122 protein-coding genes, 1 pseudogene and 1 other annotated feature (2 of these 124 cut by a window edge) are annotated in these 115,343 nt (G+C 31.6%); of the genes and pseudogenes, 110 read left to right on the top strand and 13 right to left on the bottom strand.

Annotated elements, in window-relative coordinates; translation table 11 throughout:
- From aroA to GQF29_RS03165, 10 genes are all read left to right on the top strand, one after another.
- Window positions 1–1,131, top strand: partial view of a 3-phosphoshikimate 1-carboxyvinyltransferase gene (gene aroA, locus GQF29_RS03210; protein ID WP_008788222.1) — the 3' portion only. Its footprint begins 147 nt before the window's first position; only the last 1,131 of its 1,278 coding nucleotides appear in the window; its start codon lies off the left edge, out of view; it ends in the stop codon at window positions 1,129–1,131.
- Window positions 1,109–2,185 (top strand): chorismate synthase, encoded by a 1,077-nt coding sequence (gene aroC, locus GQF29_RS03205; protein ID WP_008788223.1) that lies wholly within the window; start codon window positions 1,109–1,111, stop codon window positions 2,183–2,185. Before aroA ends, aroC begins: the two co-directional genes overlap by 23 nt.
- Window positions 2,182–3,303, top strand: a complete 1,122-nt coding sequence (pheA, locus tag GQF29_RS03200) for a prephenate dehydratase (RefSeq protein ID WP_008788224.1) — start codon at window positions 2,182–2,184, stop codon at window positions 3,301–3,303. Before aroC ends, pheA begins: the two co-directional genes overlap by 4 nt.
- Window positions 3,304–3,311: 8 nt before the next feature.
- The gene (locus GQF29_RS03195; RefSeq protein WP_008788225.1) at window positions 3,312–3,809 is read left to right on the top strand and encodes a shikimate kinase; all 498 of its coding nucleotides are present in this window, start codon (window positions 3,312–3,314) and stop codon (window positions 3,807–3,809) included.
- 580 nt (window positions 3,810–4,389) lie between these two features.
- Window positions 4,390–5,277 (top strand): ROK family protein, encoded by an 888-nt coding sequence (locus GQF29_RS03190; protein WP_008788226.1) that lies wholly within the window; start codon window positions 4,390–4,392, stop codon window positions 5,275–5,277.
- Window positions 5,278–5,317: 40 nt separating this feature from the next.
- Window positions 5,318–5,998: a beta/alpha barrel domain-containing protein gene (locus GQF29_RS03185; protein ID WP_008788227.1), complete on the top strand. Its 681-nt coding sequence runs from the start codon at window positions 5,318–5,320 to the stop codon at window positions 5,996–5,998.
- Between the two features lie 75 nt (window positions 5,999–6,073).
- On the top strand, window positions 6,074–6,961 hold the full coding sequence (thyA, locus tag GQF29_RS03180; RefSeq protein ID WP_008788228.1) for a thymidylate synthase: 888 nt from the start codon (window positions 6,074–6,076) through the stop codon (window positions 6,959–6,961).
- Window positions 6,961–7,437 (top strand): dihydrofolate reductase, encoded by a 477-nt coding sequence (locus GQF29_RS03175; RefSeq protein WP_008788229.1) that lies wholly within the window; start codon window positions 6,961–6,963, stop codon window positions 7,435–7,437. The genes thyA and GQF29_RS03175 overlap by 1 nt, the downstream gene beginning before the upstream one ends.
- On the top strand, window positions 7,434–8,153 hold the full coding sequence (locus tag GQF29_RS03170; RefSeq protein ID WP_008788230.1) for a lysophospholipid acyltransferase family protein: 720 nt from the start codon (window positions 7,434–7,436) through the stop codon (window positions 8,151–8,153). The genes GQF29_RS03175 and GQF29_RS03170 overlap by 4 nt, the downstream gene beginning before the upstream one ends.
- A gap of 169 nt (window positions 8,154–8,322) precedes the next feature.
- Window positions 8,323–9,519 (top strand): MFS transporter, encoded by a 1,197-nt coding sequence (locus GQF29_RS03165; protein WP_008788231.1) that lies wholly within the window; start codon window positions 8,323–8,325, stop codon window positions 9,517–9,519.
- Between the two features lie 9 nt (window positions 9,520–9,528).
- On the opposite strand, the gene GQF29_RS03160 is transcribed toward GQF29_RS03165, so the two are convergent.
- Window positions 9,529–11,292: a glycoside hydrolase family 2 protein gene (locus tag GQF29_RS03160; RefSeq protein WP_008788232.1), complete on the bottom strand. Its 1,764-nt coding sequence runs from the start codon at window positions 11,290–11,292 to the stop codon at window positions 9,529–9,531.
- Window positions 11,293–11,613: 321 nt separating this feature from the next.
- Between GQF29_RS03160 and GQF29_RS03155 the strand changes: the two genes are divergently transcribed.
- From GQF29_RS03155 to thrS, 16 genes are all read left to right on the top strand, one after another.
- Window positions 11,614–12,579, top strand: coding sequence for a hypothetical protein (locus tag GQF29_RS03155; protein ID WP_008788233.1), 966 nt, complete (start codon window positions 11,614–11,616; stop codon window positions 12,577–12,579).
- A 65-nt stretch (window positions 12,580–12,644) separates the two neighbouring features.
- On the top strand, window positions 12,645–13,769 hold the full coding sequence (locus GQF29_RS03150; RefSeq protein ID WP_008788234.1) for an FAD:protein FMN transferase: 1,125 nt from the start codon (window positions 12,645–12,647) through the stop codon (window positions 13,767–13,769).
- Window positions 13,770–13,781: 12 nt separating this feature from the next.
- A complete protein-coding gene (locus GQF29_RS03145; protein ID WP_008788235.1) occupies window positions 13,782–14,021 on the top strand; it encodes a TIGR03905 family TSCPD domain-containing protein in 240 nt (79 codons plus the stop codon).
- 77 nt (window positions 14,022–14,098) lie between these two features.
- Complete coding sequence (locus GQF29_RS03140) at window positions 14,099–14,407, top strand: hypothetical protein (RefSeq protein ID WP_008788236.1); 309 nt, start codon at window positions 14,099–14,101, stop codon at window positions 14,405–14,407.
- 43 nt (window positions 14,408–14,450) lie between these two features.
- Window positions 14,451–17,507, top strand: a complete 3,057-nt coding sequence (dnaE, locus tag GQF29_RS03135; RefSeq protein ID WP_008788237.1) for a DNA polymerase III subunit alpha — start codon at window positions 14,451–14,453, stop codon at window positions 17,505–17,507.
- 1 nt (window position 17,508) lies between these two features.
- Window positions 17,509–20,118, top strand: coding sequence for a DNA polymerase I (polA, locus tag GQF29_RS03130; RefSeq protein ID WP_008788238.1), 2,610 nt, complete (start codon window positions 17,509–17,511; stop codon window positions 20,116–20,118).
- Window positions 20,119–20,126: 8 nt separating this feature from the next.
- Entirely contained in the window at window positions 20,127–20,939 is an 813-nt protein-coding gene (mutM, locus tag GQF29_RS03125) for a DNA-formamidopyrimidine glycosylase (protein ID WP_008788239.1), read from the top strand.
- A 1-nt stretch (window position 20,940) separates the two neighbouring features.
- Window positions 20,941–21,891, top strand: coding sequence for a Gfo/Idh/MocA family protein (locus GQF29_RS03120; protein WP_008788240.1), 951 nt, complete (start codon window positions 20,941–20,943; stop codon window positions 21,889–21,891).
- Window positions 21,884–22,480 (top strand): dephospho-CoA kinase, encoded by a 597-nt coding sequence (gene coaE / locus GQF29_RS03115; protein ID WP_008788241.1) that lies wholly within the window; start codon window positions 21,884–21,886, stop codon window positions 22,478–22,480. The genes GQF29_RS03120 and coaE overlap by 8 nt, the downstream gene beginning before the upstream one ends.
- The gene (locus tag GQF29_RS03110; RefSeq protein ID WP_017144148.1) at window positions 22,461–23,708 is read left to right on the top strand and encodes a DnaD domain protein; all 1,248 of its coding nucleotides are present in this window, start codon (window positions 22,461–22,463) and stop codon (window positions 23,706–23,708) included. Before coaE ends, GQF29_RS03110 begins: the two co-directional genes overlap by 20 nt.
- Window positions 23,705–24,616, top strand: coding sequence for an ATP-binding protein (locus GQF29_RS03105; RefSeq protein WP_008788243.1), 912 nt, complete (start codon window positions 23,705–23,707; stop codon window positions 24,614–24,616). The genes GQF29_RS03110 and GQF29_RS03105 overlap by 4 nt, the downstream gene beginning before the upstream one ends.
- A 76-nt stretch (window positions 24,617–24,692) precedes the next feature.
- A complete protein-coding gene (pfkA, locus tag GQF29_RS03100) occupies window positions 24,693–25,652 on the top strand; it encodes a 6-phosphofructokinase (RefSeq protein WP_008788244.1) in 960 nt (319 codons plus the stop codon).
- A gap of 34 nt (window positions 25,653–25,686) precedes the next feature.
- Window positions 25,687–27,111, top strand: coding sequence for a pyruvate kinase (pyk, locus tag GQF29_RS03095; protein WP_008788245.1), 1,425 nt, complete (start codon window positions 25,687–25,689; stop codon window positions 27,109–27,111).
- A gap of 151 nt (window positions 27,112–27,262) precedes the next feature.
- Entirely contained in the window at window positions 27,263–27,505 is a 243-nt protein-coding gene (locus GQF29_RS03090; protein ID WP_008788246.1) for a hypothetical protein, read from the top strand.
- A gap of 68 nt (window positions 27,506–27,573) precedes the next feature.
- Window positions 27,574–27,834 (top strand): hypothetical protein, encoded by a 261-nt coding sequence (locus tag GQF29_RS03085; protein ID WP_008788247.1) that lies wholly within the window; start codon window positions 27,574–27,576, stop codon window positions 27,832–27,834.
- 20 nt (window positions 27,835–27,854) lie between these two features.
- Window positions 27,855–28,052: a binding site (T-box leader), on the top strand.
- A 41-nt stretch (window positions 28,053–28,093) separates the two neighbouring features.
- The gene (gene thrS / locus GQF29_RS03080; protein ID WP_017144149.1) at window positions 28,094–29,833 is read left to right on the top strand and encodes a threonine--tRNA ligase; all 1,740 of its coding nucleotides are present in this window, start codon (window positions 28,094–28,096) and stop codon (window positions 29,831–29,833) included.
- 7 nt (window positions 29,834–29,840) lie between these two features.
- Here thrS and GQF29_RS03075 read toward each other — a convergent pair whose 3' ends face one another.
- On the bottom strand, window positions 29,841–30,671 hold the full coding sequence (locus GQF29_RS03075) for a MerR family transcriptional regulator (protein WP_008788249.1): 831 nt from the start codon (window positions 30,669–30,671) through the stop codon (window positions 29,841–29,843).
- 81 nt (window positions 30,672–30,752) lie between these two features.
- Between GQF29_RS03075 and GQF29_RS03070 the strand changes: the two genes are divergently transcribed.
- From GQF29_RS03070 to GQF29_RS03005, 14 genes are all read left to right on the top strand, one after another.
- A complete protein-coding gene (locus tag GQF29_RS03070; protein WP_008788250.1) occupies window positions 30,753–32,489 on the top strand; it encodes an ABC transporter ATP-binding protein in 1,737 nt (578 codons plus the stop codon).
- On the top strand, window positions 32,482–34,263 hold the full coding sequence (locus tag GQF29_RS03065) for an ABC transporter ATP-binding protein (protein WP_008788251.1): 1,782 nt from the start codon (window positions 32,482–32,484) through the stop codon (window positions 34,261–34,263). The genes GQF29_RS03070 and GQF29_RS03065 overlap by 8 nt, the downstream gene beginning before the upstream one ends.
- Window positions 34,264–34,481: 218 nt before the next feature.
- Window positions 34,482–35,423 carry an Rpn family recombination-promoting nuclease/putative transposase gene (locus tag GQF29_RS03060; RefSeq protein WP_160340733.1) on the top strand — a complete coding sequence of 314 codons (942 nt, stop codon included), beginning with the start codon at window positions 34,482–34,484 and terminating at the stop codon, window positions 35,421–35,423.
- 153 nt (window positions 35,424–35,576) lie between these two features.
- Window positions 35,577–36,023, top strand: a complete 447-nt coding sequence (locus GQF29_RS03055; RefSeq protein ID WP_008788254.1) for a PTS sugar transporter subunit IIA — start codon at window positions 35,577–35,579, stop codon at window positions 36,021–36,023.
- Window positions 36,024–36,030: 7 nt separating this feature from the next.
- Entirely contained in the window at window positions 36,031–36,861 is an 831-nt protein-coding gene (gene licT / locus GQF29_RS03050; protein ID WP_008788255.1) for a BglG family transcription antiterminator LicT, read from the top strand.
- A gap of 107 nt (window positions 36,862–36,968) precedes the next feature.
- On the top strand, window positions 36,969–38,357 hold the full coding sequence (locus tag GQF29_RS03045; RefSeq protein ID WP_008788256.1) for a PTS transporter subunit EIIC: 1,389 nt from the start codon (window positions 36,969–36,971) through the stop codon (window positions 38,355–38,357).
- A gap of 8 nt (window positions 38,358–38,365) precedes the next feature.
- Window positions 38,366–39,181: an MBL fold metallo-hydrolase gene (locus tag GQF29_RS03040; RefSeq protein WP_008788257.1), complete on the top strand. Its 816-nt coding sequence runs from the start codon at window positions 38,366–38,368 to the stop codon at window positions 39,179–39,181.
- Window positions 39,182–39,272: 91 nt separating this feature from the next.
- Window positions 39,273–40,112 (top strand): hypothetical protein, encoded by an 840-nt coding sequence (locus tag GQF29_RS03035; RefSeq protein WP_008788258.1) that lies wholly within the window; start codon window positions 39,273–39,275, stop codon window positions 40,110–40,112.
- A complete protein-coding gene (gene proB / locus GQF29_RS03030; RefSeq protein WP_236916375.1) occupies window positions 40,087–41,226 on the top strand; it encodes a glutamate 5-kinase in 1,140 nt (379 codons plus the stop codon). The genes GQF29_RS03035 and proB overlap by 26 nt, the downstream gene beginning before the upstream one ends.
- The gene (locus GQF29_RS03025) at window positions 41,219–42,460 is read left to right on the top strand and encodes a glutamate-5-semialdehyde dehydrogenase (protein ID WP_008788260.1); all 1,242 of its coding nucleotides are present in this window, start codon (window positions 41,219–41,221) and stop codon (window positions 42,458–42,460) included. The genes proB and GQF29_RS03025 overlap by 8 nt, the downstream gene beginning before the upstream one ends.
- Window positions 42,461–42,462: 2 nt before the next feature.
- On the top strand, window positions 42,463–42,894 hold the full coding sequence (locus GQF29_RS03020; protein WP_008788261.1) for a C-GCAxxG-C-C family protein: 432 nt from the start codon (window positions 42,463–42,465) through the stop codon (window positions 42,892–42,894).
- An 89-nt stretch (window positions 42,895–42,983) separates the two neighbouring features.
- The gene (locus tag GQF29_RS03015; RefSeq protein ID WP_008788262.1) at window positions 42,984–43,412 is read left to right on the top strand and encodes a MarR family winged helix-turn-helix transcriptional regulator; all 429 of its coding nucleotides are present in this window, start codon (window positions 42,984–42,986) and stop codon (window positions 43,410–43,412) included.
- Window positions 43,409–45,631, top strand: coding sequence for an ABC transporter ATP-binding protein (locus GQF29_RS03010; RefSeq protein ID WP_008788263.1), 2,223 nt, complete (start codon window positions 43,409–43,411; stop codon window positions 45,629–45,631). The genes GQF29_RS03015 and GQF29_RS03010 overlap by 4 nt, the downstream gene beginning before the upstream one ends.
- Complete coding sequence (locus GQF29_RS03005) at window positions 45,624–47,450, top strand: ABC transporter ATP-binding protein (protein ID WP_008788264.1); 1,827 nt, start codon at window positions 45,624–45,626, stop codon at window positions 47,448–47,450. The genes GQF29_RS03010 and GQF29_RS03005 overlap by 8 nt, the downstream gene beginning before the upstream one ends.
- A 108-nt stretch (window positions 47,451–47,558) precedes the next feature.
- Here the strand turns inward: GQF29_RS03005 and GQF29_RS03000 are convergent, their stop codons facing one another.
- The gene (locus GQF29_RS03000; protein ID WP_008788265.1) at window positions 47,559–48,404 is read right to left on the bottom strand and encodes a LysR family transcriptional regulator; all 846 of its coding nucleotides are present in this window, start codon (window positions 48,402–48,404) and stop codon (window positions 47,559–47,561) included.
- Window positions 48,405–48,511: 107 nt separating this feature from the next.
- On the opposite strand from GQF29_RS03000, the gene GQF29_RS02995 reads away from it, so the two are divergent.
- The 20 genes from GQF29_RS02995 (at window position 48,512) to GQF29_RS02900 (ending at window position 67,159) form a co-directional block, all read left to right on the top strand.
- Window positions 48,512–49,093 carry a histidine phosphatase family protein gene (locus GQF29_RS02995; RefSeq protein WP_008788266.1) on the top strand — a complete coding sequence of 194 codons (582 nt, stop codon included), beginning with the start codon at window positions 48,512–48,514 and terminating at the stop codon, window positions 49,091–49,093.
- Between the two features lie 7 nt (window positions 49,094–49,100).
- On the top strand, window positions 49,101–50,135 hold the full coding sequence (locus GQF29_RS02990; protein ID WP_017144151.1) for an MATE family efflux transporter: 1,035 nt from the start codon (window positions 49,101–49,103) through the stop codon (window positions 50,133–50,135).
- Between the two features lie 327 nt (window positions 50,136–50,462).
- Window positions 50,463–51,734 (top strand): IS110 family RNA-guided transposase, encoded by a 1,272-nt coding sequence (locus GQF29_RS02985; protein WP_008790900.1) that lies wholly within the window; start codon window positions 50,463–50,465, stop codon window positions 51,732–51,734.
- Between the two features lie 199 nt (window positions 51,735–51,933).
- Window positions 51,934–52,191, top strand: a complete 258-nt coding sequence (locus GQF29_RS02980) for a damage-inducible protein (RefSeq protein WP_237713665.1) — start codon at window positions 51,934–51,936, stop codon at window positions 52,189–52,191.
- 77 nt (window positions 52,192–52,268) lie between these two features.
- On the top strand, window positions 52,269–53,144 hold the full coding sequence (locus GQF29_RS02975; protein WP_008788270.1) for a LysR family transcriptional regulator: 876 nt from the start codon (window positions 52,269–52,271) through the stop codon (window positions 53,142–53,144).
- A 93-nt stretch (window positions 53,145–53,237) separates the two neighbouring features.
- Window positions 53,238–54,476, top strand: coding sequence for an MFS transporter (locus GQF29_RS02970; RefSeq protein ID WP_008788271.1), 1,239 nt, complete (start codon window positions 53,238–53,240; stop codon window positions 54,474–54,476).
- Window positions 54,433–54,666, top strand: a complete 234-nt coding sequence (locus GQF29_RS02965; protein ID WP_008788272.1) for a hypothetical protein — start codon at window positions 54,433–54,435, stop codon at window positions 54,664–54,666. The genes GQF29_RS02970 and GQF29_RS02965 overlap by 44 nt, the downstream gene beginning before the upstream one ends.
- A 105-nt stretch (window positions 54,667–54,771) precedes the next feature.
- Window positions 54,772–55,620 carry an aldo/keto reductase gene (locus tag GQF29_RS02960; RefSeq protein ID WP_008788273.1) on the top strand — a complete coding sequence of 283 codons (849 nt, stop codon included), beginning with the start codon at window positions 54,772–54,774 and terminating at the stop codon, window positions 55,618–55,620.
- Window positions 55,621–55,635: 15 nt separating this feature from the next.
- Window positions 55,636–56,481: an aldo/keto reductase gene (locus GQF29_RS02955; RefSeq protein ID WP_054325557.1), complete on the top strand. Its 846-nt coding sequence runs from the start codon at window positions 55,636–55,638 to the stop codon at window positions 56,479–56,481.
- 21 nt (window positions 56,482–56,502) lie between these two features.
- Entirely contained in the window at window positions 56,503–57,372 is an 870-nt protein-coding gene (locus GQF29_RS02950) for an aldo/keto reductase (protein WP_008788275.1), read from the top strand.
- A gap of 10 nt (window positions 57,373–57,382) precedes the next feature.
- Entirely contained in the window at window positions 57,383–57,799 is a 417-nt protein-coding gene (locus GQF29_RS02945; RefSeq protein WP_017144153.1) for a flavodoxin family protein, read from the top strand.
- A gap of 38 nt (window positions 57,800–57,837) precedes the next feature.
- Entirely contained in the window at window positions 57,838–58,788 is a 951-nt protein-coding gene (locus GQF29_RS02940) for an aldo/keto reductase (protein WP_008788277.1), read from the top strand.
- A gap of 25 nt (window positions 58,789–58,813) precedes the next feature.
- Entirely contained in the window at window positions 58,814–59,572 is a 759-nt protein-coding gene (locus GQF29_RS02935) for an EFR1 family ferrodoxin (protein ID WP_008788278.1), read from the top strand.
- Window positions 59,573–59,582: 10 nt separating this feature from the next.
- On the top strand, window positions 59,583–60,200 hold the full coding sequence (locus tag GQF29_RS02930) for a flavodoxin family protein (protein WP_008788279.1): 618 nt from the start codon (window positions 59,583–59,585) through the stop codon (window positions 60,198–60,200).
- Between the two features lie 86 nt (window positions 60,201–60,286).
- Window positions 60,287–61,687 carry an ROK family protein gene (locus tag GQF29_RS02925; RefSeq protein ID WP_008788280.1) on the top strand — a complete coding sequence of 467 codons (1,401 nt, stop codon included), beginning with the start codon at window positions 60,287–60,289 and terminating at the stop codon, window positions 61,685–61,687.
- 250 nt (window positions 61,688–61,937) lie between these two features.
- Window positions 61,938–63,761: a beta-glucoside-specific PTS transporter subunit IIABC gene (locus GQF29_RS02920; RefSeq protein WP_008788281.1), complete on the top strand. Its 1,824-nt coding sequence runs from the start codon at window positions 61,938–61,940 to the stop codon at window positions 63,759–63,761.
- A 1-nt stretch (window position 63,762) separates the two neighbouring features.
- Window positions 63,763–65,181: a 6-phospho-beta-glucosidase gene (gene ascB / locus GQF29_RS02915; protein WP_008788282.1), complete on the top strand. Its 1,419-nt coding sequence runs from the start codon at window positions 63,763–63,765 to the stop codon at window positions 65,179–65,181.
- A 76-nt stretch (window positions 65,182–65,257) separates the two neighbouring features.
- On the top strand, window positions 65,258–65,818 hold the full coding sequence (locus GQF29_RS02910; RefSeq protein WP_008788283.1) for a DJ-1 family glyoxalase III: 561 nt from the start codon (window positions 65,258–65,260) through the stop codon (window positions 65,816–65,818).
- Between the two features lies 1 nt (window position 65,819).
- On the top strand, window positions 65,820–66,371 hold the full coding sequence (locus GQF29_RS02905) for a DJ-1 family glyoxalase III (protein WP_017144154.1): 552 nt from the start codon (window positions 65,820–65,822) through the stop codon (window positions 66,369–66,371).
- Between the two features lie 17 nt (window positions 66,372–66,388).
- Window positions 66,389–67,159: a MurR/RpiR family transcriptional regulator gene (locus GQF29_RS02900; protein WP_008788285.1), complete on the top strand. Its 771-nt coding sequence runs from the start codon at window positions 66,389–66,391 to the stop codon at window positions 67,157–67,159.
- 169 nt (window positions 67,160–67,328) lie between these two features.
- Here GQF29_RS02900 and GQF29_RS18550 read toward each other — a convergent pair whose 3' ends face one another.
- Entirely contained in the window at window positions 67,329–67,484 is a 156-nt protein-coding gene (locus GQF29_RS18550; protein ID WP_008788286.1) for an AraC family transcriptional regulator, read from the bottom strand.
- Window positions 67,441–67,740 carry a hypothetical protein gene (locus GQF29_RS02895; RefSeq protein ID WP_236916508.1) on the bottom strand — a complete coding sequence of 100 codons (300 nt, stop codon included), beginning with the start codon at window positions 67,738–67,740 and terminating at the stop codon, window positions 67,441–67,443. Before GQF29_RS02895 ends, GQF29_RS18550 begins: the two co-directional genes overlap by 44 nt.
- A 147-nt stretch (window positions 67,741–67,887) precedes the next feature.
- Here GQF29_RS02895 and GQF29_RS02890 point away from each other — a divergent pair, with 147 nt between their 5' ends.
- The 14 genes from GQF29_RS02890 to fabZ all read left to right on the top strand — a co-directional run bounded on the left by GQF29_RS02890 (window position 67,888) and on the right by fabZ (window position 80,018).
- Entirely contained in the window at window positions 67,888–68,430 is a 543-nt protein-coding gene (locus GQF29_RS02890; RefSeq protein ID WP_008788288.1) for a biotin transporter BioY, read from the top strand.
- A 168-nt stretch (window positions 68,431–68,598) separates the two neighbouring features.
- On the top strand, window positions 68,599–69,579 hold the full coding sequence (rhuM, locus tag GQF29_RS02885; RefSeq protein WP_008788289.1) for a type II toxin-antitoxin system death-on-curing family toxin: 981 nt from the start codon (window positions 68,599–68,601) through the stop codon (window positions 69,577–69,579).
- A gap of 300 nt (window positions 69,580–69,879) precedes the next feature.
- The gene (locus tag GQF29_RS02880; RefSeq protein WP_008788290.1) at window positions 69,880–70,104 is read left to right on the top strand and encodes an acyl carrier protein; all 225 of its coding nucleotides are present in this window, start codon (window positions 69,880–69,882) and stop codon (window positions 70,102–70,104) included.
- Window positions 70,105–70,147: 43 nt separating this feature from the next.
- Window positions 70,148–70,567, top strand: coding sequence for an acetyl-CoA carboxylase biotin carboxyl carrier protein (gene accB / locus GQF29_RS02875; RefSeq protein ID WP_008788291.1), 420 nt, complete (start codon window positions 70,148–70,150; stop codon window positions 70,565–70,567).
- A gap of 9 nt (window positions 70,568–70,576) precedes the next feature.
- Window positions 70,577–71,944 carry an acetyl-CoA carboxylase biotin carboxylase subunit gene (gene accC, locus GQF29_RS02870; protein ID WP_008788292.1) on the top strand — a complete coding sequence of 456 codons (1,368 nt, stop codon included), beginning with the start codon at window positions 70,577–70,579 and terminating at the stop codon, window positions 71,942–71,944.
- Complete coding sequence (gene accD / locus GQF29_RS02865; RefSeq protein WP_008788293.1) at window positions 71,928–72,797, top strand: acetyl-CoA carboxylase, carboxyltransferase subunit beta; 870 nt, start codon at window positions 71,928–71,930, stop codon at window positions 72,795–72,797. Before accC ends, accD begins: the two co-directional genes overlap by 17 nt.
- Window positions 72,794–73,714, top strand: a complete 921-nt coding sequence (locus GQF29_RS02860) for an acetyl-CoA carboxylase carboxyltransferase subunit alpha (RefSeq protein WP_008788294.1) — start codon at window positions 72,794–72,796, stop codon at window positions 73,712–73,714. The genes accD and GQF29_RS02860 overlap by 4 nt, the downstream gene beginning before the upstream one ends.
- Window positions 73,711–74,697 carry a beta-ketoacyl-ACP synthase III gene (locus GQF29_RS02855; RefSeq protein ID WP_008788295.1) on the top strand — a complete coding sequence of 329 codons (987 nt, stop codon included), beginning with the start codon at window positions 73,711–73,713 and terminating at the stop codon, window positions 74,695–74,697. Before GQF29_RS02860 ends, GQF29_RS02855 begins: the two co-directional genes overlap by 4 nt.
- Window positions 74,684–75,625 carry an enoyl-[acyl-carrier-protein] reductase FabK gene (gene fabK / locus GQF29_RS02850; protein WP_029158251.1) on the top strand — a complete coding sequence of 314 codons (942 nt, stop codon included), beginning with the start codon at window positions 74,684–74,686 and terminating at the stop codon, window positions 75,623–75,625. Before GQF29_RS02855 ends, fabK begins: the two co-directional genes overlap by 14 nt.
- Window positions 75,626–76,690 carry an NAD(P)H-dependent flavin oxidoreductase gene (locus GQF29_RS02845; protein WP_008788297.1) on the top strand — a complete coding sequence of 355 codons (1,065 nt, stop codon included), beginning with the start codon at window positions 75,626–75,628 and terminating at the stop codon, window positions 76,688–76,690.
- A complete protein-coding gene (gene fabD / locus GQF29_RS02840; protein WP_008788298.1) occupies window positions 76,687–77,601 on the top strand; it encodes an ACP S-malonyltransferase in 915 nt (304 codons plus the stop codon). The genes GQF29_RS02845 and fabD overlap by 4 nt, the downstream gene beginning before the upstream one ends.
- Complete coding sequence (fabG, locus tag GQF29_RS02835) at window positions 77,594–78,328, top strand: 3-oxoacyl-[acyl-carrier-protein] reductase (RefSeq protein ID WP_008788299.1); 735 nt, start codon at window positions 77,594–77,596, stop codon at window positions 78,326–78,328. Before fabD ends, fabG begins: the two co-directional genes overlap by 8 nt.
- Before the next feature lie 13 nt (window positions 78,329–78,341).
- Window positions 78,342–79,583 carry a beta-ketoacyl-ACP synthase II gene (gene fabF, locus GQF29_RS02830; protein ID WP_017144157.1) on the top strand — a complete coding sequence of 414 codons (1,242 nt, stop codon included), beginning with the start codon at window positions 78,342–78,344 and terminating at the stop codon, window positions 79,581–79,583.
- A gap of 3 nt (window positions 79,584–79,586) precedes the next feature.
- Window positions 79,587–80,018 carry a 3-hydroxyacyl-ACP dehydratase FabZ gene (gene fabZ, locus GQF29_RS02825; protein ID WP_008788301.1) on the top strand — a complete coding sequence of 144 codons (432 nt, stop codon included), beginning with the start codon at window positions 79,587–79,589 and terminating at the stop codon, window positions 80,016–80,018.
- On the opposite strand, the gene GQF29_RS02820 is transcribed toward fabZ, so the two are convergent.
- Complete coding sequence (locus GQF29_RS02820; protein WP_008788302.1) at window positions 79,996–80,961, bottom strand: biotin--[acetyl-CoA-carboxylase] ligase; 966 nt, start codon at window positions 80,959–80,961, stop codon at window positions 79,996–79,998. The genes fabZ and GQF29_RS02820 overlap by 23 nt on opposite strands.
- A 205-nt stretch (window positions 80,962–81,166) precedes the next feature.
- Here GQF29_RS02820 and GQF29_RS02815 point away from each other — a divergent pair, with 205 nt between their 5' ends.
- The 14 genes from GQF29_RS02815 to GQF29_RS02755 all read left to right on the top strand — a co-directional run bounded on the left by GQF29_RS02815 (window position 81,167) and on the right by GQF29_RS02755 (window position 92,198).
- The gene (locus tag GQF29_RS02815; protein WP_008788303.1) at window positions 81,167–81,358 is read left to right on the top strand and encodes a GNAT family N-acetyltransferase; all 192 of its coding nucleotides are present in this window, start codon (window positions 81,167–81,169) and stop codon (window positions 81,356–81,358) included.
- Between the two features lie 568 nt (window positions 81,359–81,926).
- On the top strand, window positions 81,927–82,427 hold the full coding sequence (locus GQF29_RS02810; protein ID WP_008788304.1) for a DMP19 family protein: 501 nt from the start codon (window positions 81,927–81,929) through the stop codon (window positions 82,425–82,427).
- Between the two features lie 53 nt (window positions 82,428–82,480).
- On the top strand, window positions 82,481–82,702 hold the full coding sequence (locus GQF29_RS02805; protein ID WP_008788305.1) for an acyl carrier protein: 222 nt from the start codon (window positions 82,481–82,483) through the stop codon (window positions 82,700–82,702).
- A 39-nt stretch (window positions 82,703–82,741) separates the two neighbouring features.
- Window positions 82,742–83,674 (top strand): magnesium transporter CorA family protein, encoded by a 933-nt coding sequence (locus GQF29_RS02800; RefSeq protein ID WP_008788306.1) that lies wholly within the window; start codon window positions 82,742–82,744, stop codon window positions 83,672–83,674.
- Between the two features lie 250 nt (window positions 83,675–83,924).
- A complete protein-coding gene (locus tag GQF29_RS02795; protein WP_008788307.1) occupies window positions 83,925–84,746 on the top strand; it encodes a Cof-type HAD-IIB family hydrolase in 822 nt (273 codons plus the stop codon).
- 13 nt (window positions 84,747–84,759) lie between these two features.
- On the top strand, window positions 84,760–85,368 hold the full coding sequence (locus GQF29_RS02790; RefSeq protein WP_008788308.1) for a PTS sugar transporter subunit IIB: 609 nt from the start codon (window positions 84,760–84,762) through the stop codon (window positions 85,366–85,368).
- Window positions 85,369–85,379: 11 nt separating this feature from the next.
- Complete coding sequence (locus tag GQF29_RS02785; protein WP_008788309.1) at window positions 85,380–86,132, top strand: MurR/RpiR family transcriptional regulator; 753 nt, start codon at window positions 85,380–85,382, stop codon at window positions 86,130–86,132.
- A 9-nt stretch (window positions 86,133–86,141) separates the two neighbouring features.
- Entirely contained in the window at window positions 86,142–86,951 is an 810-nt protein-coding gene (locus tag GQF29_RS02780; RefSeq protein WP_008788310.1) for a Cof-type HAD-IIB family hydrolase, read from the top strand.
- Window positions 86,952–87,009: 58 nt separating this feature from the next.
- On the top strand, window positions 87,010–87,375 hold the full coding sequence (locus GQF29_RS02775) for a methylglyoxal synthase (protein ID WP_008788311.1): 366 nt from the start codon (window positions 87,010–87,012) through the stop codon (window positions 87,373–87,375).
- A 65-nt stretch (window positions 87,376–87,440) separates the two neighbouring features.
- Window positions 87,441–88,118: a TIGR00266 family protein gene (locus GQF29_RS02770; RefSeq protein ID WP_008788312.1), complete on the top strand. Its 678-nt coding sequence runs from the start codon at window positions 87,441–87,443 to the stop codon at window positions 88,116–88,118.
- A gap of 30 nt (window positions 88,119–88,148) precedes the next feature.
- Window positions 88,149–89,078 carry a DUF1848 domain-containing protein gene (locus tag GQF29_RS02765; protein ID WP_008788313.1) on the top strand — a complete coding sequence of 310 codons (930 nt, stop codon included), beginning with the start codon at window positions 88,149–88,151 and terminating at the stop codon, window positions 89,076–89,078.
- Between the two features lie 574 nt (window positions 89,079–89,652).
- Window positions 89,653–90,357 carry a trans-sulfuration enzyme family protein gene (locus tag GQF29_RS18785; protein WP_270601761.1) on the top strand — a complete coding sequence of 235 codons (705 nt, stop codon included), beginning with the start codon at window positions 89,653–89,655 and terminating at the stop codon, window positions 90,355–90,357.
- A gap of 8 nt (window positions 90,358–90,365) precedes the next feature.
- Window positions 90,366–90,827: a PLP-dependent transferase gene (locus tag GQF29_RS18780; RefSeq protein ID WP_008788315.1), complete on the top strand. Its 462-nt coding sequence runs from the start codon at window positions 90,366–90,368 to the stop codon at window positions 90,825–90,827.
- A 225-nt stretch (window positions 90,828–91,052) separates the two neighbouring features.
- Window positions 91,053–92,198 (top strand): D-alanyl-D-alanine carboxypeptidase family protein, encoded by a 1,146-nt coding sequence (locus tag GQF29_RS02755; protein WP_008788316.1) that lies wholly within the window; start codon window positions 91,053–91,055, stop codon window positions 92,196–92,198.
- 220 nt (window positions 92,199–92,418) lie between these two features.
- Here GQF29_RS02755 and GQF29_RS02750 read toward each other — a convergent pair whose 3' ends face one another.
- From GQF29_RS02750 to GQF29_RS02735, 4 genes are read right to left on the bottom strand one after another with little or no spacing between them, the layout of a single operon-like run.
- A complete protein-coding gene (locus GQF29_RS02750) occupies window positions 92,419–93,174 on the bottom strand; it encodes an ABC transporter permease (RefSeq protein WP_008788317.1) in 756 nt (251 codons plus the stop codon).
- Complete coding sequence (locus GQF29_RS02745; RefSeq protein ID WP_008788318.1) at window positions 93,140–94,129, bottom strand: ABC transporter ATP-binding protein; 990 nt, start codon at window positions 94,127–94,129, stop codon at window positions 93,140–93,142. Before GQF29_RS02745 ends, GQF29_RS02750 begins: the two co-directional genes overlap by 35 nt.
- 2 nt (window positions 94,130–94,131) lie before the next feature.
- Complete coding sequence (locus tag GQF29_RS02740) at window positions 94,132–94,587, bottom strand: GyrI-like domain-containing protein (protein WP_008788319.1); 456 nt, start codon at window positions 94,585–94,587, stop codon at window positions 94,132–94,134.
- Window positions 94,588–94,590: 3 nt separating this feature from the next.
- Entirely contained in the window at window positions 94,591–95,454 is an 864-nt protein-coding gene (locus tag GQF29_RS02735; RefSeq protein WP_008788320.1) for an AraC family transcriptional regulator, read from the bottom strand.
- A 261-nt stretch (window positions 95,455–95,715) separates the two neighbouring features.
- On the opposite strand from GQF29_RS02735, the gene GQF29_RS02730 reads away from it, so the two are divergent.
- The 6 genes from GQF29_RS02730 (at window position 95,716) to GQF29_RS02705 (ending at window position 100,102) form a co-directional block, all read left to right on the top strand.
- Window positions 95,716–96,057, top strand: coding sequence for an STAS domain-containing protein (locus tag GQF29_RS02730; protein ID WP_008788321.1), 342 nt, complete (start codon window positions 95,716–95,718; stop codon window positions 96,055–96,057).
- Complete coding sequence (gene spoIIAB, locus GQF29_RS02725; RefSeq protein WP_008788322.1) at window positions 96,054–96,479, top strand: anti-sigma F factor; 426 nt, start codon at window positions 96,054–96,056, stop codon at window positions 96,477–96,479. The genes GQF29_RS02730 and spoIIAB overlap by 4 nt, the downstream gene beginning before the upstream one ends.
- Window positions 96,472–97,197, top strand: a complete 726-nt coding sequence (locus tag GQF29_RS02720; RefSeq protein WP_008788323.1) for a SigB/SigF/SigG family RNA polymerase sigma factor — start codon at window positions 96,472–96,474, stop codon at window positions 97,195–97,197. The genes spoIIAB and GQF29_RS02720 overlap by 8 nt, the downstream gene beginning before the upstream one ends.
- Before the next feature lie 28 nt (window positions 97,198–97,225).
- Window positions 97,226–97,726: a signal peptidase I gene (gene lepB / locus GQF29_RS02715; protein WP_008788324.1), complete on the top strand. Its 501-nt coding sequence runs from the start codon at window positions 97,226–97,228 to the stop codon at window positions 97,724–97,726.
- A gap of 29 nt (window positions 97,727–97,755) precedes the next feature.
- Window positions 97,756–98,250 carry a hypothetical protein gene (locus GQF29_RS02710; protein ID WP_008788325.1) on the top strand — a complete coding sequence of 165 codons (495 nt, stop codon included), beginning with the start codon at window positions 97,756–97,758 and terminating at the stop codon, window positions 98,248–98,250.
- Between the two features lie 97 nt (window positions 98,251–98,347).
- Complete coding sequence (locus tag GQF29_RS02705) at window positions 98,348–100,102, top strand: hypothetical protein (protein WP_008788326.1); 1,755 nt, start codon at window positions 98,348–98,350, stop codon at window positions 100,100–100,102.
- Between the two features lie 681 nt (window positions 100,103–100,783).
- Here GQF29_RS02705 and gdhA read toward each other — a convergent pair.
- Window positions 100,784–102,127 (bottom strand): NADP-specific glutamate dehydrogenase, encoded by a 1,344-nt coding sequence (gene gdhA / locus GQF29_RS02700; protein WP_008788327.1) that lies wholly within the window; start codon window positions 102,125–102,127, stop codon window positions 100,784–100,786.
- Between the two features lie 152 nt (window positions 102,128–102,279).
- On the opposite strand from gdhA, the gene GQF29_RS02695 reads away from it, so the two are divergent.
- The 13 genes and pseudogenes from GQF29_RS02695 (at window position 102,280) to rbr (ending at window position 111,329) form a co-directional block, all read left to right on the top strand.
- Complete coding sequence (locus GQF29_RS02695) at window positions 102,280–102,660, top strand: hypothetical protein (RefSeq protein ID WP_017144158.1); 381 nt, start codon at window positions 102,280–102,282, stop codon at window positions 102,658–102,660.
- 28 nt (window positions 102,661–102,688) lie between these two features.
- Entirely contained in the window at window positions 102,689–103,570 is an 882-nt protein-coding gene (locus tag GQF29_RS02690; protein WP_008788329.1) for a damage-control phosphatase ARMT1 family protein, read from the top strand.
- A gap of 281 nt (window positions 103,571–103,851) precedes the next feature.
- Window positions 103,852–104,820, top strand: a complete 969-nt coding sequence (locus tag GQF29_RS02685) for an ATP phosphoribosyltransferase regulatory subunit (RefSeq protein WP_008788330.1) — start codon at window positions 103,852–103,854, stop codon at window positions 104,818–104,820.
- Entirely contained in the window at window positions 104,813–105,457 is a 645-nt protein-coding gene (hisG, locus tag GQF29_RS02680) for an ATP phosphoribosyltransferase (RefSeq protein ID WP_008788331.1), read from the top strand. Before GQF29_RS02685 ends, hisG begins: the two co-directional genes overlap by 8 nt.
- Window positions 105,435–106,733, top strand: coding sequence for a histidinol dehydrogenase (gene hisD, locus GQF29_RS02675; protein ID WP_008788332.1), 1,299 nt, complete (start codon window positions 105,435–105,437; stop codon window positions 106,731–106,733). Before hisG ends, hisD begins: the two co-directional genes overlap by 23 nt.
- 1 nt (window position 106,734) lies before the next feature.
- Window positions 106,735–107,322 carry an imidazoleglycerol-phosphate dehydratase HisB gene (gene hisB / locus GQF29_RS02670; RefSeq protein ID WP_008788333.1) on the top strand — a complete coding sequence of 196 codons (588 nt, stop codon included), beginning with the start codon at window positions 106,735–106,737 and terminating at the stop codon, window positions 107,320–107,322.
- 21 nt (window positions 107,323–107,343) lie between these two features.
- A complete protein-coding gene (gene hisH / locus GQF29_RS02665) occupies window positions 107,344–107,949 on the top strand; it encodes an imidazole glycerol phosphate synthase subunit HisH (RefSeq protein WP_008788334.1) in 606 nt (201 codons plus the stop codon).
- On the top strand, window positions 107,946–108,683 hold the full coding sequence (hisA, locus tag GQF29_RS02660) for a 1-(5-phosphoribosyl)-5-[(5-phosphoribosylamino)methylideneamino]imidazole-4-carboxamide isomerase (RefSeq protein WP_008788335.1): 738 nt from the start codon (window positions 107,946–107,948) through the stop codon (window positions 108,681–108,683). Before hisH ends, hisA begins: the two co-directional genes overlap by 4 nt.
- Window positions 108,653–109,420, top strand: a complete 768-nt coding sequence (gene hisF / locus GQF29_RS02655) for an imidazole glycerol phosphate synthase subunit HisF (protein ID WP_008788336.1) — start codon at window positions 108,653–108,655, stop codon at window positions 109,418–109,420. The genes hisA and hisF overlap by 31 nt, the downstream gene beginning before the upstream one ends.
- Complete coding sequence (hisIE, locus tag GQF29_RS02650) at window positions 109,417–110,058, top strand: bifunctional phosphoribosyl-AMP cyclohydrolase/phosphoribosyl-ATP diphosphatase HisIE (protein WP_008788337.1); 642 nt, start codon at window positions 109,417–109,419, stop codon at window positions 110,056–110,058. The genes hisF and hisIE overlap by 4 nt, the downstream gene beginning before the upstream one ends.
- Window positions 110,058–110,297, top strand: a complete 240-nt coding sequence (locus GQF29_RS02645; protein ID WP_008788338.1) for a hypothetical protein — start codon at window positions 110,058–110,060, stop codon at window positions 110,295–110,297. The genes hisIE and GQF29_RS02645 overlap by 1 nt, the downstream gene beginning before the upstream one ends.
- Window positions 110,298–110,526: 229 nt before the next feature.
- Window positions 110,527–110,685 (top strand): annotated as a pseudogene (locus tag GQF29_RS02640) (GNAT family N-acetyltransferase); the annotation flags it as partial.
- A gap of 47 nt (window positions 110,686–110,732) precedes the next feature.
- A complete protein-coding gene (gene rbr, locus GQF29_RS02635; protein WP_008788339.1) occupies window positions 110,733–111,329 on the top strand; it encodes a rubrerythrin in 597 nt (198 codons plus the stop codon).
- A 279-nt stretch (window positions 111,330–111,608) separates the two neighbouring features.
- Here the strand turns inward: rbr and GQF29_RS02630 are convergent, their stop codons facing one another.
- Window positions 111,609–112,415, bottom strand: coding sequence for a PD-(D/E)XK nuclease family transposase (locus GQF29_RS02630; protein WP_017144160.1), 807 nt, complete (start codon window positions 112,413–112,415; stop codon window positions 111,609–111,611).
- 274 nt (window positions 112,416–112,689) lie between these two features.
- Window positions 112,690–113,646: a cysteine synthase A gene (gene cysK, locus GQF29_RS02625; RefSeq protein ID WP_008788342.1), complete on the bottom strand. Its 957-nt coding sequence runs from the start codon at window positions 113,644–113,646 to the stop codon at window positions 112,690–112,692.
- Between the two features lie 118 nt (window positions 113,647–113,764).
- On the opposite strand from cysK, the gene GQF29_RS02620 reads away from it, so the two are divergent.
- The 3 genes in view from GQF29_RS02620 to GQF29_RS02610 are tightly spaced (at most 47 nt apart) and all read left to right on the top strand, a layout consistent with a single transcriptional unit that may run on beyond the window.
- A complete protein-coding gene (locus GQF29_RS02620; protein ID WP_008788343.1) occupies window positions 113,765–114,553 on the top strand; it encodes a histidinol-phosphatase HisJ family protein in 789 nt (262 codons plus the stop codon).
- Between the two features lie 47 nt (window positions 114,554–114,600).
- Window positions 114,601–114,951 carry a hypothetical protein gene (locus tag GQF29_RS02615; RefSeq protein WP_008788344.1) on the top strand — a complete coding sequence of 117 codons (351 nt, stop codon included), beginning with the start codon at window positions 114,601–114,603 and terminating at the stop codon, window positions 114,949–114,951.
- A gap of 17 nt (window positions 114,952–114,968) precedes the next feature.
- Window positions 114,969–115,343 carry the 5' portion of a C40 family peptidase gene (locus GQF29_RS02610; protein ID WP_008788345.1) on the top strand. The gene runs 609 nt beyond the window's last position, so the window shows 375 of its 984 coding nt (coding positions 1–375); it begins with the start codon at window positions 114,969–114,971; its stop codon lies beyond the right edge, outside the window.

The following is a 115,343-nucleotide window of genomic DNA, read 5'->3' as shown; positions in this document are numbered from 1 at the left end:
GCAACAATTTCAGCTATGAAGGCATTAGGAACAATGATTTTTCAATATGATGATTATTTAGAAATTGATGGAACAACGACTTTTATGAGAAATATGTGTGATATTGATTGTCATGAATCAGGATCGACATTAAGGTTTATGGTTCCTATTTCCATTGTTTGTGAAGCCAATGTTCATTTTACAGGGCAAGGACGTTTAGGCAAACGACCATTAGATGTATACTATAAAATATTTGATCAACAAAATATTGGTTATTTATATCAAGAGGATGTCTTGGATTTATATATTAAAGGACGATTAAAAGCAGGTGAATTTGAAATTCCAGGTGATGTGTCTTCTCAATTTATTAGTGGTTTGTTATTTGCCTTACCATTGTTGGATGGTAATTCAAAAATAATGATAACATCACCTTTAGAATCTAAAGGTTATATTGATTTAACATTGCAGATGTTAGAACAATATGGAGTGCATATTGAAAATAAAAATTATCAAGAATTTATCATTCATGGAGGACAAATATATCAACCATGTGATTATTATGTAGAAGCTGATTTTTCTCAGGCAGCATTTTATCTTGTGGCGGGAGCTTTAGGTAATGATGTTGTATTAGAAGGGTTGAATTTATCAACACATCAGGGAGATAAAGAGGCTATTGATATCTTAGAAAGAATGGGATGCCAATTAATAGCTAAAAATGATGGATATCAAATATATCCTGGTATTTTGACTGCAACAACAATTGATGGTTCACAATGTCCTGACATTATTCCTGTTATTGCCTTAGCATGTGCACTGAGTGAAGGTGTGACACATATTGAAAATATTGGACGTTTACGCATTAAAGAATGTGACCGTTTATCAGCAACTGTAGAAGTTATTAATCAGTTAGGTGGTATAGCAAAGGAAGAAGAAAATGCGATGATTATTGAAGGTGTGAAAACACTTCAAGGTGGGAAAGTTTCTTCATATAATGACCATCGTATGGCAATGATGGAAGCGATAGCTTCAACAGTTTGTCATCATCAAGTTGTTATTGATAATAAAGATTGTGTTGAAAAATCTTATCCTAGTTTTTGGGAACATTTTGAAATGTTAGGAGGTGTGTATGATGAGTTCTTCATGGGGGACTAATATAGAATTATCTATTTTTGGTGAAAGCCATGGGCAGGCTATAGGAATTGTGATAGGAAATTTACCTGCGGGTATTCAATTAGATATGGTTGATATTCGACGTCAGATGAAACGTCGTGCACCAGGTCTAAATATCATGTCTACACCAAGAAAAGAAAAAGATGAAGTCCAAATTATGAGTGGACTCATGGGGGACGTCACAACAGGAGCACCTCTATGTGCAATGATTTATAATAGTGACCAGCATTCAAAAGATTATTCCTTACTGCAAGAATGTATGCGTCCAGGACATAGTGATTATCCAGCTTATATTAAGTATAAAGGATTTAATGATGTCAGAGGTGGTGGACATTTTTCAGGAAGAATAACAGCACCGATTGTTTTTGCAGGTAGTGTTGCAAAACAAATATTAAAACAAAAAGGAATTGTGATTGGGGCACATATTCAAAGTATTAAAGATGTTTATGATGATTCTTTTGGTGTTGATATTTCTTCACAGGATATTGAGAATATGTTACAACAACAATATCCAACCTTAAATTCTCATGTTTTTGAAAAAATGCAGGCAACGATAGAAGAGGCTAGAATAAATTGTGATTCAGTTGGGGGAATGATAGAATGTGCTATTTTAAATGTCCCTGCAGGAATTGGTAATCCGTTCTTTGATTCAATTGAGTCACATTTATCACCTTTGCTATTTAGTATACCAGCAGTAAAAAGTGTAAGTTTTGGATTAGGTGAAAAAATCACAGAGTTGTATGGACATGAAGCGAATGATTGTTATTATTATGATGATGAGAAAGTGAAAACAAAAACCAATCATAATGGAGGTATTACAGGCGGAATCAGTAATGGGATGCCAATTATCTTTAGAGTTGGGATAAAGCCAACACCATCAATTTCTCAAGTTCAACAAACAGTGAATATTAAAACAAAAGAAAATACAGAATTAGAAATTATAGGAAGGCATGATCCATGTATTGTTCCTAGAGCGGTTGTTGTCGTTGAATCAATGGCAGCATTAGGGATTTTGGATATGATGAAAGATATATGAAAGATTTAGAAACATGTCGCAAGGAAATTGATGAAATTGATCAGCAGATGATTGCTTTATTTGAAAAAAGAATGAATGTTGCTAAAGATGTGATTACGTATAAATTAGCACATAATATGGAAATCTTTCAATCACATCGAGAATTACAAGTGATTGAAAAAAATACGAAGCGTATTCATAATGATGACTTAAAGGATTATGCAAAAACATTTATTCAGGATATGATGAATATTTCAAAATCTTATCAAGCTTCATTTATTCCACCTCAAAATATCTATCAACTGATTCCTGCACGTTATGAAAATATTGTTGTTGGGTATCCAGGAGTGACAGGCTCTTTTTCTGAAAGTGCACTTGATGCTTATTTTGGTAGTGAAACAAAAAGAAAAAACTATGAGCATTTTGATGAAGTATTTGAAGCGCTTAAAAATGATGAAATTGATTATGGGGTTGTCCCATTAGAAAATTCATCAACCGGTGCAATTAATGATAATTATGATGCAATTAGAGATTATGGTTTCTTTATTGTTGGAGAACAGAGTCTTTCTATATCCCAACATTTATTAGGTTTACCAGGAAGTTCTCTTGAAGATTTAAGAGAAGTCTATTCACATCCTCAAGGATTACTACAAAGTCGCCAGTTTTTATCTGAGCACGCTTGGATGAAACAAAGAGAGTATGCAAATACATCTTTAGCTGCTCAATATGTTGCTAATGAAAAAGATCCAACCAAAGCTGCAATTGCTTCTGACAAAGCTGCCCAACTCTATGGTTTAGAAATATTACAAGAGAATATTCAGAATCTCAAAACGAATTCAACACGTTTTATTATCTTTGGAAAGCATTTAGAAACATCAAAAGATGTATCGCATGTGAGTATTGTTTTTACTTTAAAACATGAAGTGGGATCGCTTTATCAAGTTATGAAAGTGATTAATGACCATCATATTAATATGTTAAGAATTGAATCAAGACCTTTAAAGGCAACACCTTGGGAATATTATTTCTATGTGGATTTTGAAGGAAATTTAGAAAATCAAAATATTATTTTAGCATTGGAAGATATGAAAACTCATACAATTACTTTAAGAGTGCTTGGCAACTATGCTAAAAAGTAGGAGAATATATGGAAAATATTGTTTTAATTGGAATGATGGGTTGTGGAAAAACGACAATCTCAAATCTTCTTTCAAAAGAACTTTCAAGACCTCTTATTGATATTGATGAATATTTGGTTGATAAATATGATATGACAATTCCTGAAATGTTTGATATTTCTGAAGATTATTTTAGAGAAAGAGAAACAATCTGTTGTCAAGAAGTAGGATTATTAGAAAATTATATTATATCTACTGGTGGTGGCGTTATTAAGAATCCAAAGAATATAGAAGCTTTACAAAGAAATGGGATTATTATTTATATTGATCGTCCAGTAGAGTTGATTTTAAGTGATGTTGAAATAGCAGCACGACCTTTACTAAAAGATGGACCTGATAAACTTTATCAGTTATATAAAGAAAGACATCAAAGATATCTTGATGTCTGTAACTGTCATATTCAAAATACATCTTCGTTGGAAGATGTTGTTGAAAAGATCATAAAAATAATCAAAGAAAACAAATAGGTGCAAGATGAGGTTCTTGCACCTATGTTCCTTTGATATAGAGGAAAAGGATTGAATTGTAGATGATAAATATGAGGTCTTTACCATCTGCTTATATCATACCATAAAGTTATGGACTTTTTGTGTCGGATTTTGTAATCTTATTGAAAAGGAAAAAAATTTTATGAGACTCAAATGAGTAACAATAAAAAAAGTTATCAACAATAATTTCTTGCATATAAACAGGAGTTTATGGAGGCGGGAGATAGTATGGATGGAACTGCTAGCCTACAGTTTACTGATTTTTTTGATAAATAGTTAAAAAATAATCGGAATAACGGCAAAAAAGAAACAATTCATTAGAGGATTGTAGAAAATGTGTTGAATTGTGAATCTACATGATGTATTGGTTAATGTGATTAAGACAACAATGGTTCTACTAAAACGATTATAAATAATGATGGAATTCTAGAAAATCAAGTCACATGAAATGGGCAAATAAAACAAAGATATTGGATTCATAGAGAAGAGAAATAAAAAATGTTCATATTCTCTTTTTTTCTGCGAAGTTTTTCTTTATAATGAATGTGAGGTGAAAAACATGGAGAATTATTTGGCAATAGATGTAGGTGGTACAGCATTAAAGATTGGTTTATTAACTGAAGAAGGAGAAATTTTGGAATCAGATTCAAAGAAGACGCCAAAAACATTAGACGCTTTTTATCAAATCATAGAAGATACATTTCATGAATATGAGGGTGTAAAAGGATTGGCTCTCAGTTTGCCTGGTGCAGTTGATAGTGAAACAGGTATTATTGGAGGATCAAGTGCATTAGATTATATTCATGGTCCAAATATAAAAGAAGAGTTAGAAAAACGTTTACAAGTACGTGTGGAAATGGAAAATGATGCCAATTGTGCTGCTTTGGCTGAGGTCTGGAAAGGTGCTGCCAGTGATGTTAATGATTGCTGCTTTATTGTTAGTGGAACAGGTATTGGTGGAGCAGTTGTTAAAAATAAACGTATTCATAAAGGACAGCATTTACATGGTGGAGAATTTGGATATATGATTGCAGATTTCAATTTTGAAACAAAAGAAATGAAAACGTGGTCTGATGTAGGGTCAACGGTTGCAGTTGTTCGAGCAGTTGCAAAAGCCAAAGGAGTAGATGTGGCTTCACTTGATGGTAGAGACATTTTTGATCATTATCATGAAGATAGTGATTATGAGAAAGCTGTAGATAAGTATTATTATGTCTTGGCAAATGGCATTTATAACTTACAGTATGCATATGATCCTCAAAAGATTATTATTGGTGGAGGAATCAGTGTTAGAGATGATTTGTTAGATGAAGTGAATCAAAGATTAGATGTTATTTTCCATCGTTTTAAACATGCAAAAATTAGACCCGTTGTATTGACTTGTCAATACCACAATGATGCAAATTTATTAGGTGCTCTTTATCATTTCTTAACAATTCATTCATAAAAATGAATTATAATATCAAACAAAGAAAGAGGTGGTGTGTGTGGCAAAACAAATGCCAGTTATTCAATCAAAACTAAGACATATTGTCAAAGTGCCAGAATGCATTTATGATGTTTCTGGAATTAATGTTAATGGCAAAAGAATTAAATCATTAGTCTTTTCAACTGATGTTGCAGTTATTGCCAATTGTAATGCAGATGCTGTTATTGCGGTTTATCCTTTCACTCCAACATTACAAATTACTAAATCAATTATTGAAGTTGCTCAAAAGCCAGTGTTCGCTGGAGTTGGTGGTGGGACAACTGCTGGTCCACGGGTGAATAATATTGCGTTGGATGCTGAATTAAATGGTGCTTCAGCAGTTGTTTTGAATGCTCCAACAAAGACGAGGTTTGTACAAGAGTTGGCTCAGATTATCGATATTCCTATTGTTTTAACGATTGTTTCTTTAGACGAAGCGTTGGAAGAAAGGATGCTGAATTCTGGAGCAAGTATTATCAATGTATCAGGTGGTAAAAATACGGTTGCAATTATTAAGGCCTTAAGAGCTATTGATAAAGACTTTCCAATCATAGCAACTGGAGGTCCAAGCGTCGAGACAATTAAAGAAGTCATTCAAGCTGGGGCTAATGCAATTACTTATACACCACCAACAAATGGCGAGATTTTTAAGGAAATGATGGAAAGATACAGAATTCAATGTAGTCATCATGAAGAGTAGAAATACTCTTTTTTCTTTTCAATATAATGACTTTTGTAAGATTATCCTATATAATAGCCTTTAGAGGTGAAAATGATGAAACAATATTTAGAATTGTGTAAACATATACTTGAAAATGGTGAAGATAGAGATGATCGTACAGGAACAGGAACTCGAAGTGTTTTTGGATATCAGACAAGATATGATTTAAGAGAAGGATTTCCTCTTTTAACAACAAAGAAAATGTTTTTAAGACCTATCGCTGAAGAATTATTATGGTTTATTAAAGGGGATACCAATATTAAGTATTTGGTAGATAGAAATGTACGTATTTGGAATGAATGGCCATATGAAATATTTAAAAAATCAGAAGATTTTCATGGTGAGACATTAGAAGAATTTGTAGAAAAGATAAAAGAATTATCAGCAGATGATCCGTTTGTTATCAAATATGGTGAATTAGGTCCAGTTTATGGAAGACAATGGCGTAATTTTAATAATGAAGGAATTGATCAAGTTTCAAAATTAGTTGATTCATTAAAGAATAATCCTTATTCAAGAAGACATATTATTTGTGCATGGAATCCTGCAGAGGTTGATGAGATGGCTTTACCGCCTTGTCATTCTTTCTTACAGTTCTATGTATCAAATGATCAAAAATATCTTTCATGTCAATTGTATCAAAGAAGTGCTGATACATTTTTGGGTGTTCCATTTAATATTGCTTCTTATGCATTGTTTACTGCAATGTTAGCACAAGTCTGTGGTTATGAAGCTAAGGAATTTATACATACGATTGGTGATGCTCATATTTATAAAGATCACTTTGATGTTGTTAAAGAACAGATGTCAAGAGAGCCACTTTCATTATGTCAGTTGGTATTAAATAAAGATGTCAAATCAATTTTTGATTTTACAATTGATGATATTAAGATTGAAAATTATCAGAGTTATGGAAAACTTGTAGGGAAGGTGAGTGTATAATGATTAGTATTATTGTAGCAATGGATGATAATCAATTAATTGGGAAAAAAGAATCATCTAATGGTATGCCTTGGAATAACAGTGAGGATTTAAAGCATTTTAAAGCAACAACAATCAATAAAACCATTTTAATGGGATATACAACATATATGGCTATTGGAAGACCACTTCCAAATAGAAAAACAATTGTTGTTTCTTTTGAACCATTTGATGATGAACGAGTAGAAGTGAGAACATCTTTAACAGATGTTATTCAAGAGTATAAAGATAAGAATGAAGATTTATTTATCTCTGGAGGAGCATCTATTTATAAGCAATCTTTACCCCTTGCAGATCAATTGTTGATTTCAAGAATTCCTGGAGCACATGTTGGAGAAACCTATTTCCCTGATTTTGATGAATACGGTTTTGAATTACAGGAAACGATTCCTTATGAAACATTTAATCTTCAAGTTTATCGAAGAGGTCACAAATGAAAAGAATACTATTTTTAATTATAAGATTATTATATCGTATTCCAGGATGGTTATTAAAGATTCGTTCTTATAATAAACATATTGATGAGACAACTTTTGAAGAGCGTTTTGATTTTGGACAAAAAATGATTCGTAAAATCAACTCTAAATCAAGAGTAAGAATTCATAGTTTTGGTCAAGAAAATTTACCAGCTGAACAAGGATACTTAATTGCTCCTAATCATCAAGGGTTGTTTGATGCATTAATTCTTTTTGAAACACATGATAAGCCATTTAAAGCCATTGTGAAAAAGGAATTAATGAGCGTGTTTGTTTTAGGGAATGTTTTAAAGATGTTACAGTTTGAAGCTATGGATAGAGAAAACTTAAGAGCTTCTATGAAAGTTATAAAAAAGGCAACGCAAGAAATGAGCGAAGGACGAAATTATGTTATTTTTCCTGAAGGGACAAGATGTCGTCAACAAAATCAGATGCTAGAGTTTAAAGGTGGAACGTTTAAAACAGTTATTGATGCTAAAAAACCAATTGTTCCAGTTGCTTTAATTGATTGTTATAAGGTTTTTGACAATAATACAATTGCGCCAGTAGATGCACAAATACATTATTTGAAACCTATCTTCTATGATGAATATAAAGATATGAATAGCACTGAGATTGCTCATTATGTACAAGAATGTATTGAAAAGTGTATTGCTGAAAATGAAAATAGATTTTAAGAGGTCATTATATGATCTCTTTCTTTTTCAATTTATGAAATTTTATATGTTTAAAATCATAAACAGTGATATACTGTTTATGTAAACATTCGTCAAATGTTGATGAAAGAGCATTTAAAAATATATCTTCATTTATATAAATGATTGATACTTTGTGGGAGGGAAAAGAATGGAAAGTAAATCTTTAGATATTCGTTATGCATGTATTCATGGCTTCTATTGGATGATTTGTTGCGCCATGATTGGTTATGCATCTGTATTTTTATTGGATAAAGGATTTGATAATACTACAATTGGTATTGTTTTGTCTATTTCCAATATATTAGCGGTATTTGGACAGCCAGCAGTTGCATCATATATGGACAAAACAAGCCGTTTATCATTAAGGATGCTTATTTCTTGTATTTTGGTTGTTATTATTGGGTTATCACTTATTTTAAGTTTTTTATCAGGAGCATCAATTGTCATGGTTGTTTTAACAATTACGGTTTTTACATTAATGTTAACAATGCAGCCATTTATTAATTCATTGACATTTGCTTTTGAGAAAAATGGAATCCATATTAATTTTGGATTAGCAAGAGGAATTGGTTCTGTTGCGTATGCAGTCATGTCATTGATTTTAGGAAATATAGTAGCTATTTTTAGTCCTGAATTATTACCATTCTTTTATGTTGGATTATCTCTTTGTGCATTACTGTTTGTATATACATTTTATCTACCAGGACATAAAGATGAAGTTATTCATGAAGAAAAAGAAGAAGTTCATGATCAATTGTCTATGGGACAATTTATGAAGAAATATAAAACATTTATGTTATTATTGGTTGCTACAGTCTTATTATTTTTTGATCATTCAGTGATTAATAACTTCTTTATTCAAGTGGTTAATCATATTGGTGGAAATAGTGCTGATATGGGAAATGCTATTTTTTTGGCAGCAGTTTTAGAACTTCCTACAATGGCTTTATTTACAAAGTTTCAAAAGAAATTAGGTTGTCGTCAAATGATGTTGATTTCTGCTATTTTCTTCAGTGTTAAACATATTGTTACGTATTTTGCTATGAACATGTTCATGATTTATGTTGCTCAAGTTATGCAAATGTTAGCATATGCTGTTTTCATTCCAGCCTCTGTGTATTATGTCAGTCAACTTGTTGAAAAGCATGATATGAATAAAGGACAAGCACTTGTTACAGGAGCAATGACACTCGCTGGAGTCTTTGCAAGTTTGGCAGGTGGCGTTCTATTGGATGCTTTAGGTGTTTCTAAAGTTCTCATGATTGGAGCTATTATCTCAGTATTGGGAACTATTTGTATGTTTGTAAGTGTTGAAGATGTTGATAAACATGAAAGAGAATCGTGAGATTCTCTTTTACTTTTGTTTTATAAGTTTACAGACTTCACGATCATAGGTGAGTAAGCCATTGACTTCTTCCTCAATATCACTGACTTGTGTATAAATTGCTCCACAGAGTCCTTTTTGAATAAGTGGTTCAACAGTTTCTTTAAATAGTTTTTGATACCCAAGAGTCAATTCTTCTTGATTGAGAAAAGTTTTATAACCATAACTCTTTTTAATACTTATGTGATGAGGGACTTGATAAACATATCCTCCGTATTCAGATAATATAAATGCTCGGGAATCTGGAATTATTTTTGGTTCATCAAAATAATGATGTTCACTTCTAAAATCACCACATTTTTGATCAAACCAACCACTTGCTGAATCAATGAATCTTGATGGATCTAATTTATGTATGTATTTGGTTAATTTGACAGTTTCAAATTGTCCCCATCCTTCATTAAAAATCACCCATGTACTGATGCAAGGAAAATGAGAAAGATGCTGAATGGTTCGTTCACATTCTTGAATCCATTCTTCTTTTCCAATGGCATTCTTTCTACCAAGAAGATAATTGTGTTTGTCTGAGATATGTTTTTTTGTCCAGCTGATTAAAGATGGCATCCAAGTGATAAACCAAGTATGATATTTCTCTCCACCATTAACCATATCTTGCCAAACAATCATTCCAAGACGATCACAATGATAATACCAACGGGAAGGTTCTATTTTGATATGTTTGCGAATCGTATTAAAACCAAGATCTTTCATTGTTTGAATATCATAAATAAGAGCTTCATCACTAGGGGCAGTATAGAGACCATCAGGCCAATAACCTTGGTCAAGAACACCATTCATAAATATTGGCTGGTGATTGAGACAAATTCTAGGTATATTTTCTTTGTCTTTTTCGATGGTATATAAACGCATTGCAAAATAACATTTCACATGGTCATTGACTATGGAAACGTGAAGATTATAGAGGTAAGGAGAATCAGGTGTCCAGGATATTTTGTGATCAATTTTTAAATATTGAGTAATAATGTTTTGGTCAGATGATATAGATACTATATTTTCATCATTAATCTGAAAATGAATAAGTTCTTGAGTTGGTTGATTGAGGAATACTTTCACTTCAATTTGATTATGGTCATAATCTGGTGTTATTTTGACATCTTGAATATATGTCTCGCTTACCCACTCTAACCATACAGTTTGCCAGATACCACTTTGTGCTGTATAATACATTCCACCTCTTTTGAGTCTTTGTTTACCAATAGATTGATATGATGTCTCGGAAACATCTTGAACACGCACTGTTAAGATGTTTGAATTCTCATTTAAAAATCGTGTAATATCAATAGTGAAAGGAAGATATCCACCAACATGATGGAAAACCTTTTTTTGATTAATATAGATAGAGGCTGTTTGATCTACAGCACCAAAATGTAATAAGCAGCATTTATGACGATGTTTGCAAATAGGCAGTGTTCTTTGGTACCAAAGATATTCGTTTGGCTGAAGTTGTTTATTAACTTTGGATAAACTTGCTTCTGGTGAAAATGGAACCAATATCTTGCCTTGATATTGAGGGGGAATACTCTTATCAGGCGTTATAGCATAATCCCAATATCCATTAAGATTGATGTAATTGTTTCTTATCATTTGTGGTCTTGGATATTCTTCAAGAACGTGTTGATCATCTAAATTCTTCCCCCATCTTGTCTCTAATGGAATGAGAGCTTCTTCTTTAGGGAAAAGTCTTACTGTTTTTATAGCATCTATGAGATTCATAAAATCCCTCCTTTGTTTAACTGATTGTATAATAACATTATACAGTTTCAAAACAATAAAGTTAAACTTATTAGAGTGTTTCTATAAAGAATTCTTAAGTGAGGGAATATCAGATATTTATTTTCTAATTATGAAAAAAATTTTACTTTATTATCATAATAAGAAAAGTATTGATAAAATGGTGAAAAATTTCACAACATCTTTTAAATATGTAACATTTATGGGGAAAAGACAGCATTTTATCAACGAAATCTCTTGCCATATAAACGCTTTCAATATATAATATATGTAGTTCAAAAGATATATGGGAAGGAGAATTTTATGAACAAATTAGTAAAAGTATTAGCTGCATCAGCATTAGTTGCAACTGCACTTGTTGGATGTGGAAAAAAAGATGAACCTACTGGAGGTAATACTGCTGCAAAATATGCGAAAGTTGGTTTAGGAATTGTAAGTAATATAAATGATGAAGGACAAGTTAATTCAACTATGGCTGCTATTGGTTTAGATGCTGATGGTAAAATTCAATATATTGATATTGATGTTGCACAATCTACACCAGGTGGAGATGAAAAATCAGCACTTACAAAAACAAAAAAAGAACGTGGTACAGATTATGGTATGAAAGAAACTTCTGCTAAAGCTGGAAAAATTAAAGATGGTGGAGAATGGGATGAACAAGCAAAAGCATTCGAAGAATTCTGTAAAGGTAAAACTTTGGATGAAGTTGCTAAAGTTGAAACTGAAGATTACCATGGTGGTAAAGCTCCAAAAACTGGAACTGATTTAGCTTCTAAATGTACTATTACTATTGATGATTTCTTAGCTGCTGTTGCTAAGGCTGGAACTAACGCTCAAGAAGCTAATGCTGCAAAAATTGGTATTGGTGAAGTTATGTCAAATGATGCTGAAAAGAAACAATTAAATACAACTGTTGCATTAGTTGCTACTGATGCTGATGGAAAAATTGTTTATTCAAAAATTGATGTTGCACAAATTTATAAAGGTGTTACTGATACTAAATCTGAATTAAAAGGTAAGTACAATATGAAAGAAACTTCAGCAAAAGCTGGAAAAATCAAAGATGGTGGAGAATGGTTTGAACAAGCTGAAGCATTTGAAGCTGCAATTAAAGGTAAAACTTTAGATGAAGTTGCTAAAATTGAAACTGAAGATTATCATGGTGGTAAAGCTCCAAAAACTGGAACTGATTTAGCTTCTAAATGTACTATTACAATTGATGCTTTCTTAGAAGCAATTGCTGAAGCTGGAACTGCTTTACAATAAAAAATATAAAAACTGCGAAAATATATCGCAGTTTTTTTTATTTATTGGTATAATAAGAAACGGTGATGAAATTGAAGAAAAAAATATGTGTAATTCTTGCGTTCTCTTTATTTATATTAACAGGATGTAAGAATCAAAAAGACAATTATGAGTATTATACAAAAAACTTTATTGGTGCTTTTGATACAATAACAACCTATATTACATATGCGACAAATCAGGATGACTTTGATAAACAGTGTGAATTAATTGATAAAGATTTAAATTATTATAATCAATTATTTGATAAATATAATTCTTATGATGGTGTAAATAATGTAAAAACAATTAATGATAATGCTGGAAAAAAAGCAATAAAAGTTGATAAACCGCTAATAGATTTATTAGAGTTAAGTATTGAGAGATATGAAAAAATATCTAAGAAAGTGAATATCGCTTTTGGAAGCGTTATTAATATTTGGCATGATTATCGTGAAAAAGCAGAAAGCAATAATGGCGTTGGTACTGTTCCAAGTGAGGCAGAATTAAAGAAGGCTAATCAGCATACTGGTCTTGACAGTATAAAGATTGATAAACAGGCACAAACAGTGTATATTGATGATGCAAATGTTTCTATTGATGTTGGTGCAACTGCGAAAGGTTATGCGGTTGAATTGGTTAAACAAGCTCTTATTAAAATGGGAGTTGATAATTTCCTTTTAAGTGGTGGTGGAAATGTTGCTAGTCATGGAGAAAGAAAAATAAAGAAAGAGGGAGACTTCTATCTTAATGATTGCCAAGAAAAATTTTGTGTAGGCATTGAATCACCTCAAGATGGGAATTACAGCAATAGTGAGTCTGATAATGAAGCTGTATTGGTTGTTCAAGGTGAGTCAATAGTTACGAGTGGTGATTATCAAAGATTTTATAAAGATGTTAATGGTGTCCGATATCATCATTTGATTGATCCAGATACACTATATCCAGCAGTTCATTTCAGAAGTGTAAGTATTATTACTGCTGATAGTGGTTTGGCTGATTTCTTGAGTTCAGCAGTTTTCTTAATGAGTTATGATGAAGGGCTAAAACTTATTGATTCATTGGATGGTGTTGAAGCTATCTGGTTATTAGATGATGGAAAAATAAAAATGTCTAGTGGATTGAAGGATAATGACCATCTATATGTTATTGAAAAAGATCGATTGAAGTAGGAGGAAATTTTAATGCATACTTATAAAACAAAGGGAACATGTTCAACACGTATTGATTTTGATGTTGTGAATGGAAAAGTCACAGGAGTTAAATTTGTTGGTGGGTGTTCAGGAAATTTACAGGGGATTGCAAAACTTATTGAGGGAATGGATAAGGAGGAAGCGATTCAACGTATTGAAGGAATTCGTTGTGGTGCAAAACCAACATCTTGTCCAGATCAATTGGCAAAAGCTTTAAAAGAATGTGAGTAATTGTTACTCACTTTTTCTTTTGATAAAAAATCGTATTTTTCCTTATCTTTTTTCATATCATAGTATAGGTGATTTTTATGATGATACAAAGAATTAAGAAAATGCAATTGTTGTGTGCTGCGTGTATGATATTACAATTGATATGTTATAAGTGGTATATACCTTTTCATTTGTTTGCGGTTTTACTTAGTATTGTAATTATTGTTAATCAAAAATGGTTTCGAGTTATTCAATTACAATATCATTTCTATTTGATTGGTTTATATTTTTACAGATTATGGATTTTGAGTATTGAAGCTGTTTATTTATTGCAGTTAATCTATGTGATATTTTGTTTATATATTGCAATTATGTTAATACTTTTTGCGTTTCACTGTATCTTATGAGGGCGAATTTTGTTATAATATTGAAATAAAGGAGGCGACATATATGTTTGGACATTTACAGGTTTTAAGTGCTTATAGTTTTCAAAATAGTACGATTTTAATTAAAGATTTAATCCAAGATGCAAATGCTAAGCATATAGAAGCCTTGGCTTTAACAGATAAAAATAATATGTTTGGAGCGTTAGAATTTAGTCAGGAATGTTTAAAATATGGGATTAAACCTATTTTTGGAATGGAAGCAAGTGTGATGATTGAAGGAGAGATTTATCCATTTATTTTACTGGCTAAAGATGATATTGGTTATTTTGATTTAGTGAAGGTTTGTTGTGATATTAACTTGCATGAAGATAAATGTATTGATTTAAAATCTTTGGCTCTTTATAAGGGACATATGTATATTATTTCTGGTTCAGCACAAGGAATCGTTGAAAGATTGGTTGCAAAGGAAATGGAAGAGGAGGCTGTGAAATATTTAAAATCATTTAAAGACATTTTTCAAGATAACTACTATGTTATGATTCAAAATCATCATATTAAATTACAACAAGCATTAAACGAAAGAATAATTTCACTTGCAAAATATTGTCGTGTGAAGATTCTTTGTTCCAATGAGGTTATATATTTAAAAAAAGCTGATGCTTTAGCAGTTGACTTAATGCAGGCTGCGAATCAAGGATTAACTTTAGAAAGTAAATATGTTCCTATAACAGAGGAGAAATATTTAAAAACTGAAGATGAAATGAAAATGCTTTTTGATGCTGAAATATTAGCAGAAACGAGAGAGGTTGTTCAAAACTGTAAGGCAACAATCCCTTTACAAGATAAACATCTACCATCTTTTCCAGTTCCACATCATGGAGAAGCATCAGAATATTTAAAAGGGCTTTGTCAAATGGGATTGAAGAAAAGATTCCAAAATCAAAAGATTCCATCTCAATATGTCAAAAGATTGCAGTATGAATTAAAAATAATCCATCAAATGGGATTTGATGATTACTTTTTAATTGTATGGGATTATGTGCGTTTTGCAAAAGTGAATAAGATACAGGTTGGTGCTGGGAGAGGAAGTGCTGCTGGGAGTTTAGTTGCCTATGTATTAGGAATTACTAATGTTGATCCAATTAAGTATGACTTACTTTTTGAACGATTTCTTAATCCTGAACGTGTATCCATGCCAGATATAGATATTGATTTTCAAGATGATCGTCGTGACGAAGTTGTACATTATGTTGTTGAAAAATATGGTCAAGATCATGTTGCTCAAATTGTTACGTTTAATACATATGGGCCACGTGTTGCTATAAAAGATATGGGAAAGGTCATGGGCATTCCTCTAGCTCGACTAGAAATTATTGCGAAAATGATTCCTACGGGTCCCAAAAATAAGAAGACAATTACAACTATGTATAAGACTTCAGCACAATTTCAATCTATGATTAATCAAGACCCTTTGTTGAAAAAAATTATAGGAGCAACAAGTGTTATTGAGCATTTGCCTCGTAATATTTCAACGCATGCGGCTGGTGTCATTTTATCCAAACAACCCCTAAGAGAGGTTATTCCCTTAGTATTAGGGCCAACAGCGACTTTAATGTCACAATATTCAAAAGATTATATTGAAGAAGTTGGATTATTGAAAATGGATTTTTTAGGTCTTAAGAACTTAACAATGATAGATTATATTTGTAAAGATATTAAACGAGATATAAATGAAACAGTTTTCTTAAATCAGCTGCCTTTGAATGATCAGAAAACATATGAACTCATTGCACGTGCTGATACTTTTGGTGTTTTTCAATTAGAGTCTCAAGGAATGAGAAATCTCCTAAGAAAAATGAAACCTTATTGTTTTGATGATATTGTTGCAGCCATTGCATTATTTCGTCCTGGTCCTATGGAAAACATACCTCTCTATCTGAAACGAAGAGGATTACAGGAAAAAGTTGTTTATCCATTACCGGAATTAGAACCAATATTGAAATCTACATATGGAGTTATGATTTATCAGGAGCAAATTATGCAAGTTGCCCAAAAAATGGCAGGTTTTTCACTAGGAAAAGCTGATATACTAAGAAAGGCAGTTTCAAAAAAAGAAACTGGTCTCATGCAATCAATGAAAGAGGAATTTATTGCTGGGTGCATAGATAAAGGTTATAGAGAAGAAAAAGCAATAGAAATATTTGAATTAATTGAAAAATTTGCCAATTATGGATTTGGAAAAGCACATAGTGTTGCTTATGGTTATGTTGCTTATCAATTGGCTTATTTAAAAGCAAATTATCCATTATACTTTTTTGCTTCTATTCTTTCTAATGAATTATCAAGTGAGACAACAAAGTTACATTGTATTCAAGAGTGTAAAACATATCATGTGGATATCTTGCCACCTTCAGTGAATTATTCACATGCACGTTTTATGGTTGAGAATGGTCATATACGTTATTCATTACTTGCGATTAAAAATGTTGGATATGCTGGATATAAAGCTATTGTTGAAGAAAGAAAAAATGGTCTGTTTGAAGATGTTTATGATTTTATGATGCGTATGGATGAATCGAAATTGTCTAAGAAAATGATTGAATCTTTAATTGATGCAGGAGCATTAGACGAATTTCAGTTGAGTCGAAATACAATGAAAAAGAATTTAGATACAATCAGAGATTATGGGAATTTAAAGAATATGTTAGGTATTGATGAAAAACCTGTACTCACAATTTATAAAGATTTTCAAGATGAAAAACTGAGAAAAGAAAAAGAAGTATTGGGTATTTATTTAACTATGCATCCAATTGAATTGATGAAGGAAAAGTTAAACACACCATATATTAATGTTTCTTCATTATATGAATATGTGAATCAAACAGTGAATATTGTTGTTCAATTACAAAGAGTTAAAAATATTACCGATCGTAAAGGTGATGAAATGTGTTTTATTGAAGGATTTGATGAAACAGGTAGTGTCGATGGTGTTGTGTTTGCATCGAGATATAAGAGTATAGGTATGATGTTAAAGAAAGGAAACATTTGTCTTATGAATGGAAAAGTTGATATGAAAGATAAGTTATCTTTTATTGTTGATAAGGCAAGAGTGATAGAATAAAATGGAAGAATTAGTATTGATTGATGGAAATTATTGGTTGTTTAGTTCGTATTATGCGACAGCAGCTATGGGAAATTTGATGGTTAACAAAGATGGTATTCCAACCAATGCAGTTTTTGGGTTTGCTAATCGTTTAGAAAATGTTATTAAAAAAAATCCAAAAGGGATTATGGTTGCGTTTGATGCAAAAGGGAAAACTTTTAGAAGTGATCTTTTAGAAGAATACAAAGGAACAAGGAAAGAAACACCAGAAGAATTAAAATGTCAATTTGAAATTGTTAGAGAATTTTTAGATGCTCATCAGATTCCTTATTGTGAACTTGAGGGATATGAAGGTGATGATATTATTGGTACACTTGCGACTCAGGGATCAAAGCAAGGCTATCAGGTGAATATCATGACTGGTGATAAGGATATGATGCAATTGGTAGATGAACATATTCATGTTTATAAAAGAAATACAAAAACAAAGACTGATGACGTTATTACACCTAAAACATTTTATGAAAAATATGAATTGCAGCCTGATCAAATGAGAGATTTATTAGGTTTAATGGGAGATAGTGCTGATAATATTCCAGGAATACCAGGTGTTGGTGAAAAGACAGCTCTTAAATTATTACATGAATATCAAACTATTGAAAACTTAAAAGATCATTGTTCAGAAATCAAAGGAAAAATGGGTGAAAAGATTAGAGAGAATATTGAACTTGGTATTCAGTCTAAGCAGATTGCAACGATCTTAAAAGATATACCTCTTGATGTCACACTTGATGATTGTCACTATGTTGGTTATGATTTTGATAAGTTAAAAGATTTTTATCAGAAATATGATATGAATTCATTATTAAAAAAGATTTCTATGGAATCAAAAGCACCAAAGCAAACTGAACTTCATTATGAAGTTGTAACGAAGATGCCTTCTATTACTCAAGCTAGTTGTATCTTAGGTGCAATCTATGATCAAAATTATCATAAATCTATTGTATTAGGTTATGCTTTGTATAATAAAGAGCAAGCATTTTATATCTCTTTTGAAGATGCATTAAATGATCAAGATTTCCTGAACTATTTAAAAGATGAAAAATATAGCAAATATAGTTATAACATCAAAGCTCAAATTCTTTCTGCGAGATGGAATGGAATTGATATAAAAGGCATGAATTTTGATTTGCAATTAGCTTCTTATATATTAAATCCAAGTCTAAAAGATGAAATGAAGTCTATTTGTGATTATTATGATTATGATTCTGTTCAATATGAAGAAGAAGTATTTGGGAAATTAGCAAAAAAACATATTCCTGAAATTGATTTATTAGCAAGGCATACAGTTTCAAAGGCCAAAGCTATATATGATTTAAAAGATGAAGCTATTCAAAGATTGAAAGATGAAGAACAATTTGATCTTTATCAAAATCTAGAATTGCCAGTGACTTACATTCTTGCAGATATGGAGTATGTTGGTGCAAAAATCGATATTCATGTCTTAAAAGAAATGGAAATGGATTTTGAGCAGCAGATTAAACAAATTGAAGAAGATATATATATGTTAGCAGACAAAGAATTTAATATTTCATCACCTAAGCAGTTAGGAGAAGTTTTATTTGAACGATTAGGCTTACCTAATGGTAAAAAGACCAAAACGGGTTATTCAACTTCTCAAGATATTTTAGAGAAGATTGAAGGATTACATCCTATTATTCCATTAATTCAAAAATATCGTATGTTAACAAAATTATCTTCAACATATGTAAAAGGTTTGCAAGAACAAGTTTTTGCAGATGGGAAAATACATACAATTTATAATCAAGCTCTAACTCAAACAGGAAGATTATCTTCTATAGAACCAAATCTTCAAAATATTCCAGTTCGTCAAGAAGAAGGAAAATTGATTCGTAAAGCTTTTATACCAAGCCATGATTATCTAGTCACATTTGATTATTCACAAATTGAATTGCGTATTTTGGCTCATTTGGCAGGAGTTCAATCACTCATAGAAGCTTTTAATCAAGATAAGGATATTCATACACATACAGCAGCTTTGGTCTTTAAAGTCAAGGATGAAGAAGTAACAGCCAATATGCGTAGACAAGCTAAGGCAGTAAATTTTGGAATTATTTATGGGATGGGAGAATTTAAGTTATCTCAGCAAATTGGTGTCTCTTTAAAAGAAGCCAAAGAATTTATTCGTAGATATTTTGAAGAATATCCAGAAATCAAAGTCTATATGGATCAAATTGTTGAAGATTGTAAAAACACAGGTTATGTGTCAACAGTTTTAAATCGTAAAAGATATATTCCAACAATCAATGATAAGAATTTTATGGTTCGTGAACAAGCTAGACGTTTTGCGATGAATTCACCAATTCAAGGAAGTGGTGCTGATATCTTAAAACTTGCTATGATGAAAGTGAATCAATTAATGAAAGATAAACATTTAAAATCAGAAATGATTTTACAAGTCCATGATGAATTGATTTTTGATGTTTATAAAGATGAATTAGATGAAATGATGAAATTAATTAAATCAGCAATGGTTGAAGCATTCCAAATGGATGTTCCATTGAAAGTTGATGGGGCTTATGCTTCTAATTGGTATGATTTGAAGTAGGTGAGAAAATGCCAGAATTACCAGAAGTAGAAACAGTAAGACAAACATTAAGACAATTTATTTTAGATGAAAATATAGAAGGCATTGATGTTTATTATGATAAGATTATTAATGGAGATACTCAGGAGTTTATAGAGCGTTTAACACATCAAACAATTAGAGACATTGATCGTGTGGGAAAATATTTGATTTTCTTATTAGATGAAGATGCTTTTGTTTCTCATTTGCGAATGGAAGGAAAGTATCATATTGTCAAAAGAGAAACGCCTGTCGATAAACATACACACGTTGTTTTTCATCTTCATGATGGGCAGGATTTGCGTTATATAGATACCCGTAAATTTGGAAGACTAGAACTTGTTGATCGTCATTTGTATCGTGAACAATTACCATTAATGAAATTAGGAAAAGAACCATTTGATATCAGTGGTGAAGAACTTTATGCTTTGTTGCATAAGACATCATTACCAATTAAAACAGCTCTTTTAGACCAATCGATTATGTGTGGAATTGGCAATATTTATGCAAACGAAATATGCTTTTTAATGAAAATTGATCCACGCACAAGAGCTTCTCGTTTATCCAAGAAAAGAGTTCATGAATTAAAACAGATTTCTGTGGATGTTTTAAACCGTGCTATTGCTCAGGGAGGAACAACAATTCATTCTTTTGATGCTAATGGTATTCATGGATTGTTTCAGGTTCAACTCAAGGCACATGGACAAAAAATATGTCCATGTTGCCAAGGTGAAATCAAGAAAATAATGTTAAATCAAAGAGGAACATATTATTGTCCACATTGTCAAAAAAGGAGGTACTAACATGATTCGCTGGGGAATATTAGGAATGGGAAAAATTGCTACAAGATTTATGCAAAGTTTAAATAAAAGCCAAGAAGGATATCTTTATGCTGGGGCATCTTTAACAGCAGTAAAAAGAGAACAGTTTTCTTTGAATCATCCTCATATTCTAATATATCCAACATATGAAGATTTGTTAGAAGACCCAAATATTGATGCTGTTTATATAGCAACTCGTCATAATGATCATTATCAATGGGCAAAGGCAGCTTTATTAAAGAAAAAAGCTGTTCTTTGTGAAAAGCCTGCAACATTAACGTATACTCAAACTGAAGACTTGTGTCAATTGGCTAAGTCCAACCAAACATTTTTTATGGAAGCTATGAAAACAAGATTTATTCCACTTGTGGCTGACATGAAGAAAGTTGTTGCATCTGGTGAGATAGGTGAAGTTCAACGTATTGAAACATCATTTTGTTCTGATGTAGACTATCAAGAAGGACATTATCTTTTTGATAAAGAACAAGGAGGTGTTTTGTACGATGTTGGAACTTACAATATTGCAACGACTCTTGATTACATAACATCGCCATTACAAAAAGTCTCAACTCAGGTTATTTACAAAAATGGTGTAGATGCTTACGATGTCGTTGAATTGGTTTTTGAAAGTGGACAGACAGCAAAACTAGAAATGGCAATAGATAGAAGCAAGGAAAAAAACATGATTATTTATGGTTCACAAGGAACAATGACAGCTGTGCCTTTTTATCGCCCTGAACAAGCTATTATAACTATTAATAATCAGCAAAGAGTTATTGAAAAGTCATATATTTATGATGATTTCTTTACTGAGATTGAAGAGGTGCATCGTTGTCTCAAAGAAAAAATCATTGAGAGTCCAAGGATGTCATTGCAGGATTCTTTAGATTGTATGTATGTTATGGAAAAGATAAGGGAGTCTTTCTATGACTAAGGTTATTGGGTTGACTGGTTCTATTGCAGTTGGAAAGAGTACTGTTTCAAATTATTTATTGACACATGGTTATTGTGTCTTAGATGCTGATGAAATTTCTCGACATGCATTAGATCAAGGTACAGAGTGTTTTAAGCAGGTTATAAATTTATTTGATTGTTTAGATGAAAAGGGCTCTATAGATAGAAAGAAGTTAGGCAATATTGTTTTTCATAATGCTTATAAGAAACGACAATTAGAAAATATTATTCATCCTTATGTCATTGAACAATTGAAGATAGGCATACGTACTTGTCAGGATGAACTTATTTTCTTAGATATTCCTTTGTTATATGAAGTTCATTTAGAGGCATTATGTGATAAAATTATTGTTGTATACGTTGATGAAACAACACAGATGAAACGTTTAATGCAGCGAAATCATATAACGCAAGAAGAAGCAATGCACTTAATAGGACAACAAATATCTATAGAGAAAAAGAAAGATATGGCAGATTTTGTGATTGATAATAGAAGTTATTATGAGGAACTGTATCAGGAAATAGAAAGGGTTTTAAAGGTATTAAAAGATGAAACTATATATGAGTGATTTGTACAGAGTTGAACTTCACTATCCATTAGATGAAGTTCAAACAGATATATTGTATTATTTGTATCAGCCACTTATTGGCTCTGATGCTTTACAATTATATATGATGTTAGTTATAGAGGGTAAACGCATGAATCGTTTTTTAAAGCCATCTTCTTTATCTCGTTTAACATCTTTTCTTTCAATGAGTTTTACAGATTTAGAAAAGCATTTTCAATCATTAGAAGCCATTGGATTATTAAAAACATTTGTTAAGCATGAAAATCAAATAACACAATATATCTATCAACTCCAATCACCACTCACATTAAAAGCATTTTTTAAGAATCAAATTCTATCATCTTTATTACAAGAATCGCTTTCTCCTGAAGATTTTCAAAAGACAGTTCAGTATTTTAGAATATCTGTAGAAGATTTATCAGATTATGAAGAAGTAACAGTTCGTTTTCAAGATGTTTTTCAAATCTATCATCATAGAAAACATGGCAGAATCTTAAAAATAAAAGATGAATTCAAAGAGCCAGTTCATCAAAATATAGAAGTCGCTTATGATAAGGAACTTTTATTGAAGAGTTTAGCTGATTATCAAATCAATAAATCAAAACTTACTGATGAGGATTTTCAATATATGATTCAACTTGCTACAGTTTATTCTATTGATGCTTTAACTTTAGCTGGTTTGGTTAAAGATTCAATGCATTCTCAAGGGCTTGATTATGACCGTTTAAAATTAAATATTAAGAAATATTTTGAAATGGATAGTGTCTCTAAATTGCAGGAAGTCTACCATAAGCAGCCATTGCAATATCAAACACAAGAGGGACAACAATCACCATTAGTTTTACATATGAAGTATTTGGATAATTTAACACCATATGAATTATTAAAAGAAAAACAAGGGGGAAAAGAACCTGTTTTTCATGATTTAAAGATTGTCGAAACCTTAATGGTTCAGTTAGGGTTGAAACCAGCTGTTGTCAATGTGCTTATTGAATATGTTCTTGGCAAAAATAATAATCGTTTATCAAAAAGTTATTGTGAAACAATTGGGGGATCACTAGCAAGAAATCATATTGAAACTGCAATGCAGGCATATCAGGAACTGATGAATGATAAGCGTCAAAGTGAAGAAGAATTAAAAATTGAACATGTGATTGAAGAGAACACAGAAGTCAATTCACAGAAATTATTTGAATTGTTAGATAAATTAGAGGAGGGACAATTATGATAAAGATTGGAGACATGCTTGAACAACCTGAAATTCAAAAAATGAAAAGAGAGAGTATTTATGCTTTATCAAAAGAAAAAAATATTCAAGAATTTTTAAAGACTTATCATTTAAATACATCTATAATGGATGATTATTGGGTTGAATTCTTAGATTATAATGATGATTATCAATTATGCCAAGGGTGTCAATCTTTACAAAATTGTCGTAAAGATAATCAAGGAATGAAAAAAAATCTTGTCTATAGAGACGGTGAAGTTATTTTAGAATTAGAAAGTTGTTTATATGGGAAAGCATTAGAAAGAAGAAGATTATTGTTAGAAAAGTTTGTTATAACAAATGTGAATGATGATATTCTTTTAACAGATCTTACATCATTAGAGATTGTTAAAAAAGCCAATAGCTTATCACCTAATGGTCAAAATACATTAGGTCATATTTTAAAATATTTACAAGAACCCAATGATAAAGGTTTATTTTTACATGGTGAAATGGGAACAGGTAAAACAACTTTATTAGCTGGCTTGATGAATTCTTTAGCCAAGAAAGGAAAAGAGATTGGTTTTATTCATTTCCCTACTTATCTTATTGATCTTAAAGCTAGTTTTTCGACTGGGGATACTGAATACGCAATGGAGCGTTTAATGAAAGTTGATTATTTATTATTGGATGGAATTGGTGAAGAGAATGTGACAGTTTGGTCTAGGGACGAAATTTTACTGACAATTTTATCATATCGTTTATTAAATCACTTACCAACATTCTTTACGAGTATGTATGGTTATAAAGATCTAAAAAAGGTCTATACTATTAAAAAAGGTGATGAAATTCGAGCAAATACGATAATTTCAAAATTGAAAGCGCTAAGCATTGAAATAATGCTTGACGAGGGCAAAATGAAGATATAGAATGGAAACAAAAGTGTAGAATATATCAATATTTTATGATAGAATCAAAATGCTATAAAGTGAGAGGAGAAGAATTATGGTAAAATGTATTGGGGTGTTAACTTCAGGTGGAGATGCTCCTGGAATGAACGCAGCCATTCGTGCTGTGACAAGAACTTGCTTAAATAGAGGAATCAAGATTTATGGAGTCCGTTTAGGATATAAAGGGTTACATGATGGGGACTTTATTGAATTTGATAGACATAGTACACGTAATATTATTAATGTTGGTGGGACGTTCTTAAAGTCAGCACGTTTTCCAGAGTTTAAAGATCCAGCAGTGAGAGAAGAAGCGATTAAGCAAATGAAAAAAGTTGGAATGGAAGCTTTGGTTGTTATTGGTGGAGATGGTAGTTATAATGGCGCTTTGAAATTAACAGAAATGGGAATTAATTGTATTGGAATTCCTGGAACAATTGATAATGATATTCCTGATACTGATTTTACAATTGGATTTGATACAGCTTTAAATACAATTGTAGATGCATTAGATAAATTAAGAGATACATCAAGTTCTCATCAAAGATGTACAATTCTAGAAGTTATGGGAAGAAGATGTGGAGATTTGGCTGTTCATGCTGGTCTTGCTTGTGGTGCAGAAATGATTGTGACAAGTGAAAGTGGTTTTGATGAAAAAGAAATTATTGAAACTTTAAAAAGATCAAAAGCTTCTGATAAAAAACATGCATTAATTGTGATTACTGAACACATTACTGATGTTCATGAATTAGCAAAACGTGTTGAAGAAGAAACTGGTTTTGAGACACGTGCAAATGTTTTAGGGCATATGCAAAGAGGTGGAAGCCCGACTGCAAGAGATCGTGTTTTAGCAAGTCGTATGGGTATTAAGGCTGTTGAACTTCTTGAAGAAGGAAAAGGTGGTCTTTGTGTGAGTGATGTGAGAGGCGAAATCGTTGGATTGCCAATTGAAGAAGTCTTGGGACATAAGAGAACTGTAAATCAAGGTATTTACGAAGATGTATTGAAACTTCGTTAATATAAATAAGAGGGTATAGGAGATAAAGTAAAGTATGAAAGAAAAAATGAAAAAGACGAAAATTGTTTGTACAATTGGGCCTGCATCTGAAAGTCCAAAGATGTTAAAGAAATTAGTTTTAGCTGGTATGAATGTTATGCGTTGTAATTTCTCACATGGTGATTTTGCTGAGCATGGAGCAAAAATGCAAACTATGCGTGATGTGAACGCAGAACTTGGAACTAACTGTGCTATTTTGTTAGATACAAAAGGACCTGAAATTCGTACTGGTGATTTTGAAGGTGGTGCTGCAAATTTCAAAAAAGGACAAGTTTCTACTATCTGTGTAGAAGATATTGAAGGGACTGCAGATCGTTTTACTATTACTTATAAAGATTTATATAAAGATGTTAAACCAGGTGGATTTATCTTGGTTAATGATGGTCAAGTTGAATTATTAGTTGACCATGTTGAAGGTACTGACATTGTTTGTGTATGTGCAAATGATGGAAAAGTGAAAAACAAACGTGGAATTAATGTTCCTGGAATTAAATTAGGTTTTGAATACTTATCTGAAAAAGATAGAGCAGATATTGCATTTGGTTGTGAACAAGATGTAAACTTCATTGCTGCATCATTTGTACGTCGTGCTCAAGACGTTTTAGATGTGAAAAAAGTATTAGTTGAAAATGGTAAACCTGAAATTCAAATCATCGCTAAAATTGAAAATAGCGAAGGTGTTGAAAATATGGATGAAATTTTGAAGGTTGCTGATGGAATCATGGTTGCACGTGGAGATTTAGGGGTAGAAGTTCCTGCTGAAGACGTACCATTAATCCAAAAAGAATTGATTACAAAATGTAAAGCAGCTGGTAAAGTTGTTATTACTGCAACTCAAATGTTAGAATCTATGCAAGAAAATCCTAGACCAACTCGTGCTGAAGTTAGCGATGTTGCTAATGCTATTTATGATGGTACTGATGCAATTATGTTATCTGGAGAATCTGCTCAAGGAAAATATCCAGAAGAAGCTGTTATGGTTATGAACAAAATCGCTTTAAAAACTGAATCTACTTTAGATTATGCTTCTTTACATAGAAAAGCTGTAAGAACTGCAACTGATGATGCATCTGAAGCTATCTGTATGTCAGTAGCTGAAATTGCGACTAAATTTGAAGTTGCTGCTATTATTGCATTTACTGAATCAGGATTTACTGCTAAGAAAATGTCAAGATATAGACCAGAATGTCCAATTATTGCTGCAACTCCATATGGAGAAACAACAAGAAAATTAGCATTAAACTGGGGTGTAAAACCAGTAACATGTAAACAAATGGATACAACTGAAGGTTTATTAAATTTAGCAGAAGTTATTGCTAAAGAAAATGGAATTGATGCTGGTCAAACAATTTTAGTGACTGGTGGAACTCCAGGTATCGAAGGAACAACAAGTTATTTACAATTAATTACAGTAAAATAATGAATGTAAGGACCAATTGGTCCTTTTTTTGTTTATCGACTACATTCGACAAAATATGCATTTTATTGTGAAAATAATAACGTTATTTTGTGAGATTTCTTCATAACTTTTTCATATCTTTGTGGTATTGTAAGCATAGAGGTGAGAGAATATGTTTAATAATACATCTCAAAAAATAAAGTTATTTGCTTATATCTATTTTTTTGGAAACCTAATTAATCAAGGGTATAGAGATATTTATCAATTCATACAATTAGAATGTAGTTCACAATTTATTGTGAGTACTCTTTTAGGATTATTGAATGGACTTATTTTGTATTTTGTTCTTTCACTTATTATCTATGGATTTGGTAAAATTGTGGAATATTTTGAAATGTTAAATGATCGTTATTGATTTTCACTATGAGAAAATAAGCAATAATATCATATTTTTTATGATATTGTGAAAGTAGGAGGAGATATATGTTTCATAAAGTATCGAAAATTATAAAAGTCTGTGCTTATCTTTTCCTATTTGGGAATATTATAAGTCAGGGATATAGTATTGCGATTAATACGTCCTACTTGAATACTGGGCAATTGATGGGTGTTGAATCTATGATATTGATGCTTTGGTCTTGTTTTATTTCTTTTTTGATTTCTTCATTAATATATGGGGCAGGAGAAATTATAGAATATTATGAAAAAGCAAACTCAAAAATATCAGATGACTTGACAAAATAATAGTTTGATGTAAAATAATGCTACAAGCTATGATTTAGGATATGTTTTTATATAAGTATTGTTTAGAGAGGAAACGGTTGCTGAAAGTTTCTCAATCTTTATAAAGATACTCCCTAATGAGCTACACTCGAAAGAGAATGTCGTTGGGTCGCGTTAAGACAATAGAGGTTATCGAAAGATAATAAATTAAGGTGGTACCACGAGATTTCGTCCTTTGCGATGAGATCTCTTTTTTAATAATAAAAAGGAGGAAATGAAAATGGCAAACTTTGATTTTAAAAATGATGAACAATTAAATATGTTAAACCATTCGTGTGCTCATGTTTTGGCACAAGCAATTCAGCATTTATATCCAAATGCTAAATTTTGGGTTGGTCCAGTAGTGAGTGAAGGATTCTATTATGATATTGATTTAGGAGACAAAGTCATTAAGGATGAAGATATTCCAGCTATTGAAAAAGAAATGAAGAAGATCTGTAAAGATGGTAAACGTATTATTCGTGAGGAGCATTCTAAAGCAGAAGCAATGGAGATGTTTAAAGATGACCCATACAAATTAGATTTAATTTCTGGTTTAGAAGACGGACATATTACATGTTATCGTCAAGGTGATTTTGTAGACTTATGTAGAGGGCCACATGTTGAAACTGTTAAAATGTGTAAAAATTTTAAATTGCTTAAACATTCAGGTGCTTATTGGAAAGGTGATAAAGACAATAAAGTTCTGCAAAGAATTTATGGTGTTTGTTTTCCAACTCCAGAAGAATTACAAGCTTATTTAGATTTTTTAGAAGAAGCTAAGAAAAGAGATCATAAGAAATTAGGTAGAGAATTAGATTTATTTATGATGAGTGAGTATGCACCAGGAATGCCTTTTTTCTTACCACATGGTATGCTGCTTAGAAATGAATTAGAAAAATTCTGGTATGATGAACATACAAAAGAAGGATATGAATTCATTAAAACACCTATTATGATGTCTAAGGAATTATGGGAAGTTTCAGGACATTGGTATAATTATAAGGAAAATATGTATACTTCACTAGTTGATGAGCGTGAATTTGCTATTAAACCTATGAACTGTCCTGGCAGCTTACTTGTCTATAAAAATGGTTTACATTCATATAAAGATTTACCAATACGTATGGGTGAACTTGGACAAGTGCATAGACATGAAGCAAGTGGGGCTTTAAATGGTTTATTCAGAGTTCGTACTTTTACTCAAGATGATGCACATATCTTTATGACTCCTGATCAGATTGAAAGTGAAGTTGTTCGTTTGATTGCTTTCATTGATCGTGTTTATTCAATGCTTGGATTATCATATGATATTGAATTATCTACGAGACCAGAAGAAAAATATATTGGAGAATTAGAAATTTGGGAGAAAAGTGAAGCAGCTTTAGCAGCAGCCTGTCAGGCGGCTGGAAAAGATTATAAGATCAATCCAGGAGATGGAGCTTTCTATGGTCCTAAATTGGATTTCCATGTTAAGGATTCTTTAGGAAGAGTTTGGCAATGTGGAACTATTCAATTAGATATGAATTTACCTGAAAGATTTGATTTGACTTATGTGGATCAAAATGGTGAAAAGGTAAGACCAGTTATGGTTCATAGAGTTATCTTTGGATCTATTGAAAGATTTATTGGTATTTTAATAGAACATTTTGCAGGAGCGTTCCCATTATGGTTAGCACCTGCTCAAGTCAAAGTCATTCCAGTGAAAAATGAATATCATTTAGACTATTCTCAAGAAATTTTTAAATTGTTAGAAGCTAAAGGTATTCGTGTTGAAATAGATGACAGAGAAGAAAAACTAGGTTATCGTATTAGAGAGGCACAAATGAAAAAAATTCCATATCAATTGGTATTAGGTGATAAGGAAAGAGATGAAAGAACAGTCACTTATCGTCAATATGGTGAGCAAAAACAAACAACTGTCTCATTAGATGAATTTATTTGCATGATTTTAAAACAAATTGAAGACAAAGCATTATAAAAGCATATCACTCGATATGCTTTTCATTTGTTTCTAGATAGATTGTGGTAATAAATTTATTTTCATCTTGAACAGCAATATCTGATAAAACATATTCTTCATAAGCATTTTCTCCTAAAATAATATGATGCTTTCTTGCATAAGAAAGTGCTCTTTGATAGGCTTCACTAATTGTTTGATAATCACCTTGATGATATGCAACTATGTAATAACCAGCTTTCATAATGCGAATATTTCTATGATTATTTTTTCTCACACGGGTATATAAACACTGAAATGTATTATAATTCTGTTTACACAATTCATCAATTGATAGAATTGTTCCTACTTTGTCCATTGTATCCAGATGATTATTATAAAAACGGACATATTCATCATTATAAGCTTCAAAACTTTTGTTGTTTTTGTGGTGAATATCATCACTACAAAGAATATATTCTTCATCAAAGTATTGAAGATAAATATCATTGACTTGAATCTGGAGAGCATGTGAAGTTGTTGAACGAATTGTTTTAATAAAATCTTTAGCTCGTTTTAATTCTTTCATTTTTTGATCTAAAACTTTTTCTTGATCGTTTAATAAGTCAATCAATAATTGAGGTGTTCTTGTTTCAAGATAAATCTTAATATCATTTAAAGACATACCAATACTTTTAAGAATAGTAATAATAGTAAAAGTATCATACTGATGATGAGAATAATAACGATATTGATTCTCTTTTACAATAGATGGTTTAAATAATCCAATTTCATCATAATGAAATAAGACATGTTTAGGAACATTGCATATACGTGCAAACTCTCCTGTAGTAAAGTATTTCTCACGATTTTCTGACATTTTTTCATTCTCCTATTGACTATAAGGTAACCTTATAGTTTATTATAGAGTAATCAAGTCAAAACGGCAAGGAGGGAAAATATGAAATTAATATTAAAATACTTATTGAAGTATAAAAAGTTACTTGTTCTCAATGTCATTTCTGTCTTTGGGTTTGCACTTGTTGAATTAGGACTTCCAACAATCATAGCTAATATGATTGATATTGGAGTTGCCACTGAAGATAAAGGATATCTTTATATGATGTGGGGTGTTGCCATTGCAATATCAATTGCTGGAGTTCTAGGAACAATCTTACTCGGGTATTGTTGTGCGAAAATTTCAACATCAATTACACGTGATATTCGAAATGATATTTTTACAAAAGTCCAAGATTTTTCACCAAGTGAATTTAATAAATTTGGAATTTCTTCATTAATCACACGTACAAATAATGATGCATTCCAAATTCAGTTATTTGTTAATGTGATTTTGAGAACTGCTTTATTGACACCAGTTATGATTGCGGTGTCATTCTTCATGACATTAAAAACATCTTTAGACTTGTCTTTGGTTATTGTTGCAACTTTACCATTAATTATTATTGGCGTCATTATTGTTGCAAAAGTGTCTGAACCAATGTCGCAAAAACAGCAATCTTCACTTGACCATTTAAATCGTATTTCTAGAGAAAATTTAACTGGAATTAAGGTAATACGTGCTTTTAATAATGATCATTATGAACAAGCAAGATTTAATGATACAAACAGTGAGTTTACTGGTCATACAAAAAGAATCTTTAAATTAATGAATTCTGCTGATCCGATATTTTTCTTAGTTATGAATATAGCAATCTTATTTATCTTTTATATTGCAGCAACTATGATTGGGGCAGGAACTTTACAAGTTGGAAAGTTAGTTGCATTTCAGGACTATTTATTCCATGCTATGTTTTCAATGTTATTGTTCTGTAGTGTTTTTGTTATGTATCCACGTGCAGCTGTTTCAGCCAAACGTATTCAAGAAGTTTTAAATTCTGATATTATCATTCAAGATCATCAAAAGGTGACTAAACAGCCAATTTCTAAGGAACATACGCTGTCATTTGATAATGTTACTTTTGTATATCCAGATGGTGAAGAAGCTGTTTTAAAAGACGTTTCTTTTTCAGCAAAGCAGGGTGAGACAATTGCTTTCATTGGTAGTACAGGTTCAGGTAAATCAACATTAATTAATTTAATTCCACGTTTTTATGATGTGAGTTGTGGAAAGATTACAGTTGATGGAATCAATATACAAGATTATTCGATGAAAGAACTGCGTGATAAAATAGGCTTTATTCCTCAAAAAGCAATGCTTTTTACTGGAACAATTGCTGATAACATTCGTTATGGAAAAGAAGATGCAACTGATGAAGAGGTTGCTCATGCAGCACGCATTGCACAAGGGTATGATTTTATTATGGAAAAGCCATTAGGCTTTCATGAAGTGATTACAGAAAGTGCAACGAACGTGTCTGGTGGTCAGCGTCAACGTTTAAGTATAGCCAGAGCGATTATTAAAAAGCCACAAATTTATATTTTTGATGATTCTTTTAGTGCATTGGATTTTAAAACAGATGCAAGTTTAAGAAAGGCATTAAAAGATGAAACTAAAGAATCTATTGTATTGGTTGTTGCGCAACGAATTTCTACGATTATGGATGCTGATCAAATTATTGTCTTACACGAAGGACAAGTTGTTGGTAAAGGGAAACATCATGATTTATTAAAAACATGTCCTATCTATCATGAAATTGCAGCTTCTCAGCTGAGTGAGGAGGAGTTAGCCTATGAATAAGAAATGGCAAAGTTTTAAAAAATCAGTTGCTCAGATTGGTCCATTTATCTCACCATACAAATGGAGTTTCTTTATTGCCATAGGAATGATTATTATTACAAATATTGTTTTGGCCATTACACCAACAATAGAAGGACAAATCACCTCTTTATTAATGGAAAATGCTTTAGCAATTGCTGATAAAGTACCAGGAGCTCATATTCAATTTGATATTGTTATTAAAATTATTGTAACATTGTTTATTTTCTATATGATTAAAACAATTTCACAATTGATATTTACTTTTACAATTACAAATTCTATTCAAAATGCTATGCATGATTTACGTAATGCATTACAAGAAAAGATTAGACATTTACCAATTAGTTATTTTGATACTCATCAGTATGGTGATGTATTAAGTCGTATTACTAATGATGTTGATACTGTTTCAAATGCGTTACAACAGACATTAAGACAGATTATTGGTGGTGTTTTATCACTAGGACTAGCAATTTTCATGATGTCACGTATTAATGTGGCAATGACATTTGTTGTTCTTATGATTATTCCATTAGCATTATTGATTACGAGATTTATTGTCAAGAGATCACAAAAACGTTTTACTGCTCAACAAAAAGCATTAGGAAATTTGAATGGTGCTATTACTGAAATGTATACAGGATATAATGAAATTTTGTTGTTTAATAAACAACAAAAATCAATTGAACAATTTAAAGATATTAATGAAGAGTTATGTCAAAATGCATTTAAGGCTCAGTTTATGTCATCACTTATTTCACCTTCTATTTCTCTTGTCACATATATTATTATTGGGACAGTTGGATTAATGGGATGCTTATATGCTATTGGCGGAGGGATGCAAATTGGACAGATTCAAGCATTTGTTCGTTATATTTGGCAGGTCAATGATCCTATTTCTCAGGTAAGTAACTTATCTTCACAAATTCAGTCTGCGTTTGCTGCAATTGAAAGAATCTTTGAAGTTTTAAATGAAAAAGAGGAAATAGAAACACAAGTACCACAAGTGATTGAACAGACAAAAGGTCAAGTCAGTTTTGACCATGTTCATTTTGGATATGGTGATAAAGAAGTTATTCATGATTTTAATGTTGAAATTGAAAGTGGACAGATGGTTGCTATTGTGGGACCAACTGGCTCTGGAAAAACAACTTTGATTAGTTTATTGATGCGTTTTTATGATGTAACATCTGGCAGTATCCGCATTGATGGCATTGATATCAAAGATATGCGTCGTGAAGATTTGCATGCCTTATTTGGAATGGTTTTACAAGATACCTGGTTATTTCATGGAACAGTTTATGATAACTTGCGTTATGGTCGTCAAAATGCACGAAAGGATGAAATTATAGAAGCTGCAAAACAAGCAAATGTTCATCATTTCATTCGTACACAACCTGAAGGCTATAACATGATTATTAATGAGGAAGCAAACAATATTTCTCAGGGTGAAAAACAGCTATTAACAATTGCACGTGCTATTTTAAAAAATCCTCAGATTTTAATATTAGATGAAGCTACATCTTCAGTAGATACTCGTTTAGAAAAAATGTTACAAGAGGCTATGCATAATGTTATGAAAGGGCGTACAAGTTTTGTCATTGCACATCGTCTTTCAACAATTAAGAGTGCTGACTTGATACTCGTAGTGAAAGATGGGCGTATTGTTGAACAAGGTAAACATGAAGAACTTATTATGAAAAAAGGCTTCTATGAACAATTATATAATGCTCAATTCCAAGAAGATGCATAAGATAGAGAAGGAGATTTAACTACAAAGATAGGGAAATCTCTTTTGTTTTTCTCAAAATCAAAAGTTATTCACATATTTCATTTCTTTGAAGAAAATTCAATCCTTTCTAGTGAATATATAAGTATAGGAATGTTTTTTTATTGTTCATATGTTTTCATTAAGCAAATAATGTGCTATAATGTTTCTATGAACTCCTATAGAAATGGAGGTCTTATATTATGCGTCTTGCTACACCTCTCTTAAAGCCTGATGCAACCTTAAAGAATTTCTTTCACTACAAGAGTCGCTTTGCTGATATCATCAATCTTGTCTGCTTTGATGGTCAGCCTATCCTTTCAAGAAACTCACTGTCTAATGAGGATACAGATATGTCTACTGTTTTTGATTTTGATGAGCATCCAATCAGCTTCAATGCTTATCGGGATACTCTTGTGAAAGTGAGTGTTGGTGGTATCTATGCCCTCATTGCGATTGAAAATCAGAAGGCTATTGACTATCATATTCCAGTCAGAACATTTGTCTATGATGCGAGCAGCTATAAGAAACAATATCAAGATTATCTAGATGAAAAGAAGTGGAATAAAGAAGCTAAGTTGAAACTTATTCCCATTATTACAGTTGTTCTCTATTATGGAGAAAGAAAATGGAGTGGGCCAAGGACATTGCTGGATATGATGGAATTACCAGAAGAAATGAAAGGAATAATGAATGACTGGAATACTCATATTATAGACGTCAAGGAATTGGATGCAAGTTTGTTAACAGATAAGGATAATCGAGATCTCATAGAGGGGTTACAGATGTTTTATAAGTGGCAAGGAGATCTAGAGTTTTTTAAGGAAAGAAAGATGTCAAGAGATACAGCGATTGTATTGGCATCACTGGTAGATAAGGGAGAAGAGTTATTGAAGATAGTCAGGAAAGAAGAGAAGGAGGAAATTGATATGTGCGAATCGATTGATAACTTTAGAAAGAAGGCAGTACAGGAAGGAATGTGTTTAACAATACTGAAACAATTAAACAAAAAGGTAGGATATTTATCATCAGAAGTCGTTACTATGATAGAGAACAGTTCAAGGGAACAATTAGAAAAACTAGCAGTTGAAATTGTATCAATTAAAGATGAACATGATATATTTGTTTTATTACAATCATACTAATAAAACAAAATATAAAGAAAGCCTTTACAATTTTGTTGAATTATGTTATTTTAATAAATGTAGTTCAGTATTGTCATTATTAAGTTAAGCAAGACCTGTTTACATAATTTTTTAATTATGCATTCAGGTCTTTTTGTATAAGGAGGAAAAGTTATGAAATTAATGAGTGTTGTAGATGGAAAAAAGAAGTATTTAGAAGAAGTAAACGATGAAGCATTTTCTCAAAAGATGATGGGAGATGGCATTGCTGTTGTACCAAGTGTGGGAAAAGTATATGCCCCCGCAAGTGGTAGAGTGAGTATGTTATTTCCAACTTATCATGCTATTGGATTAATATTAACAGACGGTGTAGAAGTCTTAATCCATATTGGTATTGATACAGTTGAAATGGATGGTGAAGGTTTTAAAAGTTATGTGCATGTTGGAGATGTGGTAGAAGAGGGAACCTTGTTAATAGAGTTTGATGTTGAAAAGATTAAAAATGCAGGATATGAAACCGATGTTATGGTTATCATCACTCAATTATCTCAATATTCATTAATTCATAAAACCGAGGCAGATGAATTAACAATTCAAGATGTTATTTTAGATATTCAATAGGTGTTTTATGATAATTAAGAGGATTTTAAATAATAACGCTGTTATGAGTGTTGATGAGTCTGGTGAAGATATTATTGTGAAGGGAAAAGGGATTGCATTTCAAAAGAAGAGTGGTGATGAAATCAATCAAAATAAAATTGATAAAATATTTGTTATTAAAAATCAGGAAATAAATCGAAGATATCAAGAAATTCTTGTTCATATTCCATATGATTGTATTAATGCTTGTGAAGATATGATAGATGTCATTAAGGCAAATATTCATAAAGAGTTAAGTGATAAAATTTATGTAACATTGACAGATCATATTTTTAATTTGTTAGAAAGAGTAAAGATGGGAATAGTTTTTGATAATGCTCTATTGTGGGATGTGAAAAGATTATATCGAGAGGAATATCAAGCGGGATTATTGGTTGTAGAAATGATTAGAGAATTGTTTGATATTAAGATAGAAGATGATGAAGCTTGCTTTATTGCTTTACATATAGTCAATGCCCAGATGAATACAGAATTTAAAGAAGTTATTGAAATTACAACTATGATTGATGATGTGTATGATATAGTAGAATCTTGTTTTGATTTGAACATTGATAAAGATGGATTAGAGTATACAAGATTTATAATGCATTTAAGAGTATTTTTTGAAAGAATTATTAATCAACAAAATATTCACTCTGAAAAAAGTCAAACTCTTTTAAAGACATTACAAAATGAATATTTAAAACAATATCAATGCGTTTTAAAAATATTAGATTATGTTTCAATGAAATATGATGAAGCCTTAGAGGGAGAAATCTTATATTTATTAGTTCACGTTATTAAATTAACTGAACATTAAATATAACTTTAACTAAGGGAGGTGAAGATTTTCTCAAACTGGATAGTGACAGTCAGGCTGGCTAAACCTTTATTTTAATATATCTAATTAAAGTGGAGGATAAAAAAATGACGAATCAAGTTTTAGCATCAACAATTTTAGAAAAAGTTGGTGGCAAGGAAAATGTCAAATCAGTGACTCACTGTATGACAAGATTAAGATTTAGCTTAAATGATATTGAAAAAGCAAATCAAGATGAATTAAAGGCAATGAATGAAATTATGGGTGTTGTTTATAAAGGTGGACAATTTCAATTGATTATTGGACCACAAGTGACAAATTTATACGATGAAGTCATGCAATTATTACCAAATCAAGATAAGCTACAAGAAGAACACTGTAAAATTAAAGAACCTATTAAAAAAGATATCAAGTCTTATATAAATAACATTATGGGTGCTTTAGCTGGATGTATGACACCATTAATTCCCATTTTATTATGTATGGGAATTTGTAAAGCAATCGTAGCTGTATTGGGTCCTCAATTGTTAGGCGTTTTCACTGAAAAAGATAGTTTGTATGTTCTTTTTCAGTTTGTAGGTGATGCAGGATTGTATTTTATACCTATTTATGTAGGTTATACAGCATCTAAAAAATTTGGATTTAATGAGTTAATGGGGATGTTTTTAGGAGCTATTCTTATTCATCCAACTTTAATTCAATTAGCAGCTGATGGAACGAAATTCGATGTTTACGGCATACCTGCTGTAGCACAAAATTATACATCATCAATCATTCCAATCATACTTACAATTTGGGTTGCTTCTTATGTAGAACGTTTCTTTAAGAAGTATACACCAGATGTACTAAAAGTTTTTGGAATTCCCTTAGGAACATTGTTGATTATGTTACCATTAGAATTATGTTTGTTTGGTCCTTTGGGATCATTTGCAGGACAATATATTTGTCAAGGTATTATTTGTTTGTATGATGTTGCTGGGCCATTGGCAGTAGGAGTCGTTGGTGCTACTTTTGGACTATTGGTTTTAACAGGAATGCATACTGTTTTGATGGCTTTCTTATTTATGACATTCCCAATGGTTGGATATGATGCTTTTATTATACCTGCTATTTTTGCTTGTAGTTATGCTGGAGCAGGAGTGACGTTGGCTTGTGTTATTAAGTTTAAAGATAAAAAGAAAAAACAATTGACTTTAGGTTACTTTATTACATGGTTGTTTGGTGGGGTTGGTGAACCTATGTTATATGGCTTGAATATTCCTTATAAAACACCGTTATATGCAGGAATTATATCAGGTTTTATAGCAGGTGTTGTGACAGGATTATTAGGTTTAAAAGCATATGTTTTAAGCCCATCAAATGGATTATATATTTTACCAGCATTTTTAGGTGGACCAAATTCAAATTATATTTTATTAGGAATATCAATGGTTGTTTCTGTTGTTATTGGGTTTGTAGTGATGTGGTTTATGAAATTAGATGAAAGTTTAGTGTAGGGTGATATATGGTATATTTTAAACACGAAAAATTAAGTGAACGTATTTATCGAATTATAGATATAACAGGTGTTTGTTGTTATTTGGTGATTGGAGATGACAGGGCATGTTTATTAGACACTTGTAATGGGATAGGAAATATTAAAACGTATGTGGAGCAGATGACAGACCTCCCAATTATTGTTATTTTAACTCATGGGCATCTTGATCACATGGGTGGAGCTGGTTTGTTTGATGAAGTGTATATGAATCATGATGATATGCCAGTATTTCATAAACATGGTGATATGCAGTTCCGAATTGAAGATACAAATGCTCATTCTCCTATGCAGATAGATGCAGAGATATTTATACCTACATATCAAGGAGATATACAAGATATTCAAGATAATGATTGTTTTGATTTAGGTGGTATAACTATTCAGATGATATTAGTGAAGGGACATACACCAGGAATGATGTGTCCACTTATTAAAGAAGAACGCACTATTATTTTTGGAGATGCATGTGGGGTTGGTGTTCTCTTATTTGATGAATTTTCATCATCTGTTTTAGATTATCAAAAAAGTTTAATTTGTTTGAAGGAATATGAAAATGATTATGATATTATATATCGAAATCACGGAACATTTACATCTCATAAAGAATTGTTAGATAATGTTATTGAATGTTGTGATTTGATTTTAACCAGACAAGATGCTCATTTTCCAATATTATTTCATGGTATACAATTGTATGCTTGTCATGAAACTAAAACTAATGGTCAAGGTAGAAGAGATGGTAAAGAAGGAAATATCTTATATTCTTTAGATAAAGTAAAATAATGGATGAAAGTCACGAATTTTAGAGTTTGTGGCTTTTCTTTTACTTTTATGATGAAGTTGTGTATAATAGTAAAACAAGAGAGGACATAGTATGAATATAAGGGGAATAAAGCAACAGGCAAATCATATATATTTAAAATATCGTCAACAGATTATACCAGAGTTTTTCTATGTTGGTTATGTTGGATTACTCGCACAATACTTGCAAAGCGGGTTATTCTCCTTTTTTGTTTCACTCTTTTTATCACCAATTGCTCATGGTTATGTAAAGTGTGTCATGAAACTAACAGATGAAGATCATGCACGTATTGATTATCATCAATCAATGGTTGGAATTATGGAATTCCCACGTGTTGCTCCTGCTTACTTGATGAGAAAAGCTATTATTTTATTTCTGACAGTAGTTGTGGCTTTACCAACAATATTTTCATTTCATCACTTCATTCCAGAACTATCAATAGAATGGTTTTCTTCTTTAGGAAATGCTTTTATTCAAACAGAGTTTTTTGTTCCTGATTTTCAAGAAATTGCTTTGATTGCAGAGAATGCATTTATAGTTCTTAATTTTATTGTGTGTCTTCTTGTTTATTTAGGTTTGACAGGCTTATTTATGCCTGTACCATATGTTATGGAACTAGAAGAATTTTCTTGGAGTGAATGTATTCAATATTCAATTCAATTGATGAAAGGAAATATGTTTAAATTTATTCAGCTTTATATTGGTTATATATTGAGGCATGCATTGTATTGGAGTGTGACAGGTCTTGTTTTATTGTTTGTGGGGACAATAAATGAAATATTAATGTTATTTTGTATGGTTACATCTTTGTTTTTCTATATTGGGGTATTTAAAGGAAGATTTGAGATTGCTAAATATTTATTTTATAAAGAGATAAGAGGGGATTATGATGAGAGATTTACAGGGAATTAAGAAGATTGTTATTAAAGTTGGTTCTTCTTCACTTTGTAATCAGAAAGGACAAATTGAAAAAGAAAAGATTTTATATTTAATTTTACAAATATCAAAATTGATAGAATTAGATTATTCTATTGTTTTAGTTTCTTCAGGAGCAATTGCTGCTGGTATGGGGGCTTTAGGATTGAAGGAAAAACCACAAACGATACCAGAGAAGCAAGCTTTAGCAGCTATTGGACAAGCAAAATTAATGCAAATCTATGAAGAAATATTTCAATTGTTTGATATTGAATGTGCACAGGTTCTATTAAATCATGGTGATTTTGATGATCGAAAAAGATTGATTAATCTTACCAATACAATGCATTCTTTGATGCACTATGGTGTGATTCCGATTGTGAATGAAAATGATGCATTGGCAGTTGATGAAATTAAAGTTGGTGATAATGATACACTAGCCGCTTTAATTGTTCCTGTTGTAGAAGCCGATATGTTAATCCTTGTTAGTGATATTGATGGTCTTTATACAGCGAATCCACATGTTGATAAAGATGCACAACTGATTAAATTTGTAGATTATGTTGATGATGATATACGTCATATGGCAGGTGATACATCTTCGGGATTAGGAACTGGTGGCATGGCAACAAAGATCAGAGCAGCTAAGATTGTGAATGATTATGGGAGTCATCTGGTGATTGTTAATGGTCAACAGGAAAATAGTATTTTGCATATTTTTGATGAACATGAAAGTGGAACTTGGTTTAATGGGAAAAGTGGTGTGAATATGAATGCCAAAGTTCATTGGCTTACTTATCGAACAAGTTCAAAAGGATGCATAGTTGTTGATGAAGGTGCTGCTGAAGCTTTGCAGGTTCATCGTAAAAGTTTGTTGCCGAAGGGAATTGTCAATGTGCAAGAGCATTTTATGAGGGGGCAGGTTGTAGATATTATGAATGTTCGTGGTGAAAAGATTGCTAAGGGTATAAGCAATTATTCAAGTGAAGAAATTAAATTGATTATGGGTCATCAAAGTTGTGAAATTGAATCTATATTACATTATAAAGATTATGATGTTGTTGTTCATGCAAATAATATGGTTATTATAGGAGGGGATTGCTATGGATAGTGTTTTACAGATCCAGTTGGAACTTGCTAAAAAGGCAAGCCGTACAATGTTAAAGATAAGTACTGAACAAAAAAATCAAGCTTTAACATCAATTTCATATGCATTAAAAAAGCATGTTGATGAAATTATTGCAGCAAATCAGATTGATATTGATAATGCTAAAGCAAATGGGATGTCATCTGCTATGGTTGATCGTCTTTTGTTAACACAGCAGAGAATTGAAAACATTGCTGAAGATGTTTTAAAATTAACAACATTAAGTGACCCAGTTGGTCAAGTTATTCGAGAGATTCATCGACCTAATGGCTTGCTTATTAAACAGGTGAGAGTGCCAATAGGTGTTTTTGGTATTATTTATGAATCAAGACCAAATGTCACAGTGGATATTGCATGTTTATGCATTAAATCTGGTAATGTCTGTGTTTTAAAAGGCGGCAAGGAAGCATTATGTTCTAATCAAATATTAACACGTATTATGCAAGAAGCAACACGTCATATTCTTCCAGTAGGAACGATTACTCTTATTGAAAATACTGATCGTTCAATGGTTTCACAATTAATTACTGCCAATGAGTATGTAGATGTTGTGGTGCCAAGAGGAGGTAAAGGACTGATAGAGCATGTCATCCATAACGCAACAGTTCCTGTCATAGAAACAGGTGCAGGGAATTGTCATTTGTATATTGATAAAGATGCTAATATGCACAAAGCTATTGCTATTTCAGTGAATGCTAAAATACAAAGACCATCAGTCTGTAATGCCATTGAAACAATTCTAGTTCATAAAGATATTGCTAAAGAGTATCTTGTAGCAATGGTAAAGGCTTTTGATGGAAAGGTAGAGATTCGTGGTGATGAGCGTGTATGTGGTATGATTTCATGTCAAAAAGCAACACAGGAAGATTATGCTACTGAATATGATGATTATATTGTAGCAGTGAAAATTGTTGATTCCATTGATGAGGTCATTGATCATATTTATAAATATTCAACAAAGCATTCTGAATGTATTGTGACTGAGAATCAAGAAGCAGCGACACTTTTCTTAAACTCTTTGGACTCAGCCTGTGTTTATCATAATGCATCAACTCGTTTTAGTGACGGTGGAGAATTTGGTTTTGGTGCAGAACTCGGTATCAGTACACAAAAATTGCATGCAAGAGGTCCACTTGCACTTTTAGAAATGACATCATTTCAATATCGAATTTATGGACAAGGACAAATAAGGGAGTAAGAATGAATATAGAAGAAAGAGTCAGAGTTGCTTATGAAACACATCATGAAGGATATAATTGTGCTCAAGCTGTTTTTGCAGCCTATTTAGATTTATTAGATATTTCAAAAGAAGATGCCATGAAAACTGCTTATGGTTTTGGTGGTGGGTTAGGAATGACCCGTGAAATCTGTGGCACATTGACAGGTGGAGCCATGGTCTTAGGTCAAAAGTTTGGAAAAGAAGCTGCGGATGTGAAACAAAAACAATTTGTTAATAAGAAAGTTGCTTCACTATGCAAAGAATTTGAAGAAAGTCATGGTTCAGTCATTTGTGGTGAACTTTTAGGGTTAAGAGAAACTGATAAAAAAGTTAATCGACAAACTTGTGATGAGCTCATTGAGGAAGTTGTTAGATTATTAGAAAAATATATGGTTAAAGAAGAAATTTCATAAAAAGAAGTTTCTTTTTTATATTTGTATTGACATTACTTAGTCGACTAACTATAATAGTTAGTGCGCTAAGTAATAAGGGGTGAAGAAGCATGAAATATGAAAAACTGAGTATAATTATGGAAGAATTACGAATGGTCCATAAATTGCATAACAAAATGATGTCTGGACATTGTCAGGATATTACTCCAGAACAAGGGAAGTTATTATATCTTATTAGAAATGAAAAGATGAATCAAAAAGAAATTGCAAAACATCTTCATATTACAGAGGCGACTCTTTCAGTAAGAATAAAACGTTTGGTTGATTCGGGGTTGGTTGAAAGAGAAGTTGATAGAAATGATAAGAGAGTTTATTCTATTGTTTTATCAAAAAAAGGGGAAAAACTTATGAATGATATGGAGAATGCAATTCATCATTATCAAGAGGTTATTTGTAAAGGTATTACAAATGAGGAATATGAATCTGTATTAAAAGTTATTCATAAAATTCAAAAAAATATAAAGGAGGAAATTGAATGATCAAGTTGCGAAAATTTGCTTATAAATTTTGGTTACCAATTATTCTTTGTATTGGGTTTGTCTTTATTCAATCTCAATCAGAGTTAGCGTTGCCTGATTATATGAGCAAGATAGTTACAAATGGAATTCAAGCAGGTGGATTTGATAGCCCAGTTGCTGATGTTTTAAGTGATGAAACATTACAACATCTTTTGATTTTTGCTGATGATGCTCAACAAGAAGTCATTAAATCTAGTTATACATTCACAAGTTATAATGATTTAGATGATGATATCAAAGAAACATTTCCAAAATTGAAAGATGCCTATTTATTAAAAGATCTTTCTAAAGAACAAAATGAACAATTAGAAAGTGCTTTAGTGAAACCAATGTTAATGGTATCTTCTATTGATTCAATGGATCCAAATTCTGATGAATACAAAGAAAGATTTGGTAATTTACCAGCAGGTACTGATCTTTATAAAGTCTTTTCAATGATGGATGAAGAAGCAAAAAAAGAAATGACAAAAAGTATTGATGAACAAATGGATGCCATGGGTGAAACAACAATGTTAATTGCTGCTGGTAATGGTGTGAAAACAGAGTATATTGGATTGGGCGCTGATGTCGATAAAATTCAATCAGATTATATACTTAAATCTGGTTTAATTATGTTAGGTATTGCCTTAATTGGTTCTATTGCAGCGATGAGTTCAGCATTCCTATCATCTCGTGTTGGGGCCGGTGTTGCTAGAGATTTAAGGAAGGCTGTTTTCAAGAAAGTAGAGAGTTTTTCAAATACAGAATTTAATAAGTTTTCAACAGCTTCATTAATTACGCGTACAACAAATGATATAACGCAAGTTCAAATGCTCGTGATTATGTTACTTAGAATTGTATTATTTGCACCTATGATGGGAATTGGAGCTTTATACAAAGCTTTAACACATTCAACATCAATGACATGGATTATCTTTATGATTTTGATTGTGATTAGTGTTGTCTTATTCATCTTAATCAAAGTGGTTATGCCTAAATTCAAAGTTATTCAATCCTTAATTGATAGATTGAACTTAACAATGAGAGAGAATTTAACAGGAGTTCTTGTTATTCGAGCATTTGGTAATGAAAAACATAGTGAGGAACGTTTTGATGGTGCAAATGATGATTTAACAAAAGTTAATTTATTTGTGAATCGTGCTATGGCAACCTTAATGCCAATTATGATGTTTATTATGAATATTGCAGCTGTTCTTGTTGTTTGGGTTGGAGCAAAGCAAATGGATTTAGGAAATATTGCAATTGGTGAAATGATGGCTTTTATTCAATATACAATGAATATCATTATGTCATTCTTATTTATTGCAATGATTTTCATCATGATTCCACGTGCCAGTGTTGCAGCAGGTAGAGTTTATGATGTTTTATCAACAGAATTAAAAATTAAAGATCCTGATGTTGCAGAAGATTTCTATGCAAGCAAAAAAGGTTTAGTGGAATTCAAAAATGTAACTTTCCAATACCCTGGTGCCCATGAAGCTGTTTTAAGTGATATTAACTTTACAGCTAAACCTGGTCAAACAACTGCTTTTATTGGTTCAACAGGATCAGGAAAATCAACATTAATTAATTTGATTCCTCGTTTCTATGATGTTACAGAAGGTGAAATTCTCGTTGATGGAGTTGATGTTAGAAAAGTGAAACAACATGATTTACGAGAATTAATTGGTGTTGTTCCACAAAAAGGTGTTCTTTTCTCAGGTACAATTCGCTCTAATCTTCAATATGGTGCACGTGATGCAAGTGATGAAGATTTAAATGAAGTTATTCGTATTGCCCAGGCGAGCGAGTTTGTTGATGATAAACCAAAAGGTTTAAGTGAAGAGATTTCACAAGGTGGAACAAATGTTTCAGGAGGACAAAAACAACGTTTAGCTATTGCAAGAGCTTTGGCAAAAAATCCTGAGATATTAATTTTTGATGATAGTTTCTCGGCATTAGATTTTAAAACTGATGCTATTTTAAGAAAAGAATTAAGTAAGCTAACAGAAAAAACACAAAACACAATTTTAATTGTTGGTCAAAGAATTGCATCTATTATGGATGCTGATCAGATCATTGTTTTGGATAAAGGAAAAATAGTTGGAAAAGGAACTCATGAAGAACTTATGAAAGATTGTCAAGTTTATCAAGAGATTGCTTATTCTCAACTTTCAAAGGAGGAATTAGCAGATGCCTAGAGGACCAATGGGACATGGTGGACATGCCACAGAAAAAGCTAAGGACTTTAAAGGAACACTAAAAAAATTATTTGCTTACTTAAAACCTTATTATGTTAAATTTATATTTATTATTATTTTTGCGACTGGATCAACTGTCTTTGCTATCTTTGGACCAAAGATTTTAGCTAAGGCAACTGATAAATTAAGTGAAGGTATTATTTCGAAAATCTCAAATACTGGTGGTATTGATTTTGGTGCTATTGCAGAGATATTGATTTTCTTAGGTTGTATTTATTTGTTAAGTGCATTACTGAATTATATTCAAGGGTTCTTAACTTCTGGTATTTCACAAAGAGTTGCTTATGATTTTAGAAAAGCCATTTCTGAAAAAATGGATCGCTTGCCATTAAGTTATTTTGATAAGCATTCAAGTGGTGATACATTATCTCGTGTTACAAATGATGTTGATTTGATTGCCCAGTCATTAAATCAAAGTATGACACAGATTGTCACTTCAGTTGTTACTGTAATAGGTATATTAATTATGATGTTAACGATTAGTATTCCAATGACTTTAATGGCATTATGTGTATTACCAGTATCAATGGCTTTAATGGGAATCATTATGAAGAGAACACAGAAATATTTCTTTAAACAACAAGAGAGTTTAGGAAATGTGAATGGTCATATTGAAGAAATGTATGGTGCTCATCAGGTTGTGAAGGCATTTAATGGTGAAGAAGAATCAGTAGAGAAATTTGTTGTTTACAATGATGATTTGTATGAGTCTGCATGGAAATCTCAATTCTTTTCTGGTTTATTACAGCCATTAACAACTTTTGTTGGAAACATTGGTTATGTTGGTGTGTGTTTATTAGGGGGCTTCTTGGCAACAGGAGGATCTATTTCAATTGGAGATATTCAGGCATTTATTCAATATGTAAGACAATTTAATCAACCAATTACACAACTTGCTCAAATTATGAATCAGCTTCAATCAACTGCAGCAGCTGCTGAACGTGTATTTGAATTTTTAGATGAAGAAGAGTTGTCTAAAGAAACACCAGTTGTAGAACACGAAGATATTCAAAAAATAGATGGAAGTGTCACATTCAATAATGTCAACTTTGGTTATAATCCTGATAAGACAATTATTAATGATTTCTCAATGCATGTCCATGCTGGTCAAAGTGTTGCAATTGTTGGACCAACTGGTGCAGGAAAAACAACGATTGTTAAATTATTAATGCGTTTCTATGAATTAAATAGTGGATCTATTTTGATTGATGGTCATGATATTAAAGATTTCTCAAGAAGTGATTTAAGAAGTTTGTTTGGAATGGTTTTACAAGATACTTGGTTATTTGGTGGAACAATTAAAGAAAACTTAAAATATGGAAAACTGGATGCAACTGATGAAGAAATGATAAAAGCTTGTGAACTGGCTTATGCTGATCATTTTATTAATACACTAGAAGATGGTTATGAAACAATTATTAATGAGGAATCAAGCAACATTTCTCAAGGGCAAAAACAATTATTAACAATTGCCAGAGCATTCTTAGCTGATCCTAAAATATTAATTCTTGATGAAGCGACTTCTTCAGTTGACACAAGAACAGAAGTTTTAATTCAAAAAGGTATGGATAAGTTAATGGAAGGAAGAACAAGTTTTATTATTGCTCACCGTTTATCTACCATTAAAGATGCAAGTACAATTATTGTCATGAAAGATGGCGATATTGTGGAACTTGGGAATCATGAATCATTGCTTGCTAAGGGTGGATTCTATGCTGATTTATATCAGTCACAATTTGAATCAAGTAAAGAAGAATAAAAAGAATATATATGACTTTGTTATAAGTCATTCTATTAAAAAAGATCATAGTCTATTGATATGGACTGTGATCTTTTCTGTACATCATGAACTTTTCATTAAATAGATCTACTTATTTAATGTATAAAGAAATGCTTTCAATTGAGATTCATTTTCTTTTAAATAACAACAGTAAAATGTTGCATGAGCTTCTTTATCAGTAATGGGAATAATAACTCTATTTGGTGGGATACCATCATATTTCATGCTAAAATCTGATGTAAAAGAAGGTAAAGATGATAATTCGATGAGATCATAAAAAACACTTCGATCTTGTTGAATGAGAAATTTGGTATTTGGCATTGTTTCATTATGCATTTGATTCCAAAAACCAATATTAGACATCAATAACATTTTTTCTCCATCCATTTCTTTTAAGGAAATGGCTTTTTGATGTGCCAAATGATGATCATGAGGGAGTGAGAAGTAAAGCTGTTCTTCCATGAACATAATGCTTTCAATATCATCATCTTCAATTTCATAAGGCATAATAATAAAGGTGTATGTATGATCTTTGAGACCATCTATGAGTATATTGATATCTTTAATTTCATTAGAAACCGTTTTATCAGGATAAAATCTTGATACTTTTTGATTGAGATAGATTTGTGGAGCTGGAGCACATGTTCCTATCGAGATAGTATGCTGCTTTCTATTAAATTCTCTTAACTGTGTTTTCATGCTTTTTGTATCACTGATAATTCTTTTGGCAAGTTCTACCGCAAGTAATCCAGTTGCGTTTAAATACATTCTATTTTTTGTACGTTCAAATAGTGTTAAATCTAGTGTTTCTTCTAGCTTTTGCATAGAACGTGTCAAAACAGGTTGAGAGATATGTAATTCTTTAGCAGCCCGAGATAATGTTTTGTATTCATCAAAAGCAATAAGATGGATAAGTTGTTCAAATTCAATCATATATTTCTCCTTTCACTATTCTATTTCATTATAGCAGATTTCAATATTAATATTGTACTTTTTTAATATAATTGAGTAAAATGGATGTGTAAAGGAGAATAATAATTATGAAAAAAACATTATATTTAATGAGACATGGACAGACATTATTTAATTTACAGCATAAAATTCAAGGATGGTGTGATGCCCCATTAACACAACTTGGTATCAAACAAGCAAAGATTGCAAGTGAATACTTTAAAGATAATCAGATTACTTTTGATCACGCTTATTCATCAACTTCAGAAAGAGCCTGCGATACTTTAGAAATTGTCACAGATGGGAAAATGCCTTATACAAGAGTCAAAGGTTTAAAGGAATGGAACTTTGGAGCATTTGAAGGAAAAGATGAATGTTTAAATCCAAAACTACCTTATGGTGATTTCTTTAAACAATTTGGTGGTGATAGTGAGATGGAATTAAGAGAAAGAATGGTGAAAACATTAACTGATATTATGAATCAAGATGATCATAAAGTTGTTTTAGCTGTTTCTCATGGAGCTGCATGTGCGCAGTTTTATCGTGCATTTGAACAGTATGCTAAGGTTCTTAAAAAAGAAAGATTTTATAATTGCTGTATTTTAAAGTTTGAATATGAAAATGGGATCTTCACATTAGTAGAACTCTATAACAAGAATGTAACGGAATAGATGGATGATGGATATTCAAAAAAAGAAATTTGTGAATTTTGATGTTGATTTAATTCATGGCCCCATATTTAAATCATTGGTTATCTTTGCTATCCCATTATTGATATCTAATATTTTTCAACAATTATATAACACTGTTGATACAATGATCGTTGGGCAATACTTAGGCGATGTGTCTTTGGCAGCAATTGGTTCATGTGCAGCAATTTATGATTTACTGGTTGGTTTTGCATTAGGAATTGGCAATGGGTTATCAATTGTGACTGCACGAAGTTATGGATCGAAAGATGAAACATTATTAAAGAAATCAGTTGCTAGTTCGATTGTGATAGGTATTATTGTTTCTGTTGTTTTAACGCTTATTGGTCTTGTTTTTTTAAGACCATTATTGAATATATTGAATACACCAATTGAAATTATTGATGAAGCGTACAGTTATATTTTCTTTATTGTTTTGTTTATTATTGTAATGTTTGCTTATAACTTATGTGCTGGGTTATTAAGAGCTATTGGGAATAGTATGATGCCACTTATATTTTTGATTATTTCATCAGTATTAAATGTAGGTTTAGATATTCTTTTTATTACTCAATTTCAAATGGGGATTAGAGGAGCAGCAGTTGCTACGGTTATTTCACAAGGAATATCAGTTATTTTATGCATCATTTATATCATCAAAAAAACACGTGTTTTATTACCTGAAAAGAAACATTTTCAAATGGATAAAGATCTCTATAGAGAACTATTAGGACAAGGTTTTTCAATGGGATTGATGAGCTGTATTGTTTCAGCGGGTTCAGTGATATTACAATATGGAATCAATAACTTAGGTTATTTAATTATTGCTGGACACACAGCTGCGAGAAAGTTATACATGTTCTTTAATATGCCTTTTATTGCAATGGCATTAGGGATTTCTACTTTTGTTTCTCAAAATAAAGGTGCAAATCAAAAAGAACGTATTAAAAAAGCTTTGAAATATGCTTATATTTATGATGTGATTGCTGCTATTGTGGTTACTGTGATTATTCTCCTCGTATAATATATTTTGTAAAGATGACTAGTCATCTTTACAAGTTTATTTCAATATTGGATTTTCCTAAGTTATAATAGAGTTACTAGTCACTCTATTATTGGAATTTATTCTAATTCTCCTTGAAGTATCTTCATGATATCTTCTATAGAAAGTCTGTTTCTCAACTTTAGAATGTCTCTGCTTACCGAATGTTGTTTGTTCAATACTTTTGTGATACGTAGCCTTTGATCTGTATTGTTCTATTCTTATGGCGAGGTCGCATCATGTCTAAAGAACGGAGGTCTTTCCAATATTTTGTTTCTAGTTTTATCTTTTTTGAAAGGTGGTGATCCCATGAACACTCTCTTTGTAGGTATTGATGTTTCAACCAAAAATAATCAAGTCTGTGCTGTTAACTTTAATCAGGATGTTTTCTTTAATCTCTCTTTTCCAAATAACCCTGATGGATGTGATCTTCTCATTACATCTGTCTTGGCTTTTGTTGATAAAGAAAAGTTCGATTCCATCATCATCGTTACTGAATCAACTTCTATATATGACTATCATATTTGTGCTTATCTTTCATCTCAGCTTTCGATTGTCGGCACTTCTGTCATCATATATTCTGTTAATGCCAAATCCATTGCCAATTATAAGAAGTCTTATATTGAAATGGAAAAAACTGATCTGGGTGATGCTTTTTTGATTGCAGATTTTGCTCGTGTTGGTCGCTGTAAAAAGCTTCGTCCCTTTAAAGCTGCTCAACATATCGCTCTTAAACGTCTCACTCGTGAACGTTATCATTTAGCTGAGCAGCTTATTAGAGAAAAGAATTACGTTCTCAACAATATCTATTTAAAGGTTTCTGGTCTTATGACCCTTCCTCATAAGGATTTGCCTTTCAGTGATAATTTTTCTGCTTCCAACACGAAATTTTTAACTGATTATGCTTCCCCTTTTGATTTGGCTGAAAAACCTTTGGATGAAATCATTGAATATTTCAAATCTGCTTCTCAAAACAGATGTGATGATTATGGTAAAATTGCTTCTCTTTTTGATAAAGCGATTCGTTCTTCCTATAGACTTGATAAAACTGCATATGACCCTATAACTATCTCAATTACTGCTTCTATCAACCTGATTCAATGCATTGAATCTCAAATCAAGATGGTTGATAAGGCCATTGAGAAGGAAATGAAAGGTCTTTATCCTAACGGATATCAATCTCTGATGTCTATAACAGGTATCGGACCTGTCTTTGCAGCAGGTATACTTTCTGAAATTGGTGATATTTCCTATTTCAAAAGTGATGCTTCATTGGCTAAATATGCCGGTTTCCATTGGAAGAAGAATGACTCGGGCAATTTTATTGCTGATGAAAAACATTCAGCGAATTCATGTAATAAATATTTAAAATATTACATAACTCAATCCACACAGATGTCAGTGATGCATGGCTTTGATTATACGACTTCTTTTTATCGTAAGAAGTATAACGAAGCCTCTACACACAAGCATCGTAGAGCACTCGTCCTTACATCAAGAAAACTAGTTCGTTTAATTTATGTCTTGCTACGTGACAGTAAATTATACGTTTCTGTGTCTCATGACACAGTCATTGAGTAATTTGTCAATTTCATAAATTTTTTCATACTTCTTTTTAGTGTACTCTTTTTTAGATGATGGTTTTTGATTTATCTAAAAAAGATTTTATTTATTTTCTTGACATTTTACCGAATGACTTTTTGGTAGTTCGTTAGTACAACTCATTTCTGGATCAAGTGAAGCTATTGTTTTAGATAATGGAACATTATATTTGCAAATTGTGGGACCATTTTATGCTGTGTTAGGAATTTTGATGCAAACACGTTATGCCCTTCAAGGAATTGGACAAAAATTATTACCACTTATATCAAGTGTAATTGAGTTCATTGGAAAGATTATCTTTGTTTTTGTATTCATTCCTCAATTTCAGTATATGGCAGTTATATTCTGTGAACCAGCTATCTGGTGTATTATGTGCATACAGCTTGTGTATTCATATTATCATAATCCATATATCAAGGGAGTCAAAACTGAGTAATTTCATTATATTTTTGAGTTCTCCATATGATGAATATTCATATGGAGTTGTTTTTATTTAGGAAGGAGCATGTCAGTATGTATAATCCACAACTAGATACATTTATTGCAGTTGCAGATGCTGGTAGTTTTAATAAAGCATCAGAGAAACTTTATGTATCACCCAATGCAGTGATGAAACAAATGAATTTACTAGAATCAAACTTAGGTTTGCATTTGTTTGAACGGACACATAGAGGACTTCAATTAACACCAGCTGGTCAGTCACTCTATCACGATGCCTTGTATATCATTCAATATTCTAAAGATGCAATTGCAAGAGCAAAGCACTTTAATCCCCAAAAAACTTTAAGAATTGGTGTTTCTTTTACAACACCTGTTGAATATCTCATCTCATTATGGGATAAAGTTCAAAAAATATATCCACAGTTAAAATTTGAATTAATTTCTTTTGAAAATACACCAGATAATGCAAGAGAAATCATGAAAAACTTTGGAGTGAATATTGATATGGTGGCAGGTATTTACAGTTCAAATTTATTAGAAGAAAGAAGATGTGCTGCTATGCTTCTCTATCATACTCCAGTATGTTGTGCTGTCCCTAGAAATCACCCTTTAGCTTATAAAGAAAAATTAACAATGAAAGATTTATATCATGAAACAATATTTTTACTACAGCATCATTATTTTGATGATTTTGATATCATCAGAGCAGATTTGCTTAAAAACCATTCTGCCATTCAAATAGAAGATATATCCTTTTTTAATATGGACGTCTTTAATCGTTGTGTGAATGAAAGTAAGCTCATGTTGGCAATGCCAGAATGGAAAAATATCCATCCTATGTTAAAAATCATTCCTATTGAGTGGGATTATGTGATTCCTTTTGGTATTATGTATTCACCTCATCCGAGTCATGAAGTTCAATTGTTTATAGATGCTATTGAACAATGAGAGTTATAACCTAAAGGTTCATACCTATGAAAAAACAGAGAATTCTCAAAATTCTCTGTTTTTTATATACTGTAGATGTAAGGAGGAATACAAATGAAAAATAAATTATTAAAAATGGCATTGTTATCAGTGTCAATGCTGGTTACAATTGCACCGGCAATCAATGCTAATATTCCAATGATGAAAGAGGCGTTTTCTGATATATCACTTTCATTGGTCGAAATGATTACAACAGTTCCATCATTGTTTTTAATGATATCTGTTTTGACAAGTGGGATAATTGCGAAAAAGTTCGGATATAAGCAGACAATTATGTTGGGGATTGGTATTGTTGCTGTATCAGGAATTGTTCCTGTGTTTGTGAATCATTTTTATATCGTGCTTCTATCGAGGGCATGTTTAGGATTCGGTATTGGATTATTTAATTCGTTGCTTATTACATTAATCAGCTATTTCTATGATGGTGATGAAAGAACAACTCTTATTGGGTATCATGAAGCGTTAGGTGGTTTAGGAGGTATGATGATTACATACATTGCGGGTCGATTCATGAATGTGAATTGGCAAGCACCTTTTCTTGCTTATGCTATAGCTATTCCTGTCTTTTTCTTCTTTTTAAAGGTCATACCACAGGTAGAAACAAAAGATATCTTGCAGAAATTTGAAAGCAATGTTCAAAAAGATACCACTCATCAATATGGTCGTTTTTCAAAAGTTTTTGTTTTTATGATTTTAATAGTAATAGGTGCAACTCTTAATATGACAATGGGAATTAAAGTTTCTAGTTTAATGGTAGAAGAAGGGTATGGATATGCAAGTGATGCAAGTATGGTCATTATGTTGCTGAGTTTAGGATCAATGATCTCAGGATTCTTGTTTGGAAAACTCTATAAGATTTTAAAAAATTATATTTTATCAGTAGGATTTATCATCACAGCGATAGCGATGATAATAATTGGTTTATCTCATACAGTTTGGATGAGTGTATTAGGAGGATTTTTGGTCGGATTTGGATTTAGGGTTATGATGCCAACTCTAACGCATATTGTGAATAGCTCACATTTAAAAAATCCTACACTAGCAACTTCACTACTCTTGGTAGCTTATAATTTGGGAAGTGCTTTTGCACCTTATGGCAGTATGCTGATTCAAAAATTATCATGGACAGAAGGTTTAAGAGGTATCTTTTATGTAGATGGAATTGGATTTATGATCTTGGCTTTGATTGTGGGAGTGGTTGTTACTATTCAAATATTCAAAAAGCAAAGAATGAGAGGAGGTGTGAATGATGCAAAAAGTATTAATCAATTGTCAAACGTTACAAAAGGATGATATCTTTCATATTCTCAAAGTCAATAACTATCATCCAATAGAATTTGATAATGAAAATCAAGTCATTCTTTTATTGGAATTATACGACTATCAGATCAATTTATTGACAAAGCTTATGCATAATTATAGTCAAAATCAACAGCATGAAGTATTCGTTTGTGTATGCCATAAGATATCATTTTATGGATAGAAAATCTGACTATCTGTTTTTGTTATAGCAGATTGCAGTATTGTTATTGTACTTTTCATAAGGACAAAGATAAAATAAAAGTGTAGAAAAAAAGGAGAACAGATTATGAAAACATTTCAACTGAATAATGGAGAATTGATACCAGCAGTAGGATTTGGTGTTTTTCAAATTCCTAATAATGGACCAACTTATGAAGCAACATTAGCAGCATTAAAAGCTGGTTATCGTCATATTGATACAGCGGCTGGTTATATGAATGAAAGTGATGTGGGAAAAGCCATTAAAGAGAGTGGTATTGATAGAAAAGACATTTATATTACATCTAAATTATGGTTACAGGATTATGGTTATGAAAATGCGAAGAAAGGAATAGAAAACTCTTTAAAAGCATTAAATGTTGATTATATTGATTTGTATTTATTACATCAGCCTTATGGAGACTATTTAGGAGCTTGGAAAGCGTTAGAAGAAGCATTAATAGCTGGAAAGATTAAATCTATTGGTATTTCAAACATCACTGTGAATTTATGGAATAAGTTTAAAGATGGAATGAAGATGATGCCAGTTGTGAATCAAGTAGAATTTAATCCCTTTACTCAACAAAAAGAATTAAGAAAAGTCATGGCTGAAAACAATATTTTATTAGAAGCTTGGTATCCATTAGGACATGGGAATAAAGATTTACTAGAAAATGATACAATCATATTTTTAACAAAGAAATATCATAAAAATGCTGGACAGATTATATTAAGATGGATTTATCAGGAAGGTGTTATTTCATTACCTAAATCAACCAATCCAGAAAGAATGAAAGGTAATATTGAAATCTTTGATTTTGAATTAACAGATGATGAAATGAAAGCTATGGAAGCATTGGATACTGGAAAAGCAACACACAATCCTGAAGATCCAGTCAATGAAACAAGATTAATGGGATTAAAAATACATGATTAATAGGAGGATAAGAGAATGGAGTATGTAACATTGAATAATGGTATCAAGATGCCAGCTGTTGGATTTGGAGTTTTCCAGATTAAAGAGAAAGATGAATGTGTAAGAGTTGTTTTAGATGCAATTGAGTCAGGCTATCGTTTAATTGATACAGCTCAATCCTATGGTAATGAAGAAGCAGTCGGAGAAGCAATTCAAAAAACAAATGTGCCTAGAGAAGAATTATTTATTACAACAAAAGTATGGATTACAAATTATGGTTATGAAAATGCGAAGGCATCAGTAGAAGATTCTTTAAAGAAAATGCAGTTAGATTATCTTGACTTGGTTTTATTACATCAGCCTTTTAAAAATTATCATGGTGCCTATAAAGCATTGATTGATTTATACAAAGAAGGGAAAATCAAAGCTATTGGTGTTTCTAATTTCTACCCTGATCGACTTGTTGATTTATGTTTAGATACAGAAGTGATTCCAGCAGTGAATCAAGTAGAAGTGAATCCATTTCACCAGCAAGAAAAAGCACTTCAATATAATCAAAAATATGGTGTACAATTAGAAGCATGGGCACCTTTTGCTGAAGGAAAGAATGGTGTTTTTAATAATGAAACATTAAGTGGAATTGGTCAAAAATACAATAAATCAGTTGGACAGGTGATTTTAAGATGGTTAGTTCAAAGAGGAATAATTCCACTTGCAAAAACAGTGAGAAAAGAAAGAATGTTAGAAAATATTGATATCTTTGATTTTGAATTAACTGATGAAGATATGCAGCTTATTTCTGATATGAATAAAGATACAAGTTCATTCTTTTCACATTATGATCCAGCAACAGTTGAAATGATTTGTGGTTTAAAAAGATAAAAGAACAAGGAGAAAATATTTATGGAATATGTGACTTTAAGTCATCAATTAAAAATGCCGATTTTAGGATTAGGGGTATTTCAAGTACCAGATAAAAAAGAATGTCAGGAAAGTGTTTATCAGGCAATCAAAGCTGGTTATCGCTTAATTGATACAGCAGCTTCTTATATGAATGAAGATGCTGTTGGATTAGCAGTCAAACAGGCAATAAAGGATGGTATTTGTACAAGAGAAGAATTATTTATTACATCTAAACTTTGGGTACAGGATATGCGTACTTACGAAGATGCGAAGCAGGGAATAGACAATTCATTACAAAAGAGTGGATTGGAATATTTTGATTTATACTTGCTTCATCAAGCTATAGGTGATTATTTTGCAGCGTGGCGTGCGATGGAAGATGCTTTTCGTGAAGGTAAGTTAAAGGCAATTGGTGTTTCTAATTTTTATCCTAATATCTTAACAAATTTCTGTGAAATTGTAGACATCAAACCAATGGTCAATCAAGTTGAATTGCATCCTTATTTCACACAGGAGCAGGCACTTGAAACAATGAATTATTATGGAGTGATTGCTGAAGCTTGGGCACCACTTGGTGGTGGCAGATATAATCCTTTTGAGGATGAGATGTTAATATCAATTGCTAATAAATATCAGAAAACAGTTGGACAGGTACTCTTAAGATGGAATATTCAAAGAGGTGTTGTTGTGATTCCTAAAACAACCCATATTGAAAGAATGATTGAAAATATTGATGTTTTTGATTTTGTGTTAAATGAAGAAGAAATGAATAAGATATCTGCATTAGATATGGGTTATTCAGGAACAAGAGCGAAACATTTTGAACCTGATTTTGTGAGAATGGTTCTTAACAAGAAAATACATGATTAAGGAGAGAAAAATGAGTGTCTTATTTATTAATGGTAGTCCTCATAAAAATGGGAATACAGTGAAATTAGCAGAAAGTTTTTTAAAAGATAAAGATTATGAGACATTAGATCTTGTTGATTATAAGATTTATAGTTATGGACAGAATTTTGAGGATGATCAGTTTGATGAAGTTGTTTTAAAAATGAGTCAGGCTGATACAATAATCATTGGTTCACCATTATACTGGCATAGTATGTCTGGTGCTATTCGTAATTTATTAGATAGATTTTATAATCATGTGAGTGAGAGTTTATTAAAAGGAAAGGACATGTATTTTATCTTTCAGGGATATGCACCGACTCTACAACAATTAGAAGCTGGTGAGTATACAATGAAACGTTTTGCATCATTGTATGGTATGAACTACAAAGGTATGATTACAAAATAGGATATAGTTATGGAAAAAAGACGATTAGGAAAACAGATATGTATGTTCGCCCTGTGGGGCTTGGATGTATGGGCTTTTCACATGCTTATGGATTGGCACAAGATAAGGAAACGGCAATTCAAACGATAAGGCAAGCTTATGAAATGGGATATAACTTTTTTGATACAGCAGAGTGCTATACTGGTGAAAATGCTGATGGAAGTATTTCTTATAACGAAGAACTTGTTGGTACTGCATTAAAAGACGTCAGAAATCAAGTCATAATTGTAACAAAGTTTGGCGTTGAACATAAAGGTGATCATTTAGAATTAGATAGTTCTCCTAAGAAAATACGTGAATCAATAGAAGGTAGTCTTAAGAAACTACAAACCAATTATATTGATTTATATTATCAGCATAGAATTGATCCAAATGTTGAACCAGAAGCCGTTGCACAAGTTATGAAGGAACTTATAGAAGAAGGAAAAATCAAAGCATGGGGTATTTCGGAAACCGATGAAAATTATTTACGAAGGGCTCATGCGGTTTGTCCAGTAACAGCGATCCAAAATAGATATTCCATGATGGCAAGATGGCATGAAAATCTATTCCCAGTATGTGCTGAATTAGGTATCACATATGTTGCTTTTTCACCTATGGCTAATGGTATCTTATCAGGACAATTTACACCACAATCTGCTTTTGAAAAAGGGGATTTTAGAAATAATATGCCTCAATATCAGAAAGAAGGATATCAAAAGGCAGAAAAACTATTAAGTTTATTAAAAGATTTGGCAAAAAAGAAAAACTGTACGATGGCACAATTATCATTAGCTTGGATGCTATGTAAAGAAGATTTTATTGTTCCTATTCCAGGAAGTCGAAAAGTAAACAGACTCACTGAGAATTTTGAAGCACAAGATGTCAAATTAATCAATTATGAGATTGAAAAGATAGATGCATTATTAGATAGTATTGACTTTGATATCTTTGGAGGACATTCTTCTTAGATGAAAAGTAGAGAGGAGAGAAAATATGCTATTTTATTTCACAGCTACAGGCAATTGCCTTTATGTAGCTAGAAAACTTGAAAACCAGATTTTGAGTATTCCTCAAGAATTAAAGAAAGAGAATCTTCATTATAAGGATGAAAAGATTGGAATTGTGACTCCTGTCTATGCAGGTGAATTACCTCAAATAGTCAGAAAGTTTATAGAACAGGCACATTTTGATACGGATTATTTTTATATGATATTAACATATGGAAAATCTGACAGTGTTGCTACTATTTGGAGTGAAGCATTTTGTCAAAAAAATCATATACACTTAGATTATGCACAATCTATTCTAATGGTTGATAACTATCTCCCTTCATTTGATATGGAAGAAGAGATATTAATTGATAAAAAAACAGATGCACAAATTCAAATTGCAAAAGAGAATATTGAAAAAAGAATGAAATTTATTCCTGAACCAGATCAGGCTGCTAAAGATTTATATGCTATGGCTTCAAAAAGATTTGCAAAGCACCCTGAATTAAATAATGGAGAGGCTATTATCATGACCAATCAATGTGCAGGATGTAAGATTTGTGAGCAAGTTTGCCCAATAGGTAATATAAAAGTTATTGATGGGAAAGCCAAAAGACTCAATAAGACTTGTGAATTCTGTTTAGCATGTGTTCATCATTGTCCATTTAAAGCAATTCATTTGATTACAGATAAAAATCCAGATGCACGATATCGTCATCCACAAGTGAGTTTAAAAGAAATTGTCAAGTCAAATAAACAATAAGGAGAATAAGATGAAAGTACTAATGATTAATGGCAGCCCTCATCCAAAAGGGAATACACAAACTGCCTTGAATGAAATGATAAAAATATTTGATCAACAAAATATTGATACTGAGATCATTCATATTGGAAACAAAGATATTAGAGGATGTATCGCATGTATGTCATGCAAGAAAAATGGAAAATGTATTTTTGATGATATAGTTAATGAAGTTGCCAGAAAGTTTGAAGAATGTGATGGCTTGGTTGTTGGAACACCCGTTTACTTTGGATCAGCCAATTCAACATTAATATCGTTTTTAACGCGTTTGTTTTATAGTGTACCTTTTGATAAAACAATGAAAGTAGGGGCAAGTGTTGTTGTTGCAAGACGTGGGGGCATTTCAGCAACTTATGATGAAATCAATAAATTCTTTGCGATTTCAGGAATGCCTATAGCATCAACGCAATATTGGAATGCTATTCATGGTAGAGAACAGGGAGAAGCTATGCAAGATGAAGAAGGTTTACAAACAATGAGAGTCCTTGCTAGAAATATGACTTTTTTGTTAAAGAGTATTCATGATGGTAAAGAGAAATATGGAATACCAGAAAAGGAAGAGTTTACAAGAACAAACTTTATTCGATAAGAGTTGAGTTTTGTTTGATAATAGGTTTTCTGAATGATAAAATAAGAAAAAGGATTTGTAAATATGAAAATCTAAGGAGAAAACCTATGGCAAATGAAACATTTGATTTTAAAGCATGGATTTTAAAACATTCAAATGATGAATATCGGATGACTTTAGAAAATGATCAGTTGATTATGTTAAGAACTGATTATGGTGAAGCATCTATTCAATTTACAGAGATAGAGGAAAATACAATTGTTGAATTTAAAATAACATTTGATAAAGATCATTCTGTTAAATTTTATCTTCATTTTGAATTAAATGATGAAAATCATGCAAAACAATTATATGATGAAATGGTTGAAACACTGATTGGATTAAAAGATCAAAAAACATTAAAAGTTTTATTATCATGTTCTGCTGGTTTGACGACGTCTATGTTTGCTGAAAATTTGAATTCTGTTGCTGAAATGCTAGGGCTTGACTATCATTTCGATGCTGTTTCTTATTTGAGTCTTTATGAAGAAGTTCAAAATTATGATATTGTTTTTATTGCTCCACAAATTGGCTATATGTATAATCGTTTGAAAGAAAGTTTACCTGATAAGCTGGTCTTACAAATTCCTACATCTCTATTTGCTTCATATGATGCTTTAGGAGCTATTCAGTTTATTCAACAGGAATTTAAAAATATTGAAAAACAACAAGAAGAAAAAGCAGCAGAATGTTGTGTTTGTTGTACACAATATGAAAAGAGAATATTATCTATTGCCATTATGATTAATGGAGAACAAACACGTATTTCTTATCGTTTATATGATAAATGTGAAATTATTGATAGTCATGTGATTATGAAACCATCAATGAATATTTATGATTTATATGATATTATTGATACTGTTTTATTAAAGCATTCCTATATTGATGTGATTGGTATTGCGACACCAGGTATTGTTGAAGATGATAAGGTCTTTAAAGAACCTAATGATGGTAAAATTATTGATATGAAAAATGATTTTGAAGAGAAATATAATATTCAGATATTTGTTTATAATAATGCTGATGCAGCAGCTGTTGGATTTGTATTAGAACATCCTGAATATCAAAATGTTATTTATCATTCTCAACCATTTGGATTTGGTGTGGGTGGTCAAGGAATCGTTGCTAATGGGAAAGTCATTAGAGGAAAAAATGGTGTTGCTGGTGAAGTGAAGTATTTTTTAAGACGTATGCAGCTTTCTGATGATGTTCATAAACTGGCATGGACACAACAGGGGACATTAGAGTTAATCACGAAATCGCTGTTGCCATCTTTGACAGTTATTGGACCTGAAGCAGTGGCTTTATATGCACCTATGACGCCTGATATGAATGAAGTGAAGAATAAGCTGAAATCATTTATTTCAGAAGAATTTCTACCAGAATTCTATTATATTAAGGAACCTATTTCTTATATGTTGAGTGGGATTACAGAGTTATGCGTTGATTATCTTGAAAAAGAGTAAAAAATAAAAATCATTATAATAAGGAGTAAAGAATTGAGAACTTTACTTCTTTTTATTATTTATATTTTTAAGTGATTAGAATTTTATTGACAACATATTTTGAATTGAGATACAAATCATTTCTTTTCCTGAAATGGGTATTATTTCTTAAAACTGGAAATCAATAGTGACTATAGGTGATATTCTTTATAATCGTTGATGTAGATTGTTAATCCGGAAGAACAAATCGAAAAACAATATGGAGGATATTATGAAAAACAAAGATATAGCAAAGAAGATTCTTGATCTTGTCAAAGAAGATAACATCACTTATTTAACGCATTGTGCAACAAGACTCAGATTGAATGTTAAAGATGAAAACAGTATTGATTTAAACAAATTGAGTCAAATTGAAGGCGTTATAACAGCACAATTTAAAAATGGTCAATTACAAGTTGTCATTGGTGCAAAAGTAGAAGGTGTGTTTGATGAATTAATGAATATGGTTAATTTATCAGATGATACTATAGTAGAAAAAAGTACAAAAAAGAAAAACATAGTTTCTAATGTTGTTGAAACGATTGCAGGATGCTTCAGTCCGGTTATTCCAGTTTTAATTGGATGTGGTATGGTAAAATCAGTATTGTCTATATTAACAACATTTAACATGATAACAACAACGAGTGGTGAATATCAAATATTAAGTATGATTGGTGATTTACTGTTTTATTTCTTTCCTTTCTTTTTAGCTGTTAGTGCTGCAAAAAAATTTAAAACAAATGAATTTTTAGCTTTAGCACTTGCTGGAGCATTGATGTATCCAACCATTCAAAATGGGGCAATTCATGCCGCTGAAACGGGTATAACTTCACTTCGTTTTTTAGGATTACCAGCGTTGTTTGTGAATTATAAATCAACGATTATTCCAATCATTATAACGGTATGGATGATGTCTTATGTATATAGATATGTGAATAAATTGATTCCAGATACATTTAAAGTTTTGTTTGTACCAATGATTGTTTTATTTATTATGGTTCCTTTAGAATTGATTGTCATTGGTCCATTCGGTACTTATATCGGTAAAGGTGTTGCAGCATTTGTGACATGGTTATATGGAATAAATGGAGTATTAGGAGCTTTCTTATTTGGTACATTTAGACCTTTGCTCATTATACTGGGAATGCATTATGCGATTACACCTATCAATACTCAATTAATTGCAGAATATGGCTATTCTGTTATTTCTCCAGCCAATTTAACGGGAAACTTAGCACAGGCTGGAGCATGTTTAGCAGTCTTTGTATTATTGAAAAACAAAGAGCGAAAGAGTGGTGCATTCACAAGTGGATTAACAGCAGTCTTTGGGATTACAGAACCTGCCATGTTTGGTTTTAATTTAAAATATAAGAAGCCTATGATTTGTGCGATGTTAGCAGGTGGAATTGGGGCAGCCTATATGAATTACTTTGGTGGCGGAGCAACAGCAGTTATTTTACCTGGAATTTTAGCTTTACCAACATATATTGCTGATCATTATATTCATGTGATTATTGCAGTTATTATCAGTATAACTGGGGCATTTATTGCAACTTTGATATTAGGAATTTATGAAGAAAGTGATTTGGTGGATAGTGTGCAAAATCAAAACGGTCAAGAAGAAATTTGTTCACCGGTTCAAGGAACGATTATTGAATTATCACAAGTCAATGATGATACTTTTTCAAAAGGATTATTGGGGCAAGGTTTTGCTGTTATTCCTGAAGATGGGCATTATTATGCACCATTCAATGGAAGAGTTAAAATGATTTTTCCCACAAAACATGCGATTGGATTGGTAAGTGATACAGGTGCTGAAGTTCTGATCCATATTGGATTAGACACAGTTGGATTAAATGGTCAATATTTTGAAAGTCATGTCAGTGTAGATCAAGAAATCAAAGTAGGTGATTTATTAATAACCGTAGATATAGAAAGTGTTAAAAAATTGGGATATGATATGACAACTCCAGTTATTGTTACCAATTCAAATCAGTATCAGAATATTGAATTCAACCAGAACAATAATCGTTTCATGTTGGTTGTGGAGTCATGATATGAAAATCAAAGATGATTTTTTATGGGGTGGTGCTATTGCAGCCAATCAGGCAGAGGGGGCTTATGCTGAAGATGGGAAAGGATTGTCAACAATGGATGTCGTTCCAATGAATCAAAAGAGACAATTTATCAAACAAGGAAAAATGTCTTATCTGCAATGTCAAAAAGATGACTATTTCCCTACCCATCAAGCTATTGATTTTTATCATACATATAAAGAGGATATCCGAATGCTAGCAGAAATGGGATTCAAGTGTTTTCGTACCAGTATTGCCTGGACAAGAATTTATCCTACTGGAATTGAAGAAAAACCTCATTCGTTAGGGCTACAATATTATCGAGATTTATTTCAGGAATGTCATAAATATGGAATAGAACCCCTTGTAACGATTAGTCATTTTGATGTACCAATGTATCTGGTAGAAACATATGGTTCATGGAGAAATAGAAAGATGATAGATTTCTATATCAAATATGCGAAGACATTATTTGAGGAATTCAATGGTTTGGTTAAATATTGGATCACTTTTAATGAAATTAATGTTATTTTACATAATTCATTTTCTGGTGCTGGTCTTATTTTGACAGACGATGAGAATCTCGAACAAATAAAATATCAGGCAGCTCACCATGAATTGGTCGCAAGTGCACTTGCAGTCAAAATAGCGCATCAAATCAATCCTTATAATCAAGTTGGATGCATGTTGGCAGCAGGAGATTATTACCCATACACTTGTCACCCCGAAGATGTTTTGTTGGCAATGAACAGGAATAGAGAGAGTTATTTCTTTATTGATATTCAATCAAAAGGAATCTATCCAAGTTATATAGATAGACTATTTAAAGAAAAAAATATTCAATTGTCTATGTATGATAATGATTTAGAAATTATGAAAGATCATACAGTCGATTTTATTGCATTGAGTTATTATACTTCTCGTTGTGCTTCAATGCAAAAACAAAAGGATGAAAGTGAAGCAAATGTTATGAAATCAATTAAGAATCCCTATATTCCATCTAGTGAATGGGGATGGCAAATTGATCCTTTAGGATTAAGAATAACATTAAATACTTTATATGATCGTTATCAAAAACCCTTATTTATTGTTGAAAATGGATTAGGTGCCAAAGATGAACTTATTAATGGAACAGTGGAAGATGATTATCGTATTGATTATTTAAGAGAACATATTAAGGCTATGAAGGAGGCCATGAAAGATGGTGTAGAAGTCATAGGATATTTAACATGGGGTTGTATTGATTTGGTGGCTGCCTCGACTGGTCAAATGTCAAAAAGATATGGTTTTGTCTATGTGGATAGAGATGATTATGGACAAGGAACCAATAGACGATTCAAGAAAAAATCATTTGATTGGTATAAGAAAGTAATTGCTACAAATGGTGAAGATTTATATTGATTTCCTAAATCAGGAAATCAATTGATAAATTATTAAATCTTATTAAAATGATATATGAAAAGAGGAGGTCAATAAGATGAAAAAAGTAGCAGTCATTGTTGCACCTGGATTTGAAGAGGGTGAAACATTAACGATTGTAGATATTATTCGCAGAGCTCATTTCCAATGTGATATGTTTGGATTTGATAAAGTTGTTGAGGGTGGGCATGGAATATGTGTGCAATGTGATAAAATTTTAAATGATGAAGTGATTCATTATGATATGGTTGTTTTACCTGGTGGATATGAGGGGGCAGCGAATATGAGAGATAGCGAAGAAGTGATTTCCATTCTTCATTCTATGAATGAAAAAGGAAAATATATTTGTGCCATGTGTGCAGCTCCTATTGTTTTAGAAAAAGCAAATTTATTAGTGAATAGGCATTATACAGCATACAAGGGATATGATCAAAAAATAAAGCAAGGACATTATTTAGAAGATAAAGTGGTTATTGATGGAAACCTTATGACAAGTCGTGGACCAGCAACAGCTTATGCCTTTGCATATAAGTTAGTTGATTTATTAGGCGGTGATTCATTGGCAGTTAAGAAAAGAATGGTTTATTTCAATGCATTTGATGTCAAGGAGGATGAATAGAATGGCTCGTGTTGCAGTATTAATGGCTGAAGGATATGAAGAAGGGGAAACACTAACAATTGTAGATTTATTAAGAAGGGCAGGAATTGAGTGTCACACATTCAGTTTTGATAATGAATTTGTAAAAGGAATGCATAATATGTATGTTCAAGCTGATAAAATGTTTGGTAAAGAGGTTCAAGAGTATGATATGATTGTTTTACCAGGGGGGCGTCCAGGTGGAGCAAATCTTAGGAACAATCCTGACGTTATTGCTTTGCTTCAGTATTTTAATGAGCATCATAAATATATTGCAGCAATGTGCTCAGGAACGATTGCTTTAGCAGAAGCCCAAGTCATTACAGGTAAAAAGGTGACTGGATATACAGGATATGCTGAAAAACTAGTGGATGGAGAATTTGTAGATGATGTCGTTGTCTTTGATCAAAATATTGTGACGAGTCAAGGACCAGCAACCCCTTATCCCTTTGCGTTTAAGATTATGGAAGTCTTCCAACAAGATGTGACTGAAATGAAAGAAAGACTGATGTATAATTTTGCTGGTGGAAAATAGAGAGTGAGTGATTAAGGATGATTTATGGAAAATTGCCTGTTGTGTTTTTAAGTACCATTGCGAGTGAAAAAAATGGATCAACAAATTGTGTTATCGCAACTTATATTTTGGAACATTTAGATGAAATGCAAGATATAGGGATTAAAGAAATTGCTAAAAAATGTAATGTTGCAGTGAGTTCTATTTCACGTTTTTGTAAAGAAATAGGATTAAGAGATTTTGTTGAGTTAAAGGAATTATTGTCATCAATAGATTTCTATTTTGAAGAACAATCTCATTCTCAATCTTTCAATCAAAGAATTGAGGATTATAGTTATAAAATTCATGAAAGTATTCAAATGGTTAAAAATACAATTGATGGTCATCAATTGATAAAACTATGTGATGATATCAAAAAATATCAAAGAGTGGGTATATTTGGATTATTAAAGGCAGGATCAGTAGCGATTAATCTTCAAGGAGATTTATTAATGCTTGGTAAGCAAGTTTATACGCATATATCTTATACACAACAAATGCAATATATTATCACAGCTGATGAAAATGATTTAATTATTATTTTCTCTTATACGGGATCATATTTTGATTATCAAAATTTGAGAGCATTGAAGAAAAAATTAAATGCTCCTAAAATATGGATGATATCTGGTGATAAGAAAAATTATCCTTCCTTTGTTGATGAAGTGATCTCATTTGAGTCATTACAAGATCAGGCAGGTCATCCTTATCAATTGCAGTTTGTAGCCAGTTTAATTGCACAAGAATATTCAAAAATATGCAAACTATAAAGAATATTGTGCGATAAGTATTATATAAATAAGAGATTTTCAAAACTATTGAATAGTTCATAAATCTCTTTTTTGTATTTTTTAATTATCGAGATAAATCGTCTCTTTTTAATGATATGAACATTTTATATTATGTTTAAAAGAAGTTCATCAATCTTTGATGAGATAATCATTGATTTTTGAGATGTGAATCTTGATATTGCTTAGGAGTCATATGTTTATATTTTTTAAAGACTTGAATAAAATTACTTTGTGAACTAAAGTTTAATAAACAACTGATATCAATATGACTTTTTTCTTTGTATATAAGATGTGACTGTTTCATTCATTTCCTGTTTAAAAGCAAGGGATAGATAACTGGCCGATAAACCCGTAAATTTAGCTAAATGATGAAGAGAAACTTTATCATAAAGATGAGCATCAATATAGTGTATACATTTATAGATATGTAATGAATAATTCATTTTCTTTACTTCATTTAATTGATGATAGAAATCTTGTAGTGTTTGATAAAAAAGGGTAGATGTATCATGGTATTGATTTGCTTGCGTTTTTTTTGAATCTGTTTGATATTTAAACATATAAAGCAACGTCATATACCTCATGCAAAATCAAAATCTATTTCATTATGATTGTTTTCACATCAAAATGAATGTAAAGTAAAAACGAAATAATACTTTACAATTCATAATGAGTCTTGTATGATAAACACTCAAGGAGTGAGTGTAATGAAAATAAAAGATATGTGTTTATGTGCATTGTTTGCAGTACTCATAGGAATAGGAGCTTTTATCAAGGTTCCAGTCTCTATTGTGCCAATAACCCTGCAAACATTGTTCGTTATATTGGCTTCACTTATTTTAAGACAAAAAGCTATATATAGTGTTTTGTTATATGTTTGTATGGGATTGATTGGATTACCGGTATTTACAAGTGGAGGAGGAATATCATATGTTCTCATTCCATCATTTGGTTATTTAATTGGATTTATTATAAGTAGTTGGTTTGTAGGAAGATATCAAAATACAAATCATATATCCTTATTCTTAAGGAGCTGTATTGGACTTGCTATGATTTATATAATTGGAATGTTATATTTTATATTTATACAATATGTTTATTATGGACAAGTTTTTTCAATAAGTTGGATTTTCACAAGTTTATGTTTGGTCTATTTACCAGGAGATTTATTATCTATTCTATTAAGTATTGTTATTTATAAACGTATTGAATATTCACTACCACAATATATTATGCAATCAAATACATAATCATGAGTATGGTTATGTGTTTTTTTTGTGAATTACATTTACTACAAGCAACCTTTATGGTATAATTTGCTTATAGAAAATATGATAACGTATTTCTATGAATAGCTTCATTGAATATAGATTTTGGGGCTAATCTCTATTCATATGAGTAGGTAGGAGGAATATAATATGGATGTTTTAGAAAAAAATGAAGTTTTGCAATTTAAAGATAATGAGTTTGTTTTGGATGTGAATGTGTCGCCACAGGAAGAAACAGTTTGGTTAAATCGACAACAAATAGCTGAATTGTTTGGGCGAGATGTGAAAACTATTGGGAAACATATTGTGAATGTTTTTAATGAAGGAGAATTAGATAGAAATGACTCAGTCGCAAATTTTGCGTCTCAGTCATCTATAGTTGATTATAGAACTGGGAAAGAACAAGTCTTGAAAGATAGAACTATGGAATATTATAATTTAGATGTTATTATTTCAGTTGGTTATCGTGTTAAGTCAAAAAGAGGTATTTTATTTAGAAGATGGGCAAATAAAGTCTTAAATAATTATTTGTTAAAAGGTTATGTATTAAATAATAAACATTTCCAGGATATTGATTATGTGACAAAAATTTTAGATGACTATCATAAAGTGGGCGGAAGATTGCCATCTAGCCATTCTCTATTAGAGTTCTTAAAGGCATATCAACGGGGTTTTCAAATATTGGATGATTATGATCATCACACATTGATTTCTCCAAAGGGTGAAAAAGATTTATATATCATTGATTATGATGAGTGTATAAATCTTATTCATGAAACTATGTTTACTGATAAAGGAGATCAATTTGCGATTGAGAAAGATGAATCATTTCGTTCTAGCATTGCAACTATCTATCAAAGTTTTGGTGGTGAAGATTTATATCCAACTCTAGAAGATAAGGCAAGTGCATTACTCTATTTTATTGTTAAGAATCACAGTTTTATTGATGGAAACAAAAGAATTGGAGCTACGATATTCTTATATTTCTTATCTAAAAACAGAGCGTTATATAAAATGGGACAAGAAAGGATAAATAATGATGCTCTTGCAACATTAACAATTCTGGTGGCTTCTTCAAGGCCAGAAGATAAAGATATTGTGATAGAATTGATAAAAACTATACTTAATTAAATAATTATAGGAAGATGGAGTATATCCATCTTTTATTTTGTATTGACAAAATATGTAATAAGTTTATAATGCATATATAATTTAGTAATGAATACTACATAAAGGAGAGACGATAAAATATGTCTGTATGCTTAAACAATTGTGATTAATACTTAAAAAAATATATATAAAATTTTTTAAATAAATTTCGCAAAAAGTATTTACAAACATAGAAAAGAGGTATATACTGGCATTACTTCAAAAAGTTGAAGTAATAAATTAAAAAGTTTTAAGTAAATAAAAATATAGGAGGAAATATAAATGTTTGAACAAGTGAAGGATGCATTAGTAGAATCATTAAATATTGATGGAGGAGACATTAAATTAGAGTCTAATCTAAAAGATGATTTAGGAATTGATTCATTAGCTGCTGTTGAATTATCTTTAGATTTAGAAACAGAATTTGATGTAGAAATTTCTGATGAGGAATTAGCTGCTTTAGTCAGTGTTGAAGATATTGTGAAATTAATTGAATCTAAACAATAAGCTAAGTTATCTTAGCTTATTTTTCTAAGGAGGAAAGTTATATATGGATACTGAAAAAATAAAATCAATCATAAAGATGTTTGAAGAAAGTCAAATATCTAAAATGGATCTTACTGATGGAGACATGCATATTACATTAGAAAAAGAAATGGAACCTGTAGAAGTTGTGAGAAAAGTCAAAACAGCACCTATCTATCATGAAACTGAAACCAAAGAACCGCAAATGCAAGGAACACCAATGAAAAGTCCTTTAGTAGGAACATACTATCAAGCAAGCGGTAGCAATCAAAGTCCATTTGTTAAAGTTGGTGATCATGTGAATGTAGGTGATACAATTTGTATTATTGAAGCCATGAAAGTTATGAATGAAATTAAAGCAACAACTGGTGGAACTGTTTTATCTATTAATGTCAATGATGGGGAAACTGTTGAATATGATCAAGTTTTAATGATGATAGGGTAAGGTGAGTTCATGATTGAAAAATTATTAATTGCGAATCGTGGTGAAATTGCTGTTCGTATTATCAGAACATGTAAGGAAATGGGAATTCAAACTGTAGCAGTCTATTCAACAGCAGATAAATCATCATTACATGTTCAATTAGCAGATGAAGCTGTTTGTATTGGTGGACCATTAGCCAATGATTCCTATTTAAATATGAATGCGATTATTCAGGCAGCATGTAATACAGGGTGTGATGCAATTCATCCTGGGTTTGGATTCTTGAGTGAAAATAGTCAGTTTGCAAGATTGATTATCCAATGTGGACTCATTTGGGTTGGACCATCGCCAGAGATTATTGATATGCTTGGGAATAAAGCAGAAGCGAGAAAACTCATGAAAGAAGCAGGTGTTCCAGTTATTCCAGGGTCTAAGGAAATTATTGATTCTGTCGAACATGGTCAAAATATTGCTGTGGATTTAGGTTATCCTGTTATGATTAAAGCTAGTAATGGCGGTGGTGGTCGTGGTATGCGTATTATTCAAAATAAGGAAGAGTTTGAAAAACAATATCAGAATGCCAAATCAGAAGCAAAAGCATGTTTTGGAGATGATGAAGTTTATCTAGAAAAATATATTGAAAATCCGAAACATATTGAAGTTCAAGTGGTTGGAGATCAATATGGACATGTGATTCATTTATTTGAACGTGATTGCTCATTTCAAAGACGTCATCAAAAAATGATTGAAGAAGCCCCATGTCATATACTTAAGAAAAATGTAAGAGAAAAATTATTTGAAGATGCATTGAAGGCTTGTCATCATGTTGGTTATAACAGTGTTGGAACGATTGAATTTCTTTTAGATAAACATGGAAATTATTATTTCATGGAAATGAATACAAGAATTCAAGTTGAACATCCCATTACTGAAATGATTTGTGGTATAGATTTAATCAAATTACAGTTAAAGATGGCAGAAGGGTTAAAGATGCCTTACCAACAAGAGGATATTCAACAAAATGGCTATGCATTGGAATGTCGTATTAATGCTGAAGATATGAAAAGAGATTTTGCACCTACACCTGGTAAGATATCTTTTATGCATTTACCTGGAGGGAGAGGAGTACGTGTGGATAGTGCCATGTATAATGGATGTGAAATTTCACCATATTATGATTCAATGATTCTCAAATTGATTACTTTTGCACCTACTCGTCTTGAATGTATTAAGAAAATGCGAGCAGCATTAAGTGAAGTGATTATAGATGGTATTTCAACAAATACAGAGTTTCATTATTATGTTTTACATTCTAAGGATTTTATTGATGGAAGTTATGATACGGGATTCTGTGAAAAGTTTATAAAGGAGTTGAAAGATAATGGATCAATTGTTTAAAAAGAGAAACCAAGAATTAAAAGAATTTTCAGCTTGGTTAAAGAGACACAAACCCAAAGAGAAAAAAGAGGTCCCAGATAATATCTTTAAACAATGTGATGCCTGTCATGAATCACTTCCTTATTTCTCACTAGTAGAGAATGATTATGTTTGTCCAAAATGTGGTCATCATATGAAAATTAGTGCAAGACAAAGAATTAGAGACCTAGTAGATGATGGAAGTTGGCGAGAATATTTTGAAAAAGACACATCATCCAATATAGAAAATTTTCCTGGCTATGATCAAAAACTGCATAAAGCAAAGATGACAACGGGTATGAATGAAGCTGTTATTGTAGGGATTGGTCAAATAGACAGTCAAAAAGTTGTCCTATGTATCATGGATTCTCATTTTATGATGGGGAGCATGGGCAAAGTTGTTGGTGAAAAGATTTGTAAAGGTGTTGAATTGGCAGCTAGAAAAAAATTACCACTGATTATTAGTTGTACAAGCGGTGGAGCACGTATGCAAGAAGGTATAGATTCATTGATGCAAATGGCAAAAGTCAGCAGTGCATTAAAACGATTTTCAAATCTCGGAGGTTTTTATATCACTTTGTTAACCCATCCGACAACAGGTGGCGTGAGTGCGAGTTTTGCAATGCTTGGAGATATTATTATTTCAGAGCCAAATGCTTTAATTGGTTTTGCAGGAAAACGTGTGATTCAAGATACTTTAAAACAAGAATTGCCTGAAGGATTCCAAACTGCAGAGTTTCTGTTAGAAAAAGGTTTTTTAGATATGATTGTTGAAAGAAAAGATTTAAAGAAAGTATTCTCTGACTTGTTGAGAATGCATGGAGGGAAGTTATGAGCCTCATAGATAACGAAAGAAAAATAAAAGAACTCCAAGCTCATTTAATCACATTAGAGGCTGGAGAAGAATATGATTTACTTACAAATGAAATTGATGAATTGATAAAAGCAACTTATGATAATCTCACAGCTTGGGATCGTGTTTGTCTTGCAAGACATCCCTCACGACCAAAAGCGAGTGATTTTATTGAAGGACTGTTCCATGATTTTTATGAGTTGCATGGTGATCGTTATTATGGAGATGATCAGGCTATTATTGGTGGTATCGGTTATTTCCATGATATGCCTGTAACTGTTATTGCTCAAGCTAAAGGTAAAACTTTACAAGAAAATTTAGATAGAAATTTTGGGATGTGTAATCCAGAAGGATATCGTAAAGCTTTACGTTTAGCAAAACAGGCAGAAAAATTTCATCGACCTATTATTACTTTTGTTGATACAGCAGGAGCCTATCCAGGAATTGAAGCGGAAGAGCGTGGACAGGCGCAAGCCATTGCAGAATGTTTATATACTTTTTCTGATATAAAAACACCAGTTATTTGTGTTGTGCTTTCAGAAGGTGGCAGTGGAGGAGCATTGGCACTCAGTGTTGCTGATCGCATTTGTATGTTAGAAAATGCAGTTTATTCTGTTCTCTCACCAGAAGGTTTTGCCAGTATCTTATGGAAAGATGAAACGCGTTCTCAAGAAGCTGCTGAAGTCATGAAATTAACATCTTATGACTTATATCATAAAGGTATTGTTGATTATTTAGTGAAAGAGCCAACTGGTGGAATGCAAAATGATCTCAAACTTGTTCTCCATGATTTAGATCGCTATTTATGGGATGAATTCAAAAGATTAAAAACGATGAAAGAAAAAGATATGTTAGAAAAACGTTATGAGAAATTTCGTCAGATGGGAAGAATGTCATGAATCGTATCAAAATATTAGGAAGTGGTTTGGCTAGAGGGAGTCAGAAAGTAACAAACTTTGATTTAGAAAAAAGAGTCGAAACAAACGATGAATGGATTGTTCAAAGAACAGGAATAACAAGTCGTTATATAAGTGAAACTGAAAATACCAGTGATTTAGCTGTCCGTGCATCATTGCATGCTATTGAGAATGCTGGTCTTCAAAAAGAAGATATCCAAGTCATTATTGTTGCAACAATGACACCTGATAGTATGACACCATCAACAGCTTGTTTGGTTCAAGCAAAACTAGGTTTAAATGATTATCCAATATTGGCATTTGACTTGAATGCAGCATGCAGTGGTTTCTTATATGCTTTTCAATTAGCTTGCGATTTGTTAAATCGTTATGAGCATATTTTGGTGATTGGAAGTGAAACTTTAAGTAAGATTATCAATTGGGATGATCGTAGTACTTGTGTTTTATTTGGAGATGGAGCTGGTGCAATGATTGTGACGAAAGGACAGTCACAATTATATCATTATGCCAATAGTGAAGGAGATTTAGATGGTGTTTTAAAAACTGAGGGTCTTCCTCTGGTTCATCATTTACAAAATCAGTTACCAACGGTTGGTTTTTTAACAATGCAAGGAAATGATGTTTTTAGATTTGCTGTGAGAGTTTTAAAAGAGTCCATTGAAAATGTCCTTGAGCAAGCACATTTAACAATTGAAGATATAGACTTGATTATTCCTCATCAAGCCAATTATCGTATTATTAATCATGTTGCAAAAAGAATGAAGATTGATATTTCTAAATTCTATATGAATTTACAAGATTATGGAAATACATCAGCAGCAAGTATTCCTATTGCTTATGCAGAAGCCTGTGAAAAAGGATTGATGAAAGATTGTAAGCGAGTTATCTTGGTAGGATTTGGATCTGGTTTAACTTATGGAGCAACATTGATTGATCAAGTAGGAGGAGAAGATTGTGTTAAATAAATTATTAAATATTAAATATCCCATTATTCAAGGGGCTATGGCAAATATTGCAACAGCTGAGTTTGCAGCTTGTGTTTCTCAGTGTGGTGGTTTAGGTATTATTGCGACTGGATCTTTGTCAGCAGAACAAACACGTATTGAAATTCAAAAGTGTAAGCAATTAACAAATCAACCATTTGGAGTTAATATTATGTTGATGAATCCATATGCAAGTGAAATTGTTGATGTCATTATTGAAGAAGGGGTTCCAGTTGTCACAACAGGTGCAGGAAATCCAGGAGCATATATGGCGAAATTTAAAGAAGCAGGAATTAAAGTCTTTCCAGTTGTGCCAAGTGTTGGACTTGCGAAGAGAATGGAACGTGCTGGAGCCGATGCTTTGATTGTTGAAGGTGGCGAATCAGGCGGTCATGTTGGTGAAATGACAACAATGGCTTTGGTTCCTCAAGTTGTTGATGCTGTGAATATTCCAGTCATTGCAGCAGGTGGTATTGCAGATGGTCGTGGGATGATTGCAGCATTTGCATTAGGCGCTTGTGGTGTTCAGGTAGGAACATGTTTATTGGTTGCTGATGAATGTCCAATTCACGAGAATTATAAAGAAGCAGTCATAAAAGCAAAAGATACAGATACAGTTGTGACTGGAAAAAGTGTCAATACACCTGTCCGTAGTCTTAAAAATCAAATGACAAGAGAATATCTGAAATTAGAAAGTCATATTGAAAGTCGTGAAGAATTAGAAAAATTGACATTAGGTGGTTTGAGAAAAGCTGTTCATGATGGTGATGTGAAAACAGGCTCAGTCATGATGGGACAGATTGCTGGAATGATTCAAGAGAAGAAACCTATGCAGCAAATTTTAAATGAAATGATGGAATCAACAGAAGCAGTTTATCAATCATTATCAAAAGTGATGGAGGAAATCTAAATGATTCAAATACAAGATAAATTTTTAAATATTCCTCTTATCCAAGGTGGTATGGGGGTTGGTGTATCGCTTTCTTCATTGGCAGGAAATGTTGCCAAATGTGGTGGTATGGGTGTCATCAGTGCTGCTCATCCAGGTTATAATTTTGAAGGTTTTAGAAAAGACCCAACAGCAACGAGTTGTCGTGCTATCAAGTATCATATTCAACGTGCTAAGGAGATTGCTGAAGGTAAGGGACTGATTGGGGTCAATATTATGGTTGCAGGAAATGGCTATGAAGAATTGGTCAAAGCATCTGTTGAAGGTGGCTGTGATGCGATTATCTCCGGTGCAGGACTGCCATTAGATTTACCAAAGTACGCAAAAGGAAAAGCCTTGCTTGCTCCCATTGTTTCAAGTGGAAAGGCGGCCAGATTGATTGCGAAAGTATGGGAAAAACGTTATCAGTATACACCGGATTTTGTGGTTATTGAAGGAAGTAAAGCAGGTGGACATCTTGGCTTTAAAAAAGAAGATTTATTAGCTGGAACTTGTCAAAAACTTGAAGATATTTTAGAAGATGTCAAAAAAGAACTCGCTCCTTTTCAAGAAAAATTTAAAAAATCAATACCTATCTTTGTTGCTGGTGGAATTGATTGTGGAAAGAAAATAGCTGAGTTTATCAAAAGAGGAGCAAGCGGTGTTCAAATTGCAACACCATTTATTGCCACTTATGAATGTGATGCATCTCAAGAATTTAAAGATATGGTTATCAATGCAACGAAAGAAGATATTGAACTTGTGAAAAGTCCAACTGGCTTTCCTGGTCGTGCCATTGTCAATGAATTTGTTAAGAAAACAAGAAATCGTGGAAATGTTTGTATGAAAAGCTGTTTGGATTGTATGATTCCTTGCAATCCAAGTGATACACCTTATTGTATTAGTGAAGCTTTAATTCAAAGTGTTTCAGGAAATGTCAATAATGGTTTGGTCTTTGTTGGAACACAGGCGGCTGATATTCATTGCATGAAACATGTTCATGAATTGATTCAAGAGTTGATGCAGGAAATGGAGGACAATTTATGAAAATAGGATTTATATTTGCTGGTCAAGGGGCTCAGTATGTTGGAATGGGAAAAGAACTTTATGATCATTTCCCAGAAGCCAAAGCTGTTTATGATCAGGCATATATTGATATTGATGTCAAGAAGGTATGCTTTGAAGGACCAGAAGATATTTTAAATGAAACATCTTATGCGCAGCCATGTATACTGACAACATCACTTGCAATTGCTAAAGTTGTAGAAGCACATGGGATCAAACCAGATTATGTTGCTGGATTATCTTTGGGGGAATATTCAGCCTTAGCTTATGCAAATGCAATGAGTATAAGTGATGCCGTTAAAATTGTTAGAGCTAGAGGTCAAATTATGAGTGAAGCTTTACCAGCTAAAACAACATCTATGGCTGCTGTTTTAGCTATGGAAGCCAAAAAGATTCAAGAAGTGATTGAAGATATTGATGGGGTGACAATTGCCAATTATAATTGTCCAGGCCAAATTGCGATTACAGGTTATAAAGAAGCTATTGAAGTCGCTTCTGAAAAATTAAAAGAGGCTGGAGCAAAGCGAGTGATTCCATTAAAGGTATCAGGGGCATTTCATTCACCGCTATTGGAAGCAGCTTCACAAAAATTAAAAATAGAATTAGGGAAATATGATTTAAATGTACCTGAAATACCAGTTGTTTATAATATTTCTGGACAAGAAGAAAATGGGAATCTTATTGATATATTAACAAAACAAATCAAATCAAGTGTTTATTTCTATCAATCATTACAATATATGATTGGACAAGGTGTAGAAGCTTTTATTGAAATAGGTCCTGGAAAAGCATTAAGTGCATTTGTGAAAAAGACAGATAGAAATATTCCAGTTTATAGTGTTGATAGTATAGAAAGCTTAAACAAAATGTTAGGAGCGTTAAAAGATGAATAAAGTTGCAGTAATTACGGGTGCAAGTCGTGGTATTGGGAAAGCTATTGCTTTGAAGTTTGCTAAAGAAGGGTATCGTGTTGTGATTAATTATCGTGGAAATGAAGAAAAAGCGAATAAAGTGAGACAGGAATGTATGGCACTAGGAGTTGATGCTATGCTTTATCAGGCTGATGTCTCTCATTTTGAAGAAATGGATGCTATGATGAAAGCTGTCAATGAGAATTATGGACGGATTGATGTTCTTGTGAATAATTCAGGGATTACAAAAGATAACCTTTTATTAAAGATGAATACTGAAACGTTCATGGATGTTATTGATGTGAATTTAAAAGGGACTTTTCATTCAATAAAAGCTGTATCGCGTATTATGATGAAACAAAGATCAGGTGTTATCATTAATATGGCAAGTGTTATAGGGTTAATTGGAAATCCTGGTCAAGCCAATTATGCAGCAAGTAAAGCAGGTGTGATAGCTCTCACAAAAACAGTTGCAAAAGAGTTGGCACCAAGACATATACGTGTCAATGCGATTGCACCAGGTTTTATTGAGACTGATATGACAGATGTTTTAAATGAAACAATGAAAGAAAATATCTTAAAAAATATTCCATTACAAGCAATGGGAGAAGCAGAAGATGTTGCAAATCTGGCTTACTTTTTAGCCAGTTCAGATGCGAAATATATTACTGGCCAAGTCATCAATGTTGATGGCGGTATGGTGATGTAAGGAGGAGTTCATGATGGAAAAAAGAAGAGTTGTTATCACTGGAATGGGTGCTGTTTCACCAATTGGAAATACAGTAGAACAAACATGGAAAAGTATTCAAGATCAAGTTTGTGGAATTGATACGATTACTCATTTTGATACAACAGATTATAAGGTCAAACTTGCTGGTGAAGTGAAAGAATTAGATATGGAACTGTATTTTACCAAAAGAGAGTTGAAGTTTAATGATCGATTTACACAATTTGCTAGAATTGTTGCCAAGCAGGCTATTGAAGATGCTCATTTGAATTTAGAAAATATTAATCAAGATCGTTTTGGTGTGATTATTGGTTCAGGTATTGGTGGTGTTGAGTCAATTGAAAAAGCTGAACAATCTTTAATGAATAGAGGACCCTCTAAGGTGTCTCCCTATTTCATTCCTATGACTCTTATTAATCTGGCAGCGGGTAGTGTTGCGATTGATTTAGGGGCAAAAGGACATGTTTCTTCAGTTGTGACTGCTTGTGCAGCTGGGACAAATGCGATTGGAGAAGCGTTTCATAAAATTAGAGATGGTTATGAAGATGTGATGATAGCTGGCGGAAGTGAAGCTTCAATTACACCATTAGCTGTTGCAGGATTTGCTTCTATGAAAGCCCTGCATACAGGTGAAGATAAAAATCGTGCCTCTATTCCTTTTGATAAAGACAGAAGTGGCTTTGTTATGGGGGAAGGTGCAGCAGTTCTTGTCTTAGAAGATTTAGAACATGCCAAAAAACGTGGAGCCAAAATTTATGGTGAAGTTGTTGGCTATGGAGCAACTTGTGACGCTCATCACATCACAGCTCCATTAGATGATGGTAGCGGTGGTGGAAAAGCAATGCTTGCAGCTATGCGTGATGCATCTTTAAAACCTAAAGATATTGACTATATTAATGCCCATGGAACAAGTACACCATTAAATGATAAAACAGAAACAGCAGCAGTTAAATATGCTTTTTTAGAAAGTGCTCAAAATGTGAGTATATCTTCTACAAAATCGTATACTGGACATTTGTTGGGTGCAAGTGGGGCATTAGAGTCAGTTATTTGTATAAAAGCATTACAGGATGGATATTTACCAGCTACAATTCATTATCAAGAAAAAGATGAAGAATGTGATTTAGATATTATTGCGAATGATGCTAAAGTCAAAGATATTCATTATGCTATGAATAATTCACTTGGATTTGGTGGTCATAATGCTTCATTAATTTTTAAGAAGTGGGAGGAATAAAAGATGTTATATAATTCTAATGAAATTCAACAGATCATTCCTCATCGTTACCCATTTTTGTTAGTTGATTGTATTGAGAGTATCAGTGAGGATGGGAAAACAATTATTGGCAGAAAATGTGTAACAGCTAACGAAATGCAGTTTTTAGGACATTTTCCAGATAAACATGTCATGCCAGGAGTACTTATTATTGAAGCACTTGCTCAAACTGGATGTGTACTGCTTCTTTCTAAAGCAGAAAATAAAGGGAAGATTGGATATTTTGCTGGTATCAATAAAGCAAGATTTAAAAAGCAAGTCATTCCAGGTGATGTCTTAACTATGAAAGTAACTTTAACAAAAGAAAAAGGCGGAATCTATTTTGCCGCCATTGAAGCCAAGGTTGAGGATCAAATTGCTGTTGTTGGTGAAATTATGTGTGCTGTTGGTGATTAGTTTTACGAATACTTACTTCACCAGATTTTAAAATCTTTTGTTTGCCATCAACAAGCAATGTTAAACTTGCATCATCATTAATTGATGAGACATAAGCAGGATAAGATGTATTATTTTCATAAACAGTTATGTCCTGATGAAGAACATATGAGTATCGACGATAGTCATCTAAAAAAGATAAATAAGAAAGTTTTGTATAATCATCATAGAAGATATTTAAAAAATCTATGATGATTTTTTGTCGCTGCGCTTGTTTGTCACAGAAATCTTCTAAACATCCTGCAATATGCTGTAAATCAGCAGGCATAGGGTCATGATGAACATTGATGCCAATACCTACAATCATAGTTTCTATTTGTGCGGTATTCATATCTATTGTTGCCTCACATAGTATACCTGCAACTTTGAAATCATTGATCATAATATCATTAACCCATTTGATCTGTGGTGATAATGGATAGTTTTTTTGAATAGCTTTTATTGCTGCAACTGCACAACAGGCAGTGATTTTTAAAGAATCATAAATAGAAAGAGTAGGTTTTAGCATAAAGGAAAGATAAATACCTTTTTGCTTTGGTGAGTAAAATGATCTTCCATTTCTTCCTTTTCCATTTGTTTGAGAATCAGCAATAATGATGTCTCCTTGCTGATAAGCATGTGATTTCATATGCTGATTTGTTGACTCAATTTCATCAAAATAGTCAATGTTTTGATAAAAAGGATGAAGTTGTTTTTTGATATCATCAATAAATATAATGTCATTATTTTGTGTTAAGCAATATCCTTTTTTTGTAGATGTTTCTATTTGATAGCCTTTCTCTTTTAAACCTTTTATATAGGTAGATATTGTCATCCGTGAGACATGAAGTTTTTCACTGATGTCTTGTCCGGAAATGTAATGACCTTGATGATTTGTTAGTATTTTTAATATTTGATTTTCCATGTCTTTATTATAACGAATAATCTTATGATTTTAAAGAACAATCACATCAATGACGACTTTATAACCATTGTTATCAGAGAAAATACATATCAATGACTTAATGTAAAATTAAGTTGTTCTATACAATAGAAAAGAAAGTATTTCTATTCAATTAGAGATAACTTTTTAAATGTTATTTAATAAAGCAAAGAAGGGTGGTAGAATTATGGAGTTATGTCAGAGTCCTGAAAATGTTTCGTTATTATTTGCTCGATGGCGAGCAACACTTATTTATTCTTATTTACAGGGATGTATGGGAGAGTGTTATGTGAATGAAAATGATAATCCCAAGTCTGTCCAAATTGTAGTTGCTGATTTTGTTTATTATGCTAGTATTCTAAATATAGAATTGGTTTGAAACATTCATTGTGATTTCAGCATTGCTGTACCACAAACTGAAGAATGGTCAAGCTTAATTAAAGAAGTTTACGGGAATCAAGCCATTAAAAAATAGATATGTTTTGTTAAAAGAGGGAAACATATTTGATAGGGAGTATTTGGAATATATTGTTCAACAATTGAATCAATCATATGAAATAAAAAATATAGATGCAAATTTATGTCAACAAATTTTATCATCCTTTTCATGATTTATGTTCACAATTTGAGAGTGATGAAGATTATTTAAAACACGGATGAGGTGTCGTCACTCTTGATCATGGAGAAGTGATTGCAAGGGCATCTTCTTACACATATTATAATGATGGAATTAAAATAGAAATTTGTATCCAAGTTGAGATACTCATAATAAAATATCATTGGCTCTTGCTGAAAAATTAGATTATCATTTTGATAGAGCATATCCTGTATATGAAATTACAAATCCAGCTTTCTAATAATCTTTATTCATATTTATAAAACAAAAGATAAACTATACATTTGTGATGAGAAAGTGTAAAATAGTAATAAGAAATGGGGACGATAGAATGGCTACTTATGAAGATGCTTTAGATAATGTGACATTGCAGGCAAGTAAGATTGTTGCCCGTAAAAATACTGTTAATCTTGTTGAAGATTTGTATAATGTCATTTGTGAAAAGTGTGAAAATGGTGATTTCATAAATGAGCTTAATGGTATTGAAAGAGTTTTTTATCTTTGTCAAACATTTAGTCTTGAAATGAATAATGGTGGAATTCACCATTATTATGAAAACAATGCTGGAAACTTTGCTAATGAAACAGTTGAAGCATTAACTGCAATTGGAGCGACCCACACTGCATTGATTTTAGATAAAGGAAACGGTCTCTTTAAAGAAGGCGTTGTTCCTGAGGATAGAGAATCTAGAATTGAAGAATTAGGGAGTCTTGATTATTCTGAAGTGACATGGTTATTTGATGAACTGGATAATCAGTTTTATGAGTATAATGATGATATATCAGCATTAAATTTAAAATATGTTTTAATAAATAAAGAAGCATTCATGTAAATGTTGTTATTTGTGAAGAAAATAGATATAATATGGACAAGAGGTGAATATGAATGGATTATTTTGACAAGATTAAGGATAGACTAAGTAGTAAATTAAAAGGGAAAGAATTAATGAAGGAATCTTCATTTAAAGAATTAGGAATTGATTCTTTAGATTTAGTTGACTTGGTTTTTGAATTGGAAGAAGAAATTGGCGTTGAATTTCAAGATGAAGAGTTGTTGAAAATTTCAACAGTGCAAGATCTTTTAGATTTAATTGATTCTAAGAAATAGGGGATAGTGTATCCTCTATTTTTGTTTAGGAGGGAGTATATGATTTATCAAGTAGACCATGAAAAACAAGCGGTATCTATTCAAAACATTGAGAATGAACATATGTATATAGGAATGATGACATTAGATGAATTAAAGGATTGTCATCATTATTTTGGAATTTCTCAAAGATCTATTAGGAGATGTGAGGAAACATCATCATTAAATCAAAATATTATTATTCCACATAATACTTATTATTATGGATTAATTAATTTAATTAATGCGAGAGATGTTTTTGTTAAAAAAGATTCACTAGCGTTTTTCATATTTAAAAATCTTTTTTTAGTTGTTGTTTTAGATGATGAAGATAAACATATTAGCGAAGTTTTTCAATCATCAAGTGACTATGTTTTAGAGCGTGGTGTTTCTATTACGCGATTGGTTTATTATTTTTTAAGTGAATTGATTTCTAAAGATTATGAATATATTGAAGAATTACAAGAAGAAATAGAAGAGTTGGAAAGCCAAGATGATGAAGAAAAGTCTTTAACATTTACAAACAGTTTAAGACAATTAAATAAAGAATTGTTATTGCTTCGCACTTATTATGATAATCTTGTTATTATAGGTGAAGAATTGCAAATGAATCATCACCATGTTTTTGAAGAAGATGATATGCGTTATTTTGAAATCTTTACAAGGCGAATAGAACGTTTTGCTGATAATGTTCAAATGTTAAGAGAATTATTAAATCAGGCAAATGAAGCTCATCAATCTAAATTAGATTATAAGCTCAATAAGACAATGCAGTTTTTTACTGTGGTCACGACTATATTTATGCCTTTAACTCTCATTGCTGGCTGGTATGGAATGAATTTTACCAATATGCCAGAACTTAGGGCACCATATGGATATATTACAGTTATAGGTGTAAGTATAATAGTTGTTGTATCACTTGTTTTTTGGTTTAAGAAAAAGAAATTTTTTTAAAAGGAGTATAAAAAGAGTTTGTTCTTATCTAAGAATAAACTCTTTGTTATTTTTTTGTCAATAAAAATGAAATATATAAATATATATTGAAAAATACTTGTCAGATGAGATGAATGACTATATGGTTTAGTATAAATAAGATATAATAGATTTATAAAGTTTTATAATGAGAAAATAAATATCTAATTGAGAAAAAAACAAGGTGTCATTCTTAAAAAAGAATATAATGAAAACATATAGGAGGAAATTTATGAAATATCAATTAATCGCATGTGATTTAGATGAAACTTTATTAAATAGTCAACATACAATCTGTCAAAGGAACATAGATCTTATTCAAAAAGCAAAAGAGATAGGGGTTAAGTTTGTTCCTGCAACAGGAAGATTATATACTGCTGTTGAAGATGTTTTAGAGATGCTAGGTTTAGCAAATCAGACAGATGAATATGTATTGTCTGCAAATGGTGGGATTATTTCAGAAAATAAGAATCATCGATTACTCAAATGTGAGAAACTTACTTTTCAAAAGGCAAAGGAACTTTTTGAATTTGGAGTGGATAAAGATGTCTGTATACAAATGCATACATTAGAAGGCGTTTATCTTTATCATTTAAATGATGATGAAAGGAAAAGAGTAGATGGTCAAAAATTCAAATATACAGTTCTAGAAGAAGATAACATAGATTTTATGAAAGATTTTCATATTATCAAAGTGCTTTATCAATCAACGGATATTCCATATTTAGAAGCATTAGAAAAACAAATGATTGCTATATTTGATAAACAAATATCTGCGAGTTATTCATCAGGACGTTATCTAGAAATGAATAAAATTGGTGTTAACAAAGGTCAAGGACTTATTGATTTAGCAGAGATTCTTCAAATACCTATTGAAGCAACAATTGCAGTTGGTGATCATTATAATGATTTAGATATGTTGAAAGTTGCTGGTTTATCAGTTGCTGCAGGAAATGCAATTGATGATATTAAAGCTGTTTGTGATTATACAACTCAAGCGAATCATAATGAAGGTGTCGTAGCAGAGTTAATTGAAAAGTTTATTCTTGAATAGAGGGGGCTTTTTTATGGATCAATTCTTTATTGAGATTTATGAGAGTATTGTTTATCAATGGATTGTTATGAATCAGAATACCTATAAAAAAAGTGGTATTCACTTTCATATTGATCAAAATGATCCTAATAAGCTTGTTTTTATCAGTGATGAATTGAAAGGGGATATTTATTTTTGGACAAATCATCATATTATTGAAGAAACGATTGTTAATAAAGATGGTGATATTACGTTTTATCTTCATTTTAGAATTATTAATCTTGCATCAACAAAGAAATTTATACAAGATTTTATAAATCAATTAATGTATAGTCAGCAACCTAAACGTATTGGGATGAGTTGTAGTTGTGGCATTACATCTTCAGTCTTTGTAGAAAGAATTCAAGAATTAAGTCAGATGTTACATCTGCCATATTCTTTTGAAGTCGTTCCCATCTATTCTATAGAGCAAGTTTACTCAAAATATGATATGATTATATTAGCACCACAAACATCATATTTAGAGCCTAAAATAAAAGCAATCTGCCATAAGGAATGTTATATTATGAGTATAGATGCTTCTGTTTTTGCAACAAGTAATTATCAACAGGCTTTAATTATGATACAGGAGACATTGGGATAGGGAGGAAGACTATGGATATTGTTATTTCTAGAATACTTAAATATTTAAATGGTTGTTTAGATAATGACCATATGTATCAAATTGGTTTGTTCATTGTTCGTCATTATGTTGATATGGAAGATTATTCTTTAGAGCGGTTAATGAAAGAAGGTCAATTTAGTGAAGCAGAGGTTTTAGACTTTTGTGTCCACTTAGGTTTTCATACATATGAAGATTTCCAAGAACAATTATTGGCCGATTATATGTTACGTATCTCACAAATTCGTGCAAGAATGCTTGGAACATCAGCAGAACAGATGTTAGAGCAGTTAGATATATCTTATTCACGCGATGAACTGGTGCAAACTCTAGAAACAATTTGTGAATATATTTTTAAACATCGTCGTGTCATTATTATTGGGGCTTTATATCCAATGAGTATTGCAGTTGATTTTCAGACAGATTTTATTACTTTTGGTAAAGAAGTTATTGAATTTCATCATTTTGATAAAGATTTTCGTTTTCAAGAAGAAGATCTTGTTATGTTTATAAGTGCGACAGGTAGAACTTTGGATGCTTATATAAAGGAAAATAAAGATTTGAATATTTGTGATGCAAATATTGTATTGATGACACAAAATGTGAAGTATCGAAATTTTGAAAATATATGTGCAGATTATGTTATTCAAGTTCCAGGTAAATTTGATGGTATTCAGTTTAATTATCAAATTATGCTGTTGTTTGATATTTTAAGAATTTATTATTATCAAAAATATTATATTTAGGAGTAGTATATGAAAAATATAAAAGCAATTATGTGTGATGTGGATGGTACATTATTAACAGATGATGGTGTGGTTTCACCATTCACTATAGAAATGATTAAAAGAGTCAGAGAAAAAGGGATTTTGTTTGGATTATCAACAGGAAGAGATGTTAATAGTGTACAAACATTACTAAAAACATGGGGAATAGATGGTTTGGTTGATTCTATTGTGGGAACAGGTGGTGCTGAAATCTATGATTATGTAATGAATGTAGAAAAGTCAAGTTATCCTTTAGCAGGAGCACTTATTCAAGATATTATTAAACATTTTGAAGATATGGATGTGAATTTTGCGATTCCTTATGAAGGTATATTATTTGCTCCTCGAGATGACCGTCATATTCAGATGTTAGCAACTGCTGATAAAGTTCCTTATCAGGTTGTTGATTTTCAAGAGTTCCTAAAAGAACCTAAACCAAAATTGATTATTATTTGTGATCCTGAATACATGGATAAAGTGATTGAGAGAAGTGAAACTTTCTCAAATGATCAATACAAATCATCGTCTTTAAAAACTGCCAGCGTCCTTTATGAATACATGGATCCAAGAGTGACAAAGACCCATGGTTTAGAAGAAGTCATGGCGATGCATGGATTTTCAATGAAAGAATTATGTATATTTGGTGATGCAGATAATGATTACGATATGACATTGAATGCTGGAGTTGGTGTTGTCATGGCTAACGGCAGCGAAAAAACCAAAAGTGTTGCTGATTATATCACGGATGATAATAATCATGATGGTATTGGTAAATTTATTGAAAAATATATTTTATAGCTTTAATGATTTCATTAGAGCTTTTTTTCTTATATAATGTTTAATGAGGTGATTTATAATGAATATAGCATTAATTGCACATGATGAAAAGAAATCAGAAATGATTGAGTTCGCAAAGAAACATGAAGATATCCTAAAAGAACATCTGCTTTATACAACTGGAACAACAGGATTGCGTATTATGGAAAATACGCAATTAAAAGTCCATCGTTTTTTATCTGGACCTTATGGTGGAGATCAACAGATTGGAGCATATGTCGCTGAGGGGAAAATCAATCTTGTTATTTTCTTTAGAGATCCTTTAACTGCTCAACCACATGAACCAGATGTAAGTGCACTAATGAGACTATGTGATGTTCACAATGTTCCATTAGCTTCTAATAAAGAAGCAGGAGAATTATTATTAAAAGGAATCTTGAAATAAATAATCAAAAATAATTCTCATTTATTTGAATATCATGTAAAATGAAAGTATAGGAGGAATAAAATATGGAATATGAAATTAAGGGAGTTCCCCTTCCAGTCGTTATTTGTTATCTAAAAAAGGGTGATGTTATGCTAAGTGATAGTGGTGCTATGGCTTGGATGGATCCATGTATGGAAATGGGAACAACAAGCAATGGTGGAATTGGAAAAGCTTTTGGGAGAATGTTTTCTGGCGAAACAATGTTTTTGAATTCATATACTGCTAATGCAGATGGTAAAATTGCTTTTTCATCATCTTTCCCAGGTGAAATTAGAAAATATGATATTGAACCAGGTAAAGAAATTGTTATTCAAAAATCTTCATACTTAGCGAGTGAACCAACTGTTGAAAGAACAATCTTCTTTAATAAAAAAGCCATGACAGGTATTTTTGGAGGAGAAGGTTTTATTATGAATAAACTTTCTGGAAAAGGAACCGTTTTTGTTGAAATCGATGGTGCAACAGTTGAATATGATTTGGCACCTGGACAAAAGATTGTTGTAGATACAGGATATGTAGCTGTGATGGATGCCACTTGTACCATGACTACACAATCAGTTCCAGGATTAAAAAATAAGATGTTTGGTGGAGAAGGATTCTTTAATACAGTCGTGACAGGTCCAGGACATGTTGTTTTACAGACAATGCCAATCTCTGCAATTGCGGGTAGTCTTGCTCAATTCTTCCCATCTGGAAAATAAGTCATACATTGTATGACTTTCTTTTGATTTATGATTATAAATGCAAGTTCAAGAACAGATATACCAGCTTACTTTAGTGATTGGTTTTTCCAACGTCTTAAAGCTGGATATGTCTATGTGAGGAATCCTTATTATCCAAACCAAATTACCAAATATATACTTAATCCTGAAGTTGTAGATAGTATTGTTTTTTGTACCAAAAATCCACATCCAATGTTATCCAGATTAAAATTGTTAAAAGATTATCACCCTTATTTCTTTGTAACAATAACCCCTTATGAAAAAGAGATTGAACCTCATGTTCCATCTTTTCAAGATGTTATTTATGATATTCAAGAACTCTCTTTAAGCTTAGGAAGCCATAGTGTAAGTTTTCGTTATGATCCTATTTTCATAAATCAATATTATACGATAGAAAAGCATATTCAAACTTTTGATATTATCACAAAACAACTAGAGGGATATACACATGAATGTGTTATAAGTTTTATTGACCTTTATGAAAAAACAAAAAAGAATTTTCCTGGTATTCAGGAAGTCTCATTGAATGAACAGCAATATTTAGCAGAAGCCTTTGCAAAAATTGCTGCTCAAAGGGGAATTCATATCAAGACATGTGCTGAAAAATTAGATTTAAGTGAATATGGAATCACTCATGAAGGGTGCATTACCCGTCAAATACTAAAAGATGTGACAGGATATCCATTAAAAGAGTTGAAATCGCAACCTTTAAGGCAGGGATGTCATTGTTATCCAAGTCGTGATATTGGTGAGTATGATACATGTTTACATGGCTGCATCTATTGCTATGCTAATGAAGACAAACAGTTGGTACAAGAGAAATATAAAAGACACGATCCATCGTCACCATTACTCATTGGTCATATTCATTCTGACGATGTGATAAGATTAGCCAAGCAAGAAAGTTATATAGAAAGACAACTCTCATTTGATTTATAGAAATGAGCATAAATACCGAAACTTTGAGGGATGTCTGTAAGTTATTCATGATGTCTTTTTGAAACTAATACACAAAAAGACCTTTGGCTGTGTTTGCCTTGTCCACAATGTCATTCAATGCATAATTGAGATATAAATGCAGTAAAAAAAAGCAGCCAATGGATTATCTGTATAAATAAACAATAGATTAAGGTATGCTCAAGGAAAGTAAGTGCGAGTCATATTCAACATCAAAACGAAACAAAGATAAGATACCATGTTTTGCTAATGAGAAATTCATAGAAAATAAGTCCATATAATAAATTCAGGAAAAAGAGATGTGAAGAAGTATAAGCAAGATAACAGGAAGTTTAAAATATTATTCTTTGTATTGAAAAGTATAATATTCTCTGATGAGATTTGTTTGATGAAATATAATTAAATTGGTATATAGTTATGGGATTTTTGACACAATAAATTATTAAGTCTGGTGTTTTCTTATCAATTGTATAAGAGATAAGTAGTATAATAATTATTCATCAATTGATAGGAAAACATTGACAAGGTTATGAAATTGAGAAAAGAGGTTAAAAGAATGAAAGATTTAGAAAATATTTGTTTATCAGTTGAACATGATTTTGATGGAAAGTATCAGTCTGTTGCTCCAGAAATTGTTCAAACATCATCATTTCAATTTCAGAATTTTGCACACTATGTTCATGTTAATACAGATCATGAGTTTGCATATACGTATACAAGAGGTGATAATCCAACACTTGAAATACTAGAAAAGAAAATCGCTCATTTAGAAGGAGCGGAGTGTGGAAGAAGTTTTGCTTCAGGTATGGGAGCTATTTCTGGAACAATCTTAAGTTTAGTGAAAAAAGGTGATCATATCATTATCGTTAACACTGTTTATGGCTCAAGTGTTAAATTGATTCAACAGCTTCAAAAGTTTGGAGTGGAAAGTACAAAAATAGATGTTCAAGAGACAAAAGAGATTTTTGAATATATTGAACCAGAGACGAAGATGATTTATTTTGAAAGTCCTTCTTCGCAAAGATTTGAAATGTTAGATTTAGAAATGATAGCAAATGTTGCTAAAGAAAAAAATATTTATACAGTCATTGACAATACTTGGGCAACTCCATTGTTACAGAATCCATTAAAATATGGTATAGATGTTGTCATTCATTCTTGTTCAAAATATATTGGAGGACATAGTGATATTGTTGGAGGTATTGTTTTATGTCGTCAAGAGATAATGAAATACATAGATGATTTCGCACATATTTTTTAGGAGCAACTATGTCTCCTATGAATGCCTGGTTAGCTGTACGTGGACTGAGAACTTTACCAGTTCGTTTGAAAGCACAAGAAAAATCTGTTTTAGATGTGATAGATTTTTTAAGGAATGATCCAAGAATAGAGAGAATTTTTCATCCAACTTGTAATGGTGAAATGCAGAAAGATTTGGCTAATCGTTATTTAAAGGGGTATGGAAGTTTATTAGGAGTTGTTTTAAAAGATGCAAATCCAACCATTATTGAAAGTTTTGTAGATGCTTTACATCATTTTACATTGGCTTATAGTTGGGGTGGTTTTGAGAGCTTGATTTTACCAGTATTTAAGGGCAATAATCAAGATGAATTAGAAGCGCGTGGTTTGGCTTTGGGACAATTAAGAATGTATATTGGTCTTGAAGAAACTGAAATTCTTATTGAAGATTTAAAACAAGCACTAGATATTGCTTATCAAGTGAAAATGTAATTTTTAGGCATGATATTTGGTGAAGAATTGTATCGTGGTGATATCAAGAAAGTTGATTCTATAAAAGAGTTTCTAAGTTTAAAAGTAGGAAATTAGGATGGTGAAGATGAAATCGAAGCTATGTTATTATGAAAAAGATATTTAATAATAAAAATAAGCGACAATGATTTGTTGCTTTTTTACATTTTTTTCTTTTTATCACATATAATGACTTGAGGTGTTTCCATGATTAAAAAAATACTTATATGTTTATTTGTAATGTTATTGTGTATGTTTCCTAAAGTTGTTTATGCTGAGGATTTAAAATTGGCGCCGAATGCTGCTTCATCTGTATTGATGGAAGCATCTACTAAGCAAGTCCTTTATTCATCACATGAAACAGACAAGTTATTCCCAGCATCCACAACAAAAATTATGACAATGATTCTTATGTTTGAAGCAATTAATAAAGGAACATTGAAATGGGATGATGTTTTAACATGTAGTGCTTATGCTGCAAGTATGGGTGGAAGTCAAATCTATCTTGAAGAAGGCGAACAGATGAGCGTTTCAGACTTATTTAAAGGAATTAGTATTGCATCAGCTAATGATGCCTGTGTTATGGTGGGAGAAAGAATTGCAGGGACAAATGATGGATTTGTGAAAATGATGAATGAAAAGGCTAAAGAATTGAATTTAACCAATACACATTTCATGAATCCAACAGGACTTCATGATGATAACCACTATACTTGTGCTTTAGATTTAGGATTAATGGCTTCCTATTTAATTCAAATAGGTGGTGATCGTTTATTTGCAACAACTTCTCTTTATGACAGTTATATTAGAGAAAATTCTGCTCAAAAATTTTGGTTAGTCAACACCAATAAGTTACTAAAATCTTATGAAGGAGCAGATGGATTAAAAACAGGGTATACAAAAGAAGCAGGTTATTGTATTGTTTCAACAGCAAAAAGAAATGGTTTAAGACTTATAGCAGTCGTCATGAAAGAAAGTGAACCAAAAGTGAGAAATCAAGAAGTTTCTCAATTGTTAGATTATGGTTTTTCACTTTATGAAAATGTGATTCTCTTTAAAAAAGATGATATCATTGAAAAGATTCCTATTGAAAATGCAAGACAAAAATCAGTAGAGGTTGTTTGTAAAGAAGATGTTGTCTATGTTAAAGATAAGAGTGCTCAAGATGAAGTCACATATGAAATGAATTATACAAATCTAGTTCCACCTATAAAAAAAGGTGAAACAATTGGACATATATTATTAATGCGTAGTGATGTTAATATTGCTTCGTTTGAAGTTGTAAGTAAAGATGATATTGAAGCTTTAACTTTACCTGAAAAAATGTACAATTATTTTAAAGCATTCGTATAAAATAAGATATAGTTCAATGAGATTGTTATACTCTATAGAATGAATACGAAATAAAGTCGTATCATATATAGGGTATTTTTATATTTTAAATAACAATACTTCTCATGTGTATAAAAAATAACTTAATTTATCAAAAAAGATGATTTCATAAATATATAAAATCATCATGAGATTATTTGCTTATGGTTATTCTATTGTTTCTCTATAGAAAATATTAGGTTTATAAATTGGTTTCCTTTTTTAATTTGTGATGTGCCCATAAGAAGCTGATACACCCAAGTATCATAAAAAGAATCATTACAAAAATCATCTGTCCAATATCTAATCTTTCATAGAGAATAAATGAGCGTAATATATTAATAACATGAGTAAATGGATTGATATGAATAGCAATTGCTAAAGCACCATGAATATTGTTAGCAGGAAATAATGCAGTGCTAAGAAAGAAAATGGGAAGAACAATTGCATTCATAACTGTTTCATACATAACTTCATTTGGAAGTATAAGACTTATAGCATAACAAATTCCTGCCATAAAAAATGACATTAAGAATATCAAAATAATTATATATAATATGATGGAAATATTTAAAGGAATTCTAACAGAAAAGAATAGACTAACTATAACCATAATTGTCACTTCAAAAAACGAACATAATACAGCTTCCAAAAGTTGTCCTAAAACAATAGAACTGCGATGAATAGGGGCAATCAGAATACGATAAAAACTGCCATCATTTTTCATTAAGTAATTCATAATTCCACCACTGCTACAAACACCAAAACTCACCAACACTATGAGTCCAGGTAGAATAAAGGCAGTATAATTCTTAATTCCTGTATTTTGCATAGTGCTTCCAGCTACTGAACTATACATGACTAACCAAAGCATTGGTTGTAGAATAGTAATGATTATGGTCAATGCATTGTGAAAACGCCATTTAATATTTCTGTGTAATATTGCCAAGACATTCATTTTCTTTTTTCACCTCCTGTTCTTTTTTTGTAGTTAAGCGTAAGAATACATCCTCTAAAGTTGGTTGTATGATTTGAATACTTTGACAAGGAATGTGGTTTTTTAATAGAAAATTCATTGCTTTTTCCATATCAGAATGGCTGTTTTGTATATTAACAATTATTGATTTATTTCTTGCAAATACTGATCTGCCTACAAAAAGTTGTTGGAATAAAGGAAGGCATTCTTGAACTTCATTTTGAGTTAAAAATTGTATTTGCAGACTATCTTGATGAATAAGCGAACGGAGTTGTAAAGGTGTTCCCTGTATAACATCTTTCCCATCTTTCATAATGCATATTGTATCGCTGAGTTGGTCTGCTTCTTCTAAATAATGCGTTGTTAGAAATATTGTTGTACCAAAATGATCACGTATTTTTAACAACATATCCCACATCCTCATTCGTGATTGGATATCCATTCCAACAGTTGGTTCATCTAAAAATAAGATTTTTGGATTTGACATCATGTTCAATGCAATATCTAAGCGCCTTTTTACTCCACCAGAATAAGATGATACAGGATAATTTCTATATTGTTCTAGTTCAAAATCTCTTATTAATTCCTCTATCTTTTCTTTTGCTTTAGCTTTAGGAATTTTATAAAGACGGCTTTGAAACATCATGTTTTCTTCTAAGGATAAATGTGTATCAATAGAAGTTTGTTGGGCAACACATGCAATTGTTGAACGTACAACATCAGTCTGATTGTGAATATCTTGATCAAACATAATCACTTTACCAGAAGTCGGTTTTAAGTAAGTTGTGAGTATCTTAATAAGTGTAGATTTTCCTGCTCCATTTTGCCCTAGTAGAGAGAAAATTTCACCTGTTTTTACAGAAATATTAATTCCGTTTAATGCCTGTACACCATTCTTGTATTTTTTAACGGTGTTTTGTGTCTGAATAGCGTACATATTTATTCCTCCATAATTGGAAATTGTATTTCTGTAATGTATTTGCTGGGATTCCCTTTTAAGAGCATGCCAGGACCTTTTATGAAAACTTCGCGAAAAGGTGGAACTAAGATAAATTTATTTTGTTTGGCAAAATCATTAATACATTCATATGCAAGTGAAAGTGTTTCATAGGGACCGATATGAGTAACGCAGATTGCTTTTATGCGTGGTAATTGCTTAGTTTCTATACCATTTCCAGTAGGTGTTGCGTTTGTTGGAACACAAAGTTCCATCTCTCCAATTTTCGTTTCTTTATTAAGTGAGAGATAGTTGAATAAGGGCGCCCCATTTGTCTTTCCCATAATCGCTTTAAAGACATGAGGAAAAACTTTATTGGCTTCAGTAACAACTCCCACATACTTCATATAAGCGACATGAATTGGTTCAATATCTTTTAATACAATTTGATAGTTCATAAATTAATTCTCCTTCTTTTTTATGGCAATCCACACTTCAGAATAACCACTTATGGGTTTTTCCTCTTCTATGGGATATACCTCAATATCAGGAAGTCCTGCATATTCATAGCCCGAGAATAATAGCCATTCTTTATAAAATCGTTGAAAAACACTTTGTACACTCTCTTGAAAATGTCCATCAGTTTTAAAGATAACCCATGTTGCTGCTGGTATTTCATATTCGTACATTCCTTCTAAAATAGGTTTATCACTTGCTGCAGCAATATAGTAAAAAATATTCTCAGGATTCTGATAAACACTGATTCCTAAAATTCCTCGAGGTTCTAATGTAGATAAAGAACATATTTTTTGAAAATTCATTCCTTGTCTTGTTTCTTTCCAAAAGTTGGGGATATTTTTGTGATTTTCTCCCATGTCTTCAACTAATGGAGTACGGATGCCAACAATACGCATAGCATCTTTTTTCTCAATGTGATATGACATAACATGACCGCCTGTAACTTCAACAGAAAATTTGATTGGTGGATATGCATTTAATATACTTCCCATGTTTTTAGCAGCAGTGGGAGTCATACCATGAACATTTTGAAATGCTCTATTAAAAGAAGTAGGGGAAGAATATCCATATTTCAATGCAATATCTATGACCTTTTGTTCTGTTCTTTGTAATTCAAAAGCCGCTTGCGACATCCTGCGACGACGAATATACTCCGCTAATGAAATACCTGTTACATAGGTAAACATACGTTGAAAATAGTACGTTGAACAACAGGCAATACGTGCTGCTTCATCATTAGATATTTCTTTATCCAAATTGTTTTCAATATATTCTATGGCTTTATTTAAATTCATTAACCATTCCATGCAAGTTCCTCCTCATACATTATCTTATCTTAATGGTTATTTATATTCCTCTCTTTTCTTGTCCTCATTTGTAAACTTTATCTTAATCAAATTTTTATATCAATACATTTCTTTAAGTTAATCAAGATCTTTTTATCTATAATAATGTAAAAATTTAAAAGTGCAGATTTTTTCTACTTTTGTAGGTTTTGTTCTAGTTTTAGCGAATCGATTTTCTTTCAAATTGAATTGGTATATGATAGCAAAGAAGGAGGAATTGATGTGGAAAACAGTATGAATATAGAAATTACAGATCAGTTAATTATTGTCCATTTTCAAGGTGAAATAGATTGTGTTAATGCCCCTGTTTATCGTCAACAATTAAGTGATCTACTAGAAGAAACAAATGAAGACGTCGTTTTTGATTTTAAAGGCACATCTTTTATTGATAGTTCAGGAATTGGTTTGGTTTTAGGTCGTTATAACCAACTCAAGTTTGATCATAGAACTCTTATTTTAACAGGTTTAAATCAGGTAGCATATCGTTTATTTGAATTAACAGGATTATTTCAAATTATGCCTTATTATGAAACAATTGAAAGTTTAAAGGAGGGGACACTATGAATCAAATGGAAGTTAGCTTTAGTGCATCACTTGATAATGAGAACTTTGCTCGTACGACAGTAGGTGCTTTTTTAACACCTTTAAATCCAACAATCGACGAGATTATTGAATTTAAGACAATTGTTGCAGAAGGTGTCAGCAATGCGATTATTCATGGCTATAATCATAACCCAGAGTGTATGGTTGTTATGAAAGTACAAATAGAAGATCGTCAAGTCAAACTCATTATACAGGATTATGGAAAAGGCATTGAAAACTTAGATCAGGTGAAAACACCTTTTTATACAACCGCAAAAGACTTAGAACATGCAGGAATGGGAATGACAATCATAGAAACACTTGCTGACTCATTAGAGATAGAAAGTGTTGTCAATATAGGAACAAAACTAATCATCACAAAAAGACTGAAAGATAATGGCTAGCTCAAAAACATTAGACTTACTTGTAAAGGTGCGTTCAGGGGATGAACAAGCTAAAGAACAGGTGGTCAAAGATAATCTTGGATTGGTATGGTCTATTGTTCATAGATTCAAGAATAGCTATTATGATAAGGAAGATTTGTTTCAAATTGGTTGCATTGGATTAATGAAAGCTATTAATCATTTTGATCCATCATATAATGTCCAATTTTCAACATATGCTGTTCCTATTATTATGGGAGAAATCAAAAGATATTTCCGTGATGATGGAACAATCAAAGTTTCACGTTCACTCAAAGAATTAAATATCAAGGTCACCAAAGCCAAAGAGATATTGCAGGCAGAAAATAATGAAGAACCTACTGTTGAAGAAGTTGCCCGTTATTTGGAGGTAGATGTACATGATGTTGTTGAAGCTATTGACTCATCTTACTACCCAACTTCATTAAGTGAACCAATATATGAAAAAGATGGTTCAACAATTAGTATGGAAGATAGATTAATTGATAAGAGTGATCATATGTGGTTTGAAAAAATTGCCTTGGAAATGGAAATGGAAAAACTAGATGAGAAAGAGAAAATGATTATCTATATGCGTTATCAATTAGATTATAATCAGGAAGCTATAGCTCAAAGATTGGGAATTTCACAAGTTCAGGTTTCACGACTTGAGAAAAAAATTGTGACAAAATTGAGAACACGCTTAAAAGATGGAGGATAATGTGATATAATAAATCAAGGTGATAGAAATGGAAAAAGAAGATATCAAGAAATCCTTGTTTGAATATATAAAAGTGATTATTATAACAGTTGTATTCACTTTAGCAGTCCTTTATTTTATACAAATCTCTCGTGTTGTTGGTGCTTCAATGGAACCAACTTATCATAATGGTAATATTATTCTTGTAGATAAAGTCTTTTATAAGAAAGGACAGCCTTCTTATAATGATATTGTTGTTGTGGCATATCATGTGAGTCCTGGAGAAGATCAAATTATTAAAAGAATTATAGGATTACCAGGTGATCATATTGAAATGAAAGACAATAAACTTTATCGTAATGGAGAATTATTGAATGAAGACTATATCAAGGAAGCGATGGTAGGCAATGAAGATTTTGCCTATGATATACCAGAAGGAAAAGTCTTTGTTATGGGAGATAACCGTAATAATAGTATAGATTCACGAATGATTGGATATATTGATTTTGATGATCAGGTTGTTGGTCGTGTGTTTTTTAAGGTCTTTTGATAAGACCTTTTTATTTTGGAGGAGAAAAAATGAAAATCAGATATGATCGTTTGATAACTGTCGGAGTTATTGTCAGCATTATTATTGGCTTGTTTATATATTTGATGTCGCATAAAGTTCATGATGAAGAATATAATGGAAAGATAGAAACATATGTTGCAAGTTATCGTCAGAATGACAAAATCTATACCTTTGATTTGAAAGCATTTCAAAAAGATGATATATGGTATGCATCATTAAATGATATGTATAATATGGTTGTGATTATGGATAAGAATGCTCGTGTCTATATTGATCAAAATAAGCACACTTTAACATATCAATTGAGCGACAGCGACTATCATTTTGATTATGGTCGAGGAAGGATTGTATACAATAATGATAGTATAGATTTAAGAAAGAATAGTCATGATATTTATATTTCTCATAAAAATGTATATGTATCTGTCTATTTTATAGAAAAAATAGTATTAAAAAATGAAAAAAAGATAAATTTTAAAAATAAAAACGCTATCATTGAATAAATTTTACGTTTTTAGTAGTCAAGGAGAACTTTTTTTGATAGAATGTATGATAATCAAAAGGGATATAGATTGATATATCTAAAGGAAGGGTGGAATTATGGCGTATAAATTTAATGTCACAAGAGGTAATGCTATTTTAAATTTCTCAGAAGAGTTTTGTCAAAGTCGCTGTCAATTGATAGAAAGTGAATCTTTTGCAAAAGTCTTAGAAAAATATATTAGGAATATAAAAAGAAAAGATACAACTATTTATGTATATCTTCATAGTATTCAAGAAGATGATGTTGATTTGTTAGAAAACTTAAGAGGAATCTTTAAATTATTATTAGTTATGTCTGTTGATGAAGTTTGCAGTATTCGTCCAGAAGCTCAAAAATATTTTAAAGATAATGATATGTTCATTGCACTTGTTGAAGATATTTACTTATTCTGGAGACGTCTTCAAAGATATGCAGTTGTTTTTAATGAAACGAAACGTGCTGGTTATCAAAATGTTCAATTTGCTGATGCCCAAAATGAATTTGAAGAATTGGTTTTGGAAGTCTATCGTACCATCGAAAGAGCACTTGGTAAAAAAGATAAAGTTATGCGTCAAATTACAGCAGGGGTGAATGCTGGATTAACTGTGACACATATGCGACCATTTTTACCATATGAATATCGTAATTTAGATGAAATCCCATTTATTGAATCTGTGGTTATTCATCCACCATTTATTGCTTATTCTAAACGTAATAAAAGAGATGGTGTTTTTCCTGAGATGAAAACAAATCCAATAGAAGATAAGAAATTTGATTCAGATTCATGGTTCTGTTATCCTGCCAAGGTTGGAGATTTATTATGTTTTATTTATTTTAATGTCAAATTTATGGCACAAGGTGTTACATTGTGTAATTTATTTGATTTAGCAGATGAATCTGAATATAGAAATAGAAAACCAGATTTGATCTATGTCTATGGTTATGAGGATGGGAAGGATAATCAGGCATTCTACCAAGATGAAACAAATGATATGATTGTTGCTTTATTATCAGCAAATGATGATTTTGATTATTTTGGTTATATGAAAAAAATGGTTTTAACTTTGCATAATGTCCAAAAAATCAATCATAGAGAATTACCAATTCATGGAGCAATGGTGAAAATGACTCTCCATAATGGAGAAACAAAGAATATTGTTGTTATGGGAGATAGTGGTGCTGGAAAGAGTGAAACTATTGAACAGATTAAAGTTTATGGGGCTGCATATATTACTGATTTGAAGACAATCTATGATGATATGGGAGTTCTTTCATTAGATGAAAAAGGACAAGTAAAAACATCTGGAACAGAAATTGGGGCTTTTGTTCGTTTAGATGATTTAGATGCTGGATATAGCTTTAAGGAATTGGATAGATCTGTATTTATGAATCCTGATAAAGTGAATGCTCGTATTGTTATTCCTATTACAGACTATAAAGATGTTGTAGCTAAACATGATGTTGATATGTTCTTATATGCTAACAACTATGAAGATAAAGATGAAGCATTAAGTTTCTTTGAAAATGCTGATGATGCTTTAGAAGTCTTTAGAGCTGGTGCACGTATGGCAAAAGGAACAACAACAGAAATGGGAATTGTAGAAAGTTATTTTGCAAATCCATTCGGTCCTGTTCAAAGAAGAGATCAAACTGAGCCTATTTTACAAGATTATTTTAAAAGAATGTTTAAACAAGGTGTTAAAGTTGGTCAATTACGTACTAGACTTGGAATTAAAGGAAATGAGCATGAAGGTCCTAAAGCTGCTGCTATTGAAATTTTAAAATATGTAACAGGTGAAACTGAATTAAAAGAACTTCCTGCTGAAGAATAAAAAACTCTCATTATGAGAGTTTTCTTTATGCAAAAATACAGATAATTTGAATTGTAATAAAAATTGATATGAATATAAATTCTTGGTAGTATTTATATATAATGGCTAAATAGAGTGCATAGAAGAATAGAGGAAGACTTATAAAACAAGTAGGAAAAAGAATACCAACCCACCAAGGAAAGCTTCCAAAACTTGTAGATATACTTATGCATTGAATAGTCATAATAATAATCATGAATAAAAATAATGAATAGAAAATGATTTTATGTTTTTTCATATCTTATTTCCGATGATTTCTATAAATGAGAAAGAATGAGAATAATAATCCAATAATGCATGAAAATAAGCACAATCTAGCTGGTGTTATAATAATAGCAGAGCCTGCAAAGTCTTGAGTGATATTGGGCAAAAAGAAGGATAGTACTAAAAATGAGACTGAATATATATGGTGGATATGATTTCTTTTGAATATGTTTGATTTGTAATCATTCCTCATATGACATATGAAAGTATTGATACATTTTTTTCTTTTCTTAACATTTTTAATCTTTCTCCAAATTCTATAGAAATCTCCTTTCATTGTTATTATCTAACATGTTCATATCTTTGTCTATATCATTATTGTAACATATCTGTAGTCATTCGTTTACAAAATAAAAAAGTTCACTTTTGTGAACTTCTTTAATAAATACCTTGTGAAATCATGGCAGCAACAACTTTTTCAAAACCAGCAATATTTGCGCCTTTGATTAAATCGTATCCTAAACCATATTTTTCAGCTGCCGCAACAGAAGAATTATGAATATCAATCATGATTTGGTGTAATTTCGCATCTACTTCTTCTTTTGTCCAACTATATCTCATTGAGTTTTGTGCCATTTCTAATGCTGAAACAGCAACCCCACCAGCATTTGCTGCTTTTGCAGGTCCTAAAATTCCTTTGTTTTCAAGGAAATAAGCAATGGCTTCAGGAGTTGTTGGCATATTTGCTCCTTCAATAATATATTTGACTCCATTAGCAACCAATTGCTTCACTTCGTCAAGTCCAATTTCATTTTGAGTTGCACAAGGGAAAGCCATATCAACTTTTAATCCCCATGGTTTTTCACCAGCATGAAATTCGCATCCGAATTTCTCTGCATAATCTTTTAGTTTGACGTTGTTGTGACTTCTGATTTGAACCAAGAACTCAATTTTTTCATCAGTTACAATTCCATCAGGATCATAAACGTAACCATCTCTACCTGAAATAGAAACAACTTTTGCTCCATACTCTCTTGCTTTTAAACAAACACCCCAAGCAACATTTCCATAACCTGAACAGGCAATTGTTTTTCCTTCATAAGAGTCATCAAAGTGACTTAATACTTCTTTACCATAATATACAGCACCAAATCCTGTAGCTTCTGGTCTAATTAAAGAACCACCATAAGGCATTGGTTTTCCAGTAAGAACACCATTTTCAAATGCTCCTCTGATTCGTTTATACTGTCCATACATATATCCAATTTCTCTAGCACCAGTACCAATATCCCCAGCTGGTACATCAACATCAGGTCCAATATGACGATATAATTCAGTCATAAATGATTGACAGAAACGCATAATTTCTGCATCTGATTTTCCTTGTGGATCAAAATCAGAACCACCTTTACCACCACCAATTGGTAAAGTTGTTAATGAGTTTTTAAAAATTTGTTCAAACCCCAAGAATTTAATAATACCTAAGTTAACAGATGGGTGTAATCTTAATCCGCCTTTATAAGGTCCAATAGCACTTGAGAATTGTACACGGTAACCTCTATTGACTTGCACCTTTCCTTTATCATCCTGCCATGGGACTTTAAACATTAAAGTTCTCTCTGGTTCAACGAGTCTTTCAAGAATAGCCATATCTTCATACTCAGGATGAGCAAGAATAACAGGTTCTAAGCTTTCAAGAACTTCTTCAACAGCTTGAATGAACTCTGGTTGATCTGCATTTTTAGTTTTCACTTCATCTAATACTTTTTCAATATATTTCATAGTATGAATCCTCCTTTTTTCCTATTATATACAAAAATAAATAAAAAACAAACATTTTAATAAAAAATTATTATTTTTTTTTAGAATTCCATAAAATAAGATAATCATTTTGTTTTAAGAAGAAATATGATAAACTATGAATGGTGATAAAAATGAATAAAAAATTTAAAGAATATAGAATGTTTCTGGTTTGTTTCGTTATTTTTATAGCTTTTTTAGGTGTTGCTGTTTATTGTGGGTTAGAGGACCATAGAACACAAATGATAGGAGCTCTTATGTTATCTTTAATAGCGTTATTTTTGTTATTATTAAGATATAAGATGGTATTATTTGATGATGTTATGATGATTTATGAATGGAAAGTGGCTGCCATGCTTCCAACTATGATTGAATATAAAGATATCCAATTTGTTGAAAAAAAATCACAGCATCATGTAGTGATTAAACATACACATATTAGTCATATCTATGTATTTAATAGTGATCTTTTTATATCTACATATAAATCTTTGAAAAATCATGACTCTCACTGAGAGTTTCTTTTGATTGGAGGAAAAGAATATGAAAATGCATGATGAATGTTTACCTTGTTTGGTCAATCAGGTTGTTAGGGTTGCTAAGATGACAGAAGCAACTCATACAAATAGACTTTATCAAAGAGTTTTTCAATATTTGAGTCAGTTAGATTTTACGGAGTCAAATCCAGAAATTATTGGTGCAACTTTTCGTTTATTGAAAGAACATATTGGTAATGATGATCCCTATAATCAATTGAGACAGTATTATAATCAATTGTTTCTTAAAGAACAGAGTTTTTTTGAACAAAAAATAGATAGTTCTTATAATCCTTTGATAGAAGCAATGAAGTATGCAATTATAGGCAATATTATAGATTTTAATCCTATGCATAATCAAAATGTAGAAGACATTATGAAGTGGTTTGAAAAGATAGATACATATCAATTCACTATTGATGATAGCGAACAATGTATATGTGATTTAAAAAAAGCTAAAATGTTATTATATTTAGGAGATAACTGTGGTGAAATTTGTTTGGATTTATTACTTATTAAAAAGATAAAAGAGCTTAATCCTCAACTTCATATTTATTTTGGGGTCAGAGGATCAGCCGTTGTAAATGATTCTATAGAAGAAGATGCTTATTTTGTAGGAATGGATAAATATGCAGATATTATCAGTAATGGTGATGATTCTTTAGGCACAATTTTACCAAGAACGAGTTTGGAATTTCAACAGATTTATCATCAAGCTGATGTAGTCATATGCAAGGGTCAGGCAAATTATGAAAGTTTAAGTGAAGATTTAAAACAAAGTCTTTATTTCTTGTTGATGGTGAAATGTGATGTCATTGCTAAGGATATTGGCGTTAAACAAAAATCACTTGTATGTCTTAAGAGCAGACAGAAAAACACAAAGTTTTGAGATATCAAGAGATATTCAAAAAAGAATAGGAACTTTTTCAAAAAAGTTCTTTTTTTATTGTATAAAATGTGTTAGAATAGTAAAAAATGAGGTGATATTTATGAAAAACACAATTTTATATTCAAAATTTCATCACCATCATTGGAACAACTAGGGTTATATCTAAAAGAATAGATACAACCCATTTTGTGTATATAAAATTTGGTTGTATCTGATGGCTTAGAGGTTTATATGGCGAGTCATTAAGACTCGTCATTTTTTTATAAGAGAGGGGATAAAAAATGGAAGAATATAAATATTTGATACCAGAAGAAAGTATAGATGCAATTATGAATAATGTATCTACATTACGTAAGATTGAAAATGATTTAAGAAGAGTATTTGTTGAGCATGATTATTTAGAAGTCTTGATGCCTTCTTTTGAATATGTTGATTTATATAATGCTTTAGATAGTGGAATTGAAGAGGAAAAAATGTTTCAATATATTAATTTTGAAGGAAAAAGAGTTGCTTTAAGGACTGACTTCACTATTCCTTTGGCACGATTATATAGTAGTCAAAAAGAAATAGGAGTTAAGAGATATTGTTATTTTGGAAATGTCTATCGTAAAGAAAAACGTCATAAAGGAAGAAGCAGTGAGTTTTTTCAGGCTGGAATAGAGTTATTAGGACAAGCTGGATTTGCAGGTGATATAGAATGTTTGCATATTATTCAAGAGACATTATCTTATTTAGGATTAAAAGATATAAAGATTGAAATGAGTTCAGCTAAATTCTATAAAAGACTATGCGAATTGGTTGATGATACTTCTTTTGTTGATATTTTAAAGAAGAGAGATTTATCTTCTATGAAAATATTAATAGATAGAAAAGGTATTCAAAGTCCTCTTAAAGATTTGCTTATTCAGTTGCCAAGATGCTTTGGAGATATAGCAATGTTAAATCAAATGATTATGATGATACAAGATCAACAATTAAAAGATGCTTTACTTGAACTTAGAGATCTTTATGACAAGTTAGAGAAAAAAGAGTTCTTTAGTTTTGATTTAGCAATGACTCCTAGTATGAAATATTATACAGGTATTATCATTAAAGGTTATTCTCCATATAGTGCAGATACAATTATAAATGGTGGTAGATATGATAAATTGATGGATCATTTTCATAAAGTTGTTCCAGCTATTGGATTTAGTTATGATTTGAGTCATATCTTAAAGGCACTTGAAAAGGAGGAAGAAAACAATGCTTAAGATTGCTATTACAAAGGGGCGTATCGAAAAACAGGTTTGTCAATTGTTAGCTAAGCAAGGTTTTGATATGGAGCCTATTTTTCACAAAGACAGAGAATTATTAATTGAAACTCAAGATGGATTATCAATGATTTTTGCTAAAGCCAATGATGTTTTAACTTTTTTAGAACACGGTATTGTTGATGTAGGTTTTGTTGGTCAAGATACTTTAGATGATAGTGATTTTCATGATTATTATGATATGTTAGATTTAGCAATTGGGAAGTGCTATTTTGCAGTTGCTGCTTATCCAGAATATAGAAATAAAGAATTCAAAAGAAGGAAGAGAATTTCTTCTAAATATACGAAAGTTGCTAAAGATTATTTTACATCTAAGCAAGAGGATGTTGAAATTATTAAACTTGAGGGATCTGTTGAATTAGGACCAGTTGTAGGATTAAGTGATGCTATTGTTGATATTGTTGAAACAGGTTCAACACTTAAGGCTAATGGATTAGAAGTGATAGAAAAGATTAGTGATATTTCAACAAAGATGATTGTGAATAAAGTAAGTTTGAAATTTAAAAAAGACCAAATATTTAATTTGATTGATGCATTGAAGGGAGAAGATGAGAATGTTAAAAGTATTAGATTTTAAGGGGAATTTTGATGATATTGCTGTGAAATTTTCATCACGTAAAGCAGATATCTCGAAACAGGTGAATGATTCTGTAAATGATATTCTTGAAGATGTCAAGAAGAATGGTGATAAAGCTTTAATGAAGTATTGTCGTAAATTTGATGGCTTTATGATTGATAATCCTAAAGATTTTGTTGTGACAAAGCAGGAGATTTTAGATGGGGTTTCAGAAGTTGGTAAAGATTTTATGCGTATTTTGGAACGCACAAAACAACAGATTACAGAGTTTCATAAAAATCAAGTTGATAAATCATGGTCAATGTATAAGGGTAATGGAGTCATGATGGGACAACTTGTACGTGGACTTGAAAAAGTCGCCTTATATGTACCTGGTGGAACAGCAACTTATCCATCAACTGTTTTAATGAATGCTGTTCCAGCGAAACTAGCCGGTGTTAAAAATTTGATTATTATCACCCCTGTAAAAGCTGATGGGAAAGTGAATCCAACAATTCTAGCAGCAGCTTATGTCTGTGGTATTGATACAATTTATAAAGTTGGTGGTGCTCAAGCCATAGCAGGTGTTGCAATGGGAACAAACACTTTACCTAAGGTTGATAAAATTGTTGGACCAGGAAATATCTATGTTGCAACTGCAAAGAAGAATTGCTATGGAATGGTTGATATTGATATGGTTGCAGGACCTAGTGAAATATTAATTGTGGCTGATGAAAAAGCTAATCCTAAATATATTGCTGCTGATTTGATGAGTCAGGCAGAGCACGATAAATTGGCAAGTGCTATTCTTGTTACAACTTCATCTTCTTTGGTGGAAAAAGTGAATCAAGAATTGATACGTCAATTAAGTTATTTATCAAGAACAGATATTATTAAGGAATCAATTGAAAATTATGGAGGAGCTATTATTGTAGAGAGTCTTAAGGAGGCTTTCGAGGTTTCTAATTATTTAGCTCCTGAACATTTAGAAGTATTGGTTGAAAATCCTATGAATACACTCCCTTTGATTCAAAATGCTGGATCTATATTCCTAGGTGAATATACTCCTGAGCCTTTGGGAGATTATATGTCAGGAACAAACCATGTTCTTCCAACAGGTGGCACAGCAAAATTTTATAGTGCTTTGGGAGTTTATGACTTTGTAAAATATTCATCTTATAGTTATTATCCCAAAGCAGTTTTAGAGACATTTCAAGATGATGTTATAAAGTTTGCAAAATTGGAAGGATTGGATGCTCATGCAAATAGTGTTGCAGTGAGATTCGAGGAGGAATAAAATGCGTACAAGTTCAATAATGAGAGAAACAAAAGAAACAAAAATAAGTATGGAATTAAATATAGATGGTAATGGTCAAGCTAATATTGATACTGGTATTGGATTTATGGATCATATGTTTGAACTTCTTGCATTTCACAGTGGGTTTGATATTAAGGTCAGTTGTCAAGGTGATTTAAAGGTCGATAGTCATCATACAGTTGAGGATTTAGGAATTGTTTTGGGACAATGTTTGAAAAATGCTTTAGGAGATAAAAGAGGAATTACTCGTTATGGGCAAATGACGATTCCAATGGATGAAGCTCTTGTCACAACAACTTTAGATTTAAGTGGACGTCCTTATCTTGTTTATCAAGTGACATTACCAATGCTCGTTTTGGGAAACTATGAAACAGAAATGACAAAAGAATTTTTCAAAGCTGTCAGTGATCAGGCGTTAATAACATTGCATATTCATGAAGCTTATGGTGAGAATACACATCATATTATTGAAGCTATTTTTAAGAGTTTTGCACGTGCTTTAAAAACTGCTGTGATGATTGATGAAAAGAATAAGGATATGGTTATTTCATCTAAAGGTCTTTTGTAAAATGCAGGAGGGGGATAAAAGATGGTTGTTATTATTGATTATAATGTAGGGAATCTCAAAAGTGTGCAAAATGCTTTTGAACGTATTGGTGTAGAAACAATCGTGAGTCGTGATCATGCGGTGATACGGCAAGCAAAAGGAATTGTTTTACCAGGTGTTGGTACTTTTCCTGTAGCTATGGACAATTTGAAAAGGTTTGATCTTATGACAATATTAAAGGAAAGAAAAGATGCTGGTATCCCTATTTTGGGTATATGTTTAGGCATGCAGATTCTTTTTGAAAAGGGTATGGAAATTAAAGAATGTAAAGGATTAGGATTTTTAGATGGAGAAATTCGGTTGATGGAAGTAGATGATAAAATTCCTCATATGGGATGGAATGAACTTTGTTTTCATCAAGATCATCCTCTTATTCAAAATATAAAAGAAAAAGATTTTGTTTATTTTGTTCATTCTTATATGGCTTATGTACCTAGTCAGGAACTCATTGCTTATTGTGAGTATGGTGGTGAGAAAATTACAGCAATTGTTGCAAAAGAGAATGTTATGGGGTGTCAATTTCATCCAGAAAAAAGTGGTGAAGTTGGTAAAAAAATATTATTAGCATTTAAGGAGATGATCAAATGATTTTAATACCAGCGATTGATTTAAAAGATGGACAAGCAGTCCGTTTATATAAAGGGGATTATCAACAAAAAACGGTTTATTCTACTTCACCTATTGATATTGCTTTAGAATTTGAAAACATGGGTGCAGATTATTTACATGTGGTAGATTTAGATGGTGCCAAAGATGGTAAAACAACGAATCTCAAAACGATACAAAAGATTAAAGAATCATTATCGATTCCAGTGGAATTGGGTGGTGGCATTAGAGATATGAAGACGGTTGATTTATATTTAAGTCAGATTGGAATAGATAGGGTTATTTTAGGAACAGCTGCAATTGAAAATCCTGAATTTTTAAAAGAAGCTCTTGATAAATATGGTCCAACTCGTATTGTCGTAGGGGTTGATGTTAAGGATGAGTTTGTTGCAACATCTGGGTGGCTCGTTAATACCCAAACACATTATTTAGATTTTTTAGAGGCACTAGAGAAGTTAGGTGTTGAATATATAGTTTGCACTGATATTTCTAAAGATGGAACACTAAGTGGTCCATCGTTTGATTTGTATAAGAATATTGCTCAACATTGTCATCTTCAGTTTGTCGTTTCTGGTGGTATTAAAGATGCTCAGGATATTTACAAAGTGAATGAACTAGGCTATTATGGATGTATCGTTGGGAAAGCTTACTATGAAGGAAAAATTAATTTGGAGGAGGTGATATCATGCTTGCGAAAAGAATCATCCCCTGTTTAGATATTAAAGATGGTAAGGTTGTTAAAGGTGTAAACTTTGTTGGTTTAAAGGATGTTGGTGATCCTATTGAGATTGCTAAACGTTATGATGAACAGTGTGCAGATGAGGTTGTTTTTTTAGATATTACAGCAACTTATGAAGAACGTGATATTATAAGAGAGTTGATACAAAGAGGGGCTAGTGAATTATCTATTCCATTGACAGTTGGAGGCGGTATTCGTACAATTGATGATTTTAGAATGATATTATCAAGCGGTGCAGATAAAGTTTCCATTAATTCAGCTGCCATTAAGAATCCTCAACTCATTAAACAAGCTTCTGATGAGTTTGGTGTTCAGTGTGTTGTTGTCGCTATTGATGCAAAAAAACGTGATGATAAGAGTGGGTATGATGTCTATATTGCAGGAGGGCGTCAAAATACTGGACTTGATTTGATTCAATGGGTGAAACAGTGTGAATCTTTAGGTGCTGGTGAAATCCTTTTGACTTCTATGGATCGCGATGGAACACGTGACGGTTTTGATATAGATATGTTGAATACTGTGATGAATGCTGTTTCAATTCCTGTCATTGCAAGTGGTGGCTGTGGTGATATTCAGGATATTGTTGATGTTTTTAAAAAAACAAATTGTGATGGCGCTTTAGCAGCATCTTTATTTCATTATGGTGAAGCAACAATTGATCAAGTTAAGGAAGAGTGTGCAAAACATTCTATACCAGTAAGGAGAAATATATGAGACCAGATTTTGAAAAGGGGAATGGTTTAGTACCAGCCATTATACAAGATTATCATACAAAAGAGGTTTTGATGCTTGCCTATGTTAATGAAGAAGCATATGAAAGAATGTTAAAGACAAAAGAAACTTATTACTATTCTCGTTCTAGGAATGAATTATGGCATAAAGGAGAAACATCGGGTCATTTTCAATATATTAAAGGAATGTATTTGGATTGTGATGAAGATACACTATTGATTTATGTTGAACAAATTGGAGCTGCATGTCATACAGGAACATATTCTTGTTTCTTTAATGAAATTATGCCATATCAGAATCTTGATATCTTTCATGAACTCTATGATTTAATTGAAGATCGCAAAGTGCATCCTGTGGAGAAATCTTATACAAATTATTTATTTGAACAAGGTATAGATAAGATTTGTAAAAAGGTTGGAGAAGAAGCAAGTGAAACAATTATTGCTGCTAAAAATAGTGATAATGAGGAATTGATTGGTGAGATTAGTGATTTGTTTTATCATGTCTATGTTCTTATGGCCAATCAAAATATTACAGTGGAAGATATAGAAAAAAAATTGGGAGAAAGACATCAGATTACAGGAAATAAAAAAGATTTTCATCAAAGAGGCGAATATTAATGAAAAATACTGCACTTAAATATACAATGTTATTAATCGAGTTTTTCATTTTAAGTGTTTTTATTCATTTTATAACCATTGCGCCATTAATTGATATTTATTGTATCGATTATATATGTAGTAATCTTATGAATACATTTCTATTGATGATTGTAGAACCAGTTCTTTGTATTCTTATTGTTGTTTGGTTATTAAATAAGAAAGAGAAACAATACTATGATACAATTTCCAATAATTAAAGATTTAGATGAACTTGTTGATTTAAGAATCAAAGATTTAAAAATGTTTTCTAAGTAGAAAATTGAAGAGAAAACAATTTAAGAAATTAGAACGTTTTCTTACTCATCAAGTTATGATCCTTCTAGGATATGCTCAGGAGTAATCTTTTATCAATACACAATTGTGCCTTCTCATTAAAATTTGAGTGGTAAAGTAGGACAATTGATAAATGTTTGAGTAGATCATCATTATCATCATCAAGGTATTGCGACAAAAATGATTGATGAACTGATTGGTCAAAATCAAGTTGGAATGATTTGTTTATATTCATCAAAAGAGGTTATGAGACTCTATGAGAAATATGGATTTATACAAAAAGAGAATTATTTTGTAATGTATACAGAATAATTCTTTTTATTATTGTTTATACTGAGTTTATTGAAGGAGGGATACAAATGAGTATCAAATTTGAAGAAAGTCAAACGAAAGAGAATTTAATGCGTGCCTTTGCAGGAGAATCACAAGCTCGAAATCGTTATACATTTGCAGCTGGAGAAGCAGTTAAACAAAAACAACATATGATTGCAGATGTATTCTTATTTACAGCTAATCAAGAAAAAGAGCATGCCGAAATATTTTATAATCATTTAGAATCAATGGCAGGTGAGACTATTTTTATTGATGGTGGTTATCCAGTTGATTTATCTAACGATGTCAAAACATTATTAGAATATGCTAGACATAATGAGTATGAAGAATATGAAGATGTTTATAAAAATTTTGCTGAAGTTGCTAAGCAAGAAGGCTTCCTAAAAGTTTCACAAGATTTTAAGAATATTGCAGATATTGAAAAAACACATGGTGATCGTTTTGGTCAATTAGCAAAATGGATTGAAAACAATGAATTATATTCATCAACTTCTTCAATTCAATGGATGTGCCTTAATTGTGGATTTATTTTTGAAGGGACACAAGTTCCAGAAAAATGTCCTGTTTGTGATCATGATCAAGGATATTTCATTCGTTTAGAATATGCACCATTTATGAAATAAAGTAAACCGTCATAAGTTAAAGTTAATTTAATGAAAAGATCTAAAGTGTTGAGATATATAAACAAATACTTTAAATCTTTTTTATTTACCTAAAATACTCTCTTTAAATTGAAGAAGCAATACATATACTATTAAATTTTGATATAATAATATGAAAAATGACAAGTTCAAAAATTGACCATGTCATTTCATTCTTCAATAAAACATCTAATTGAAATATCATAAAATAATATATAAAAGTCAAATATTTAAGATTATCTCACTTTTTTGATACTCCCTTTATGAAATCATTCTTTGTATATATATTGAACGCTCTTCTTCTGGTATATCAAAAAAGTTAAACGCTTCTTCCAATGTATATCCTTTTTTACTCATTAACTTTTGTATTGATTTTACCATTCCTTTCATTTCTCCTATGGCCTCGCCTTCAATAATGCCTTTTTGCTTAATCTCTTCCCAGATTTCACACATCTCTTTTCTCCCTCCTTCTGTCTCTTTAAAATAACTCACTCTTTTCCTTAAAAACTCATAATGCATATCACTTGTCTCACTACATAGAAAATCATGCATCAATCTCCCTAAGGCATTATCCTCCTGAATACTTGCATTGATATAGATGATCTCACTTCCATCATCAAATATCTGGTTATTCTCATCTATTGTTCTATGAACATGATAGATTGGTAACCCATATCCTAGGACATCCTCTTCTGTTATGAAGATGATAATCATATGAGGCAAGTCCTTCCATTCTTCTTTAGGATATGATGTACTGGCATCAATCAGACTTCCATGAAATCTTGCCCGTCTTGGATTGGCTCCAGTATAATCTCTTTGCACTTCAATATTGATATAATGATTTTCAGTTTTGACAAAGACATCAATACTGATAGACCTTCCAAGAATATTATTGATATCATACTGCACATGCCATTCAATGATTTCAATAGGCCTTTCTAAGATAATCTCAAGAAACTGAGTCAGGCACTCCTTATCCTTGAAGACAATCCTCATGAAATCATCATCAATCACCTTGAGTCTGGAAATCGCATCCAGATATTCAGTATTCCTTTCACATACGAACACATCGTCAACCTCCTCTATTAAGATATAGAGAATCTTAAGCAGAGATAGTATCTATAAACAATATACCACAACAATTGCTTAAAGTAAACACACAAAAAGATTCCCCTACTTATATATTCATCATTTCTTTGCTATTTTTCTTTTTTTCTGGGTAAAAAATCTAAAAAATTCTTATCACATAAAAAGATGATAAGAATTTTGTTTACCCATTAAGAATTTATAAGTATCAGTTGATTATTATGAGATACTCATTATTGGAAGTTTGGGATGAAATCTATTTATTTTTATAAATCTTGTTACATAAGGATGAGAACAAATCTGTAGATAAGTAACGCTCACCACTATCTGGTAGAATGACGACAATATTTTTATTCTTATTTTCCTCTAGTAAAGCAAGGCGTTTAGCGACATGCAAAGCAGCTCCAGAAGAGATACCTACAAGAATCCCTTCAGTATTAGCAAGTTTTCTCACAGATTCATATGCATCATCAGTCGTAATTGTTACAATCTTATCATAGATATTTGTATCAAGTATTTCAGGAATGAAGTTAGCTCCAATTCCTTGGATTTTATGAGAACCAGATTTTCCCTGAGAAATTAATGGGGAATCAGCAGGTTCAACTGCAATAATTTGAATATGGGGATATTTGCTTTTGAAATATTGTCCTAGTCCTGTGATAGTGCCACCAGTCCCAATTCCAGCAATAATCATATCTACTTTTCCTTCCATCTGTTCATCGATTTCTGGACCTGTTGAAACAAGATGTGCTTTGGGATTACTTGGATTGACAAATTGACCAGCAATGAAACTATTGGGAATAGTTTGTGCAAGTTCTTTAGCCTTAGCAACAGCACCACTCATTCCTTCACTGCCAGGAGTGAGAATAAGCTCAGCACCAAAAGCTTTCATTAATTTCTTGCGTTCTTCGCTCATTGTTTCAGGCATGACAATAATCACTTTATAGCCTAATGATGTTCCAACAGCACAAATACCAATCCCAGTATTGCCACTTGTGGGTTCAATAATAGTTGCACCTGGTTTTAATTGACCATTTTCTATAGCATCCATGATCATTTGTTTTGCAACGCGATCTTTAATACTGCCAGCAGGATTATAGTATTCTAATTTGGCAAAAATGTTTGCTTTTAAATGTTCTTTTGCTTTTGTGTTTTGTAACTCTAGTATTGGAGTATGACCAACTAATTCGTTAAAATTATGATAAATAGACATATTTATTTCCTCCTTATTTATGAGTATTATATGCATCATTATGAAGAAAATCAAAGAATATGATAAATCTTTTCTTTCTTAATAAAAGGTGTTAAAATAATGAGAAATGGAGGATATTATGAGAAAGATAGATTACCATATGCACACTTACTTTTCAGCCGATAGTGAGGCTGATCCTAAAGTTCATATTCATACTGCAATTGCTAAAGGACTAGATGAAATTTGTTTTACTGATCATCGAGATTTTCATTATCCTGAATGTCCATTTGAATTAGATGCAGATAATTATTTCAAAGAACTTAAACAGTTACAGAGGCAGTTTCAACAACTTATTAAGATTAAGATTGGATTGGAAATTGGTTTAGATGTTGAATATATTGATGAAATCAATCGTTTTGTGAATGCTCATGATTATGATTATGTGATTGGCTCAATCCATGTTATTCATCAAACTGAATTTTATGAACCAGCAGCTTTCTTTATTAATAAAACAAAAGAGGAAGCTCATAGAGAGTTCTTTTTGAATACATTAGAATGTGTTCAGACTTTTGACTGTTTTAACTGTTTAGGACATTTAGATTATATTTGTAGATATGGTCCATATGTTAACAAAGAAGTTGAACATTCACTTCATCAAGACATTATTGACGATATCTTTAAAACACTTATTCATAAGGGAAAAGGACTAGAAGTCAATACATCAGGTTATAAAACAAGAGGGGTTTGTGGATTTCCCAACTTTGAACAAATTCAAAGGTATTATGATTTAGGTGGTCGTATAATCACAATAGGTAGTGATTCACATACAAGTGATCGTGTTGGAGAACATGTAGAAGATGTTATCAAAGAATATCAACATATTGGATTTCAAGATGTCTCTACTTTCACAAAAAGGGTTAGAGATTAGATAACCTTTATGCTATAATAAGGATATGTCGCAAGGAGGGAATAAATATGATATGTTATCATAAAGAGGATGTAGAGGATTTAAGAAAACATGAAGGTCAATATTATATGCCTAATGCTTTGTTTGATACGATGCAGTATAAATTAATTCGTTTAGAAGTCAAATGGGCTTATGTTGCTTGTTTAAATGTTTTATTACAAGGTCCATCATATGATAAAGAAGGTAGGGCTTTTATTAAGGATGACCACCCACAGGTGATTGAAATTTTAAAAGACTTAGCTCATAAAAAAGTAGATCAAGAAAAAATTGCTGGATATCTTTTAGAAATGGAAGACAACGGTTTGATTGAAAGAGTTGGTAGAGATATTTATCTCAAAAAAATTTGTAATGTATTTTAAAATAAGGAGTTATATTGATGAGGAAGCTATTCATAATAATGTTTCTTGTATCATTTTTAATGGGGTGTCAATCTCCTGAGATTCAGTCTTCTCAAACTCCACAGAAAGAAAGTATTAAGATATCATTTCATCAATCTTATGAACATCAAGGGATAACTTTTGAGTTGATTGATATGCTGGTGGATAAAGAAATTTATCCTGCAAATACAAATTCTAAATATGATTATGTTCATTTTGATGAGAATACTGATTATGAAATGTTGGATATTGTTATGTGTTTAACCAATAAAAGTTACAAGTCTTTGCAAGCAAATTCAGATTTTAGAGTGAAATTAAAAACTAAAAATGATGTTATAAAGATGGAGTGTTATATTGAAAGTAAAGAATTTACA

It is taken from the genome of Coprobacillus cateniformis (genome assembly GCF_009767585.1).
In the GTDB taxonomy this organism is placed as follows: domain Bacteria; phylum Bacillota_I; class Bacilli_A; order Erysipelotrichales; family Coprobacillaceae; genus Coprobacillus; species Coprobacillus cateniformis.
This window is presented reverse-complemented; position numbering and strand designations above follow the sequence as displayed.

What these genes read in the sequence shown, in the direction of transcription:
- aroC (WP_008788223.1), top strand. Translation starts at nt 1,109, where the DNA reads ATGAGTTCTTCATGGGGGACTAATATAGAATTATCTATTTTTGGTGAA.
- pheA (WP_008788224.1), top strand. Translation starts at nt 2,182, where the DNA reads ATGAAAGATTTAGAAACATGTCGCAAGGAAATTGATGAAATTGATCAG.
- GQF29_RS03195 (WP_008788225.1), top strand. Translation starts at nt 3,312, where the DNA reads ATGGAAAATATTGTTTTAATTGGAATGATGGGTTGTGGAAAAACGACA.
- GQF29_RS03190 (WP_008788226.1), top strand. Translation starts at nt 4,390, where the DNA reads ATGGAGAATTATTTGGCAATAGATGTAGGTGGTACAGCATTAAAGATT.
- thyA (WP_008788228.1), top strand. Translation starts at nt 6,074, where the DNA reads ATGAAACAATATTTAGAATTGTGTAAACATATACTTGAAAATGGTGAA.
- GQF29_RS03175 (WP_008788229.1), top strand. Translation starts at nt 6,961, where the DNA reads ATGATTAGTATTATTGTAGCAATGGATGATAATCAATTAATTGGGAAA.
- GQF29_RS03170 (WP_008788230.1), top strand. Translation starts at nt 7,434, where the DNA reads ATGAAAAGAATACTATTTTTAATTATAAGATTATTATATCGTATTCCA.
- GQF29_RS03165 (WP_008788231.1), top strand. Translation starts at nt 8,323, where the DNA reads ATGGAAAGTAAATCTTTAGATATTCGTTATGCATGTATTCATGGCTTC.
- GQF29_RS03160 (WP_008788232.1), bottom strand. Translation starts at nt 11,292, where the DNA reads ATGAATCTCATAGATGCTATAAAAACAGTAAGACTTTTCCCTAAAGAA.
- GQF29_RS03155 (WP_008788233.1), top strand. Translation starts at nt 11,614, where the DNA reads ATGAACAAATTAGTAAAAGTATTAGCTGCATCAGCATTAGTTGCAACT.
- GQF29_RS03150 (WP_008788234.1), top strand. Translation starts at nt 12,645, where the DNA reads ATGAAATTGAAGAAAAAAATATGTGTAATTCTTGCGTTCTCTTTATTT.
- GQF29_RS03145 (WP_008788235.1), top strand. Translation starts at nt 13,782, where the DNA reads ATGCATACTTATAAAACAAAGGGAACATGTTCAACACGTATTGATTTT.
- GQF29_RS03140 (WP_008788236.1), top strand. Translation starts at nt 14,099, where the DNA reads ATGATGATACAAAGAATTAAGAAAATGCAATTGTTGTGTGCTGCGTGT.
- dnaE (WP_008788237.1), top strand. Translation starts at nt 14,451, where the DNA reads ATGTTTGGACATTTACAGGTTTTAAGTGCTTATAGTTTTCAAAATAGT.
- polA (WP_008788238.1), top strand. Translation starts at nt 17,509, where the DNA reads ATGGAAGAATTAGTATTGATTGATGGAAATTATTGGTTGTTTAGTTCG.
- mutM (WP_008788239.1), top strand. Translation starts at nt 20,127, where the DNA reads ATGCCAGAATTACCAGAAGTAGAAACAGTAAGACAAACATTAAGACAA.
- GQF29_RS03120 (WP_008788240.1), top strand. Translation starts at nt 20,941, where the DNA reads ATGATTCGCTGGGGAATATTAGGAATGGGAAAAATTGCTACAAGATTT.
- coaE (WP_008788241.1), top strand. Translation starts at nt 21,884, where the DNA reads ATGACTAAGGTTATTGGGTTGACTGGTTCTATTGCAGTTGGAAAGAGT.
- GQF29_RS03110 (WP_017144148.1), top strand. Translation starts at nt 22,461, where the DNA reads ATGAAACTATATATGAGTGATTTGTACAGAGTTGAACTTCACTATCCA.
- GQF29_RS03105 (WP_008788243.1), top strand. Translation starts at nt 23,705, where the DNA reads ATGATAAAGATTGGAGACATGCTTGAACAACCTGAAATTCAAAAAATG.
- pfkA (WP_008788244.1), top strand. Translation starts at nt 24,693, where the DNA reads ATGGTAAAATGTATTGGGGTGTTAACTTCAGGTGGAGATGCTCCTGGA.
- pyk (WP_008788245.1), top strand. Translation starts at nt 25,687, where the DNA reads ATGAAAGAAAAAATGAAAAAGACGAAAATTGTTTGTACAATTGGGCCT.
- GQF29_RS03090 (WP_008788246.1), top strand. Translation starts at nt 27,263, where the DNA reads ATGTTTAATAATACATCTCAAAAAATAAAGTTATTTGCTTATATCTAT.
- GQF29_RS03085 (WP_008788247.1), top strand. Translation starts at nt 27,574, where the DNA reads ATGTTTCATAAAGTATCGAAAATTATAAAAGTCTGTGCTTATCTTTTC.
- thrS (WP_017144149.1), top strand. Translation starts at nt 28,094, where the DNA reads ATGGCAAACTTTGATTTTAAAAATGATGAACAATTAAATATGTTAAAC.
- GQF29_RS03075 (WP_008788249.1), bottom strand. Translation starts at nt 30,671, where the DNA reads ATGTCAGAAAATCGTGAGAAATACTTTACTACAGGAGAGTTTGCACGT.
- GQF29_RS03070 (WP_008788250.1), top strand. Translation starts at nt 30,753, where the DNA reads ATGAAATTAATATTAAAATACTTATTGAAGTATAAAAAGTTACTTGTT.
- GQF29_RS03065 (WP_008788251.1), top strand. Translation starts at nt 32,482, where the DNA reads ATGAATAAGAAATGGCAAAGTTTTAAAAAATCAGTTGCTCAGATTGGT.
- GQF29_RS03060 (WP_160340733.1), top strand. Translation starts at nt 34,482, where the DNA reads ATGCGTCTTGCTACACCTCTCTTAAAGCCTGATGCAACCTTAAAGAAT.
- GQF29_RS03055 (WP_008788254.1), top strand. Translation starts at nt 35,577, where the DNA reads ATGAAATTAATGAGTGTTGTAGATGGAAAAAAGAAGTATTTAGAAGAA.
- licT (WP_008788255.1), top strand. Translation starts at nt 36,031, where the DNA reads ATGATAATTAAGAGGATTTTAAATAATAACGCTGTTATGAGTGTTGAT.
- GQF29_RS03045 (WP_008788256.1), top strand. Translation starts at nt 36,969, where the DNA reads ATGACGAATCAAGTTTTAGCATCAACAATTTTAGAAAAAGTTGGTGGC.
- GQF29_RS03040 (WP_008788257.1), top strand. Translation starts at nt 38,366, where the DNA reads ATGGTATATTTTAAACACGAAAAATTAAGTGAACGTATTTATCGAATT.
- GQF29_RS03035 (WP_008788258.1), top strand. Translation starts at nt 39,273, where the DNA reads ATGAATATAAGGGGAATAAAGCAACAGGCAAATCATATATATTTAAAA.
- proB (WP_236916375.1), top strand. Translation starts at nt 40,087, where the DNA reads ATGATGAGAGATTTACAGGGAATTAAGAAGATTGTTATTAAAGTTGGT.
- GQF29_RS03025 (WP_008788260.1), top strand. Translation starts at nt 41,219, where the DNA reads ATGGATAGTGTTTTACAGATCCAGTTGGAACTTGCTAAAAAGGCAAGC.
- GQF29_RS03020 (WP_008788261.1), top strand. Translation starts at nt 42,463, where the DNA reads ATGAATATAGAAGAAAGAGTCAGAGTTGCTTATGAAACACATCATGAA.
- GQF29_RS03015 (WP_008788262.1), top strand. Translation starts at nt 42,984, where the DNA reads ATGAAATATGAAAAACTGAGTATAATTATGGAAGAATTACGAATGGTC.
- GQF29_RS03010 (WP_008788263.1), top strand. Translation starts at nt 43,409, where the DNA reads ATGATCAAGTTGCGAAAATTTGCTTATAAATTTTGGTTACCAATTATT.
- GQF29_RS03005 (WP_008788264.1), top strand. Translation starts at nt 45,624, where the DNA reads ATGCCTAGAGGACCAATGGGACATGGTGGACATGCCACAGAAAAAGCT.
- GQF29_RS03000 (WP_008788265.1), bottom strand. Translation starts at nt 48,404, where the DNA reads ATGATTGAATTTGAACAACTTATCCATCTTATTGCTTTTGATGAATAC.
- GQF29_RS02995 (WP_008788266.1), top strand. Translation starts at nt 48,512, where the DNA reads ATGAAAAAAACATTATATTTAATGAGACATGGACAGACATTATTTAAT.
- GQF29_RS02990 (WP_017144151.1), top strand. Translation starts at nt 49,101, where the DNA reads ATGGATATTCAAAAAAAGAAATTTGTGAATTTTGATGTTGATTTAATT.
- GQF29_RS02985 (WP_008790900.1), top strand. Translation starts at nt 50,463, where the DNA reads ATGAACACTCTCTTTGTAGGTATTGATGTTTCAACCAAAAATAATCAA.
- GQF29_RS02975 (WP_008788270.1), top strand. Translation starts at nt 52,269, where the DNA reads ATGTATAATCCACAACTAGATACATTTATTGCAGTTGCAGATGCTGGT.
- GQF29_RS02970 (WP_008788271.1), top strand. Translation starts at nt 53,238, where the DNA reads ATGAAAAATAAATTATTAAAAATGGCATTGTTATCAGTGTCAATGCTG.
- GQF29_RS02965 (WP_008788272.1), top strand. Translation starts at nt 54,433, where the DNA reads ATGCAAAAAGTATTAATCAATTGTCAAACGTTACAAAAGGATGATATC.
- GQF29_RS02960 (WP_008788273.1), top strand. Translation starts at nt 54,772, where the DNA reads ATGAAAACATTTCAACTGAATAATGGAGAATTGATACCAGCAGTAGGA.
- GQF29_RS02955 (WP_054325557.1), top strand. Translation starts at nt 55,636, where the DNA reads ATGGAGTATGTAACATTGAATAATGGTATCAAGATGCCAGCTGTTGGA.
- GQF29_RS02950 (WP_008788275.1), top strand. Translation starts at nt 56,503, where the DNA reads ATGGAATATGTGACTTTAAGTCATCAATTAAAAATGCCGATTTTAGGA.
- GQF29_RS02945 (WP_017144153.1), top strand. Translation starts at nt 57,383, where the DNA reads ATGAGTGTCTTATTTATTAATGGTAGTCCTCATAAAAATGGGAATACA.
- GQF29_RS02940 (WP_008788277.1), top strand. Translation starts at nt 57,838, where the DNA reads ATGTATGTTCGCCCTGTGGGGCTTGGATGTATGGGCTTTTCACATGCT.
- GQF29_RS02935 (WP_008788278.1), top strand. Translation starts at nt 58,814, where the DNA reads ATGCTATTTTATTTCACAGCTACAGGCAATTGCCTTTATGTAGCTAGA.
- GQF29_RS02930 (WP_008788279.1), top strand. Translation starts at nt 59,583, where the DNA reads ATGAAAGTACTAATGATTAATGGCAGCCCTCATCCAAAAGGGAATACA.
- GQF29_RS02925 (WP_008788280.1), top strand. Translation starts at nt 60,287, where the DNA reads ATGGCAAATGAAACATTTGATTTTAAAGCATGGATTTTAAAACATTCA.
- GQF29_RS02920 (WP_008788281.1), top strand. Translation starts at nt 61,938, where the DNA reads ATGAAAAACAAAGATATAGCAAAGAAGATTCTTGATCTTGTCAAAGAA.
- ascB (WP_008788282.1), top strand. Translation starts at nt 63,763, where the DNA reads ATGAAAATCAAAGATGATTTTTTATGGGGTGGTGCTATTGCAGCCAAT.
- GQF29_RS02910 (WP_008788283.1), top strand. Translation starts at nt 65,258, where the DNA reads ATGAAAAAAGTAGCAGTCATTGTTGCACCTGGATTTGAAGAGGGTGAA.
- GQF29_RS02905 (WP_017144154.1), top strand. Translation starts at nt 65,820, where the DNA reads ATGGCTCGTGTTGCAGTATTAATGGCTGAAGGATATGAAGAAGGGGAA.
- GQF29_RS02900 (WP_008788285.1), top strand. Translation starts at nt 66,389, where the DNA reads ATGATTTATGGAAAATTGCCTGTTGTGTTTTTAAGTACCATTGCGAGT.
- GQF29_RS18550 (WP_008788286.1), bottom strand. Translation starts at nt 67,484, where the DNA reads ATGAAACAGTCACATCTTATATACAAAGAAAAAAGTCATATTGATATC.
- GQF29_RS02895 (WP_236916508.1), bottom strand. Translation starts at nt 67,740, where the DNA reads ATGTTTAAATATCAAACAGATTCAAAAAAAACGCAAGCAAATCAATAC.
- GQF29_RS02890 (WP_008788288.1), top strand. Translation starts at nt 67,888, where the DNA reads ATGAAAATAAAAGATATGTGTTTATGTGCATTGTTTGCAGTACTCATA.
- rhuM (WP_008788289.1), top strand. Translation starts at nt 68,599, where the DNA reads ATGGATGTTTTAGAAAAAAATGAAGTTTTGCAATTTAAAGATAATGAG.
- GQF29_RS02880 (WP_008788290.1), top strand. Translation starts at nt 69,880, where the DNA reads ATGTTTGAACAAGTGAAGGATGCATTAGTAGAATCATTAAATATTGAT.
- accB (WP_008788291.1), top strand. Translation starts at nt 70,148, where the DNA reads ATGGATACTGAAAAAATAAAATCAATCATAAAGATGTTTGAAGAAAGT.
- accC (WP_008788292.1), top strand. Translation starts at nt 70,577, where the DNA reads ATGATTGAAAAATTATTAATTGCGAATCGTGGTGAAATTGCTGTTCGT.
- accD (WP_008788293.1), top strand. Translation starts at nt 71,928, where the DNA reads ATGGATCAATTGTTTAAAAAGAGAAACCAAGAATTAAAAGAATTTTCA.
- GQF29_RS02860 (WP_008788294.1), top strand. Translation starts at nt 72,794, where the DNA reads ATGAGCCTCATAGATAACGAAAGAAAAATAAAAGAACTCCAAGCTCAT.
- GQF29_RS02855 (WP_008788295.1), top strand. Translation starts at nt 73,711, where the DNA reads ATGAATCGTATCAAAATATTAGGAAGTGGTTTGGCTAGAGGGAGTCAG.
- GQF29_RS02845 (WP_008788297.1), top strand. Translation starts at nt 75,626, where the DNA reads ATGATTCAAATACAAGATAAATTTTTAAATATTCCTCTTATCCAAGGT.
- fabD (WP_008788298.1), top strand. Translation starts at nt 76,687, where the DNA reads ATGAAAATAGGATTTATATTTGCTGGTCAAGGGGCTCAGTATGTTGGA.
- fabG (WP_008788299.1), top strand. Translation starts at nt 77,594, where the DNA reads ATGAATAAAGTTGCAGTAATTACGGGTGCAAGTCGTGGTATTGGGAAA.
- fabF (WP_017144157.1), top strand. Translation starts at nt 78,342, where the DNA reads ATGGAAAAAAGAAGAGTTGTTATCACTGGAATGGGTGCTGTTTCACCA.
- fabZ (WP_008788301.1), top strand. Translation starts at nt 79,587, where the DNA reads ATGTTATATAATTCTAATGAAATTCAACAGATCATTCCTCATCGTTAC.
- GQF29_RS02820 (WP_008788302.1), bottom strand. Translation starts at nt 80,961, where the DNA reads ATGGAAAATCAAATATTAAAAATACTAACAAATCATCAAGGTCATTAC.
- GQF29_RS02815 (WP_008788303.1), top strand. Translation starts at nt 81,167, where the DNA reads ATGGAGTTATGTCAGAGTCCTGAAAATGTTTCGTTATTATTTGCTCGA.
- GQF29_RS02810 (WP_008788304.1), top strand. Translation starts at nt 81,927, where the DNA reads ATGGCTACTTATGAAGATGCTTTAGATAATGTGACATTGCAGGCAAGT.
- GQF29_RS02805 (WP_008788305.1), top strand. Translation starts at nt 82,481, where the DNA reads ATGGATTATTTTGACAAGATTAAGGATAGACTAAGTAGTAAATTAAAA.
- GQF29_RS02800 (WP_008788306.1), top strand. Translation starts at nt 82,742, where the DNA reads ATGATTTATCAAGTAGACCATGAAAAACAAGCGGTATCTATTCAAAAC.
- GQF29_RS02795 (WP_008788307.1), top strand. Translation starts at nt 83,925, where the DNA reads ATGAAATATCAATTAATCGCATGTGATTTAGATGAAACTTTATTAAAT.
- GQF29_RS02790 (WP_008788308.1), top strand. Translation starts at nt 84,760, where the DNA reads ATGGATCAATTCTTTATTGAGATTTATGAGAGTATTGTTTATCAATGG.
- GQF29_RS02785 (WP_008788309.1), top strand. Translation starts at nt 85,380, where the DNA reads ATGGATATTGTTATTTCTAGAATACTTAAATATTTAAATGGTTGTTTA.
- GQF29_RS02780 (WP_008788310.1), top strand. Translation starts at nt 86,142, where the DNA reads ATGAAAAATATAAAAGCAATTATGTGTGATGTGGATGGTACATTATTA.
- GQF29_RS02775 (WP_008788311.1), top strand. Translation starts at nt 87,010, where the DNA reads ATGAATATAGCATTAATTGCACATGATGAAAAGAAATCAGAAATGATT.
- GQF29_RS02770 (WP_008788312.1), top strand. Translation starts at nt 87,441, where the DNA reads ATGGAATATGAAATTAAGGGAGTTCCCCTTCCAGTCGTTATTTGTTAT.
- GQF29_RS02765 (WP_008788313.1), top strand. Translation starts at nt 88,149, where the DNA reads ATGATTATAAATGCAAGTTCAAGAACAGATATACCAGCTTACTTTAGT.
- GQF29_RS18785 (WP_270601761.1), top strand. Translation starts at nt 89,653, where the DNA reads ATGAAAGATTTAGAAAATATTTGTTTATCAGTTGAACATGATTTTGAT.
- GQF29_RS18780 (WP_008788315.1), top strand. Translation starts at nt 90,366, where the DNA reads ATGTCTCCTATGAATGCCTGGTTAGCTGTACGTGGACTGAGAACTTTA.
- GQF29_RS02755 (WP_008788316.1), top strand. Translation starts at nt 91,053, where the DNA reads ATGATTAAAAAAATACTTATATGTTTATTTGTAATGTTATTGTGTATG.
- GQF29_RS02750 (WP_008788317.1), bottom strand. Translation starts at nt 93,174, where the DNA reads ATGAATGTCTTGGCAATATTACACAGAAATATTAAATGGCGTTTTCAC.
- GQF29_RS02745 (WP_008788318.1), bottom strand. Translation starts at nt 94,129, where the DNA reads ATGTACGCTATTCAGACACAAAACACCGTTAAAAAATACAAGAATGGT.
- GQF29_RS02740 (WP_008788319.1), bottom strand. Translation starts at nt 94,587, where the DNA reads ATGAACTATCAAATTGTATTAAAAGATATTGAACCAATTCATGTCGCT.
- GQF29_RS02735 (WP_008788320.1), bottom strand. Translation starts at nt 95,454, where the DNA reads ATGGAATGGTTAATGAATTTAAATAAAGCCATAGAATATATTGAAAAC.
- spoIIAB (WP_008788322.1), top strand. Translation starts at nt 96,054, where the DNA reads ATGAATCAAATGGAAGTTAGCTTTAGTGCATCACTTGATAATGAGAAC.
- GQF29_RS02720 (WP_008788323.1), top strand. Translation starts at nt 96,472, where the DNA reads ATGGCTAGCTCAAAAACATTAGACTTACTTGTAAAGGTGCGTTCAGGG.
- lepB (WP_008788324.1), top strand. Translation starts at nt 97,226, where the DNA reads ATGGAAAAAGAAGATATCAAGAAATCCTTGTTTGAATATATAAAAGTG.
- GQF29_RS02710 (WP_008788325.1), top strand. Translation starts at nt 97,756, where the DNA reads ATGAAAATCAGATATGATCGTTTGATAACTGTCGGAGTTATTGTCAGC.
- GQF29_RS02705 (WP_008788326.1), top strand. Translation starts at nt 98,348, where the DNA reads ATGGCGTATAAATTTAATGTCACAAGAGGTAATGCTATTTTAAATTTC.
- gdhA (WP_008788327.1), bottom strand. Translation starts at nt 102,127, where the DNA reads ATGAAATATATTGAAAAAGTATTAGATGAAGTGAAAACTAAAAATGCA.
- GQF29_RS02695 (WP_017144158.1), top strand. Translation starts at nt 102,280, where the DNA reads ATGAATAAAAAATTTAAAGAATATAGAATGTTTCTGGTTTGTTTCGTT.
- GQF29_RS02690 (WP_008788329.1), top strand. Translation starts at nt 102,689, where the DNA reads ATGAAAATGCATGATGAATGTTTACCTTGTTTGGTCAATCAGGTTGTT.
- GQF29_RS02685 (WP_008788330.1), top strand. Translation starts at nt 103,852, where the DNA reads ATGGAAGAATATAAATATTTGATACCAGAAGAAAGTATAGATGCAATT.
- hisG (WP_008788331.1), top strand. Translation starts at nt 104,813, where the DNA reads ATGCTTAAGATTGCTATTACAAAGGGGCGTATCGAAAAACAGGTTTGT.
- hisD (WP_008788332.1), top strand. Translation starts at nt 105,435, where the DNA reads ATGTTAAAAGTATTAGATTTTAAGGGGAATTTTGATGATATTGCTGTG.
- hisB (WP_008788333.1), top strand. Translation starts at nt 106,735, where the DNA reads ATGCGTACAAGTTCAATAATGAGAGAAACAAAAGAAACAAAAATAAGT.
- hisH (WP_008788334.1), top strand. Translation starts at nt 107,344, where the DNA reads ATGGTTGTTATTATTGATTATAATGTAGGGAATCTCAAAAGTGTGCAA.
- hisA (WP_008788335.1), top strand. Translation starts at nt 107,946, where the DNA reads ATGATTTTAATACCAGCGATTGATTTAAAAGATGGACAAGCAGTCCGT.
- hisF (WP_008788336.1), top strand. Translation starts at nt 108,653, where the DNA reads ATGCTTGCGAAAAGAATCATCCCCTGTTTAGATATTAAAGATGGTAAG.
- hisIE (WP_008788337.1), top strand. Translation starts at nt 109,417, where the DNA reads ATGAGACCAGATTTTGAAAAGGGGAATGGTTTAGTACCAGCCATTATA.
- GQF29_RS02645 (WP_008788338.1), top strand. Translation starts at nt 110,058, where the DNA reads ATGAAAAATACTGCACTTAAATATACAATGTTATTAATCGAGTTTTTC.
- rbr (WP_008788339.1), top strand. Translation starts at nt 110,733, where the DNA reads ATGAGTATCAAATTTGAAGAAAGTCAAACGAAAGAGAATTTAATGCGT.
- cysK (WP_008788342.1), bottom strand. Translation starts at nt 113,646, where the DNA reads ATGTCTATTTATCATAATTTTAACGAATTAGTTGGTCATACTCCAATA.
- GQF29_RS02620 (WP_008788343.1), top strand. Translation starts at nt 113,765, where the DNA reads ATGAGAAAGATAGATTACCATATGCACACTTACTTTTCAGCCGATAGT.
- GQF29_RS02615 (WP_008788344.1), top strand. Translation starts at nt 114,601, where the DNA reads ATGATATGTTATCATAAAGAGGATGTAGAGGATTTAAGAAAACATGAA.